Origin of the sequence: Ramlibacter sp. (assembly GCF_029866045.1) — a bacterium.
Classification (GTDB): domain Bacteria; phylum Pseudomonadota; class Gammaproteobacteria; order Burkholderiales; family Burkholderiaceae_C; genus Ramlibacter.
The window spans coordinates 55,722-157,223 of the sequence record NZ_JARXAB010000021.1; the positions used below are offsets into that span (position 1 = coordinate 55,722).

The 101,502-nt window shown below is 67.4% G+C and carries 97 protein-coding genes and 1 riboswitch (1 of these 98 cut by a window edge); of the genes, 42 read left to right on the top strand and 55 right to left on the bottom strand.

Annotated elements, in window-relative coordinates:
* The 3 genes from QE494_RS01840 to alr form a co-directional block, all read right to left on the bottom strand.
* Positions 1-278: the 5' portion of a serine endopeptidase gene (locus QE494_RS01840; protein WP_300040947.1), read on the bottom strand. 787 nt of this gene lie to the left of the window's left edge; only the first 278 of its 1,065 coding nucleotides appear in the window; the start codon lies at positions 276-278; its stop codon lies off the left edge, out of view.
* A gap of 159 nt (positions 279-437) precedes the next feature.
* A complete protein-coding gene (gene radA / locus QE494_RS01845) occupies positions 438-1,817 on the bottom strand; it encodes a DNA repair protein RadA (RefSeq protein WP_300040949.1) in 1,380 nt (459 codons plus the stop codon).
* Between the two features lie 118 nt (positions 1,818-1,935).
* The gene (gene alr, locus QE494_RS01850) at positions 1,936-3,048 is read right to left on the bottom strand and encodes an alanine racemase (RefSeq protein WP_300040951.1); all 1,113 of its coding nucleotides are present in this window, start codon (positions 3,046-3,048) and stop codon (positions 1,936-1,938) included.
* Between the two features lie 100 nt (positions 3,049-3,148).
* Between alr and lplT the strand changes: the two genes are divergently transcribed.
* Genes lplT through QE494_RS01865 form a run of 3 tightly spaced genes read left to right on the top strand, consistent with a single transcriptional unit; the run spans position 3,149 to position 5,832 of the window.
* Complete coding sequence (lplT, locus tag QE494_RS01855) at positions 3,149-4,432, top strand: lysophospholipid transporter LplT (RefSeq protein ID WP_300040953.1); 1,284 nt, start codon at positions 3,149-3,151, stop codon at positions 4,430-4,432.
* The gene (locus QE494_RS01860; RefSeq protein ID WP_300040955.1) at positions 4,425-5,315 is read left to right on the top strand and encodes a DMT family transporter; all 891 of its coding nucleotides are present in this window, start codon (positions 4,425-4,427) and stop codon (positions 5,313-5,315) included. Before lplT ends, QE494_RS01860 begins: the two co-directional genes overlap by 8 nt.
* A gap of 13 nt (positions 5,316-5,328) precedes the next feature.
* Positions 5,329-5,832, top strand: coding sequence for a glutathione peroxidase (locus tag QE494_RS01865; RefSeq protein WP_300041135.1), 504 nt, complete (start codon positions 5,329-5,331; stop codon positions 5,830-5,832).
* A gap of 12 nt (positions 5,833-5,844) precedes the next feature.
* On the opposite strand, the gene glcF is transcribed toward QE494_RS01865, so the two are convergent.
* The 3 genes from glcF to QE494_RS01880 are packed head-to-tail and all read right to left on the bottom strand — an operon-like array spanning position 5,845 to position 9,292.
* Positions 5,845-7,071 carry a glycolate oxidase subunit GlcF gene (gene glcF / locus QE494_RS01870; RefSeq protein WP_300040957.1) on the bottom strand — a complete coding sequence of 409 codons (1,227 nt, stop codon included), beginning with the start codon at positions 7,069-7,071 and terminating at the stop codon, positions 5,845-5,847.
* A gap of 6 nt (positions 7,072-7,077) precedes the next feature.
* Complete coding sequence (glcE, locus tag QE494_RS01875; RefSeq protein ID WP_300040959.1) at positions 7,078-8,235, bottom strand: glycolate oxidase subunit GlcE; 1,158 nt, start codon at positions 8,233-8,235, stop codon at positions 7,078-7,080.
* 10 nt (positions 8,236-8,245) lie between these two features.
* Positions 8,246-9,292, bottom strand: coding sequence for an SMP-30/gluconolactonase/LRE family protein (locus tag QE494_RS01880; protein ID WP_300040961.1), 1,047 nt, complete (start codon positions 9,290-9,292; stop codon positions 8,246-8,248).
* Positions 9,293-9,349: 57 nt separating this feature from the next.
* Between QE494_RS01880 and QE494_RS01885 the strand changes: the two genes are divergently transcribed.
* Complete coding sequence (locus QE494_RS01885) at positions 9,350-10,117, top strand: hypothetical protein (RefSeq protein ID WP_300040963.1); 768 nt, start codon at positions 9,350-9,352, stop codon at positions 10,115-10,117.
* A gap of 5 nt (positions 10,118-10,122) precedes the next feature.
* Here QE494_RS01885 and QE494_RS01890 read toward each other — a convergent pair whose 3' ends face one another.
* From QE494_RS01890 to QE494_RS01900, 3 genes are read right to left on the bottom strand one after another with little or no spacing between them, the layout of a single operon-like run.
* Positions 10,123-11,607 carry an ammonium transporter gene (locus tag QE494_RS01890; protein ID WP_300040966.1) on the bottom strand — a complete coding sequence of 495 codons (1,485 nt, stop codon included), beginning with the start codon at positions 11,605-11,607 and terminating at the stop codon, positions 10,123-10,125.
* Positions 11,608-11,632: 25 nt separating this feature from the next.
* Positions 11,633-11,971 (bottom strand): P-II family nitrogen regulator, encoded by a 339-nt coding sequence (locus QE494_RS01895; protein ID WP_300040968.1) that lies wholly within the window; start codon positions 11,969-11,971, stop codon positions 11,633-11,635.
* 22 nt (positions 11,972-11,993) lie between these two features.
* Complete coding sequence (locus QE494_RS01900) at positions 11,994-12,779, bottom strand: TorF family putative porin (protein ID WP_300040970.1); 786 nt, start codon at positions 12,777-12,779, stop codon at positions 11,994-11,996.
* Positions 12,780-13,001: 222 nt separating this feature from the next.
* On the opposite strand from QE494_RS01900, the gene QE494_RS01905 reads away from it, so the two are divergent.
* The gene (locus QE494_RS01905; protein WP_300040972.1) at positions 13,002-14,741 is read left to right on the top strand and encodes a YifB family Mg chelatase-like AAA ATPase; all 1,740 of its coding nucleotides are present in this window, start codon (positions 13,002-13,004) and stop codon (positions 14,739-14,741) included.
* Positions 14,742-15,128: 387 nt separating this feature from the next.
* Positions 15,129-16,115: a hypothetical protein gene (locus QE494_RS01910; protein ID WP_300040974.1), complete on the top strand. Its 987-nt coding sequence runs from the start codon at positions 15,129-15,131 to the stop codon at positions 16,113-16,115.
* On the opposite strand, the gene metH is transcribed toward QE494_RS01910, so the two are convergent.
* On the bottom strand, positions 16,015-18,756 hold the full coding sequence (metH, locus tag QE494_RS01915) for a methionine synthase (protein WP_300040976.1): 2,742 nt from the start codon (positions 18,754-18,756) through the stop codon (positions 16,015-16,017). The genes QE494_RS01910 and metH overlap by 101 nt on opposite strands.
* A 121-nt stretch (positions 18,757-18,877) precedes the next feature.
* A riboswitch (S-adenosyl-L-homocysteine riboswitch) is annotated at positions 18,878-18,971 on the bottom strand.
* 148 nt (positions 18,972-19,119) lie between these two features.
* Here metH and QE494_RS01920 point away from each other — a divergent pair.
* Positions 19,120-20,397, top strand: a complete 1,278-nt coding sequence (locus tag QE494_RS01920; RefSeq protein ID WP_300040978.1) for a hypothetical protein — start codon at positions 19,120-19,122, stop codon at positions 20,395-20,397.
* A 6-nt stretch (positions 20,398-20,403) separates the two neighbouring features.
* Here QE494_RS01920 and QE494_RS01925 read toward each other — a convergent pair whose 3' ends face one another.
* The gene (locus tag QE494_RS01925) at positions 20,404-21,450 is read right to left on the bottom strand and encodes a homocysteine S-methyltransferase family protein (RefSeq protein ID WP_300040980.1); all 1,047 of its coding nucleotides are present in this window, start codon (positions 21,448-21,450) and stop codon (positions 20,404-20,406) included.
* 159 nt (positions 21,451-21,609) lie between these two features.
* On the opposite strand from QE494_RS01925, the gene QE494_RS01930 reads away from it, so the two are divergent.
* Together QE494_RS01930 and QE494_RS01935 are read left to right on the top strand one after the other, a co-directional pair.
* Positions 21,610-23,610, top strand: a complete 2,001-nt coding sequence (locus QE494_RS01930) for a RecQ family ATP-dependent DNA helicase (protein ID WP_300041137.1) — start codon at positions 21,610-21,612, stop codon at positions 23,608-23,610.
* On the top strand, positions 23,607-23,855 hold the full coding sequence (locus QE494_RS01935) for a DUF3297 family protein (protein WP_300040982.1): 249 nt from the start codon (positions 23,607-23,609) through the stop codon (positions 23,853-23,855). Before QE494_RS01930 ends, QE494_RS01935 begins: the two co-directional genes overlap by 4 nt.
* A 107-nt stretch (positions 23,856-23,962) precedes the next feature.
* On the opposite strand, the gene QE494_RS01940 is transcribed toward QE494_RS01935, so the two are convergent.
* From QE494_RS01940 to QE494_RS01950, 3 genes are all read right to left on the bottom strand, one after another.
* Positions 23,963-24,247 (bottom strand): YqjK family protein, encoded by a 285-nt coding sequence (locus tag QE494_RS01940; RefSeq protein ID WP_300040984.1) that lies wholly within the window; start codon positions 24,245-24,247, stop codon positions 23,963-23,965.
* A gap of 115 nt (positions 24,248-24,362) precedes the next feature.
* Entirely contained in the window at positions 24,363-24,776 is a 414-nt protein-coding gene (locus QE494_RS01945) for a phage holin family protein (protein WP_300040987.1), read from the bottom strand.
* Positions 24,773-25,084 (bottom strand): YqjD family protein, encoded by a 312-nt coding sequence (locus tag QE494_RS01950; protein ID WP_300040989.1) that lies wholly within the window; start codon positions 25,082-25,084, stop codon positions 24,773-24,775. Before QE494_RS01950 ends, QE494_RS01945 begins: the two co-directional genes overlap by 4 nt.
* 292 nt (positions 25,085-25,376) lie before the next feature.
* On the opposite strand from QE494_RS01950, the gene QE494_RS01955 reads away from it, so the two are divergent.
* Positions 25,377-25,520, top strand: a complete 144-nt coding sequence (locus QE494_RS01955) for a hypothetical protein (protein ID WP_300040991.1) — start codon at positions 25,377-25,379, stop codon at positions 25,518-25,520.
* A 296-nt stretch (positions 25,521-25,816) separates the two neighbouring features.
* The gene (locus tag QE494_RS01960) at positions 25,817-27,697 is read left to right on the top strand and encodes a phosphoenolpyruvate carboxykinase (GTP) (protein ID WP_300040993.1); all 1,881 of its coding nucleotides are present in this window, start codon (positions 25,817-25,819) and stop codon (positions 27,695-27,697) included.
* Positions 27,698-27,816: 119 nt separating this feature from the next.
* On the opposite strand, the gene QE494_RS01965 is transcribed toward QE494_RS01960, so the two are convergent.
* Entirely contained in the window at positions 27,817-28,635 is an 819-nt protein-coding gene (locus tag QE494_RS01965; protein WP_300040995.1) for a metal-dependent hydrolase, read from the bottom strand.
* A gap of 413 nt (positions 28,636-29,048) precedes the next feature.
* Between QE494_RS01965 and QE494_RS01970 the strand changes: the two genes are divergently transcribed.
* From QE494_RS01970 to QE494_RS01990, 5 genes are all read left to right on the top strand, one after another.
* The gene (locus QE494_RS01970) at positions 29,049-29,870 is read left to right on the top strand and encodes a metallophosphoesterase (protein WP_300040997.1); all 822 of its coding nucleotides are present in this window, start codon (positions 29,049-29,051) and stop codon (positions 29,868-29,870) included.
* 80 nt (positions 29,871-29,950) lie between these two features.
* A complete protein-coding gene (locus tag QE494_RS01975) occupies positions 29,951-30,460 on the top strand; it encodes a flavin reductase family protein (RefSeq protein ID WP_300040999.1) in 510 nt (169 codons plus the stop codon).
* Between the two features lie 74 nt (positions 30,461-30,534).
* A complete protein-coding gene (locus QE494_RS01980) occupies positions 30,535-31,467 on the top strand; it encodes a DMT family transporter (RefSeq protein WP_300041002.1) in 933 nt (310 codons plus the stop codon).
* A gap of 117 nt (positions 31,468-31,584) precedes the next feature.
* Positions 31,585-31,791: a DUF2256 domain-containing protein gene (locus QE494_RS01985; protein ID WP_300041004.1), complete on the top strand. Its 207-nt coding sequence runs from the start codon at positions 31,585-31,587 to the stop codon at positions 31,789-31,791.
* 53 nt (positions 31,792-31,844) lie between these two features.
* Positions 31,845-32,270 (top strand): hotdog fold thioesterase, encoded by a 426-nt coding sequence (locus QE494_RS01990; RefSeq protein ID WP_300041006.1) that lies wholly within the window; start codon positions 31,845-31,847, stop codon positions 32,268-32,270.
* A 123-nt stretch (positions 32,271-32,393) separates the two neighbouring features.
* Here the strand turns inward: QE494_RS01990 and QE494_RS01995 are convergent, their stop codons facing one another.
* From QE494_RS01995 to QE494_RS02040, 10 genes are all read right to left on the bottom strand, one after another.
* The gene (locus QE494_RS01995) at positions 32,394-32,960 is read right to left on the bottom strand and encodes a cob(I)yrinic acid a,c-diamide adenosyltransferase (RefSeq protein ID WP_300041008.1); all 567 of its coding nucleotides are present in this window, start codon (positions 32,958-32,960) and stop codon (positions 32,394-32,396) included.
* Positions 32,961-32,978: 18 nt separating this feature from the next.
* Positions 32,979-33,596: a DUF2238 domain-containing protein gene (locus QE494_RS02000; protein WP_300041010.1), complete on the bottom strand. Its 618-nt coding sequence runs from the start codon at positions 33,594-33,596 to the stop codon at positions 32,979-32,981.
* 232 nt (positions 33,597-33,828) lie between these two features.
* Positions 33,829-34,746 carry a ParB/RepB/Spo0J family partition protein gene (locus QE494_RS02005; RefSeq protein ID WP_300041139.1) on the bottom strand — a complete coding sequence of 306 codons (918 nt, stop codon included), beginning with the start codon at positions 34,744-34,746 and terminating at the stop codon, positions 33,829-33,831.
* A 23-nt stretch (positions 34,747-34,769) separates the two neighbouring features.
* On the bottom strand, positions 34,770-35,309 hold the full coding sequence (locus QE494_RS02010) for an alpha/beta hydrolase (protein WP_300041012.1): 540 nt from the start codon (positions 35,307-35,309) through the stop codon (positions 34,770-34,772).
* A 90-nt stretch (positions 35,310-35,399) separates the two neighbouring features.
* Positions 35,400-36,170, bottom strand: a complete 771-nt coding sequence (locus QE494_RS02015; protein WP_300041015.1) for a ParA family protein — start codon at positions 36,168-36,170, stop codon at positions 35,400-35,402.
* 54 nt (positions 36,171-36,224) lie between these two features.
* On the bottom strand, positions 36,225-36,839 hold the full coding sequence (locus QE494_RS02020) for a LysE family translocator (protein WP_300041017.1): 615 nt from the start codon (positions 36,837-36,839) through the stop codon (positions 36,225-36,227).
* Positions 36,840-36,977: 138 nt separating this feature from the next.
* Positions 36,978-37,679: a 16S rRNA (guanine(527)-N(7))-methyltransferase RsmG gene (gene rsmG / locus QE494_RS02025; protein WP_300041141.1), complete on the bottom strand. Its 702-nt coding sequence runs from the start codon at positions 37,677-37,679 to the stop codon at positions 36,978-36,980.
* A gap of 89 nt (positions 37,680-37,768) precedes the next feature.
* Positions 37,769-39,718, bottom strand: a complete 1,950-nt coding sequence (mnmG, locus tag QE494_RS02030; protein ID WP_300041019.1) for a tRNA uridine-5-carboxymethylaminomethyl(34) synthesis enzyme MnmG — start codon at positions 39,716-39,718, stop codon at positions 37,769-37,771.
* An 11-nt stretch (positions 39,719-39,729) separates the two neighbouring features.
* Positions 39,730-40,149, bottom strand: coding sequence for a type II toxin-antitoxin system VapC family toxin (locus tag QE494_RS02035; RefSeq protein WP_300041021.1), 420 nt, complete (start codon positions 40,147-40,149; stop codon positions 39,730-39,732).
* Between the two features lie 4 nt (positions 40,150-40,153).
* A complete protein-coding gene (locus QE494_RS02040) occupies positions 40,154-40,396 on the bottom strand; it encodes a type II toxin-antitoxin system Phd/YefM family antitoxin (RefSeq protein ID WP_300041023.1) in 243 nt (80 codons plus the stop codon).
* Between the two features lie 163 nt (positions 40,397-40,559).
* Between QE494_RS02040 and gstA the strand changes: the two genes are divergently transcribed.
* A complete protein-coding gene (gene gstA, locus QE494_RS02045) occupies positions 40,560-41,162 on the top strand; it encodes a glutathione transferase GstA (RefSeq protein WP_300041025.1) in 603 nt (200 codons plus the stop codon).
* Here gstA and QE494_RS02050 read toward each other — a convergent pair whose 3' ends face one another.
* Both QE494_RS02050 and QE494_RS02055 read right to left on the bottom strand, forming a co-directional pair.
* Complete coding sequence (locus QE494_RS02050; RefSeq protein WP_300041027.1) at positions 41,163-42,395, bottom strand: YbfB/YjiJ family MFS transporter; 1,233 nt, start codon at positions 42,393-42,395, stop codon at positions 41,163-41,165.
* A gap of 35 nt (positions 42,396-42,430) precedes the next feature.
* The gene (locus QE494_RS02055) at positions 42,431-44,632 is read right to left on the bottom strand and encodes a cation-translocating P-type ATPase (RefSeq protein WP_300041143.1); all 2,202 of its coding nucleotides are present in this window, start codon (positions 44,630-44,632) and stop codon (positions 42,431-42,433) included.
* A 271-nt stretch (positions 44,633-44,903) separates the two neighbouring features.
* Here QE494_RS02055 and QE494_RS02060 point away from each other — a divergent pair, with 271 nt between their 5' ends.
* From QE494_RS02060 to QE494_RS02080, 5 genes are all read left to right on the top strand, one after another.
* Positions 44,904-45,098: a heavy-metal-associated domain-containing protein gene (locus QE494_RS02060; protein ID WP_300041029.1), complete on the top strand. Its 195-nt coding sequence runs from the start codon at positions 44,904-44,906 to the stop codon at positions 45,096-45,098.
* Between the two features lie 226 nt (positions 45,099-45,324).
* Positions 45,325-45,900: a Spy/CpxP family protein refolding chaperone gene (locus QE494_RS02065; RefSeq protein ID WP_300041032.1), complete on the top strand. Its 576-nt coding sequence runs from the start codon at positions 45,325-45,327 to the stop codon at positions 45,898-45,900.
* 134 nt (positions 45,901-46,034) lie between these two features.
* Positions 46,035-46,802, top strand: a complete 768-nt coding sequence (locus QE494_RS02070; RefSeq protein WP_300041035.1) for an endonuclease/exonuclease/phosphatase family protein — start codon at positions 46,035-46,037, stop codon at positions 46,800-46,802.
* A gap of 16 nt (positions 46,803-46,818) precedes the next feature.
* Complete coding sequence (gene clsB, locus QE494_RS02075; protein WP_300041037.1) at positions 46,819-48,015, top strand: cardiolipin synthase ClsB; 1,197 nt, start codon at positions 46,819-46,821, stop codon at positions 48,013-48,015.
* Positions 48,012-48,971, top strand: coding sequence for a lysylphosphatidylglycerol synthase domain-containing protein (locus tag QE494_RS02080; protein WP_300041039.1), 960 nt, complete (start codon positions 48,012-48,014; stop codon positions 48,969-48,971). The genes clsB and QE494_RS02080 overlap by 4 nt, the downstream gene beginning before the upstream one ends.
* Before the next feature lie 65 nt (positions 48,972-49,036).
* On the opposite strand, the gene QE494_RS02085 is transcribed toward QE494_RS02080, so the two are convergent.
* Positions 49,037-49,633: an NnrU family protein gene (locus QE494_RS02085; protein WP_300041145.1), complete on the bottom strand. Its 597-nt coding sequence runs from the start codon at positions 49,631-49,633 to the stop codon at positions 49,037-49,039.
* Between the two features lie 223 nt (positions 49,634-49,856).
* Here QE494_RS02085 and QE494_RS02090 point away from each other — a divergent pair, with 223 nt between their 5' ends.
* From QE494_RS02090 to QE494_RS02100, 3 genes are all read left to right on the top strand, one after another.
* Complete coding sequence (locus QE494_RS02090) at positions 49,857-51,806, top strand: ATP-binding protein (protein WP_300041041.1); 1,950 nt, start codon at positions 49,857-49,859, stop codon at positions 51,804-51,806.
* Positions 51,807-51,930: 124 nt separating this feature from the next.
* On the top strand, positions 51,931-53,211 hold the full coding sequence (locus QE494_RS02095; protein ID WP_300041043.1) for an acetyl-CoA hydrolase/transferase family protein: 1,281 nt from the start codon (positions 51,931-51,933) through the stop codon (positions 53,209-53,211).
* The gene (locus QE494_RS02100) at positions 53,192-53,995 is read left to right on the top strand and encodes an SDR family NAD(P)-dependent oxidoreductase (protein ID WP_300041045.1); all 804 of its coding nucleotides are present in this window, start codon (positions 53,192-53,194) and stop codon (positions 53,993-53,995) included. Before QE494_RS02095 ends, QE494_RS02100 begins: the two co-directional genes overlap by 20 nt.
* A gap of 144 nt (positions 53,996-54,139) precedes the next feature.
* On the opposite strand, the gene gyrB is transcribed toward QE494_RS02100, so the two are convergent.
* The 3 genes from gyrB to dnaA all read right to left on the bottom strand — a co-directional run bounded on the left by gyrB (position 54,140) and on the right by dnaA (position 60,010).
* Positions 54,140-56,716 carry a DNA topoisomerase (ATP-hydrolyzing) subunit B gene (gene gyrB / locus QE494_RS02105; protein WP_300041047.1) on the bottom strand — a complete coding sequence of 859 codons (2,577 nt, stop codon included), beginning with the start codon at positions 56,714-56,716 and terminating at the stop codon, positions 54,140-54,142.
* 112 nt (positions 56,717-56,828) lie between these two features.
* On the bottom strand, positions 56,829-57,935 hold the full coding sequence (gene dnaN, locus QE494_RS02110; RefSeq protein ID WP_300041049.1) for a DNA polymerase III subunit beta: 1,107 nt from the start codon (positions 57,933-57,935) through the stop codon (positions 56,829-56,831).
* Positions 57,936-58,588: 653 nt separating this feature from the next.
* Positions 58,589-60,010, bottom strand: coding sequence for a chromosomal replication initiator protein DnaA (dnaA, locus tag QE494_RS02115; RefSeq protein ID WP_300041051.1), 1,422 nt, complete (start codon positions 60,008-60,010; stop codon positions 58,589-58,591).
* Positions 60,011-60,286: 276 nt separating this feature from the next.
* On the opposite strand from dnaA, the gene rpmH reads away from it, so the two are divergent.
* The 10 genes from rpmH to QE494_RS02165 all read left to right on the top strand — a co-directional run bounded on the left by rpmH (position 60,287) and on the right by QE494_RS02165 (position 68,520).
* Positions 60,287-60,421: a 50S ribosomal protein L34 gene (gene rpmH, locus QE494_RS02120; RefSeq protein ID WP_027101598.1), complete on the top strand. Its 135-nt coding sequence runs from the start codon at positions 60,287-60,289 to the stop codon at positions 60,419-60,421.
* An 86-nt stretch (positions 60,422-60,507) separates the two neighbouring features.
* Complete coding sequence (locus tag QE494_RS02125) at positions 60,508-60,894, top strand: ribonuclease P protein component (RefSeq protein WP_300041053.1); 387 nt, start codon at positions 60,508-60,510, stop codon at positions 60,892-60,894.
* The gene (yidD, locus tag QE494_RS02130) at positions 60,891-61,187 is read left to right on the top strand and encodes a membrane protein insertion efficiency factor YidD (RefSeq protein WP_300041055.1); all 297 of its coding nucleotides are present in this window, start codon (positions 60,891-60,893) and stop codon (positions 61,185-61,187) included. The genes QE494_RS02125 and yidD overlap by 4 nt, the downstream gene beginning before the upstream one ends.
* Positions 61,184-62,887 carry a membrane protein insertase YidC gene (gene yidC / locus QE494_RS02135; RefSeq protein WP_300041057.1) on the top strand — a complete coding sequence of 568 codons (1,704 nt, stop codon included), beginning with the start codon at positions 61,184-61,186 and terminating at the stop codon, positions 62,885-62,887. The genes yidD and yidC overlap by 4 nt, the downstream gene beginning before the upstream one ends.
* 62 nt (positions 62,888-62,949) lie before the next feature.
* Positions 62,950-64,356, top strand: coding sequence for a tRNA uridine-5-carboxymethylaminomethyl(34) synthesis GTPase MnmE (gene mnmE / locus QE494_RS02140; protein ID WP_300041059.1), 1,407 nt, complete (start codon positions 62,950-62,952; stop codon positions 64,354-64,356).
* Between the two features lie 118 nt (positions 64,357-64,474).
* On the top strand, positions 64,475-64,840 hold the full coding sequence (locus tag QE494_RS02145) for a Rap1a/Tai family immunity protein (protein ID WP_300041061.1): 366 nt from the start codon (positions 64,475-64,477) through the stop codon (positions 64,838-64,840).
* Positions 64,841-64,977: 137 nt separating this feature from the next.
* A complete protein-coding gene (locus QE494_RS02150; protein WP_300041063.1) occupies positions 64,978-65,943 on the top strand; it encodes a VOC family protein in 966 nt (321 codons plus the stop codon).
* A gap of 89 nt (positions 65,944-66,032) precedes the next feature.
* Complete coding sequence (locus QE494_RS02155; RefSeq protein ID WP_300041065.1) at positions 66,033-66,260, top strand: recombinase-like helix-turn-helix domain-containing protein; 228 nt, start codon at positions 66,033-66,035, stop codon at positions 66,258-66,260.
* Between the two features lie 81 nt (positions 66,261-66,341).
* Entirely contained in the window at positions 66,342-67,385 is a 1,044-nt protein-coding gene (locus QE494_RS02160) for an aromatic ring-hydroxylating dioxygenase subunit alpha (RefSeq protein ID WP_300041067.1), read from the top strand.
* A gap of 175 nt (positions 67,386-67,560) precedes the next feature.
* Positions 67,561-68,520: a PDR/VanB family oxidoreductase gene (locus tag QE494_RS02165; protein ID WP_300041069.1), complete on the top strand. Its 960-nt coding sequence runs from the start codon at positions 67,561-67,563 to the stop codon at positions 68,518-68,520.
* A 97-nt stretch (positions 68,521-68,617) separates the two neighbouring features.
* Here QE494_RS02165 and QE494_RS02170 read toward each other — a convergent pair whose 3' ends face one another.
* The 17 genes from QE494_RS02170 to QE494_RS02250 all read right to left on the bottom strand — a co-directional run bounded on the left by QE494_RS02170 (position 68,618) and on the right by QE494_RS02250 (position 85,360).
* On the bottom strand, positions 68,618-70,273 hold the full coding sequence (locus QE494_RS02170) for a sulfatase (RefSeq protein WP_300041071.1): 1,656 nt from the start codon (positions 70,271-70,273) through the stop codon (positions 68,618-68,620).
* A gap of 50 nt (positions 70,274-70,323) precedes the next feature.
* Complete coding sequence (locus tag QE494_RS02175; protein ID WP_300041073.1) at positions 70,324-71,337, bottom strand: tripartite tricarboxylate transporter substrate binding protein; 1,014 nt, start codon at positions 71,335-71,337, stop codon at positions 70,324-70,326.
* 57 nt (positions 71,338-71,394) lie between these two features.
* Complete coding sequence (locus QE494_RS02180) at positions 71,395-72,534, bottom strand: FAD-dependent monooxygenase (protein ID WP_300041075.1); 1,140 nt, start codon at positions 72,532-72,534, stop codon at positions 71,395-71,397.
* A 20-nt stretch (positions 72,535-72,554) separates the two neighbouring features.
* Positions 72,555-73,343: an SDR family oxidoreductase gene (locus QE494_RS02185; RefSeq protein WP_300041077.1), complete on the bottom strand. Its 789-nt coding sequence runs from the start codon at positions 73,341-73,343 to the stop codon at positions 72,555-72,557.
* Between the two features lie 12 nt (positions 73,344-73,355).
* Complete coding sequence (locus tag QE494_RS02190) at positions 73,356-73,817, bottom strand: RidA family protein (protein ID WP_300041079.1); 462 nt, start codon at positions 73,815-73,817, stop codon at positions 73,356-73,358.
* A 25-nt stretch (positions 73,818-73,842) separates the two neighbouring features.
* A complete protein-coding gene (locus QE494_RS02195) occupies positions 73,843-74,193 on the bottom strand; it encodes a hypothetical protein (protein ID WP_300041081.1) in 351 nt (116 codons plus the stop codon).
* Positions 74,194-74,233: 40 nt separating this feature from the next.
* Positions 74,234-75,208 (bottom strand): tripartite tricarboxylate transporter substrate binding protein, encoded by a 975-nt coding sequence (locus QE494_RS02200; protein ID WP_300041084.1) that lies wholly within the window; start codon positions 75,206-75,208, stop codon positions 74,234-74,236.
* Between the two features lie 84 nt (positions 75,209-75,292).
* Positions 75,293-76,762: an aldehyde dehydrogenase gene (locus QE494_RS02205; RefSeq protein ID WP_300041086.1), complete on the bottom strand. Its 1,470-nt coding sequence runs from the start codon at positions 76,760-76,762 to the stop codon at positions 75,293-75,295.
* Positions 76,763-76,775: 13 nt separating this feature from the next.
* Positions 76,776-77,579 (bottom strand): aspartate dehydrogenase, encoded by an 804-nt coding sequence (locus QE494_RS02210; protein ID WP_300041148.1) that lies wholly within the window; start codon positions 77,577-77,579, stop codon positions 76,776-76,778.
* A 59-nt stretch (positions 77,580-77,638) separates the two neighbouring features.
* Positions 77,639-79,303 carry a thiamine pyrophosphate-binding protein gene (locus QE494_RS02215; protein WP_300041150.1) on the bottom strand — a complete coding sequence of 555 codons (1,665 nt, stop codon included), beginning with the start codon at positions 79,301-79,303 and terminating at the stop codon, positions 77,639-77,641.
* A gap of 71 nt (positions 79,304-79,374) precedes the next feature.
* On the bottom strand, positions 79,375-80,247 hold the full coding sequence (locus QE494_RS02220) for an IclR family transcriptional regulator (RefSeq protein WP_300041088.1): 873 nt from the start codon (positions 80,245-80,247) through the stop codon (positions 79,375-79,377).
* A complete protein-coding gene (locus QE494_RS02225; protein WP_300041090.1) occupies positions 80,244-81,119 on the bottom strand; it encodes an alpha/beta fold hydrolase in 876 nt (291 codons plus the stop codon). Before QE494_RS02225 ends, QE494_RS02220 begins: the two co-directional genes overlap by 4 nt.
* A 48-nt stretch (positions 81,120-81,167) precedes the next feature.
* Complete coding sequence (locus QE494_RS02230) at positions 81,168-81,674, bottom strand: cupin domain-containing protein (RefSeq protein ID WP_300041152.1); 507 nt, start codon at positions 81,672-81,674, stop codon at positions 81,168-81,170.
* 109 nt (positions 81,675-81,783) lie between these two features.
* Positions 81,784-82,548 (bottom strand): SDR family oxidoreductase, encoded by a 765-nt coding sequence (locus QE494_RS02235; RefSeq protein ID WP_300041092.1) that lies wholly within the window; start codon positions 82,546-82,548, stop codon positions 81,784-81,786.
* A gap of 10 nt (positions 82,549-82,558) precedes the next feature.
* Positions 82,559-83,344 carry an ABC transporter permease gene (locus QE494_RS02240; RefSeq protein ID WP_300041094.1) on the bottom strand — a complete coding sequence of 262 codons (786 nt, stop codon included), beginning with the start codon at positions 83,342-83,344 and terminating at the stop codon, positions 82,559-82,561.
* Positions 83,345-83,425: 81 nt separating this feature from the next.
* Positions 83,426-84,445 carry an ABC transporter substrate-binding protein gene (locus tag QE494_RS02245; RefSeq protein ID WP_300041096.1) on the bottom strand — a complete coding sequence of 340 codons (1,020 nt, stop codon included), beginning with the start codon at positions 84,443-84,445 and terminating at the stop codon, positions 83,426-83,428.
* A 108-nt stretch (positions 84,446-84,553) separates the two neighbouring features.
* On the bottom strand, positions 84,554-85,360 hold the full coding sequence (locus QE494_RS02250; protein WP_300041098.1) for an ABC transporter ATP-binding protein: 807 nt from the start codon (positions 85,358-85,360) through the stop codon (positions 84,554-84,556).
* A 219-nt stretch (positions 85,361-85,579) separates the two neighbouring features.
* Between QE494_RS02250 and QE494_RS02255 the strand changes: the two genes are divergently transcribed.
* Entirely contained in the window at positions 85,580-86,386 is an 807-nt protein-coding gene (locus QE494_RS02255) for an FRG domain-containing protein (protein ID WP_300041100.1), read from the top strand.
* Here QE494_RS02255 and QE494_RS02260 read toward each other — a convergent pair.
* Together QE494_RS02260 and QE494_RS02265 are read right to left on the bottom strand one after the other, a co-directional pair.
* Complete coding sequence (locus QE494_RS02260) at positions 86,373-87,338, bottom strand: tripartite tricarboxylate transporter substrate binding protein (protein WP_300041102.1); 966 nt, start codon at positions 87,336-87,338, stop codon at positions 86,373-86,375. The genes QE494_RS02255 and QE494_RS02260 overlap by 14 nt on opposite strands.
* 43 nt (positions 87,339-87,381) lie before the next feature.
* Positions 87,382-88,461 carry a 4-oxalomesaconate tautomerase gene (locus QE494_RS02265; RefSeq protein ID WP_300041104.1) on the bottom strand — a complete coding sequence of 360 codons (1,080 nt, stop codon included), beginning with the start codon at positions 88,459-88,461 and terminating at the stop codon, positions 87,382-87,384.
* A gap of 92 nt (positions 88,462-88,553) precedes the next feature.
* Here QE494_RS02265 and QE494_RS02270 point away from each other — a divergent pair, with 92 nt between their 5' ends.
* Entirely contained in the window at positions 88,554-89,471 is a 918-nt protein-coding gene (locus QE494_RS02270) for a LysR family transcriptional regulator (RefSeq protein ID WP_300041106.1), read from the top strand.
* A 115-nt stretch (positions 89,472-89,586) separates the two neighbouring features.
* Here QE494_RS02270 and QE494_RS02275 read toward each other — a convergent pair whose 3' ends face one another.
* Positions 89,587-91,572, bottom strand: a complete 1,986-nt coding sequence (locus tag QE494_RS02275; protein ID WP_300041108.1) for a monovalent cation:proton antiporter-2 (CPA2) family protein — start codon at positions 91,570-91,572, stop codon at positions 89,587-89,589.
* 55 nt (positions 91,573-91,627) lie between these two features.
* Here QE494_RS02275 and QE494_RS02280 point away from each other — a divergent pair, with 55 nt between their 5' ends.
* From QE494_RS02280 to QE494_RS02300, 5 genes are all read left to right on the top strand, one after another.
* Complete coding sequence (locus QE494_RS02280) at positions 91,628-92,629, top strand: SIS domain-containing protein (RefSeq protein ID WP_300041110.1); 1,002 nt, start codon at positions 91,628-91,630, stop codon at positions 92,627-92,629.
* A 52-nt stretch (positions 92,630-92,681) separates the two neighbouring features.
* Positions 92,682-93,236: an HAD family hydrolase gene (locus QE494_RS02285; protein WP_300041112.1), complete on the top strand. Its 555-nt coding sequence runs from the start codon at positions 92,682-92,684 to the stop codon at positions 93,234-93,236.
* On the top strand, positions 93,233-93,883 hold the full coding sequence (gene lptC / locus QE494_RS02290; protein ID WP_300041114.1) for an LPS export ABC transporter periplasmic protein LptC: 651 nt from the start codon (positions 93,233-93,235) through the stop codon (positions 93,881-93,883). The genes QE494_RS02285 and lptC overlap by 4 nt, the downstream gene beginning before the upstream one ends.
* Before the next feature lie 69 nt (positions 93,884-93,952).
* Complete coding sequence (locus QE494_RS02295) at positions 93,953-94,735, top strand: SDR family oxidoreductase (protein WP_300041117.1); 783 nt, start codon at positions 93,953-93,955, stop codon at positions 94,733-94,735.
* A gap of 138 nt (positions 94,736-94,873) precedes the next feature.
* A complete protein-coding gene (locus QE494_RS02300) occupies positions 94,874-97,111 on the top strand; it encodes an NADP-dependent isocitrate dehydrogenase (protein WP_300041119.1) in 2,238 nt (745 codons plus the stop codon).
* Here QE494_RS02300 and QE494_RS02305 read toward each other — a convergent pair.
* Genes QE494_RS02305 through QE494_RS02320 form a run of 4 tightly spaced genes read right to left on the bottom strand, consistent with a single transcriptional unit; the run spans position 97,080 to position 101,188 of the window.
* Positions 97,080-97,562, bottom strand: a complete 483-nt coding sequence (locus QE494_RS02305) for a GtrA family protein (protein ID WP_300041121.1) — start codon at positions 97,560-97,562, stop codon at positions 97,080-97,082. The two genes, QE494_RS02300 and QE494_RS02305, sit on opposite strands and share 32 nt — an antisense overlap.
* Positions 97,563-97,575: 13 nt before the next feature.
* Positions 97,576-98,514, bottom strand: a complete 939-nt coding sequence (locus tag QE494_RS02310) for an HAD family hydrolase (RefSeq protein WP_300041123.1) — start codon at positions 98,512-98,514, stop codon at positions 97,576-97,578.
* On the bottom strand, positions 98,511-99,506 hold the full coding sequence (locus QE494_RS02315; protein ID WP_300041125.1) for a UbiA family prenyltransferase: 996 nt from the start codon (positions 99,504-99,506) through the stop codon (positions 98,511-98,513). The genes QE494_RS02310 and QE494_RS02315 overlap by 4 nt, the downstream gene beginning before the upstream one ends.
* Positions 99,503-101,188 carry a hypothetical protein gene (locus QE494_RS02320; protein WP_300041127.1) on the bottom strand — a complete coding sequence of 562 codons (1,686 nt, stop codon included), beginning with the start codon at positions 101,186-101,188 and terminating at the stop codon, positions 99,503-99,505. The genes QE494_RS02315 and QE494_RS02320 overlap by 4 nt, the downstream gene beginning before the upstream one ends.
* Between the last annotated feature and the right edge of the window lie 314 nt (positions 101,189-101,502).

Consider the following 101,502-nt stretch of genomic DNA (forward strand, 5'->3'; position numbering starts at 1 on the left):
GCACGCAACTCGGCCGTCGCCGCCTGCTGCCCCAGCTGCGCCTGTGCCAACGCCTCCTGCGCCTCTTTCTGCTGCGTGCGGGCCTGCGCCATCTGGCCCTCCAGCCGCCGGACCAGTGCCCGGTCGGTGAAGTCGGCCAATTGGCGGCGGCTCTCGATCTTGGGCAGGTCACCCACCAGCGCCCCGCCGAGCCCGATCAAAAAGCCGGCGAATAAAAGTGCGAGCAACCACAGGCCGCGGCGAAACCATTTCTCGGGAAGTCGCATGGTCTGCGTCATGACAAACCTCCCTCACGCGCCGATGCGGTGAAATTTTTTTTCATTCGGGATCCTCCGAGGCTTCCAGGCCTGATTCTGAGGAGCCGATCCTGCAGGGACTTACGGCGCGCCAGGTCGCAGTGAACTGACAGCGCCTTGGCGAAAAGACCGGTGGCAGCCTCAGGCCAGCGAGCGCACCACTTCCATCGCCTCTTCAATGCGGTCGACCGGGTGGATGGTCAGGCCCTCGAGGTCACGGCTGCCCTTTTTCGGGGCGTTGGCGCGCGGCACCACCGCCACCGAAAAGCCCAGTTTGGCCGCCTCGCGCAGGCGCTCCTGGCCGCGCGGCGCGGGCCGCACCTCGCCCGCCAGGCCCACCTCGCCAAAGGCGATGAAGCCCTTGGGCAAGGCTCGGCCGCGCAGGGAGGAGGTGATGGCCAGCATCACCGCCAGATCGGCCGCCGGCTCGCTGATACGAACGCCGCCGACGGCGTTGACGAAAACATCCTGGTCGTAGCAGGCCACGCCGGCATGGCGGTGCAGCACCGCCAGCAGCATGGCCAGGCGGTCACGGTCGAGGCCCACCGACAGCCGGCGCGGGCTGGGCCCGCCGGTGTCGACCAGGGCCTGGATCTCGACCAGGAGCGGGCGCGTGCCCTCCAGGGTGACCAACACGCAGCTGCCCGGCACGGGCTCGGTGTGCTGCGAGAGAAAGATGGCGCTCGGGTTGGCCACCCCCTTGAGCCCCCGCTCGGTCATGGCGAAGACGCCAATCTCGTTGACGGCACCGAAGCGGTTCTTGATCGCCCGCACCAGCCGGAAGCTCGAGTGTGTGTCGCCCTCAAAATAAAGCACCGTGTCGACCATGTGCTCGAGCACGCGCGGCCCGGCGAGCGCACCCTCCTTGGTCACGTGGCCTACCAGCACGATGCAGGTGCCGCTGGCCTTGGCAGCGCGGGTCAGGTGGGCCGCGCATTCGCGCACCTGGGCCACCGAGCCGGGGGCGGAGGTGAGCTGGTCGGAGTACACCGTCTGAATGGAGTCGATCACCGCAACCGCCGGCCGGGTGTTGGCCAGCGTGGCCAGGATCTTTTCCAGATTGATCTCGGCCAGCACTTTGACCTGCGAATGGTCCAGGCCCAGCCGGCGCGAGCGCAGCGCCACCTGGGCGCCAGACTCCTCGCCGGTGACGTAAAGCGTGGGGATCTGGGCGCGCTCGAGGTTGTCCAGGGCCTGCAGCAGCAGGGTGGACTTGCCGATGCCGGGGTCGCCGCCAATGAGCACCACCCCGCCTTCAACGATGCCGCCACCCAGCACCCGGTCCAGCTCGTCGATCCCGGTGGGCGCCCGGCTCACCTCGGTGGCCTCGATGTCGGCGAGCACCGTCACCGGGGTCGACTTGGCCAGCGCGGCGAAGCGGTTCTTGCCGCCACCCGCGGGGGCATCGGGCACGGTCTCGACCAGCGTGTTCCAGGCCTCGCAATGCGGGCACTTGCCGAGCCAGCGCGGGCTCGAGCCGCCGCATTCGGTGCAGCTGTAGACGGTCTTTTCCTTAGCCATGGGGCATTGTCGATGCAAACGGAAGCCGAGAGCGGATCGCGATGCCCCTGGGCTGTCGCCGCCTAGGATGCGGCCCGTTCGCGTCCGACGGAAAACCTCCTCACGCTTCGTACTCTGATCAAGCCGCCGGGTCGACCTGCACCGGCACCCGCGGCGCCACTGCGCACATGAGCTCGTAGCCCACGGTTCCGCCGGCATGTGCCACCTCGTCGATGGACAGCACCCGGCCGTTGGCGGCGAGGCCCCAAAGCGTGACCTCGCTACCGAAGCCGGCCTCTGGCAGTTCGGTGAGGTCGACGGCGATCATGTCCATGCTGACCCGGCCCAGGGTGCGGGTACGCCGCCCCTGCACCAGCACCGGCGTGCCGGTGGGGCAGTGCCGTGGGTAGCCGTCGGCATAGCCGCAGGCCACGATGCCGATGCGCATCGCGCCCGGGGCGCTGAAGGTGGAGCCATAGCCCACGGTGTCGCCCGCCTGCAGGGCCTGCACCCCAATCACGCGCGAGGACAGCGTCATGGCCGGTATCAGGCCCCAGTGGGCGATGTCGTGTGCAGGAAAGTCCGGCGAGCTGCCATAGATGGCGACGCCTGGCCGCACCCAATCCGCAGCCAGATGGGGCAGGTCCGGGGCGGCGGCATGGCGCAGGATCGCCGCGCTGTTTGAAAGACTGCGCTCGCCCGGCAGGTCGCGCGTGGCCGCGTCGAAGACGCGCACCTGGTGCGCTACGCCCAGCGGGCCGTCGGCGTCGCTGAAATGCGTCATGTGCGTGATTTCTTCGACCTGGGGCAAGGCGTTGAGGCGCGCCCAGGCATTGCGGTAGGCCGCGGGTCGCAAGCCCAGGCGGTTCATGCCCGAGTTCATTTTGAGAAAGACCCGATGCGGCGTGTGGGTCTTGTGCAAGGCCAGCATGTCGATCTGCTCCTCACAGTGCACCACATGCCACAGGCCCAGGCGCGAGCACAGCTCCAGGTCACGGGTTTCAAACGCGCCCTCCAACAACAGCAGGGGGCCGCGCCAGTCGAGCGCGCGCAGGCGGCTCGCCTCGTCGAGATCGAGCAGCGCGAAACCGTCGACGCCGCGAAGGCCCTCGAGGGCGCGCTCAATCCCGTGGCCGTACGCGTTGGCCTTGACCACACCCCAGACGCGGGCATCGGGGGTCTCGGCACGCAAGCGTGCCAGATTGGCGCGCAGGGCCTCTGGGTGGACAGTAACCTGGATGGGGCGGGGCATAAACCCAAATTGTGGCACCACGGCGCGTGATATAACCCGCCCACCTTCTGGAGACGGCAACCCCGTCGCAGCCCGCACGCGGGGCCGCGGCCGAACAAGAATGAAGCGCGGCTTTTACACCATCATGTCGGCGCAGTTTTTCAGCTCGCTGGCCGACAACGCTTTGTTTGTGGCTGCGGTGGAACTGCTCAAGTCAGGCGGCGCGCCCGAGTGGCAGCGCGCTGCGCTGGTACCCATGTTCGCGCTGTTTTACGTGGTGCTCGCGCCCTTTGTGGGCGCCTTTGCCGACGCCATGCCCAAGGGCAAAGTGATGTTCATCAGCAATGCGATCAAGGTCGTCGGTTGCCTGATGATGTTGTTCGGTGGCCATCCGCTTATTGCCTACGCTGTCGTGGGCCTGGGCGCAGCGGCCTACTCACCGGCCAAGTACGGCATCCTCACCGAGTTGCTGCCGGTCTCGCAGCTGGTGAAGGCCAACGGCTGGATCGAGGGCCTGACGATCGCCTCGATCATTCTGGGCATTCTCCTTGGCGGGCAGCTTGTGGGGCACGCCGTGGCAAGTCACCTGCTGGCGATGGACCTGCCCGTGTTCGACACCGGCATTGACACCGCTCCCGAGGCGGCCATCTCGATCCTCATTGCCGTCTACGGCCTGGCCGCCTGGTTCAACACCCGCATTCCCCACACCGGCGTGGCCATGCGGCCTATCCCCAGCAACCCGCTGGCGCTGGTGCCCGATTTCTTCTCGTGCAACACGCGTCTGTGGCGCGACAAGCTGGGCCAGATTTCCCTGTCCACGACCACTCTGTTCTGGGGCGTGTCAGGCAACCTGCGCTACATCATCCTGGCCTGGAGCGCTGCTGCCCTGGGCTACAGCACCACCCAGGCCTCGGCCCTGACCGGCGTGGTGGCCCTCGGCACAGCGGTCGGTGCCGTGGTGGCCTCGATGCGGATGCGTTTGGACATGGCGACCAGCGTCATGCCCCTGGGGATCGCCATGGGACTGCTGGTGGTGCTGATGAACTTCATCAGCAACGTCTGGGTCGCCGCGCCCTTCCTCATACTGCTGGGCGCGCTCGGAGGCTTCCTGGTGGTGCCGATGAATGCGCTGCTGCAGCACCGCGGACACAACCTCATGGGCGCTGGACGCTCGATCGCGGTGCAAAACTTCAACGAGCAGGCCTGCATCCTGGCGCTCGGCGCGTTCTACACCATGTCCACGGGCTTTGGCCTGTCTGCCTTCGGCGCCATCACCGCATTCGGCCTGCTGGTGGCTAGCGTGATGTGGCTGATCCAGCGCTGGCATGCCAGCAACCTGGTGCGGCACAAGGACGAAGTCGACCACCTGCTCGAAATCGCCCGGCACGACAACGCCCATGGTTGAAAGGGGCAGCGGGCGGGCAGCCGCTGCACTGGTGCTCAACGCCCTGGTCTGGGGCTTGTCCTGGTGGCCCTTTCGCGAGCTACAGGCCTTGGGCTTGCATCCGCTGTGGGCCACGGGAGGCGTTTACCTTCTGTCTCTCATCGTGATGCTGGCCTTCCGGCCGCAGACCCTGAAGGAGTGCGCAGGGCACGCCGCCTTGTGGCTGCTGGCCCTCGTCGCCGGCCTGACCAATATTGGCTTCAACTGGGCGGTCTCCATCGGTGACGTGGTCCGCGTGGTGCTGCTGTTCTACCTGATGCCGGCCTGGTCGCTGCTGCTGGCCTGGCCTCTGCTGGGAGAGCGGCCCACCGTCTCTGGCCTGCTGCGCCTGGCACTGGCACTGGCCGGGGTGGTGGTGGTGCTCGACCCTGGCACGGGCGGCTGGCCCCTGCCCCAGGGGGCGGCCGACTGGCTGGCCCTGGGTGCGGGCTTTTGCTTCGCCTTCACCAACATTTTGCTGCGCAAGCTCGAGCAAGTACCGCCTTGGGCGCGGGTGCTGGCAATGTTTGGCGGCGGCCTGGTGATGGCCAGCGCCACCGCAGCGGCGGGATGGGGCGCAGGCCTGCTGCCGCCGCCCCTTTTGCCGGCGGCCGGAGTGCTGCTGGCCTTGATGCTGGGTCTGGCCTTCCTGGGCGGGAACATCGCTCTGCAATACGGCGCGGCCCGACTGCCTGCGGCAGCGACCTCGCTGATCATGCTGTCGGAGGTGGTGTTCGCCAGCCTTTCGTCGGTCGCGCTGGGCGCGGCAGATTTCAGCCCGCGCATCGCGCTGGGCGCCGGGCTCATCCTGCTGGCAGCTTTGTGGGCGTGTCTGCCCGCGCGACCCCGGCAGGCGACACAATGAGAGGCTTATGACGATGAATACCTCCACCATCTACGACTTCACCGTCCGCCAGATCGATGGCCGGGACCAGCCCCTGGCCGCCTGGCGCTCACAGGTCCTGCTGGTGGTCAATACCGCCAGTGCCTGCGGCTTCACGCCGCAGTACGCCGGCCTCGAGACTCTGCACCGCGACTACGGGGACCGGGGCCTGGTGGTGCTGGGGTTTCCCTGCAACCAGTTTGGCGCCCAGGAGCCGGGCAGCCACTCCGAAATCGCGACCTTCTGCGAAACGCGCTTCGGGGTCAGCTTTCCACTCATGGAAAAGGTCGAGGTCAACGGCGAGCAGGCGATTCCCCTGTACCGCTGGCTCAAAGCCGAAGCCCCCGGTCTGCTCGGGACACAGGCGATCAAGTGGAACTTCACCAAGTTCCTCGTCGGCCGTGACGGCCAGGTGATTCGCCGCTACCCGCCCACCGCCCGACCGGAGGCGATCCGCGCGGACATCGAGTCAGCGCTGGGGCAAGCGGCGCCCGCCTGAGGCCGAGTCAGATCAGGAGGCCAGGGCCTCGTCGAGCAACTCGACCCAATGCCGCACCGGCGTGTCGGTCCCCGATTGCAGATGGGTGATGCAGCCGATATTGGCTGAGGCAATGGCGGCAGGCTGCATCACGCCCAGGTGGCCTAGCTTGCGGTCGCGCAACTGGGTCGCGGTTCCCGGCTGAAGGACCGAGTAGGTGCCTGCGGACCCGCAGCACAGGTGAGCCTCCACCGGCGCCAGTTGCAGCTGGAAGCCCAGAGCCCCCAGGTGCTGCTCCACCCCGCCGCGCAGCTTCATGCCGTGCTGCAAGGTGCAGGGCGGGTGATAGGCGATGACGCCGGACGGCGGCCGCACCCGGTCTTTCAAGGCGGGCACGAGCTCGGGAAGCAGCTCACTCAGGTCGCGAGCCAGCGCGCTGATGCGGCGGGCCTTTTCGGCGTAGGCAGGGTCATCCTTTAGCAGGTGGCCGTACTCCTTGACCGTGACGCCGCAGCCGGAGGCATTGATCACCAGCGCCTCCACCTGACCCTGGTCCAGATAAGGCCACCAGGCGTCGATGTTGGCGCGCATCTGGGCGCGGCCGCCGTCCTGGTCGTTGAGGTGGAACTTGACCCCGCCACAGCAACCGGCGCTGGGAGCCGACAGCGCCTGAATGCCCGCAGCGTCGAGCACACGCCGGGTAGCCGCGTTGATGTTGGGGGCCATCGCCGGCTGGACACAGCCTTCCAGCATCAGCACCTGGCGTGCATGGGTGCGTGTGGGCAGGGCGCCCGCGGGCCGAGCAGCAGGCACCTTGGCCTGGAGCCCGGCGGGCAGCAGGCCACGCACCGCCTGGCCCAACTTCATCGCGGGGGCGAACAGGGGCGAGGGCAAGCCCTCCTTCAGCGCCCAGCGCAGCGCGCGCTGGGCCGGGCTCCGAGGCACACGGGCCTCGACGATGCGCCGGCCGATGTCGACCAGGTGACCGTACTGCACCCCGCTCGGGCAGGTGCTCTCGCAGTTGCGGCAGGTGAGGCAGCGGTCCAGGTGCAGCTGGGTCTTTTCCGTCGGTGCCTCGCCCTCGAGCACTTGCTTGATCAGGTAGATGCGGCCGCGTGGCCCATCGAGTTCGTCGCCGAAGATTTGGTAGGTCGGGCAAGTGGCGGTGCAAAAGCCGCAGTGCACGCACTTGCGCAGGATGGCCTCAGCCTCCAGGCCATCCGCCTGGTTCTGGAACTCGGGGGCAAGACGTGTCTGCATGAAAACTCAAATGCCGGGGTAGAGCCGACCGGGGTTGAGGATGCCGGCGGGGTCGAACTCCCGCTTGAGGTCGCGGTGGATGCGTTCCAGCGTTGGGGCCAGCGGAGCCAAGCGTCCGGGGCGGGCAGCGGCGGCGGGGCCACCGGCGATAAAAAGGGTCGCATGACCACCCACCGCCTGCGCGGCGCGGCGCAGGCCCTCGCCCTCGGCCGGCAGGGCGCGCACCCAGCGCTGGCCGCCATGCCACTCGATGTAGGGGGCGTCGGGCAGCGCCAGCACGGGCGCTGTCTGCGGCACCGACAGACGCCACAGATCCCGGTCGCCGCGCGCCTCGAACCAGGGCAGGCGCAGGTCGCGCGAGGCGGTCCAGTCAGACGCCACGTCACCCAAGCGCTCACCGCCCAGGCGCTGGCAGGCGGCGGCCACTGCGGCAACGGCCCCGCGCAGGCGCAGGTAGAGGGTAGGCACGCCCGCGTCGTCGACCCAGGCGCTGGCGTTCAGCGGCAGGCTTTGCCCGCCCCACTCGTTCAGGCGTCGCAGGGCTTCCTCCTGACTCATTTCGAAGCGCAGCGTGGCTTCGGCCGGCGCAACCGGCAGCACCTTGAGGCTCACCTCGGCGATCAGGCCCAGCGTGCCCATGGACCCCGCCAGAAGCCGCGAGACGTCGTAGCCGGCCACGTTCTTCATGACCTGCCCGCCAAAGACCAGCGTCTGGCCGCGGCCGTTGATGACTGTGGCGCCCAGCACGAAATCACGCACCGAGCCGACGCTGGCGCGGGCCGGGCCCGACAGGCCGGCGGCGACCATGCCGCCCACGGTGGCGCCCCCGCCAAAGTGCGGCGGCTCGAAAGGCAGGCACTGGCCCTGCGCGGCGAGAAGCGCCTCGAGCTGCGAAAGCGGCGTGCCGGCGCGGGCGGTGACCACCAGCTCGCTGGGCTCGTAACTGACGATGCCACTGAGATCAGCGGTTGAGAGGGTTTCACCGGCCTGCGCCGGCTCGCCGTAAAAGGCCTTGCTGCCACCGCCACGAATGCAAAGCGGCTGGCTCCGGGCGGCGGCATCGCGTATGCGCTCGGCCGCCTGCACCAGCGCCGAGGCTGCCTCGGACGCAGAGGACGCGGTGGCGGGAGCGGGCTCGGTGGGCAGGGCGGCGGCCGACATCATGGCCTCGATGTTATTCGCCCCGCAGGGGGTGGGCCGAGCGGCCGGGCAATGGCCCCTCGGACGAGCCATCTGCAAGCCCCGATGAGAGCGCTTGCGCAGGCACCGGTGCCGCCCGAGGCCCCGGGTCGGCGCAAAAATTGACCGGCAAGCCCGGCACCTCGACACGCGTCCACAGCACATGGCCGGACAGGGGGCATGCGGCCAGTTCGGCGGCCGAGCGGCCCTGGCGTGCGGTGGTGAGGTAGAGGGTGCGCAGGTCTTCGCCGCCAAAGCAGGGCATGGTGGGGCAGCGCACCGGTAGCGGCCAATCGGCAACGACCCGGCCATCTGGCGCCAGCCGCAGCAGTCGGCCGCCCTCGAACATGGCCACCCAATAGTGGCCCTCGGCATCGACCGCAGCGCCGTCGGGCCGGCCGCCGTAGCAGGCCGTGTCCCGGACCGGGTCGCCGCTGGGCGACCAGCCAGCCGGCTTGGGCGCGAAGCGATGAAACTCGCGCGGTCTGGTGAGGGTGCCGGTCAGCGGCTCGAGGTCCCAGGCACGGATCACGTGGTCCGGGGTATCCGACCAGTACAGCGTGCGCTCGTCGGGTGAAAAGGCCAGGCCGTTCCCGGTGGTCGCCCCACCGGCCCGGCGGGTCAGGCCCGGCGTGCCGCGCGGGTCGAAGCAATACAGGGCGGCCTCCGGCTTGTCACGCGGCTCGTAGATCGTGCCGACCCACAGCCGACCTTCGGCATCGGCTCGACCGTCATTGAAGCGGGTGGTGGCGGGGTCATACGGCGCAGCCACGAGCCGCTCAAGCGCGGCGCCCAAGCGCCTTGCGCGGAACAAGCCCTCGCGCAAGGCCAGCAGCAAACCGCCGCCAGCCACCGGCCCGATGCAACCGGGTTCGGACGGCAGGGACCAGCGCTGGTGGGCGCCGGTGGCGGCATCGGCCCTGCGCAGCGCACGGCCAGGAATGTCTATCCAGTAGAGCGCCGCCTCCTGAGGATGCCAAAACGGCGACTCGCCCAAAGCGTCCGGCGATTCGGTCAGTGGCGTCCAATTCAGGGATTTCATGAGGTTTGGTGGCATTGTGCACAGGCGCAATCGACGGCTGCTTCCTAGCATCGAGCCATGAACCCCTACGACGGACCCCTGCACACGGCGCTGATGCCCGACCCCTCCAAGACCGCTGCCAGCGCTGCCGGACCAGCCGCGCCAGCGCCTGCCGATCCCATCGCCAATTGCCCCGGACTGGCAGCGCTGCGGTCTGAGGCCGCCCGTTACGCCCTGCTGCTGCGGCTTGCGCCTGCGCTGCGCCATGAGGCGGCGGCACCCCTGCAACCGATCGCCATGGCGGCCAGCGTGCTCGAGCGGCGGCTGGCCGCGGACGCGCCCGATTTGGCGCCCATCCGTGACAGCGCGGTGCGGCTGGTGGCCTATGCACGGGCGGCGGCGCAAGGCGGCCTGGACCTGGTGAGTTGGCTGGCCCCTGATCGGGCGGCCCAGCTTCCGCTGGCGACCGTGGTGGAGCAGACACTTGCGCTGCTGGCCACGCCCATGGGCTTCGAGGGCTTCACCCTGGTGTCCCGGATCGACGAGGCGCTGGGTGCCCAGCCGGTCCCTGCGGCAGGGCTACGCCTTGTCCTGCCGGGGTGCCTGCTTTGGCTGGGCGATCAAGCGCCCGCGGGTGGGACCTTGTGCCTGGAGACTCGGGCACACGCCCTCACCCTGCATCTGGCAGCGGCAAGCGAAAGCGGAAATGAAAAAGCCGGCTCGCATCGCGAGCCGGCCTATCGGCGTTTGGGCTGGTCCGACATTCAGGCCTTGGGCCTGGGCGAGGGCCTGGACTTGAAGCGGGAGGGCGACGTCTTGGTGTTGACGCTGCCCGACCTGCCCTGAACCCATCAGCGGTGGTAGGCGGTTTCTCCGTGGCTGGAGATGTCCAGACCTTCGCGCTCTTCCTCTTCCGTGACACGCAGGCCGATGACCAGGTCAACGATCTTGTAGGCAACGAAGGCCACCACAGCGGTCCACACCACGGTGGTGAGCACCGCTTGGGCCTGGATCCAGACCTGGGCTGCGATGCCGGGGAAGTCGGCGGCGTCACCGCACTTGTTGGTCACGTAGTTGCAGATGCCCGTGCCGCCCAGCGAGGGGGAGGCGAACACGCCGGTCAGGAGCGCACCCACGATGCCGCCCACGCCGTGCACGCCGAACACGTCCAGCGAGTCGTCGGCACCCAGCAGGCGCTTCAGACCGCCCACGCCCCACAGGCAGATCAGGCCAGACAGCAGGCCGATGACGATCGCACCCAACGGACCGACAAAGCCGCAGGCTGGGGTGATGGCCACCAGACCAGCCACTGCGCCAGAGGCGGCGCCCAGCATGGAAGCCTTGCCCTTGAGCAGCGCTTCACCGGCGATCCAGGCCAGGGTCGCGGCAGCCGTCGCCACCAGGGTGTTGACGAAGGCCAGGGCGGCGACGCCGTTGGCTTCCAGGTTGGAGCCGGCGTTGAAGCCGAACCAGCCCACCCACAGCAGCGAGGCACCGACCATGGTCAGGGTCAGGCTGTGCGGGGTCATGGACTCCTTGCCGTAGCCGATGCGCTTGCCCACCACGTAGGCACCCACCAGGCCAGCCACACCCGCGTTGATGTGCACCACGGTGCCGCCGGCGAAGTCCAGCGCGCCCTTGGCCCACAGCCAGCCCGCACCGGCCGTGACCTTCTCGAGCGAAGCGGCGTCGGTGATGGCGTCCGGGCCGTCCCAGTACCAGACCATGTGTGCAATCGGCAGGTAGCTGAACGTGAACCACAGCACCACGAACAGCAGCACCGCGGAGAACTTGATGCGTTCTGCGAAGGCGCCGACGATCAGCGCGCAGGTGATGGCCGCAAAGGTGGCCTGGAAGGCGACGAAGGTCAGCTCCGGAATCACCACGCCCTTGCTGAAGGTTGCGGCGACAGAGTCCGGCGTGATGCCCTTGAGGAACAACTTGTCGAGTCCGCCGATGAACGGTGAGCCGCTGGTGAACGCCACGCTGTAGCCGTAGACCACCCAAAGCACGTAGATCAGCGACGAGATCACGAAGACCTGCATCAGCACCGACAACATGTTTTTGCTTCGCACCAGGCCGCCGTAGAACAAGGCCAGGCCGGGGATGGTCATGAGGATCACCAGCACGGTGGCGACCGTCATGAACGCGGTGTCACCCTTGTTGGGCGTGGGCGTGGCGGCGGCTTCGGCCGCTGCCGCAGGAGAAGCTGCCGCAGCAGGCGCTTCAGCGGCAGCAGGTGCCGCAGCCGGGGCGGAGGCCGGCTGCGCCAATGCGGCGCCGCCTCCGGTCAGAAGGCCGAGCCCGAGGGCCAGGCAGATGAGAAATTTCTTCATGACTTGTGTTCTCCGTGTCTGCTGCTCAGAGGGCTTCCTTGCCGGTTTCACCGGTGCGGATGCGGACGACTTGCTCGACGTCGTAGACGAAAATCTTTCCGTCGCCGATCTTTCCGGTGCGGGCGGCGCCTTCGATGGCTTCGATGACGCGGTCAACCAGCTCCTCGGAGACGGCGGCCTCGATCTTGACCTTGGGCAGGAAGTCAACGACGTACTCGGCTCCGCGATAGAGCTCGGTGTGGCCTTTTTGGCGGCCGAAGCCCTTGACCTCGGTGACGGTGATGCCCTGCACACCGATGCCCGAGAGGGCCTCGCGGACCTCGTCGAGCTTGAAGGGCTTGATGATGGCGGTGACCAGTTTCATGGTGTCCCTCGCGAGGTGAAAGTTAGAAGGAGTACTTGGCGCCGATGACGACGCCGGCCTTACCAACTTCCTTGCCGCCCCAGGTGTAGCCAGCGGGCTTGGCGTTGGTCGATACAGCCATCAGGGACATGGAAAAGCCCTGCCCCAGGTCCTTGGCCAGCGAGACCGAGTAGTCGGTGTAGCTGAGCGCGGGAGAGTTCGCCACGATCTGGCGGCCCACGTGCGGGGTCAGGGTGAAACCACTGCCCAGGTCGAAGTTAGCGGCCAGGTCGTAGTACATGCTGCCCTTGCTGTTCAAATTGCCGAACAGGTTGGTGGTGCTGTAGGAGGCCTTGAGAGTCGCCACGCTGTAGGAAGCCGCGGCATAGAGCTCGGCGGTGTTGGCATTGCTGTACACGCCGCTGCCGCCCGTTTTTTCAAGGGTGTTGGTCAAGTACTGGTACAGCAGTGCGCCCACGTCGACACCGACGTCGCCCGCACTGAACTTGTAGCCGCCGTAAATGTCGAGCTCGACCGGGCCTTTGACAGGATTGGCAGTGGTGCTGTTGTCCTTGATCCACTTGATGGTGGAGCCCCAGGCGCCAAGGTAGAGACCGCTCTTGTGAGCGAAGTCAGCACCGCCCTGAACAGCAGGCAAAAGACGGGTCTGCGAAATGCCGCGGTAGCGATAGTCGGTCACCAGACCCGCGTTGTAGCTCAGGGTGAAGTCGGGCGCGGGCGCTTTGGCAGCGGCAGGCGCTGCAGTTTGGGCCTGAGCTGCGGCGCTGACGACCAAAGTGGCCAGAAGGACGGTGGACTTGATCTTCATGAAACTTCTCCTTGAACGCTTGAAATTGAAAAAATGACAACTCGGTTAAGCAGAAGCCGTGCCACCAAGCCCACACAGGACCGGAGGGGACTGCGACCAAGGCTTAGGCTCCCAGAAGGTGCGCGGGGCAAGCGGCAAGCCCGGGCCGCGCACCAGTTGGGTGCGCCGACGCACGTTTGGCTACACCTCTTGCTAGCATGCCGAGGCAGGGGGGTCTGGGTCATGAGCCTGGCATTGGTGCGCAGCCGCGCGTTGCTGGGTCTGGAGGCCCGGCCGGTCACCGTCGAGGTGCACCTGGCCCCGGGCCTGCCGGCATTCCATCTGGTCGGACTGGCCGACACGGAGGTCAAGGAGTCCCGCGAGCGGGTGCGGTCCGCCTTGCTCACCTGCGGCCTCGAGTTCCCCCACAACCGGCGCATCACGGTCAACCTGGCCCCGGCCGACCTGCCCAAGGATTCGGGTCGCTTCGACCTTCCGATCGCCATTGGCATCCTGCTGGCCAGCGGCCTGCTCGATCCAGCCAAGGCGGCCGACTTTGAATTTGCAGGTGAGCTCTCACTCTCGGGAGATCTCCGGCCAGTTCGAGGTGCGCTGGCCATGAGTTTGGCCTTGGCGAGGGAGGCGCGGCTGACAGATCCGAGCCTTGCCCCACCTGCAGAAGCGGGGCGGGAGGCCGATCCGATGGCACCGCCGCCCCGGCCAACGCGGCTGGTGCTCCCGCCTGGCAGCGCCGAGGAGGCGGCCCTGGTGCCCGGTGCCAGCGTCTGGCGAGCCCGGCACCTGATGGATGTGGTCCTGCATCTTCAGCCTGCGGACCGAGCCCCGCCCGGGACGGCCCACCCGCCAGCCGAGGCACAGAGCGGGATCGAGGCTGAGGCCTTGGCCAGCGCGGGCGCGGGCACCTGCGCGGACGGCCCGCCCTCAACTGAGCGGGCCCCCGGGGCGGCACCCGGCACCAAAGGGGAGGTCCGATCCGGCTGGTGCCGGATGGCGCCAGCCGCGCCCCAGGCGCGTGGCGAGGACCCCGACCTGGCCGATGTCCGCGGTCAGGCCGCGGCGCGGCGCGCACTCGAGATCGCCGCCGCCGGCGGCCACGGCGTGTTGCTGGTCGGGCCGCCCGGCGCCGGCAAGTCCATGCTGGCCGAACGCCTGCCTGGGCTGCTGCCCCCACTGACGCTCGACGAGGCCCTGGAGGTGGCCGCCATCGCCGGCTTGTGTGGCACCTTCGACCCAGGCAACTGGGGCCGGCGCCCCCGCAGCAGCCCCCATCATTCGGCCAGCGCGGTGGCCTTGGTGGGCGGGGGCTCGCCGCCTCGGCCGGGCGAGATCACCCTGGCCCACCACGGGGTGCTGTTTCTTGACGAATTGCCGGAATTCCCCCGCAGCGCCCTGGAGGCCTTGCGCGAGCCGCTGGAGACCGGCCGCATCACCATCGCCCGGGCCGCCCACCGGGCCAGCTTCCCGGCGCGCTTCCAGCTGGTCGCGGCAATGAACCCTTGCCCTTGCGGCTGGCGCGGCGACAGCCGGCGGGCCTGCCGCTGCACGCCGGATCAGGTGGCGCGCTACCAAAGCCGGATCAGCGGCCCGCTGCTCGACCGAATCGACCTCCAGGTGGAGGTGCCGGCGCTGGCGCCCCAGGAGCTGCTGGGTAGCACCTCGGGTGAAACCAGCACGACCGTCCGAGGCCGCTGCCAGGCGGCACGCCAGCGGGCGCTGGACCGACAGGGCCAGCCCAACCACGCGCTCGCCGGCGAGGCCCTGCTGCGCCTTGCCGCGCTGAGCAACGACGGCCGCAGCCACCTGCAATCGGCCGCTACGCGCCTGGGCTGGAGCGGCCGGGCCACCCACCGCGCGCTCCGGGTCGCCCGAACCATCGCCGACCTGGCGGGCAGCGAGACGGTGATGCCGGACCATGTGGCCGAGGCGGTGCAATACCGGCGCGCGCTGCTGGCTGCAATCTGACTGGCAGGCCTGCGACAGCCCCCCGGAGAGGGCCGCAACGGCCACCATAGCGAACACACGCGCCCAGGCAGCAGCCTGCCGTTCAGGCCGGGCCCCTGGGTCGCACACCGAGACGCCATGTACAGACAGCAGCCCCTTCGCCGCCGCAGCCTCCCCGCGTCCAGCACCGCCGCACTGCCCCCGCCGTCGCAGTCGCATGAAGGGGCGGGAGGGCCACCCGGTGCCCAAGCTCGCAGGGCACCCGACGGCGGGAGGGGTCCAGGCTTGGCGCGTGGCGCAGTCCCCGCGCTCGTACCTCCATCCGCACCGTCCTGCCACGCCCGGGCCCGACAACGCCTTTACCGGGCCGTCGACCATCTGACCTTCCGCGGCGCTCTGGTCCCCCTGGTGTCGAGCCTGCTGAAGCTGGGCACCACCGCGATCTCGGGGGAGGGCGCATTGCGCCACACGCTGCTGGGCGCAGCCGGTACCTCCGCCGTTCAAAGCTTGCTGGGCATGGCCTCCGCCGGCGACCGGGAGCACAGCTTCGGCTGGGTGAGCACCCTGGCGCCCAGCACAAGCCTGGCGCCCCCGCCGAGCGTGGCGCGTTGGGGGATATCCGCCTCAGACGCGGACCAGCGGCGGCTGGCCACCATCGACCGCTGGATGGCCGTCATCGACGCGGGTCATGTCCCGGTGAACGCCCTGCCCACGCAGGGCCGTGACGGGCTGGAGCAAGCCCAGGCGCGCCTGCACGCACAGCTACTCGCCGAAAGGGACCAGGCCGATGTCCTCGCTGGCGTGGTCGCGCTGGCGGTGCTGGTCCTGGACGGCATGGCCGCTGCACGCGCCCAGCATGACGCCAACGGCGGTCGGCTCGAGGCCGGTCCCTGCCTGTTCATCCTGGTCCACATGGGTCTGTCCCTGCTGCTCGACGCCGCCGCCTGCCATTGGCAGATGAAAACGCGCAGCCCGTTGGCTACAGCCTACCCACGTCAGGCGCTGTGCCAGCCGCCCCCGAGCACACAGGTGGGACAGATGGGACCCGCAGCCCAAGGGGGGCCCGTGGCGGCGCTTGCGCCGCTACCGCGATTGCCCCAGGTGGCTGCCTTGCCTGCAGACAGGGTCGCTCCGCGCTTTTTCGCCGGCGGTGCCGGAGCCGCACCTGACCGGCCGGGAAGCCGCGGGGACATCGAGCCCGAACAAAGCCCAGAGGAGAGCCCAGAGGAGAGCCTGGCGGGAGAAGGGAGCGACAGCGACCTGGAAGCCGGCTGCCAGATCGCCCCCCTGCCGCTCAGAGGTTTGGGGCCAGCAGGCGGGCCAGCTGCTCCTGCTGCTCGCCCCGGCGGCGCGCTTGGTCCTGCAGCTGGTCGTCTCCAATTCTTCCCACGCTGAAGTACACGCTGTCGGGGTGGCTCAGATAAAAGCCGCTGACGCTGGCGGCGGGCGTCATGGCCATGCTCTCGGTCAGACCCATGCCGATGTCCTGCGGCGTGAGCAGCTCAAACAGGTCCCGCTTGGCGCTGTGGTCAGGGCAGGCCGGGTAGCCCGGCGCGGGGCGGATGCCGCGGTACTTCTCGGCAATGAGCGCCTCGTTGTCCAACGCCTCATCGGCGGCATAGCCCCACAGGTCCATACGCACCCGCTGATGCAGGCATTCGGCGAAGGCTTCGGCCAGCCGGTCGGCCAGGGCCTTGAGCATGATGGCCGAGTAGTCGTCGTGGTCGTCGAGGAAGTACTGCTCCTTTTTGTCCACACCGATGCCAGCTGTCACCGCGAACCCGCCCACATAGTCGGCGAAGCCCGAAGGTTGACCCGCTGCGTCGAACTTGGGGGCAACGAAATCGGCCAGGCAGCGGCTCGGTCGCATCGCCCCGTCCACACTTTGCTTTTCGGCCTGCTGGCGCAGGCCCCACCAGGTCATGGCCACCTGGCTGCGTGATTCGTCGGCGTAGAACTCGATGTCATCGCCAACGCTGTTGGCTGGCCAAAACCCCATGACCGCATTGGCGGTGAGCCAGCGGCCCTCGATCAGGCGCTTGAGCATGCGCTGGCCATCGGCATAGACGCGCACGGCTTCGGTACCCACGACCTCGTCCTTCAGGATGGCGGGGAAGGGACCGGCCAGGTCCCAAGTCTGAAAGAAGGGGGCCCAGTCGATGAATCGGGCGAGTTCTGCCAAGTCAAAGTTGCGAAACACGCGCCGGCCGATGAACTTGGGCACCGGCGGGCGGTAGGCCGGCCAGTCGATCGGTGTGCGGTTGGCGCGCGCCTTCTGCAGCGGCCACAGCGGCGTTTGCTTCTTGCCGGCGTGCTGGGCCCGAACCTTGTCGTAGTCGGCGTGGAGCTCGGCGATGTACTTGCTGGCCTGGTCGGAGAGCAGGCTCTGGGCCACGCCCACCGAGCGCGAGGCGTCGGGCACATACACCACCGGGCCTTCGTAATGCGGCGAGATTTTGACCGCGGTGTGCACCCGGCTGGTGGTGGCCCCGCCAATGAGGAGAGGTATCTTGCGCAGCCGGAAATGGTCGTCTTTTTGCATTTCGGCAGCGACGTACTGCATCTCCTCGAGTGAGGGGGTGATCAGGCCCGACAGGCCAATGATGTCAGCGCCCTCGACCTTGGCCCGCGCAAGGATCTCGTGGCACGGGACCATCACCCCCATGTTCACCACCTCGAAGTTGTTGCACTGAAGGACCACGGTGACGATGTTCTTGCCGATGTCGTGCACATCGCCCTTGACGGTGGCGATCACGATCTTGCCCTTGGCCTTCACGTCCTGGCCGGCTGCCTCCTGTTGCTTCTTTTCTTCCTCGATATAGGGAATGAGGTGGGCCACCGCCTGCTTCATGACGCGGGCCGACTTGACCACCTGGGGCAGGAACATCTTGCCCTGGCCGAACAGGTCGCCCACGATGTTCATGCCGGCCATCAGAGGGCCCTCGATCACATGCAGGGGTCGCCCGCCCTTGGCCAGGATTTCGCGGTAGACCTCCTCGGTGTCCGAGGTGATGAAGTCGGTGATGCCGTGCACCAGCGCATGCGACAGGCGCTGGGCCACCGCCGCATTGCGCCATTCATTGCGCTTGCTGTCGTCCTTCGCGGCGCCCTTGGCGTCTTCGGCGATGGCAATCAGGCGCTCGCCGGGAGAGACGTAAGGCTCACCTTCGGGGATCCGGGGCTGGCGATTGAGCACCACATCCTCGACCCGCTCGCGCAAGGTCGGCTCAAGCTCGTCATACACGCCGACCATGCCGGCGTTGACGATACCCATGTCCATGCCGGCCTGAATGGCGTGATACAGAAAGACTGTGTGGATCGCCTCGCGCACCGGGTCGTTGCCGCGGAAGGAAAAGCTCACATTGGAGACCCCGCCCGAGACCTTGGCGCCGGGCAGGTGCTGCTTGATCCAGCGGGTGGCCTCGATGAAGTCGACCGCGTAGTTGTCGTGCTCCTCGATGCCGGTGGCGATGGCGAAGATGTTGGGGTCGAAGATGATGTCCTCGGGTGCAAAGCCCACCTCGTCCACCAGGATGCGGTAGGCGCGCGCGCAGATCTCGGTCTTTCGCTGGAAGGTGTCGGCCTGGCCCTTCTCGTCGAAGGCCATCACCACCGCCGCCGCGCCATAGCGCTTGACCAGCTTGGCCTGGTGCTTGAACTGCTCGACCCCCTCCTTGAGGCTGATCGAGTTGACGATGGCCTTGCCCTGGATGCAGCGCAGGCCCGCCTCGATCACCTCCCATTTGGAGCTGTCGACCATGATCGGCACGCGGGAGATGTCGGGCTCGCTGGCGATCAAGTTCAAAAAGCGCACCATGGCCGCCTTGCTATCGAGCATAGCCTCGTCCATGTTGATGTCGATCACCTGGGCGCCGTTCTCGACCTGCTGGCGTGCCACCGCCAGGGCCTCCTCGAACTGGTTGTTGAGGATGAGCCGCGCAAAGGCCTTGGAGCCGGTGACGTTGGTGCGCTCGCCGATGTTGACGAACAGGGCCTGCTCCCCCACCCGAACCGGCTCGAGGCCGGCTAGGCGCATGGGTGGTACATCTGGGGCCACCCCGGAGGCAAGTGTCGAAGCGGCGGCGGAAGAAGAGGGGGTCGTCATGACTCACCTGGCTGGGTTGGGGCCGGCGTCTTGGAGACGGCGCGACGTTGGAGCGAGGTGAGCGCAGTTGGGGCGAAATTCGACTCAAGCCTGACGAAGGCCCTGCCTAAAAAGGCCGGGACACCGCTGCAACGCTCCTTGAGTGCGCACATTTTAACGGCGCAGGCCCGCTTGTTGGTCGGCGTCAGGGCCGCAGGGGCATGGGCGCGCCCGGTCCGCAGATGGTGCCAGCAGCCCGGCGCCCGCCGGGCGTCCACCCGAAGCCGGATCCCGGCCCCTTTGCAGGAAACACCTATGCACGCCATCCGCCGCATCCAGAACCTGGCCGTCCGCAGCAACAACATCGGCAGCCTGGCGCGAGAACCCGCGCGATACGCCACCTCCGCTCGCGACATGCTCCGCGCTGCGGAAGTACATATCGACGCCGCCACCGAGGGCCTGCGCGCAGCGGCCCTCCAAGACCGGCGGGGGGAGCGCGCCCTGTCGCTGTCGGCTCTCGCCGACTCCCTCGCGCCGCAGGCAGACCGCCTCCGGCACCTGTCTATCGCGCAGCCGCTGCCGCCGGAAGACCCCCTGCGCGATCTGGTGCGCCGCAGGCTCGCAAGCGCCGGGCATGTGCAGGCGATGGTCAGTGCCGGGGCCACCCTGCTGCGGGCCTACGCCCCTAGCCAAGTCGCCGAGGAGGCCCCAGTCCTGGACGATGAATGGACGCGCCGCCTTTTTGGTGAGGCCAGAACACTCCTCCATCTGCTGGCGGCCGACCCCGGTCAACCCGCGCGCACCCGCGCCGCGCTGGTGGCCGCCAGCACACCCGAGTGCTTGTTGCCGCTGATGGGTGTGGAAGATTTGCCAACGGATGTTCGGCTGGAAGCGGGCAGGTGGCGACTGCGTCAGGCGCCGCAGGCCCTGCGCGTTCCCGAGTGGCTGGCGCTGCGTCTGCTCGGCCACCCCGAGAGCGGCGCCGCGATCGCCCTGCGGACGCTGGAGCATCTGCGGTGGCTGGACGCGGATTTGATGATGGCGTGCGGCGCACTGCTGAGCGAACTCGCTCAGTTGCAAGGCCGTGCGCTGGCCGCTGCGGCCAGGCTGCCGGGACTGGGCCTGGCCGACCCCTTGGCGCACTATCACCTGGCACTTCCCAGCGAAACCCTGCCCCACCTAGCGTCGGTCCTGCGCGAGGGCGGGGAATGGCTGGTCGGGGGCGCACTGTCCACCTGCCGCTCTCAAGAAACCGTGCAGCGTGAGCTTGGCATGGGCGATCCACCCAACAATCGCATGCTGTGCCTGCAGTCGCCCAGCGTCATGGCCGGGCCGGTGCGCGGCCTGCGCTTTGACATCTTCCATCCGCCCGAGGCCGGCCCGCGCGACGAGGCTCTGCTCATGCCGGGTCAGCGATTCCGGGTGTGCGAAATCGGCGTGACCTCGCTGACACGCGAGGGCGGCGAGCCGCTGGCAGTCAAGCACTTCCGGCTGGACAAGGAGGCCGAGGTGGCCGGAACATCGGTCCCAGGCGCGCTGCAACTAGGCCATGACCCTGTTTTACGGGCCTGGTCGCTGGCGTCTGAGCTCTGAGGACGCTCAGGCCGCGTCGGTGCGGAAAAACGCGCGCTGCAGGCTGCGGGCCGGCAAGGGGGCCACCGCCTGGCGAATTGCGCCGATGTGCTCTGGCGTGGTGCCACAGCAACCGCCCACAATGTTGATCAGCCCTTCGGCCGCGAACTCGCGCAGCAACCGGGCGGTGACATCAGGCGTCTCGTCAAAGCCGGTCTCGCTCATGGGGTTGGGCAGCCCGGCATTGGGGTAACAGCTGATGTAGGTGTCGGGTGCCGCCCGGGCGAGCTCCTGGATGTAGGGCCGCATCAGTGCCGCGCCCAGCGCGCAGTTCAGGCCAACGGCCAGGGGCTGGGCATGGCGGACGCTGTACCAGAAGGCGGTCACGGTCTGGCCGGAGAGGATGCGGCCGGAGGCGTCCGTCACGGTGCCGCTGATGATGAGCGGCAGACGCTCGCCGGTCTGCTCGAACAACTCGTCGATGGCGAACAGCGCCGCCTTGGCATTGAGCGTGTCGAAGATGGTTTCGACGAGGAACAGATCCACCCCGCCCTCCAGCAGGGCCTGGGCCTGCTCGAAATAGGCAGCGCGCAATTGCTCGAAGTCGACATTGCGCGCGCCCGGGTCGTTGACGTCGGGGCTGATGCTGGCGGTACGCGGCGTGGGGCCGAGGGCGCCGGCAACAAAGCGGGGTTGCTCGGCTGAGGAGAACTTGTCGGCGGCCTCGCGGGCGATGCGCGCCCCCGCGAGATTGAGTTCACGCGCCAGCGAGCCCAGCAGGTAGTCATCCTGGGCGATGGTGGTGGCGCCGAAGGTGTTGGTCTCGATGATGTCTGCGCCGGCGGCCAGGAAGGCCTCATGGATGTCGCGAATGATGTCCGGGCGGGTCACATTGAGCAGGTCGCTGTTGTTCTTGAGGTCCTTGCTGTGGTTCAAGAAGCGCTCCCCGCAGACCTGGGCCTCGGTCAGCTTGAAGCGCTGGATCATGGTACCCATGGCACCGTCAATCAGGGCGATGCGACGCTCGAGGATGCCAGGCAGGGCCTGGCCGCGGGTGTAGGCGGGCGAACTCATGATGGCCTCGATTGTAGGAAGGCCGGGCAACGAGGGGCGAATGCCAGCGGTCGCGCGGGAGATGCAGCCCCAGGGCTGCCCTGCCATTGAACCCGATCGGTCGGCAAGGCTCGCCCGCTTGGGGCGACAATCGACCGCATCTTGTCCGCCCTTGCCTCCCTGTCCCCGCCGGCGCTTGCGTCCATACCGGCCAGCCCCGCGCCACTGACCATCTTGCGCGAAGTCTTTGGCTACGACCAGTTCCGTGGCCCGCAGGCGACCATCATCGACCATGTCACTGCCGGTGGCGACGCCCTGGTCCTGATGCCCACCGGCGGCGGCAAGTCGCTGTGCTACCAGATCCCGGCCATTGCACTCCAGCGCGCGGGACAGGGCATCACGGTCGTTGTGTCGCCCCTGATTGCGCTGATGCACGACCAGGTCGGCGCGCTGCACGAAGCCGGGGTAGAAGCGGCCTACCTCAACTCCTCCCTCAGCGGCGAGGAAGCGCACGCCGTCGAGCGCCGGCTGATGCGCGGGGAAATCACCCTGCTCTATGCCGCGCCCGAGCGCATCACCACGCCACGCTTTCTGGCCCAGCTCGACTCGCTGCACGAGCGCGGGCAGCTGGCCCTGTTTGCGATCGACGAGGCGCACTGCGTGAGTCAATGGGGCCATGACTTTCGGCCCGAGTACCGGGCTCTCACCGTGCTGCACGAACGGTTTGCGGGCGTGCCGCGGGTCGCGCTGACCGCCACCGCCGACGACCTGACGCGCCAGGACATCGTCGAGCGCCTGCAGCTGGAGGAGGCGCGCCAGTTCGTCTCCAGCTTCGACAGACCCAACATCGGCTACACCATCGTCGAGAAAAAAGACCCGGTGCTGCAGTTGACCCGCTTCATCGAGATGGAGCATGGCGGTGAGGCCGGCATCGTCTACTGCCAATCACGCAAGCGGGTCGAGGATATCGCCCAGACCCTGGCCAGCCAGGGCATCGCCGCCCTGCCCTATCACGCCGGCCTGGACCCCGAGATGCGCCAGCGTCACCAGGACCGATTCCTGCGCGAAGACGGCATCGTGATGGTCGCCACCATCGCCTTTGGCATGGGCATCGACAAGCCCGATGTGCGCTTTGTTGCCCACCTGGACATGCCCAAGAACATCGAGGGCTACTACCAGGAGACCGGGCGCGCGGGCCGCGACGGTCTGCCAGCGGCGGCCTGGATGGCCTATGGCCTGCAGGACGTGGTGAACCAGCGGCGCATGATCGACGAGAGCCCGGCAGGCGAGGACTTCAAGCAGGTGATGCGCGGCAAGCTCGATGCCCTCTTGGCGCTGGCCGAGGCCACCGATTGCCGGCGCAGCCGGCTGCTGGCGTACTTTGGCGAAGCCTACGCCGCAGGGGCGACCCCGGCGGTGACGTCCCCCAAAGAGGATGCGGCCTTGGGAGCGCCATCCGCGCATGACATGCCGAGCCTGAGGGCCCGACTCCGCTGCGGCAATTGCGACAACTGCCTGAACCCGCCCCACCTGTGGGACGGCACCGAGGCCGCGCGCATGCTGCTGTCGACCGTCTACCGGGTGCAGGAGATGAGCGGCATCAGCTTTGGCGGCGGGCACATGATGGACGTGCTGCGCGGCAAGGCCACGGAAAAAGTGAAGCAGTACGGCCATGACAAGACCAGCACCTTCGGCAAAGGCAGCGCCTTTTCTGAGGCGCAGTTGCGCGGAGTGATGCGCCAGCTGATCGCCATCGGCGCACTGGCGGTCGATGCGCAGGCCTTCAACACCCTGCAGCTCACGCCTGACTCGCGGCCGGTACTGCGCGGCGAGCGCCAGGTGCTGCTGCGCGAGAGCGTGGCCACGCCGGTGGGCAAGGGCCGACGCAGCGGCGCGCACCGACCGGTGGCCCGCGCAATGGTGGCGCAACTCGCGCCCGAGGCGCAGACGCGCTACGAGGCCCTGCGCGCCTGGCGCGCCGAGGTGGCCCAATCGCACAACCTGCCGGCCTTCATGATCTTCCAGGACGCCACCCTGGCGGCGGTCGCGGCCCTGGGCCCGGCCAGCCTGGATGCGCTGGCAGGCGTCAGCGGCATCGGGGCCAAGAAGCTGCAGGCCTATGGCGAGGAAGTGCTGCGCGTCGTGGCGGGGGCCGGGCTTGGGCACAATCTGCGTCCATGACCGACACCGCCAGCCGCCCTCCGCTTCCCGACCACCTGTCCACCGACACCCGCAGCCCGCATTACCTGGCGGCGGTGTTTGAACACGATGTGGGCATCCGTTTCAACGGCAAGGAACGCCACGATGTGGAGGAATACTGCCAGAGCGAAGGCTGGATTCGAGTGCCCGCCGGCAAGACACTAGACCGCAAGGGCAAGCCTCTGCTCATCAAGCTCAAGGGCTTGGTCGAGGTTTACTACCGCTGACACTGGGCCTGCCGGGGAAAGCGCCGCACGCCTGAGGACAGACCGGCGAGCGATGCGCCGGGCAAATGGAGCTTTCGGGGCGATCGACGTTTTCGGCGTTATTCGCGCTATCTGCGCAGCTGGCGCCATAGGCGCCAGACACCAAAGCCCTTGACGCCCCAGGCCAAGCAACGGCGCGGCCCAAGGGCGGCCAGCAGGCCCACACCGGCAGCCAGGACGGCCGGCGTCACACCAGGGCGGGCCAGCGCCTCACGGGCACCGGACGCGAGCCGGTCGAACCAGGACAAGGGACGCGCCAGCACCGCGCCATGGCCCAAGAGGCGTTCGCGACACGCAGCGCTATTGGCCAGCAGGCGCTCGCGCCGCTGAAGGATCTCGGCCAACCGGGTCACCGGACGCACCTCGGTGCCCCGGACGAGCTGCAGCCAGTGGCCAGCAGCCCCTGCCGCACCCGGTGGCGCGGTTGAGCGGTGCGGGGTGAGGGTCGTGTGGCGATGCGCATGGGACTCACCGACGGCTCCTGTCCCTGTCGTCGCGACCCGCGACCGCAGCGCGGTCGGCGCGCAGTTCGGCCAGGGTGGCACCGAAGGGACCGCCGTCGCTGCGGAGACGGCGCCGGGCGCTGGCCAGCAGCCAGGCACCTGCGCCCAGAAAGCCCAAGGTGAGCGCCGCCAAGGCGGGGAGGCGGTAGCCGTCCCAGAACAAGAGCAGCACGAAGCCGGCGAAGAGCACCAGGCCCACACCCAGCACAAAAAGGCCTGCCACCGCCATCACCAGCCCTTGGACGAGGCGCAGCTTCTGCTCCTCGAGTTCATTGGACAGGAGCGCCAGCCGCGTCTCGGCCAGCGCCAGGCCGGACATCAGCAAGCCGCGGAGCGAGGCCAGCAAGCCGGCGCTGCGCGGGCCGGCGTGCTCGCTCACCGGCGACCCATCAGCAAGCCGGCAATCAGGCCGACGCCGGCGGCAATGCCCACCGCCGTCCAGGGACGGTCGTGCACGAAATGGTCGGTGGCCTTGGCGGCATCGCGCGCCTGATGCACCGCGGCGGATTGCAGATGGCTCAGCTCGTCTTTGGCCTTGGCCATGCGCTCTTCCATGCGCGCGCGCAGGTCGGCCACTTTGTCGCCAGCCTGGCTGGCGGTGAGCTGGAGAAGTTCTTCAGCATCGGCGATGACCACGCGCAGATCAGCCATCAGTTTGTCGCGCGAGGCGGTGGTGGTTTGGGTCATGTCGGCTCCTGTGGCATTCGCCCGGCATGGGCGGGATGTGAGACAAAAGCATAAGGCATACATCTGGCGCGTGGGGTTAACCTGGGTCAATGCAAGGCTGCACAACAGCAAGAGGTGGCGCCTCGGCAGGTACCCGCCCGCCTGCGGATGCGCCGTCTCGCAGCGGGGGGCCCTGGGGGGAGTCCCCCGACCTTGGCGGGGTCTGGGCGATCGGTGGCTGTGGCCGTGATGGGCGATAGAATTCCCATTTTCAGCGCCCCCGCAGGGGCCCACCGTATTCGAGGAGTGCCCCTTGACCGACCCTAGCCAGAAACCCGCCGACGACACCCCGCATGACCCGATCGAGGACCTCGTGCACAGCATTCCTATCGTCCTGCCAGTGGTCGGCGGGGTGCTGATGTTCCTGCTGGCGTTCATCGCCATTTCCATGGCCTGAACCTGTTTTTTCCCGGCCGCAGGGCCCGCGTTCGCTGAGGCGACGCGGGCCTTTTTCATTTCGGCCCCAGCCGGATGAATCCTTTGGGCATCAATTCGGAGCGGAGGAGCCGGCAACGCATAACGTCATGCAAGTTTTGCATGGAATCGGTGTGTAACCTGGGGCGGTTTCGGAGGGGCCTCCCTACAATTCTCCGCCACCGAGCGCCTTTTGAGCGCGGCCACGCCAGATTTCCCAAGGGATCCGATCACGTCACCCTTGGGAAATTTGGTTTTTAACTTGAGGAGCTCCGATTCATGAACTCTCCCGCGATGCAGGGCCTGCCCCTCCACGCGCCCGCCTGGGTGCGTAACGCAAAGCTGGTGGCCTGGGTGGCTGATATGGCCGCCCTGTGCAAGCCCGACGCCATCCACTGGTGCGACGGCAGCCAAACCGAATACGACCAGCTGTGCCAGCAGCTGGTCGACGCCGGCACCTTCAAGCGCCTGAACCCGGCCAAGCGCACCAACTCCTACCTCGCCTGCTCCGACCCGTCCGACGTGGCGCGGGTGGAAGACCGCACCTTCATCTGCTCCGAGAAGAAGGACGAGGCCGGACCGACCAACAACTGGATGGCACCGGCCGAGATGCGCGCCACCCTGCAGCCGCTGTTCGACGGCTGCATGCGGGGCCGCACGATGTACGTGGTGCCCTTCTCCATGGGCCCGCTGGGTTCGCCGATCGCCCACATTGGCGTGGAGCTCTCCGACAGCGCCTATGTGGCGGTCAACATGAAAATGATGACCCGCATGGGCAAGGCCGTCTATGACGTGCTGGGCGTGGACGGCGAGTTCGTGCCCTGCGTGCACACCGTCGGCGCGCCGCTGGCCCAGGGTGAGAAAGACACCACCGCCTGGCCTTGCAACCCGACCACCAAATACATCGTCCACTACCCCGAGACCCGCGAGATCTGGTCTTATGGCTCGGGCTACGGCGGCAACGCACTGCTGGGCAAGAAGTGCTTTGCGCTGCGCATCGCTTCGAACATGGGACGTGCGGCCTCGCAAGGGCCCTCCGGCAGCTTGGGCTGGCTGGCCGAGCACATGCTGATCCTGGGCGTGACCAACCCCCAGGGCAAGAAATACCACGTGGCCGCCGCTTTCCCCTCGGCCTGCGGCAAGACCAACTTCGCGATGCTCATCCCCCCGCAGGGCTTCGACGGCTGGAAGGTCACCACCATTGGCGACGACATCGCCTGGATCAAGCCAGGGCAGGACGGCCGCCTGTACGCCATCAACCCGGAAGCGGGTTACTTTGGCGTCGCACCCGGCACCAACACGCTCACCAACCCCAACTGCATGGCCAGCCTGAACAAGGATGTCATCTTCACCAACGTCGCGCTGACCGACGACGGCGACGTGTGGTGGGAGGGCATGAGCGAAGCCCCCGCGCATGCCATCGACTGGCAAGGCAAAGACTGGACCCCGGCGATCGCTAAGGAAACCGGTGCCAAGGCCGCCCACCCCAACGCCCGCTTCACCGTCGCCGCGACCAACAACCCGGCGCTGGACTCGGCCTGGGACGACCCGGCCGGCGTGCCTATTGACGCCTTCATCTTCGGCGGACGCCGCTCCACCACCGTGCCGCTGGTGACCGAGGCGCGCAACTGGAACGAGGGCGTGTACATGGCGGCCACCATGGGCTCGGAGACCACCGCCGCGGCCTTTGGCCAGCAAGGCGTGGTTCGCCGCGACCCCTTCGCGATGCTGCCCTTTGCCGGCTACAACATGTCCGACTACTTCCAGCACTGGCTGGACCTGGGCAAAAAGCTGGCCGCCGCTGGCGCCACGCTGCCGCGCATCTACACCACCAACTGGTTCCGCAAGGGAGAGGACGGCAAGTTCGTCTGGCCCGGCTATGGCGAGAACATGCGCGTGCTCAAGTGGATGATCGACCGCATCGAGGGCCAGGCCCAAGGCACCGAGCATGTCTTTGGTGTGAGCCCGGCCTACGAAGAGCTCAACTGGACGGGCCTGGACTTCTCCGCGGAGCAGTTCAAATCGGTCACCAGCATCGACAAGGCCGCCTGGCAACAAGAGCTCAAGCTGCACGCGGAGCTGTTCGAGCAGCTGGCCTACCACCTGCCCAAGGAACTCAGCGAGACCAAGGGCCGCATCGAGCAGCGCCTCGCTGCCTGATCAGGCAAGCCCCGTGTACCCAAGAAAAAGCCCCTCTCGAGGGGCTTTTTCTTGCGCGGCGCAGCTTTGCCGGCCGGCCCGCGCCACACGCCCATAGCGGGCGAGGCGCCAGCAGCGCCTCAGCCGCCCACCGGCTGGTAACTCGCGCGGTGGGTGACGAGCCAGTTGACCGAGGCCGCGGCGTCGTGGTGCGAGGGGTGGAAGTCGGACTTGAAGTAGTCGCGCCAGGGCCCAAAGGTCTGCCGGATCAGGCCCTGCTTGCCAAAGAGGTGTCGCCAGGCGCTGGCCCAGGTGGCCCGGCGCCACAAGGTGCGGTCAGCGCGCAGGTTGGTCACCGTCTGGCGCAGGATGTCGGTGAGGAAGAAGACGGTCACGATGCGGAACCACCGCAGGCGCCATTTCTCGTTGCCGCCAAGCGCTTTGTACAGATCGAAGGCGGTGCAGCGGTGCTCGGCCTCCTCGGCCGCGTGCCAGAGCCACATCGTGGACAGGCGAGAGTCGGCAGATTCCAGCACCGAGGGGTTGTGCAGCAACCATTGGGCGAAGATGGCGGTGAAGTGCTCGTTGGCTGCGGTCGCTGCCACCGCATGGCGCGGGTCCAGCCCCTCGAGGCGACGAATGCGGTCCTTGGCGCGCGGCTCCCAGGCATTGGGCAAACCCAGGGCGTCCAGGTGCGCGTTGTAGAGGGCGTGCAAGCGGCGGTGCGTGGCCTCTTGGCCGATAAAGCCCTTGACCTCGGCATCGAACGGCGCCTGCTTGTCCGCCGGCAGCGCCTTGAAGGCGTTGCGCACCGAGTCGATGAAGAACTGCTCACCGACAGGAAAGCTCATAGACAGAGCGTTGAAAAAAGCCGACCGAAAGGGGTCGCCGCCACACCAGTGGCGCGAAATGGGAGCCTCCATGTCGACGAGGAGGCGGCGAACAACGAGATCAGTCATGGCATGAATCCAGAGGTATCACCTCGGCGGCAAGAGGCTCGGGGCGGTGCGCCGGTCAGACCATACACACGTGTATCCCGGCCGGCGGAAGGCGCATCTTAGCGCCTGCTTGCCAGCGCCGCAGTGCAGCGGGTCAAACCCTGCCCGCAGCAGGGCTGGGGCCGCAGGATGCCCCGGACGCTGGCGGTGGCCCGCTGGATGGGGGCGCCCGGGGATCCGGTTGGCGCAGCACCCAGGCCCTTCCTGGTGTTTTTCCTGATTCGATGGATGCTCGCCAACATTTTCCAAAAAGATAATCCAGCGGTGACGCTCCACGACCAAACCCGGGTTCTGAATCCCGCAGACACAAGACCTGCCCTCGGGCTTGCTGCAGGCCCATTGACGCGCGCAGCCAAGCGCGAAGGTCGGGCCCGATGAAGGTTCAGCTCTTGTCCGACCTGCATCTGGAGGCGCAGCCCCAGTGGCAGGTCCGGCCTGCGCCCGGTGCCGAGTTGCTGGTTCTGGCCGGGGATATCGGCTCCTATCAAGACGGCAGCCGCCTTACTGCGGCAGGTGACGCCGACTTCGGGCTCGGCCGCTTTTCGCCCCACCAGGGCTGGCCGACACCGGTGCTCTATGTGCCGGGCAACCACGAGTACGACGGCCTCGAGTTCGCGCCGGCGCGCGAGCGACTGCGGGCGACCTGCGAGCGTCTGGGCATCACCTGGCTGGACCAGGAGGTGCGGGTGATCGAGGGCCTGCGCTTCGTGGGTACAACGCTGTGGGCCGATTTCGACGCCCTGGTCCCGGTCGACGCGCCGCTGGCCGCCCAGCTCAAGGCCCGGGACAAGGCCTTCCGCGCCGCCAACTTTTACCTACGCAAACACTCCGCGCTAATGGGTGGCGAGCGCATGCTCGCCGAGCCGATACGCGAACTGGCCCTGGACTGCCAACGCTGGCTGCGCGAGGCGCTGGCCCAGCCTTTCGAGGGCCGAACCGTGGTGGTCACCCATTTCGCGCCCAGCCTGCGCAGCGCCGACCCTCGCTACGGCCTGGTGCCTGGGACTGCCGGCTTTTGCAACGCGCTGGACGATCTGTTTGCGCTGGCCGACTGGTGGCTGCATGGCCATTTGCACTGCCCGCAGCATTACGGGGTCGGGCGCTGCCGGGTGCGGGCCAACCCTCTGGGCTATGAAGGCAAGGGAGAGCAGTCCAGCTTCCAGCCCGAGTCGGTGATCGATCTGGCCGCGGACTGAGGCGGCCAGGGTATCCCTCCGACGGCAACGCGGGGGCCGGGCGGGCATACTGCCTCCTTTACCCCCGTCCCCACTCTCCCATGCCCACCCACCGCCAGGCCCTTGCGCCGAGTTTTACGCCGCGCGAGTTCCGCAGTGCCCTGGGCATGTTCGCTACCGGGGTGACCATCGTCACCATTTTGGGCACCGACGGTCAGCCCACAGGCCTGACCGCCAATTCGTTCAACTCCGTATCCATCGAGCCGCCCCTGGTGTTGTGGAGTCTGTCGCGCCAGGCAGCGTCGATGGAGGCCTTCCGTACAGGCACGCACTACGCCATCAATGTGCTGGCGGCAGACCAGCGCGAATTGGCGGAGCGCTTTGCCGACCGCAACGCGGACCGATGGCGCGGCGTCGAGACCACCCGCGGTGCCGGCGATGCCCCGCTGATCGCCGGCGCGGCCGCGACCTTCGAATGCTTCAACCGCAGCCGTTACGAAGAGGGTGACCATGTCATCTTCGTCGGCGAGGTCGAGCGCTGCACCCGGCGTGAAGGCGCCTCCCCCCTGCTGTTTCACGGCGGCCGCTTCTACACCGAGCACCCGCTCTGAACAGGCGTGGCGCTGCCCAGCGCCGGGTCACCCAGGCGGCAGCCCCTGCCGCCTGGGGCCGCTAGGATTGCCCGATGCGCGAACGCAAGGATCACCTCGACGGACTGGCCATCAGCCTGCTAGGGGTCTGCTGTCTTTTCTGGGCCGGCCAACAGATCCTGATCAAGGTGACGTTGACCGAAATTCCCCCGCTGTGGCAGGCGGGGCTGCGCTTCGCCGGCGCGGCCTTGCTGCTGCTCGTGTGGTGCCGAGTCCGCGGCATCGCGCTCTGGACGCGGGATGGCACGGGCAAAGCCGGCCTGATCGCTGGCCTGCTGTTCGCCGCCGAGTTCGCCTGCATTTACCTGGGGCTCCAGGACACCAGCGCCTCCCGGGTCACGGTCTTTCTCTATACCTCTCCCTTCTGGATGGCGCTGTTGCTGCCCCGTTTTGTGCCGGGCGAGCACCTGCGGGCCTGGCAATGGGCCGGCCTCGTGCTGGCCTTCGGCGGGGTTGCGGTGGCCTTCGCCGAGGGCTTTCAGGGACCGGCGGCCGGCCCGAACCAGCTGCGCGGGGACGCCCTGGCGCTGGCTTCTGGCTGCTTCTGGGGCCTGACCACGCTCACCATCCGAACCACCCGCCTGGCCGAAGCCAGCGCGGAAAAGTTGCTCCTCTACCAGGTGGGTGTCACCGCGCTGGTGGCGCCACTGCTGTCCCTGGCCCTGGGGGAGGGCGGACACTTCTCGTATTCGGCCTCGGCCTGGGCCGCAACCGGGCTGCTGGCCGTCGTCGGCTCGTTTGCCAGCCTGCTGGTCTGGATGTGGCTGCTGCGGCACTACCCGGCCACACGCATGGCCTCCTTCGCCTTTCTCACGCCTGTTCTGACGCTGGTGATGGGCGTGGCGCTGCTGGGCGAGCCGCTCACCCTGAATCTGGTGCTGGCGCTGGCAGGCGTGGTAGCAGGCATCGTGCTGGTGAACCGACGGTCAACGCCACCAGCAGCACCTGCACAGGGACCGGCTGCCTGAACGCAGCCGCGTGGAGCGCTGGATGCTGGTCAATCCTGCGCAGACGATGAAGCGCCCGACAAATTCCGCCCACGCCCCCGTCTTCGGCCGCCTTCCGCCTACCGCTACAGTAGGCCCATGAAGCGCGCATCCGCCCCTGCGGCAGAACCCTCCTTCAAGGGCAACAAGCAGTCGCTGCCCTCCAAGCCCTGCGTGGCCTGTGGCCGCCCCATGACTTGGCGCAAGCGCTGGGCGCGCAACTGGGAACAGGTGAAGTACTGCTCCGAGGCGTGCCGCCGAAAAGGCGACGCCGCGGCGACTTCAGCCACCGGTGAGCGCCGCTAGGATTGCACGCCAGTTGCTACTCTTCCTTCTTAACGATTGATTCCCCCTGCACCATGGCCATCTGGACCCGACCGATCTCGATCGAACTGCTCACCAAACACAGCCGGAACACGGCGATGGAACACCTGGGCATTGAACTGGTGGAAGTGGGTGATGACTTCCTTCGGGGGCGGGTGCCTGTGGACTCCCGCACCCACCAGCCCTACGGCTTGCTGCATGGCGGAGTGAGTGTGGTGCTGGCCGAGACCCTGGGGTCGCTGGGCGCCAACTATTCCTGCGCGCCCGGCTACCACGCGGTGGGGCTGGACATCAACGCCAACCATTTGCGCGGCGTGCGCTCGGGCTGGGTCACCGGCACTGCCAGGCCAGTCCACCAGGGGCGCTCGACACAGGTCTGGCAAATTGATCTTCAGGACGACGCGGGCCGGCCCATCTGCGTCTCGCGGATCACCATGGCCATCCTCGAACAAAATGGCTAAGGGCTAAGGGCCGAGCACACGGCACGCCGTACTCCGAACCCCAGGACCCCTTACTGAAACGCCCTGGGCGAGTGGCATGTCAGTGACGCGGCCGACAAGCACGCGGTCGGCAGCAGCAGGCCCTCAGGCGCCACCGCCCTCGGCCATGCGCTTGCTTTTCCAGTAGACGTCGTCGCCGCCATTCATCCGGTTGAGGACGCGGGCAAGCACGAACATCAGGTCGGACAGGCGGTTGAGGTACTGGCGCGGCGCATCGCGCAACGTTTCTGCGGCGCCCAGAGCGACCACCGAGCGCTCGGCCCGGCGCGCCACGGTACGGCAGACATGGGCCAGGGACGCCGCGCGACTGCCGGCTGGCAAGATGAACTCCTCGAGCTTGGGCAGCGCAGCGTTGTGCGCCTCCAGCGCCTCGTCCAGCGTGATGACGGCTTCCGCCGAGAGCAGCTCGAAGCCAGGGATGGACAGCTCGCCGCCGAGGTTGAACAACTGGTGCTGCACCTCGACCAGCAAGCTACGCACCTCATCGGGCAGCGACTCGCACAGGAGCAGGCCGAGGAAGGAGTTGAGCTCGTCCACATCGCCCATCGCCTGCACCCGCAGGTGGTGCTTGTGGACGCGGGTGTTGTCCCCGAGGCCGGTGGTGCCGTCGTCGCCGGTGCGGGTGGCAATCTGGGTGAGGCGCTTGCCCATGTGGTCTGTCTCCCGGGTTCAGTCTGGCGCCCCGGCCGTGCCGGTGCGTGGCCCCGATTGTGCAGGAGGCGGAGCCAGGCGGCTGATCTGGCGGTCCTGCCAGGAGGCGCAGGTCACCAGCGCGATGAAGCCGCCCAAAAGCGCAAAGCCCATATCCGATTGGGTGTCGAAGGGGTCCCCCTGGGTGCCCAGAAACTCATCCGCGCCCTGGCCCAGGGCCACGGCCGCGCCCCATTCGATCAGCTCGTAACTCGCGCTGATCGCGAGCACCACGCACAGCACCAGAAAGCCCAGCATGCGCCGGCCGCGCACCCAGGCTCCGCGAAGGAGAACTTCGCGGGCGACCAGGGCGGGCACGAATCCCTGGGCGAAATGACCCAGCTTGTCATAAGGGTTGCGGGCCAGGCCCAGCCATTCGGCCACCCAATGCCCCAGGGGCACGCGGGCGTAGGTGTAGGCCCCACCCATCAGAAGAATGCAGGCATGCAAGAAGATGCACGCGTACAGCAGGGTGGACAGCGGAAAGCGGCGAAAGCTCAACCAAAGCACCGGCAAGGCGATGAGGATAGGCGCCACCTCAAGCCACCAGGTCAGGCGGTCAAAAGGGCGCCAGCCGGAGAGGAGCAGAAAAGTCATCAGCACCAGCGAGGCACTGATGAGCCAGGGGGCTCTGTCTCGGGGAAAAGGAAGTTGTGCGTGGATGGGCATGACGAACTCGCTGTGTGAAGTCGGTCGATGCGTCACCCGGGGTGAGCAGCCGGTTCCTGCCACCTCCTTCGCTTTGGCTTACCGCAGATTCGGCGGCGGGGCGAGCCCTGTGATCACCGCCGCAAGTGCAGGCGGTGTGTGTGCTCGTCCGAGCAGCGCCTCACTCCCTGCGCAGGCGGTCGATCAGTCCGTTGAGTTCCTCGAGCGAGCCGAAGGCAATGGAAAGCTCGCCCATTTCCTCGATGCGCCCATGGCGCTTGACGCGCTTCTTCACGCGCACCTCGACCGCGGCGGTGAGCAGATCGGAGAGTTCCTCCTCCACCCGACGCAGGTCGCGCGACTTTTCCTTCTTGGGCGTGGGCGAGACCAGGTTGAACTCGGCACCGATCTTTTTGACCAGGCTCTCGGCCTCGCGCACCGACATCTGGCGCGCGGTGATCTGGTTGGCCGCCGTGATTTGGGCAGCCCGGTCTAGCGCAAGCAGCGCACGCGCATGGCCCATGTCCAGGTCGCCAGCCATCAACATGGTCTGCACCGGGTCGGCCAGGTTGAGGAGACGCAGCAGGTTCGACGCGGCGCTGCGCGAGCGGCCCACCGCCTGGGCGGCCTGCTCGTGGGTCATGCCGAAGTCACGGACCAGCCGCTGCAGGCCCTGGGCCTCCTCGAGCGGGTTGAGGTCCTCGCGCTGCATGTTCTCGATGAGTGCCATAGCGGCGGCAGACTCGTCGGGCACATCGCGCACCAGCACTGGCACGCTGTCGAGACCCGCCAGGCGGGCGGCGCGCGAACGGCGCTCGCCGGCAATGATTTCGTACTTGCCGGCGTTGGACCCCTTGTCCAATTTGCGCACAAGAATCGGCTGCATGATGCCTTGGGCTTTGATGCTCTCGGCTAACTCGTAGAGCGCGCCTTCGTCCATGCGAGTCCGGGGCTGGTACTGGCCGGGCACCATGTCGTCGAGGCGCAGCGAGGCGGGCTGGCCGGGGTTCGGGGTGGCGGCGTCGGATGGCGCCTCCACTTTCGGTCCGAGCAGGGCCTCCAGGCCGCGGCCCAGACCTTTGGGTTTCTTGGTCACCATAGTTGTCTCGTCTTGGTTTTTGGTCATTCGGAAATCAGTGCGGCAAGGAGCGCGTGGCCTTCGGCCCAGTCGCCCAGCTTCGAGTCGGCATTGATGTGCCCGGCCTCGCCTGCGTCATGAAAGCGCGCGCCCCAGTCAGTGGCCAAGCCCTGGGCGCGCTCGAAGCCGCAAAAAGGATCGTTGCGGCTGCCGACCAAGAGGGTCGGAAACGGCAGGCGCTGGCGGATGATCGGCGACCAGCTGCGCAGCGGCGCAAGCAACTCGGGTCGCTCGGTGTCACCGGGCGCCACCAGCAGGGCCGCGCGCACGCGGGCGGTATGGCGGGAATGCGAAGCCCAGGCCGCCACCAGCAGACAGCCCAGGCTGTGCGCCACCAGCAGCACCGGCTCCCGCCGGGACAGCACCACCTCCTCGAGCCGCGCAGACCAGTCACCGCGCAAGGGCCGTTCCCAGTCGTGTTGCGCTACCCGGTGGTATCCCTGCAGCTGCTCCCAGCGGCTTTGCCAGTGGTCGGGGCCGCTGTCATGCCAGCCCGGCAGGAGGAGGACGTGGTCCGGTCGCATGGAGGTAAAGCGATGGTGACGGGTGGTGAGGCGGTGGTGGTTTGGGTCAAGGGGCGGGACATGCGCGTACGCAGGGCCGGCGCGTGGACCTCACAGCTTCTGGATGCGCTCCACCATCTCTCGGGCGAATTCCACATAGGCCTGACTACCCCTGGCCGCGGTGTCGAACACCACGCCGGGCAGACCATAGCTGGGGGCTTCGGCCAGGCGGACGTTGCGCGGAATCACGGTGTTAAACACCTTGTCGCCGAAATGCGCTTTGAGCTGCTCACTCACCTGCTGCTGCAAGGTGATGCGCGGATCGAACATCACACGCAAAAGGCCGATGACTTCCAACTTGGGATTCAGGTTGCCATGGACCTGCTTGATGGTGTTGACCAGATCCGACAGGCCTTCGAGCGCGAAGTACTCGCACTGCATCGGCACGATCACGCCATGGGCGGCGCAGAGGCCATTGAGGGTCAGCATCGACAGCGAAGGCGGGCAATCGATCAGCACCAGGTCGTACTCGGCGTCGACCACCGCCAGGGCTTCGGCCAGGCGGCGCTCGCGCCGATCCAGGTCAACCAACTCCACCTCCGCGCCGGCCAGGTCGCGGTTGGCGCCCAGCACGTCGTAGCAGCTGGCCTCGGCCCGGACGCGCGCTTCGGCCACACCGGCCTCCCCCAGCAACACGTCGTAGACGCTCTGGACCAGCTCTCGCTTGTCCACCCCCGAGCCCATCGTGGCGTTGCCCTGCGGGTCTAGGTCGACCAGGAGCACCCGCTGGCCGACAAGTGCCAGACCGGCGGCCAGGTTGACGGTGGTGGTGGTCTTGCCCACCCCGCCCTTCTGGTTTGCGACACAAAAGATCTTGGCCATGGCGTCCTCTGAGGGGGTCGTTGGATAAATGAAAGTACTTGCTTACTTGCTGATTTAGCGAGAAATCACAAGGCGCAGACCGAAGCCCAAAAGACAAAGCCCGGCGAACTTCTCGAGGGCGCGGGTCAGCATCGGCAGCGTCCGCAGACGCTCGGCCAGAAAGTGGGTGAGCAAGACCACCACCAGTCCGTAGGCAAAAGTCAGGGCGGCAATGGTCAGCGCCATCACCCCGAAAGTCAGCAGCCCCTGGTGCCGGGCCGGGTCCACGAAGAGCGGGAAGAAAGCCATATAAAAAACAATGGCCTTCGGATTGAGCAGGGTGATGAGACCGGCCTGGCGGAAGTAATGGCGGGGCCGGATGTTCAAGACGGGTGCGTCACCAGGCTTGGCGGTCAGCATACGAAAACCCAGCCAAGCCAGGTAGGCGGCGCCCGCCCACTGCACCGCATGGAAGGCCGGCGGCCACGCCGCCAACAGCGCGGCGACGCCAGCGACCGCAGCCCACAGCAAGACCTGGTCGCCCGCGATCACGCCCAGGGTGGCGGCCAGGCCGCCTGCAATACCGCCCTTGCTGGTTGAGGTGATCAAGGCCAGATTGCCCGGGCCGGGAATGGCCAGGAACAGGATGATCGCGGCGACGAAGGCGCCGTAGTCTGCAATACCGAACATCGGGTGCCCGGTGGTCCGGGCCAGTCTAGAGGTCTGGAAAAACCGGGGCGGCGGTGACAGGCAGCGCCGCTCCGGGGGCAGGCCCGAGTTTACGGGACGGACGCGGTGCTGCCGACTCGTGACGTCGGCAAGAACACTTCAGGCGGGTGTCGTGTCGACGGCGGCCAAGCCTTTTCTCAGCCAGACCAGGCAACGCTCGGCCGCCAGCCCAGGCACTTGCAGCGGTTCCACGTGAAACACGCCCACATGGGCTGGCAGGGCGGCGATCTCCTCGGACGGGTGCTTGCCCTTCATGGCCAGCCAGACGCCCTCCTCCGCCAAGGCCTGGCCCGACCAGTTCACGAAGTCGGCGAGCGAGGCAAAGGCGCGCGAGCAGATCAGGTCATAGGGGCCAGACAGGCGCTCGACCCGCTCATGCACACCGCGCAGCGTGCCCAATTGAAGCTGGGCAGCGACCTGCTGGATGAAGGCCGCCTTCTTGGCCACGGTGTCCACGCAGTCCACCGCCAACCCAGGGCAGCAGATGGCCAGGACCACGCCGGGCAGGCCGGCACCAGAACCCACATCCAGCACCCGAAGGGGTCGGGCGCCAGGAGCCGCGGCCGAGGCAACGGCGGAGTCACCGTAAGTGAGGCCCAGTTGCCGGCACAGCGGCGCCACCACCGCCAGGCTGTCCATCAGGTGGTGGCTGAACATCTCGTCCGGGCGGCGCAGGGCGGTGAGGTTGTAGACCCGGTTCCATTTCTGGATCAGGCCCAGATAGGCGAGCAGCTGGGCCTGCTGCCCCGCCCCCAATGCCAACCCCAGCTGATCCAGCCCTTGGGTCAAGGCCGCGGCCATCCCTCCAGCCACCCCCGCAGCCACATCCCGCGCCATGCCCTCCCGCTTGTCGGTTGGGGCAGCACCGCCGGTAGCCGGCCCACGTCCGCTCACGCCGCCTCCCGGGCCTCGACCGCTGCGCCGTCGAAGCCGCGGTACCGCCCGCGCTTGAGGTGGACCAATAGCAGGGAAATGGCCGCCGGGGTGACCCCGGAGATGCGGGACGCCTGTCCCAGCGTCTCGGGCCGGTGCCGGGCCAGCTTTTGCCGGACCTCGATGCTCAAGGCGGCCACCTGCTGGTAATCCAGCTCGTCCGGCAGGCGAAGGCCCTCGTAGTACCCCGCCCGCTGGACCTCGTCTTTCTGCCGCTCGATGTAGCCGGCGTACTTGGCGCCGATCTCGATCTGCTCGACGACGGGCTGGTACAGCTCGCCCAGCGTTTCACGTGAAACAGAGGGGCTCGCAAACCGGGCGCCATCCATGCCGACGAGCATTTCGTAGGCAACCCCAGGCCGGCGCAGGAGATCGCCCAGGTTGTATTCGTGCTCAATCGCCTTGCCGAGCACCCGCTCCGACTCTGCCGCCGGCAGGTTGCGGGGGTTGACCCAGGTGGCCTTGAGTCGCTCGGTTTCACGTGAAACAGCGTCGCGCTTGCGGCTGAAGGCGTCCCAGCGAGCGTCGTCCACCAGGCCCAGCCGGCGGCCAGCTTCGGTGAGGCGCATGTCGGCGTTGTCCTCCCGCAGCTGCAGACGGAACTCGGCGCGGCTGGTGAACATCCGGTAGGGCTCGGTCACGCCCTTGGTGATGAGGTCGTCCACCAGCACGCCGAGGTAGGCCTCGTCGCGGGCCGGCAGCCAAGGCGCCGCCCCCTTCACCTGCAAGGCGGCATTGAGTCCGGCAAACAGCCCCTGGGCCGCCGCCTCCTCATAGCCAGTGGTGCCGTTGATCTGGCCGGCGAAGAACAGGCCCTGGATGGACCGGCTCTCAAAGCTGCTCTTGAGGCCGCGCGGGTCGAAGTAGTCGTACTCGATCGCATAACCGGGCCGCAGAATGTGGGCGTTTTCCAGACCCTTGATCGAGCGAACCAGCGCGTACTGGATATCAAACGGCAGGCTGGTCGAGATTCCGTTGGGGTAGATCTCGTGGGTGGTCAGGCCCTCGGGCTCGAGGAAGATCTGGTGGCTGTCCTTGCCCGCAAAGCGGTTGATCTTGTCCTCGACGCTGGGGCAGTAGCGCGGGCCCACGCCCTCGATTTTCCCGGTGAACATCGGGCTGCGGTCGAAGCCGGAGCGGATGATCTCGTGGGTGCGCTCGTTGGTGTGGGTGATCCAGCAAGGCACCTGGCGCGGGTGCATCTCGGCACGGCCCATGAAGCTGAACACGGGCACCGGGTCCAGGTCGCCGGGCTGCGCCTCGCACTGGGAAAAATCAATGGTCCGGCCATCGAGCCGCGGCGGGGTGCCCGTCTTGAGGCGGCCCTGCGGGAGTTTGAGTTCCTTGAGCCGCGCCGACAGGCTGACCGCCGGCGGGTCGCCCGCCCGGCCGGCGGCGTAGTTGTCTAGGCCCACGTGGATCTTGCCGTCCAGAAAGGTGCCAGCAGTGAGCACCACCGCCCTCCCCCGAAATCGGATGCCGACCTGAGTCACCGCGCCCACCACCCGGTCGCCTTCAACCATCAGGTCGTCGACCGCTTGCTGGAACAGGGTGAGGTGGGGCTGGTTCTCCAACATCCGGCGAATGGCCGCCTTGTAGAGAATGCGGTCGGCCTGGGCCCGGGTGGCGCGCACCGCCGGCCCCTTGGAGCTGTTGAGAATGCGGAACTGAATGCCACCCTCGTCCGTAGCCAGCGCCATCGCGCCGCCAAGCGCGTCCACCTCTTTGACCAGATGGCCCTTGCCGATGCCGCCGATCGACGGGTTGCAGGACATCTGACCCAGGGTCTCGATGTTGTGGGAGAGCAGCAGGGTCTCGCAGCCCATCCGGGCCGCGGCCAGCGCAGCCTCGGTGCCGGCATGGCCGCCACCGACGACGATGACGTCGAATTCCTGGGGGTACAGCATAGGAAGCTCCGTCAATTGTCCAAGAGGGTGGCCTTCAGGCCGACGGCGAGCGCGCCCTGGTATTGGCGCTGGTCCGCAGTGATGAAGTGGTCGACACCTGCCGCCACGGCCGCAGCGATGTGCAGGGCATCGCCGGCGCGCAGGGGACTCGCCTCCAATGCCCGAATCGCGGCCCGCTCCATCACCGTGGTCCAGGGCACGACGTCGAAGGCATCGAAGTTGCGCTCGACCTCGTCGCAGGTCTTGCGGTAGGCCTCCTCGCTGGTGCGGGCGTCCCTGCGCACACGGTTCAAGGCCGAATAGAGCTCCACCCGGCAATGCGGCGCGGTCACCACCGGGCGAGCGCGAGCAAACCACGCGAGCATGGCCTCTCGGCCAGGCTCGGGGAGATAACGCTTAAGAAGCGCGGACGTATCAAAAAGGACTCGCATGGACTTACCAGGGCGCGTCTTGGCGATCGTCAATGAGCTTTCGGACGGCCGAATAGCCCTCGGGCAGAGACATGACGGGCTCGAAGGGCTGGAGGTAGCTCGGAGGCTCTGCATCCTCGGCCCGCAGGGGAACCAGTTCGGCCACCGGCTTGCCGCGGCGAAGAATGCGCACGGTTTCGCCCTTCTCGACCAGATCGAGCATTTCGGACACATGGGCGCGGAAGTCGCTGAGTGAAAGGGTTTGCATTTGTACAAGTCGGGCTTTGTGTACATTGTAGCGGCATGTTCTTGCTTGGGAAGCGACCGGGAGAGCAGGTGGTCGAGGCGCGCTACCATCGCGTCGCATCGGTCGCGGCCCCTGCGCCACCGCCGGCCTCCACCCGTCCATTCACACTCCCTCAGGAACCCCCGTGAAGCTGTATTACTCCCCTGGCGCCTGCTCCCTCTCCCCCCACATCGTGCTGCGCGAGTCCGGCCTGGCCTTCGAGCCAGTGCTGGCCAGCACCAAGACCCACAAGCTGCCCGATGGCACGGACTTCTACACCCTCAACCCCTTGGGCTATGTTCCCTTGCTCGACGACGGCAGCCGCCTGCGCGAGGGCCCGGCGATCGTGCAATACATCGCGGACCAGGTCCCCGAGAAAAAACTGGCCCCACCCAACGGCACCCTGCCCCGCTACCACCTACAGGAGTGGCTGACCTTCATCGGCACCGAGCTGCACAAGGGCTTCTCTCCGCTGTTCAACCCGTCCCTGACCGATGACGTCAAGCAGATCTTCCGCACCCGCCTCACCGGCCGCTTCCAGTGGGTGGACGGCGAGCTGGCCAAGTCCGCGTACCTCATGGGCGACGAATTCTGCGTCGCTGACGCCTACCTCTTCACGGTGAGCCGCTGGGCCGCGGTGGTCAAAGTCGACATCACCGGCCTGACCCACCTGGCAGCCTTCCGTGCGCGCATGGCCGCCCGACCTGCGGTGCAGGCGGCCATCAAGGCAGAAGGCCTGCCGGGCTGATCAGGCGCGGGCGCGCTGGCGCAGCGCGATGAGCGCGCCGAGCCAAAGCGCGCCGGCCGAGAAGGCCAGGCCCCGGGTCAGGCCGCCAGGCCCGTCGGCGATCCAACCCACCACCGAGGGTCCGACGATCTGTCCCAGCGCAAACACGATGGTGAAGGCGCTGATGCCTGCCGCCCATTGCGAAGGCGGCAGGTTGTGGCGCACCAGGGCCGTGGTGGATGCGACCACTGAGAGAAAAATGCCACCGAACATCAGGCCCGAGACCATCAGCATCGGGAAGTACCCGGTCACGACCGGAATGAAAATGGCCAGCCCCAGCAAGCCATTGAGCAGGGCCTGGGGTTGGCCGCCACGGTAGCGATCGAGGAGGCCCGCCCAGATGCGGGAGGAGGCCACCACCGCGGCACCCAACAGGGCGTAAAAGACCGTGATGCGGCCCGCAGCCACCCCCTGCTCGCGCAGCAAAGCGACCACGAAGGTCATATAGCCGATATAGCCTACGCCGAACATCGCATAGCCAGCCAGCCCCGGCGCGAAGTCGCGCCAGCGAAACACGGCGGCGGCGTCCGCAGCGGATGCAACGGGCGCCTGCAACTGGCGCAGCACGCGAGCCGGCCACGCCAGCAGCGCCGAGGCCAGCGCGCAGGCCAGGGCCAAGACCCACCAGGCCCAGGCCCAGCCATGCGGCACCTGCGCAGCCGCCTCCAGAAGGGGTGGAACCAAGAGCGCAGACAACACAATGCCCAGACCCGTACCGCCGTAGTACACCCCCAGCAGCAGCCCGTTGCGCGACGGCATCTGCGCACCCAGACGCGCGGCCAGCAGGCCACCGGCGATGAACAGCATGGCACTGGCCACGCCGACCAGCAGGCGCTGCAGCAGGAGGGGGGCCGCGTCGGTAAAAAAACCGGTCAGCCCCATGAACAGGCTGGCCAGCCAGGTGCCCAAGAGAAGAACGCCCGCGCCATCGAGCCGGCGCAGCAGCCACGGGGTGAGGAGTGCCCCCAGAAAATAGCCCAGCGCGTTGGCGGTATTCATCGCCCCGGCCAGTGTGTAGCTCCATTGCAGATCGGCCCGCATCGGCGGCAGCAGCAGGCCGTAGGCGAAGCGGGTTACCCCCAGGGACACCGCCGCCCCAAGAGACAGCGCCAGCGCGAGGGAAAGCAGCCGGCCGAAGGAAGGCGTCGAGCCAGGGTCGGACACAGCGGGCGGAACGAGTGGGGCCGCAGACATGCCCGCAGATTGTCGGGGATCACCCCGGAGCGCATTCAGGGGCGTTGGACGCTCGGGCCCGTGCCGCGCCAACGCCGCAGCAGCAGCGCATTGCTCATCACGCTCACACTGGACAGGGCCATGGCCGCGCCGGCCACCACCGGGTTGAGGTAACCCAGGGCCGCCAGCGGGATGCCGGCAACGTTATAGGCAAAGGCCCAGAACAGGTTCTGCCGGATCTTGCGCACGGTGCGGTCCGAGATCGACAAGGCCCCAGCGACCAGGCGCAGGTCACCCCGCATCAGCGTGATGCCGGCCGCGTGCATGGCCACGTCGGTCCCCGTAGCCATGGCCAGCCCCACGTCGGCGGCGGCCAGAGCAGGCGCGTCGTTGACGCCGTCACCCACCATGGCCACCACGCGCCGGCGGCCGTTTTCGCCCTCTTGCAGCAGCGCCACCTGGGCCGCCTTGTCGCCTGGTAACACCTCGGCGCGCACCTCGTCCTCGTGCAGCCCCAGCCGGGCGCCCATCGCGAGCGCCGCGGCGCGGTTGTCGCCGGAAATCAACACCAGCCGCAAGCCACGCGCACGCAGTTGCGCCAAGGTGTCGCGGGCTTCGGGCTTGGCCTCGTCGGCGAAGACCATCAGCGCCCGGGCGATGAGACCCTCGGTCACTCGTTCGGCCAAGACCGACAAGGTGGCGCCCTCCTCGCCCCAACGCGCCAGGGGCTCGGTCAGGCCCGACAGGTCGACACCCAAGTCGGTCATCCAGCGCCGGCTACCGATCAGAAAGCTGCGCCCACCCACTTCGCCCTCCACGCCCAGGCCGGCCACCGCCCGCGCCGCATCTGGCGCGGGCACAAGCAAGCCGCGCGTCTGGGCCGCCATCACCACCGCGCGGGCCAGCGGGTGCTCGCTGCCGCCTTGCAAGCTGGCGGCCATCGCCAGGGCATCGGCCTCGGCAAAAGCGGCCTCGACGCCGGCGCGAGGCGCAGAGATAAAAGCGACAAGGCGCGGCCGGCCGACGGTCAGCGTGCCGGTCTTGTCGAAAGCGACCGTGTCCACGCGATGCGCCAGCTCCAAAGCCTGCGCGTCCTTGATCAGAATGCCATGGCGGGCAGCCACCCCGGTGCCCGCCATGATGGCCGCCGGGGTCGCCAGACCCAGGGCGCAGGGGCACGCAATCACCAGCACCGCCACCGAGCGGATCAGGGCCGTCTCCACGCCGGATCCGGCAAGCAGCCAGCCGATCAGGGTGATCAGCGCCAGGCCCATGACCACCGGCACAAAAACCGCGCTGACCTGATCGACCAGCCGCTGGATCGGCGCCTTGGCCGCCTGCGCGTCTTCCACCAAACGGATGATGCGGGCCAGCACCGACTCGCTACCCACGGCGGTGGCCCGCATGACGATGCGGCCCTCGGCGTTGATGCTGCCGCCGGTCACCCGCGCGCCAACGCCCTTGCTGACCGGCAGGGGCTCGCCCGTGAGCATGGACTCATCCACATGGGTCGCGCCCTCCTCGACCACACCATCCGCGGGCAAGCGCTCGCCCGGGCGCACCACCAGGCGGTCGCCGGCCAGCACCTCGGCCAAGGGCAGGTCTTCCTCGATGCCGCCGGCAGGCCCCGACTTCAGCACGTGGGCGTGCTCGGGCCGCAAGGCCTGCAGCGCCCGGATGGCGGAGGTGGTTTGGCGCTTGGCCCGCACCTCCAGCCATTTGCCCAGAAGAACCAGGGCCACCACCACCGCCGAGGCCTCGAAGTACAGGTGGGCCGAACCCTGGGCCAGCCACATCCACATCGACAGCCCCCAGCCAGCAGAAGTGCCCACCGCCACCAGCAGGTCCATGTTGCCGGTGCCCGACTTGAGCGCGTGCCATCCGGCCCGGTAAAAGCGGGCGCCGAGGATGAACTGCACTGGCGAAGCCAACAGAAACTGCAACCAGGCCGGCAGCATCCAGTGCCGGCCGGCCAGGTCGCCCACCATCGGCAGGACCAGCGGCAAGGACAGGGCCAGAGCCAAGGCCACCGGGGCGAAGCCAGCCCACGGCGACAGATCTTCAGCAAAGACCGCGTCTGCCGCACGCGGCTCATAGCCCGCCTCACGCACTGCACGGCGAATGCGGGCGACGGACTCCTCACCCGGCGCATACAGCACGCGCGCCGACTCGGTGGCGAGATTGACCGTGGCCTGCTCCACGCCCGGCACGCGTGCCAAGGCGCGCTCGACGCGGCTGACACAAGAGGCGCAGGTCATGCCGCCCACGCCCAGATCGAGCGTGGCGACAGCAACGGGGGTTGCGACAGGCTCCGCCTGGCCGGCTTGGGTCGCTGATGTCGAGGTGGAGATCGTGGTCACGGACTTCATGGTGGCAGAGTGAACCTTGCCAGGGTGACAAGGGCAGGAGTTGAGGCAGATCAAGCCCGAGGCCAAATGGAATTGCCATCATGCACCCACCCTGGCGCGCCCGGGAGGGTGCAGGATACGAGGCCTGATCGACACACCGGACATACAAAAGGAGCAAGCGATGAACCAGAACTTCCAAGTGCAGGGCATGACTTGCGGCCACTGCGAGCGTGCTGTCACCCAGGCGGTGCAACGCGTGGACCCGGCCGCTGAGGTCAAGATCGACCGGCCCGCGGGCAAGGTCGAGGTAGAGACCACCCAGCCGCGCGAGGCCATCGCCCATGCGATTGCCGAGGAAGGCTACGCGGTGCAATAAGCACCAGGGGCGGACTCCTTGCTCAGCGCTCATCGCTGCCATCGTGATGCTCTGGGGTCCTCGCAGCGGGCCGTTCGAGCAACGGCAGGCCTGGGCCACTCAGCCGAGATTTGTCACCGGATCTTTACCTCGAGGCAACAGCGACCGCATCCGGTCTTCACAAGCAGCGACCACACTGTGACCACGCTGCCACTTGCGCAGTCCACCCCAGGAAGGAAACCTGACCATGACTTTTTCCATGACACCTCTGCTAGGCCGCCACCAGTTGGCCGCCGCTGCGCTGGCCTTGCTCGCAGGCACCGCCTTCGCGCAGGCCACGACGCCGGCGCCCACCCCCGCCGCCTCGGGCGCACACCGGCAGGCCAAAGGCCACGGCGAGATGCATGAGCGCCACGGCCACCACGGCCGGTCCTACGACTCAGCCAAGATGCAAAAACGCTACGACCAGCGCATGGCAGAGCTCAAGAAATCGCTGCAGATCACGCCCGCCCAAGAGCCTGCGTGGACCGAGTTCAGCAACGCCCTGCGACCGCCGGCCACGGCACCCCAGATGCCCGATCGCGCGGCGATGGAAAAGATGACCACGCCCCAGCGCCTCGACCAGATGCAGGCCATGCGCAAGCAGCACATGGCGCAGATGGACCAGCGTGAGGCGGCCACCCGCGCCTTCTACTCACGGCTCAGCGCGGAGCAGCAAAAGCGGTTTGACGAGCAGGGCCGGCGCATGGGCCACGGGGGCGAGCATCACCGGGACGGGCACCACGGCCATGAGGAGCATGGCGGCCAGCGCCATCACCACTGAGTCCCCGCGCGGCCAGAAGCCTGCCGGCGCCGTGGCCGGCAGCGCACTGCGGCAAGGTCCTACCCACCGCCGCCCAGCGCAACCGTAAAACACGGGGGGGCTTAGCGCCGAGGGGCGCCGCCCCACCGCCGACCATGCAGCAGACACCCAAGCCCAGCCCGGTGCTGACCGTCATGACGGTCAACATCCACAAGGGCTTTTCCTTTTTCAACCGGCACTTCATCCTGCCTGAGTTGCGGGATGCGGTGCGCAAGGTGGGCGCAGACATCGTGTTCCTGCAAGAAGTGCTGGGCCACCCGCAGGACGGCGCGGCGCCGCTCAGCGGCTGGCCTGAGGCCCCGCACTACGAATTTCTCGCCGACGACATCTGGCCGCAGTACGCGTATGGGCGCAACGCGGTGTCACCACGGGGCCACCATGGCAACGCGCTGATGTCCAAGTTCCCCATCGTCCACGACCAGAACCACGACGTCTCCATCGCCGGGCCGGAAAAGCGCGGGCTGCTGCACTGCGTGCTGCGCCTACCGGGCATGCCGGTCGAGGTTCATGTGATCTGCGTCCATCTGGGTCTGCTCGAGGGCCATCGCCAGCAGCAGCTGGCGATGCTCTGCGCGATGGTGCGCGGTGAGGTCCCGCCCGGCGCGCCGCTCATCGTCGCTGGCGACTTCAACGACTGGCGCCGGCGTGCCGACGCCGTCCTGTGGCAAGGGGCGCGTCTGCGCGAGGTTTTTGTCACCGCCTATGGCGTGCCAGCCAAGACCTTTCCCGCGCGCCTGCCCCTGCTGGCGCTGGACCGGATCTATGTGCGTAATGCCTCGGCCCACCTGCCGGTCGTGCTTCCGCGCAAGCCCTGGTCCCACTTGTCGGACCACGCGCCACTGGCAGCGGAGGTTCATCTCTGAGCGCAGGGTGGGCCGCATGCGCAAGACACCCGCCGCCATCAGCAGCGACCCCTGGGTCGAGGGCAATGCCGTGGCTCTGCTGGAAAACGGTAATGCCTTTTTCCCGCGCCTCTTTGACGCCATCTCCAGCGCCCGATGGGAGCTGCTGCTGGAGACCTTCATCCTGTTCGAAGACCGGGTCGGGCTGCAGTTGGGCGCGCTGCTGGTTGCGGCGGCCCGGCGCGGGGTCGAGGTCGACCTGACCGTCGACGGCTGGGGCACGCCGGGCCTGTCTGAGGCGTTTGTTCGCAGCCTGGTCGAGGCGGGCGTTCGGCTGCATGTGTTCGACCCGGGCCCACGCCCTTTCGGCTGGCGACCCTGGGCGCTGCGCCGGCTGCACCGCAAGATCGTGGTGGTCGATGGCGCTGCCGCTTTCGTCGGCGGCATCAACTTCTCGGCCGATCACCTCACCGAGCACGGTCCGGGAGCCAAGCAGGACTACGCGGTCGAGGTCCACGGTCCTCTGGTCGCCGACCTGCGGCTGTTCCTGTTGCGTCAACTGCCCACGCGGCCACGGCCGTCGCTGGCCACACCCGCGCCCGCCGGCGAAATGCGCGTCCGGCTGGCCGTGCGTGACAACCACGACCATCCGGACGACATCGAGCGCCACTACCGCGCCGCGATCCGCGCCGCGCGGGAACGGGTGCTGATTGCCAATGCCTATTTCTTTCCCGGTTACCGTCTGGTGCGCGAGTTGCGCCTGGCGGCCAGGCGGGGGGTCGACGTCCGGCTCATCCTCCAAGGCCGGCCGGACATGCCGATCGCCCGCGCAGCGGCGAGCACGCTCTACCTCCACCTGCTGAGCGCAGGCGTCCGGATCTTCGAGTACCGCCTGCGACCGCTGCACGGCAAGGTGGCCTTGGCCGATCAGCGTTGGTCAACCGTGGGCTCGAGCAACCTGGACCCGCTGAGTCTGGCCCTCAACCTCGAGGCCAACCTCGAAGTCGACGACCTCGGCTTCAACGCCATGCTCCACGCTCACCTGAGCACGCTGATGCTGCGCGACTGCCGCGAAGTGCTCGTCCAAGCCCTGCCGCGCGTGCGCGGGCTGGCGCTGCTGCGCACCTACCTGGCCTTTCACCTGATGCGCAAGTTTCCCGGCTGGGCCCGCGGCTTGCCGCGCCCCGCGCAACAGCTTCGAGCCGCCACCCTGGCGCCCCGGGACGCGGGATGAGTGCCAGCCAGGCGCCGCGGCGTTGGCGCTGGCCTTGGCTGAAGCCCTGGTTGGGGCGAGGCCTGGGCCTGCTGCTGGCCATCGCCCTCATCGTGGTGCTGGCCCGGCAGGCCGGTCGTATCGACGGCGCTGCGGTGGGCCGGGCCCTGGCCGAGATGTCGCCGCATCTGCTGCTAGCGGCTACCGCCATGGCCCTGACCAGCCATGTGCTCTATGGCTGCCTGGATATTCTCGGGCGCCGCTACACCGCCCACCAACTGCCTACCTCCCTGGTGCTGCTCATTGGGACCACCAGCTACGCCTTCAACCTCTGCCTGGGCTCGGTGCTGGGCGGCTTGGCCTGCCGCGCCCGGTTGTACACACGACTGGGCCTACCGGTCGGGTGCATCGCGCGTATCGTCACCTTCAGCCTGGTGAGCAATTGGTTGGGCTATTTGCTGCTGGCAGGCACCGTGTTCTCGCTCTCTCCCCCAGAGCTACCGCCGGCCTGGGGTCTGCCAGAACTTGCCCGTGGCGGCATGCGCTGGCTGGGCCTGGGCCTGCTCGGCCTCGGCCTTCTTTACCTCGGCTTGTGCATATGGCATGGGGGGCGGACCCTGGTGTTCCGGCGGCAAGTCTGGTCGGTCCCTCGCCTGGGATTGGCGCTGGCGCAGGCGGGGGTTTCGGTCGGGCACTGGGCCACCATGGGCGCGCTGCTGACGCTCCTGTTTCAGGGCCAGGTGCCTTATGTGCAGGTGCTGGCGGTGTTGCTGGTGGCGGCCGTTGCCGGGGCCATCGCCCATGTGCCAGCCGGACTTGGCGTGCTGGAGGCCGTCTTCATGGCTTTGCTTTCACACCGGTTACCCGCGCCAATGGTGCTGGCCGCGATGGTGAGCTACAGGCTGCTGTTCTATCTGCTGCCGCTGGGTCTGGGAACGGCGGTGTTCCTGCGACTCGAAGCCCGCCGGGCGCGCTGACCGTCGGCAACGGCAAGCATGCGCGCAGCGTGCGCGCAGCGCGCAAGGCGCTAGGCCTGGGCGCCTCAGCCGAGCGGGCGCACGCCGATCCAGGCGCCATGGGCCCAGAAGGCAAACCCGGCCCAGGCGACAGCGCCAATCACCACCGTGAGCGCGGTGGCCAGGGCGGACGAGGGAAGCGGCGCTGCGCCGGCCTCTCCCTGCAACGCCGATGCACGGTCACGCTGACGCGCGGCCCGGAAGTCGACCACCGCCCAGATCAAGAAAGCGCCAAACAGGACCACCGCCGCCAAGGTGCCATTGGCCAGCAGGTGGGCCAGGGCCCAGATCTTCACGCTGAGCACCATGGGATGGCGCAACCTCGCCCGGATCGCGTTGCGCGGCACGTAGGCGGCCACCAGCAGGATGAAGGCGACCAAAGTCAGCAAAGCGGCCAGGTGGTTCATGCCGCGCGGCGGCTGCCACAGCAGCACGGGCGCCTGCCGCGCCTGGCCATAGCCCCAAATAAGCAGGATGAAGCCGGCGAGCGACACCAGGGCGACCGCGCCCTTCCAGCCCTTCTCGCCCCAACGGGCCAGCTGCCGGCCGCGCCAGTCCTCGGCCACGACGCGGGTGGAGTGCGCCCCCAGAAACAACAGCAACCCGAGCACCAACCATGCCAAGTCTTTCATGTGCACTTCTCCTGCGTCGATACGATGTGGATGAAACCGACTGCATCATAGGCGGCCCTCCGATTACAAGCTCGGCGACAAGTTACGGTCGTCCCGAGCGAGCCGGCTCGGGCGCGCGATAGATTGGCCCTTTGGGCCTTTCCCTATGGTTCCAGCGCTTCCAACGACTGGCGCACAACTTCCCGCGCGCCGACATTGGGCCCAACGGTACGGCATGGCGTTGGCCTGCAGTATCGCTTTCATCGCCCTGCGAATAGCGATGAGCGAAGGCCTGGGCGGTCGCGCACCCACCCTCATCTTGCTGGCTGCACCACTGGTCGCGTCCTGGTTTGGGGGCTGGGGCCCAGGCCTGCTGGCAACCTTGCTGTGTACCTTCATCGGCGAGCTGGCCCTGGCCCAGCCCGGCCAGGCCTTCGGGTGGCCCAATAGTCCCGACGAATGGGGACGCGTTGTGATGCTCTTTGCCTATGGGCTGATCTTCAGCGGCTTCAATGAGAGCCGCCTGCGTAGCCTGCGGATTGCGTCCGCGCGGCAGGAGAACCTGCTGCGCGCCCAGCAGGAGCTCGCCCTGCGGGAGCAGCGCATGCGAGAGACGCTAGAGGCCTCTCCCGCGGCCATGGTGGTCGTGAACCGCGCCGGCCTGATCGAACTGGTCAACTCGCAGGCAGGGCGGCTGTTCGGATGGGATCGAGAGCAACTGGTCGGCCAGCCGATCGACCTGCTGGTACCCGAACCGGCGCGCCATCAGCACGCGGCCCACCGTGCCACCTTTCATGCCAACCCCTCGGCGCGCGTCATGGGCGCGGGCCGGGACCTACGGGCGCGCCGCAGAGACGGGACCGAGTTTCCGGTTGAAGTGGGGCTGACTCCGCTGCAGGGGTCCTCGAGCGGACTGGTACTGGCGACGGTCATCGACATCAGCTCACGACAGGAGGCGGCCGACGCCCTCCGGGAAAACGCCGAGCGACTGCGCGAGACCGACCGCCGCAAAGACGACTTCATCGCCGTGTTGGCCCACGAGTTGCGCAACCCACTGGCACCTGTGCGCAGCGCGGTCGAGATCATGCGGCGTCTCGACCCAGGTGATCCGCGCCTGGCCCGCATTAGAGAGGTCATCGCGCGCCAGGTGGACCACATGACACGCCTGATTGATGATCTGCTGGACGTGTCGCGCATTGGACGCGGCAAACTGGCGCTGCGCTTTGATCGCTGCAACCTAGCGCAGATCGCCAGGGACACCGCAGAGGATTACCAAGCGAGCCTGGAAAGTGAGGGATTGCGCCTTCTCATCGATGTGCCGGAAACGCCGATCTGGGTCGAGGGCGACGCGGTTCGCCTGGCGCAGATGCTGGGCAATTTGCTGAACAACGCGGGCCGCTTCAGCCACGCTGGCGGACTGATCACGGTGGAAGTACGCGTCGACATGGTGCTCCAGCAGGCCATGATGCGGGTCGCCGACACGGGCGTCGGCATCGGAAGCGAATTACTCGGCCGGCTGTTCAACCCCTTTGAGCAGGGGGCGCAGGACCTCTCACGCAGCCGCGGCGGCCTCGGTCTGGGCCTGGCGCTCACACAGGGCCTCGCTACTTTGCACGGCGGCCATATCGAAGCGAAGAGCCCTGGACCCGACCTGGGCGCGACCTTCACCCTGTGGCTTCCATTGGCGAGCGAGCACGCCGGCGAACGCCCCGGCGCAGATCCCGTCGGCGCTTCACCTCCGCCGACGGGGAGCGCTTCAACCGGGCTTGCGCCGGTGGCTGCCCAAGACCGGAGCAGGCTACGCATTCTCGTCGTGGAAGACAACCTTGACGCGGCCGAGACCCTGGGCGAGTTGCTCGCGCTGAGCGGGCACGAGGTGGAGGTCTGCCACGACGGTGAGGCCGGGGTGGCGCTGGCCAAGCAGGGATCGCCGGATGTCCTCATTTCCGACCTTGGCCTGCCCGGCGAGATGGACGGCTATCAGCTGGCCCGCCGGCTGCGGGCCGACCCGCAGCAAAAAGGCCTTTATCTGATCGCCCTGTCAGGCTATGCAGACGGCCCCGCTCGCGCGCGCAGCCAGGAGGCCGGCTTCGACGCCCACCTGCCCAAGCCACCAGACATCCAGCAACTGGAGGCCCTGCTTCTGCAGGTGGCGCGGCGCGGGGTGGGCCAAGTCGCGTCCTGATTTCCGCCACCGTTGCCATACCCGTGGGGGCTAAGGCCGGTACGCAGCAGCGCACCCGCCCAGGGTCGGAGTGCGCATACAGGGAGAAAATGTATGATGCATTTTCGATGAGAAAACGCGCGCCATGACTTCTTCACCGCCAGTCAAGTTGGACTTGCGCGCCTGGGTGAAACCCGGCGATGCGGTGGTTGTCTCCCAGGGCCTGGGCGAGCCTTACGGCCTGACGCAACAACTCGTGTCACAGCGACATGCCCTGGGACCGATCGACGTCTTTCTCGGTCCGGGCTTTGACAGCGCTTTCGATGCCTCCTGCGCAGACACCCTGCGCCTGCAAAGCTGGTGCGCCACCGGCAGCAACGCCCAGCTGGCAGCGGCGGGCGTGCTGGACATGGTGCCGGACCACTACATCGAGCTCGGGCCCCTGTTTGAAAGCGGCGCGATGCGTTGCGACGTGGCCCTGCTGTCGGCAAGCGGCCCCGACGCCCAAGGGCGCTTGTTCCTCGGCTTGAACGTCGACTACACGCTGGCGGCGGCACGCCGGGCGCGGGTCGTGATCCTGGAGGTCAACGAGGACTGGCCCTGCGTGCCCGGCGCTGAACTGCCCGCGGACATCCAGCCCTCTCTGGTGGTGAGAACCCGCCGCCCGCCCACGCCGATGGGCGGCGAGAGCGCCCCTGCCAACGAAGCCGATCAAGCCATCGCCCGGTATGCAGCGGGCCTGATCGACGATGGCGCGACGCTGTCCCTCGGTGTCGGCAACCTGCCCGATCGCGTCTTGCAAGCGCTGATGAACCACCGCGACCTCGGCATCCACTCGCCCATCCTGGTAGACCGCGTCGTGGACCTGATCGAAGCGGGCGTGGTGACGAACGCGCGCAAGGGGCTGGACCGCGGCGTCACCGTCGCAGGCCTGTTGATGGGCGGCACTCGCCTGCTGGATTTCGTGCGCCAGAGGCCGCCCCTGCGGCTGGCGCCGCCTTCGTACACGCACGCCCTCTGTACCCTGGCTGCGCAGCCCCAGTTCGTCGCCCTCACCGGGGCGCTCGAGGTCGACCTGACCGGCCAGATCAATGCCGAGACCGCGCAGGGCCGCTATGTCGGTGCGGTCGGGGGTCAGTTGTCGCTGCTGCGGGGCGCGCGCGCCTCGAAAGGCGGACAGGCCATCACACTGCTGCCGTCCACCGCCCGCGGGGGCACCGTCAGCCGCATCGTGCCGCGCCTGGCCGATGCGGTGGTCACCACGCCACGTTGCGACGTCGACAAGGTGGTCACCGAATTCGGCGTCGCCGATTTGCGCGGCAAGGGGTTGATGGCCCGGGTCGAGGCCATGGTGCGGATTGCGCATCCGGATTTTCGGGATGCTTTGGCACAAGAAGGAGAACGCATTGCAAGACTGGCTCGCTGACACTTCCTCCGGCCTTGCGGGCCGGGTTGCCCTGATCACCGGCTCGACCGGCGGCGTTGGCTTTCAGGTGGCCGGCATGCTCGCGGCCCGCGGCGCCACTGTGGTGATTAACGGCCGCGGGCAGGAGCGCGGCGACGCTGCGCTGAAGGCCCTGCAGGGGCTCTCGGGCCGGGTCCACCTGGCCACGGGCGACTGCATCGACCCGCACGAGGCGGCCCGCGTCGTGCAGCAAGCGGCGGGGCTCGAGGGTCGACTGGACATTCTGGTGAGCGCCGGCGCCGAGGGGCGCGTTGCGCCCAAGCCCTTCGCCGAGATGAGCGCCGAAGAGATCGTCACCGCCTACCAAACCCGGTTTCTTCCGCGCATCCTGCCGGTGCATGCGGCCGTGCCCTTCCTGCGAGAACAAGGTGGGTCGGTCGTCATGCTGACCACCGACGCCGCCCGGCATCCGACACCTGGCGAGTCCATCGTGGGCGCGGTGGGCGCAGGGGTGATTCTCATGACCAAAGCCCTGGCCAAGGAGTTTTCGCGCTGGCGGATCCGGGTCAACAGCGTCGCGATGACCCTGACCTCGGACACGCCCTCCTGGGACCGCATCTTCGGCGGTGATGCCGCCTTTCAGCAGCAGCTGTTTACCAAGCTCAACGACCGCTTCCCCGGCGGGCGCGCGCCGACCGCGCAAGAGGTGGCACACGTGGTGGCCTTCCTGGCGAGTGATGCAGCCGCGCAGGTGACGGGGCAGACGGTGAGCGTCAACGGCGGCCTGTCCTTCGGCGGCTGGTAAAGCGCCACTCGCAAAGCGTCACTCGTCACGCGCCACTCGTAAAGTGCCACCCGTCATGCGCGTCAGGTCCTGCGCACCGGGAACAGCGTACGCGCCACACGCGTGCCCCGGTCAGCGAGACATGGGGCTACTCAGACGTCGATCTCAAACGTCGATATTGGCCGCGCGCAGTGCATTGGTCTCAATGAACTCGCGGCGGGGTTCCACCTCGTCGCCCATGAGCATGGTGAAGACGCGGTCGGCTTCGATCGCATCGTCGATCTGCACCCTCAGCAGGCGTCGTACCGTGGGGTCCATGGTGGTTTCCCACAACTGCGCGGGGTTCATCTCGCCCAAGCCCTTGTAACGCTGGCGGGCGGTGGCACGCTCGGCTTCGCCGATCAGCCAGCGCATGGCCTGTCGGAAGTCACCGACCTTCTCCTCCTTCTGCCGCTCACCCTCGCCGCGGCGCACCACCGCACCTTCGTGCAGCAGGCCGCGGAAGGTGTCGGCCGCCTCGGCCAGGGCGCGGTAGTCGGCGCCGTGAACGAACTCCTGTGTGATCACGCTGCTCTTGATGTTGCCGTGGTGGCGGCGGCTGATGCGCAGGATAGGTTTGTCGGTACGCACATCGAATTCGGCGGCGACTTCGGCGGGTGCGGCATTGGTCAGGCGATCGATCTCCTGCAACTTGGCCTGAAGTGCCGCCGCCGACACTTCGGCCGTCGCAACGGTGTCCAGATCGAGGCGTACGCCATCGGCCACCGCACGCAGGGCCTCAGCGTCCAGGTAACCTGCCAAGCGAGCAATGACCTGCTCGGCGACCTGGTGCTTGCGAGCCAGTTCGGCCAAGGTTTCGCCCTGGAGCACCGTGGGTGCCGCACCGCCCGTGCTCACGCTGGCGCCGTTCATCGCAATGCGCAGCAAGAAGACGTCCAGCTCACTGCCGTCCTTGAGGTAGAGCTCTTCCTTGCCAGCCTTGACCTTGTATAGAGGAGGCTGAGCGATGTAGATGTGACCTCGCTCGACGAGTTCGGGCATCTGCCGATAGAAGAACGTGAGCAGCAGGGTGCGGATGTGCGCGCCGTCCACATCCGCGTCGGTCATGATGATGATGCGGTGGTAGCGCAGCTTGGCCACGTCAAAGTCGTCCGCACCACCTTGGCCAGGCGCACCGCCAGCCTTGCCGATGCCGGTGCCCAAGGCGGTGATCAGCGTGAGAATTTCATTGCTGGTGAGAAGCTTCTCGTAGCGCGCCTTCTCCACGTTCAGGATTTTGCCGCGCAGTGGCAGGATGGCCTGGAACTTCCGGTCGCGGCCTTGCTTGGCCGAGCCGCCGGCGGAGTCGCCCTCGACGATGTAGATCTCGCACAGCGCAGGATCTTTCTCTTGGCAGTCGGCCAGCTTGCCCGGCAAGCCCATGCCGTCGAGCACGCCCTTGCGACGGGTCATCTCGCGGGCCTTGCGGGCGGCCTCGCGGGCACGGGCGGCTTCGACGATCTTGCCAACAATGATCTTGGCGTCGTTAGGCCGCTCCTGCAGGTACTCATTGAGCTTGTTGGCCACCACGTCTTCGACCGGGCCACGCACCTCGGAGGAGACCAGCTTGTCCTTGGTCTGACTGGAGAACTTGGGCTCGGGCACCTTGACCGACAGCACGCAGGTCAGACCCTCGCGCATGTCGTCACCGGAGATCTCGACCTTGGCCTTTTTGGCCAATTCGTTCTCGTCGATGTATTTGTTGATAACGCGAGTCATCGCCGCGCGCAGGCCGGTCAGGTGGGTACCGCCGTCACGCTGCGGGATGTTGTTGGTGAAGCACAGCACCTGCTCGTTGTAGCCACTGTTCCACTGCATGGCCACTTCAACGGTGATGTTGGTGGCCTGGTCGCTCATTTTTTCGCCGGTGGCGATGAAGGCGTTGGGATGCAGGACCTGCTTGCCCTTGTTGATGAAGTCAACAAACCCCTTGACGCCGCCTGCCCCCGAGAAGTCATCGCTCTTGCCAGAGCGCTCGTCGTGCAGACGGATCTTGACGCCGTTGTTCAGGAAGGAGAGCTCACGCAAGCGCTTGGCGAGGATCTCGTAGTGGAAGTCGTGGTTCTCGCGAAAGATGTCGGTGTCGGGGAGGAAATGCACCTCCGTACCACGCTTCTCGGTGTCACCGGTGATCTTCATCGGCCGCACCACGGCACGTTCGCCCTTGGGACCGGTTTCCTCCGCCACCTCCCCGCTTTGCACCACGAAGCCCTTGCTGAACTCCAGGGTGTGGACCTTGCCCTCGCGGCGTACCACCAGGCGCAACGAGCTCGAGAGTGCGTTCACGCAAGACACACCCACGCCGTGCAGGCCCCCCGAGACCTTGTAGCTGTTTTGGTTGAACTTGCCACCCGCGTGCAACTCAGTGAGTGCAATTTCAGCGGCCGAGCGCTTGGGCTCGTGCTTGTCGTCCCATTTCACGCCCGTGGGAATGCCACGGCCGTTATCGGTGACGCTGATCGAGTTGTCGGTATGGATGGTGACCACGATGTCGTCGCAGTGACCGGCCAGCGACTCGTCAATCGAGTTGTCGACCACCTCGAACACCAGGTGATGCAATCCTGTGCCATCCGACGTATCCCCGATGTACATGCCGGGTCGCTTGCGCACCGCCTCCAGGCCTTCCAGGATCTGGATACTGCTCTCGCCGTAGCCCTCTGCGGGCGCGGGCTGGGAGCCTTCGGGCTGGTTCTGTTCGGACATAGGCAGGATGTTCTCGGTCTCTGTAAGAGCCGAACCCGCCAAGGGAGGCGGGTCCGGAATTCGGGGAGCACTCTCGCTGGCAGCGTCAAAAACGCTACCGACGAGTGCGGCTTCAGATACGCATGGGCATCACGACGTACTTGAAAGCGTTGTTCTCGGGATTGGTGACGAGCGCCGAGCTGTTGGCGTCTTGCAACTCGATCTTGACCATGTCCTGGGACATGTTGGAGAGGGCATCGATCAGGTAGGTGACGTTGAAGCCGATCTCGATGCTGTCACCGCCGTAGTCGATGTCGAGTTCGTCGACAGCCTCTTCCTGCTCGGCGTTGTTGCTGGCGACTCGCAGAACCCCAGGCTCGACGTTCAGGCGCACACCCTTGAACTTCTCGCTGGTCAGGATGGCGGTGCGCTGCAGGCTCCGGAGAAGTGGCTCGCGGCCCAGGGTGACATGGTTGCGATGGTTCTTCGGGATGACGCGGTTGTAGTCGGGAAACTTTCCCTCGACCAGCTTGGTCACAAACTCCATGCCGTCGAAAGAAAACTTGGCCTGGTTGCTGGCGAACTGCATCTCGATCGCCCCTTCGGCGTCGGACAACAGGCGCTGCAATTCAAGAACCGTCTTGCGCGGAAGGATCACCTCCTGGCGCGGCACTTCAACGTCCAGGGTGGCGCTGGCAAAAGCCAAGCGGTGACCGTCGGTCGCCACCAGGGACAACTGCTTGCCTTCAGCAACGAAAAGAATGCCGTTGAGGTAATAGCGAATGTCGTGAACCGCCATCGCAAAAGACACCTGGTTCAGGAGGTCCTTGAGGGTTTTTTGGGGCACGCTGAAAACGGGCCCAAAGCTCGGCGCCTCCTGCACCAGCGGAAAGTCCTCGGCTGGCAAGGTCTGCAGGGTGAAGCGGCTCTTGCCGCCCTTGAGCGTGAGCTTGTTCTGGTTTGACTCCAGGCTCACCGTCTGGTCCGAGGGCATGGTGCGCAGGATGTCGATCAATTTGCGCGCGCCGACCGTGGTCGTGAAATTGCCTGCGTCCCCACCGAGCTCGGCGGTGGTACGGATCTGAATTTCCAGGTCGCTGGTCGTCAGCTGGACCGAGCTGGCAGTCTTTCGAATCAGGACGTTGGCCAGCACAGGCAGGGTATGCCGACGCTCGACGATGCCGGAAACCGACTGCAGGACCGACAGAACCTTGTCTTGCGTTGCCTTCAGGACAATCATGAATTCCTCTTCTCTTCGGGGGTTTCGGCCGGGGGCCGCAAAGGCGGAATCCCCTTTGCGGACTACCCCAGACATTTTCCCCTGTTTCTGGCTCTGTTTTCGCCTACCGCCACATGACTTTGCGGCTTTTCATTCGGCAGGTCTGCCGGGGCGTCGTGTCTTGGTTGCTCAACCAGGGTTGAAAACCCTGTTCGAGCTCCATCGGTTCGCCAAAACTCAGTTGCACTTGTCTCTATAGATGTTCTTTTTTAAAAATAGTAGTAGCTAGTAGAGGGGCTCCGCCGCTGTGGAAAAACGCCTTTTTTTGAACCGTACCAAGCACTTGCCCTGCCCGTGATCCTGTGGGCGACCCCCGCATCTGCTGTCGCATCAAAGTGGATAAGGCTGAAGATCCGGACTCGCCTGTGCACAAGACCAGGCTTATGCCGAAACTATCCCCAGGCTTGTCCTTGGGTCATCGGCTGAGACAAACCGCCAGCGGGGCTTGAAACACATCCCTTCAGGTTACAAAAACCGTGAAAGGAGTCAGAGGGTAAAGGGGCGGCACTCAAAAAGAACAACATTCAAAAAGGACAAAAGGGCGCAGGTGTGCCAGCCAGAGGAGGCAATGATTGGGGCCCCCAGTGTTGGGGCGCATACCTACCAGCTAGGGATTACCCTTTGAGGGTCTGCTCGAGCACGTGAAGTTGCTGGTTGAGATCCGAGAACTGCTGGCGTTCGCCAGAAATCTTTCGCACCGCGTGGAGAACGGTGGTGTGATCCCTGCCGCCGAACAATTCGCCGATTTCCGGCAGGCTTTTCTGGGTCAGTTCCTTGGCCAAGTACATCGCGATCTGGCGCGGCCTGGCGATGGAGGCCGGGCGCTTCTTGCTGTACATGTCGGCGACCTTGATCTTGTAGTAGTCGGCGACCGTCTTCTGGATGTTCTCCACGCTGATCTGCCGGTTCTGGATAGATAGCAGGTCACGCAGGGCCTCACGGGCCAGCTGGATGGAGATCTCCTTCTGGTTGAACCGTGAGTACGCCAAGATCTTGCGCAGGGCCCCTTCGAGCTCGCGAACGTTGGAGCGCACGTTCTTGGCTACGAAAAAGGCGACCTCCTCCGGCATCTCCGCACCCTCGACCCGTGCCTTGTTGATCAAGATGGCCACGCGCATCTCCAACTCCGGCGGCTCGATCGCCACGGTCAAGCCGGCGTCGAACCTGGAAATCAGTCGCTCGTGGATGTCTGCCAGGCCCTTGGGGTAGGTGTCTGACGTCATCACGATGTGTGACTTCTTGGCCAGCAGGGCCTCAAAGGCGTTGAAAAACTCTTCCTGTGTCCGGTCCTTGTTGGCAAAGAACTGGACGTCGTCGATCAGGAGCAGGTCTAAGGAGTGGTAGCGCTCTTTGAACTGGTCAAAGGTCTTGCGCTGGTAGGCTTTAACCACATCCGAGACAAACTGTTCGGCATGGATGTAGAGAACCTTGGCATTTGGCCGGTCGGCCAACAAGCGATTGCCTACCGCATGAACCAGGTGGGTCTTGCCCAGCCCGACCCCACCGTAGATGAATAATGGGTTGTAGAGCTGTCCCGGAGAACTCGCCACATGCAGAGCTGCTGCCCGTGCCATCCGGTTGGCGCTGCCTTCCACCAGGGTGTCAAAAGTCAATGCGGTATTGAGGCGCGTCTTGAAGCCGTTGGCAGCTGAATCCTCGGCCAGATCAGTAGGCTCTGCCGTCGACACAGGATCCGGTGCCACAGGCTGTGATGAAACACGCACGGGAGACTCCCGGTGAGCAAGCACCAACTCCAATGCTATAGCCTGGCCGTACAGGCGCTCGAGCAGTGTCGAAATACGACCCGCGTATTGGGCCCGGATCCAGTCGAGTTTGAACCGGTTGGCGACGAACAAAGTGACCTTGGAGAGGTCATCACTGACCCGTGCGGTCAGGGGCTTGATCCACGTGTTGAACTGCTGCTCAGGCATCTCCTGGGCCAATTGCTCTACGCAGGTCTGCCAGAGGCTGTCGCCAGTACCCGGGCTGCTTGCCGATCCCCCGGCATCGGTTTCTGGTTGGGGAACCTGGATCATCAATGAGGTCTCTTGTTGTGGATAGCTGGCACGCGGGAGAGCGGCGGAGTCTAGTTTATTCAGAACTTGTCCACAAGCCGCGATCGCTGCGTTGACGGCTGTGCCGGCATCTGGTAACTCCACGCTCACGGAGTGCCGCAACGCCTCATCCTTGCTGGGCTGACAGTTTTCGGCGATAATGCCGGGTTCCCTGGACGCGCCTACGAGTCGGCTAACCGGCTTTGCTGGCTGCGCTTTGCGCTCGCGTCCTTCAACCCCCATCCTGGTCCGAAGATCATGAAACGCACCTATCAACCTTCCAAAGTGCGCCGTGCCCGCACCCACGGCTTCCTGGTCCGCATGAAGACTCGCGGTGGCCGCGCCGTCATCAATGCGCGCCGCGCCAAGGGCCGCAAGCGTCTGGCTGTCTGAGGGCCACCGCCCTCGCGGCGCCTGATCCGACAGACTTGTCCTGTCGTCGTTTGCGCGGACTCCGCTGACCGATCCCGTACCGGCACGTGCAGCGGCTCCAGCATCGTCAACAGTTCGACGCCGTTCTGGCGGGTGCCACGGTGGCACGCACCCCGCATTTCGCATTGCACCGTTGCGCGCTGGATTCGACAGGGTCTGGGTCCCAGGGACCGCAGGCCCTGTTTGCTGTCCGGGCTCCCTGGATCGGCGCCCTGATTCCCAAGCGCTGGGCAAAGCGGGCGGTCACCCGAAACACCATCCGACGTCAGATCTACGCCGTGGCCAGTGAATTTGCCTCCCTCCCTGAAGCCGCCCATGTGGTCCGGCTTCGGTCAGGCGTGGACCGCCAGGCTTTTCCCAGTGCCAGTTCCTTGGCCCTCAAACAGGCCCTGCGGGCCGAGTTGAAGGCCTTGTTCTCAGGTGCCAGGTCATGATGCGCGCCACGCTGATCGGTCTGGTCAAGGCCTACCGTCTGCTGTTGTCCCCCTGGCTCGGTTCCTCCTGCCGCTTCACCCCGACCTGCTCCGTCTACGCCCTGGGCGCGCTCGAGCAGCATGGCGCCCTCGCCGGTGCTTACTTGGCCAGCGCACGCATCGCCCGTTGCCACCCCTGGTGTGCGGGCGGGCATGATCCCGTACCTGCAGAGCCTCCGCGTTTGTTTGCCCGCCTGCGCCCGGCCCCCTCGGCCGAGCCAATCAACTCTTTGCCTCACAAGAAGACCTCATGAACGACATTCGTCGCACCATCCTCTGGGTGGTTTTCGGTTTCTCCATGGTGTTGCTGTGGGACCAATGGCAGGTTTACAACGGTAACTCGGCCACCTTTTTCCCCAGCCCGGCGGCCACCACGGCCAAGGCACCACCCGCGGCAGCATCGGCCAGCGCCACCCCCGGTGCCACGTCGTTGCCGACCTCCACCGCCGCCGCCGCTGGCGTTGCCGACGTGCCCTCGGGCAAGGCGGCGGTCGCCGCGCGGGAGCAGGTCACCATCACCACGGACCTGATGCGCCTGGTTTTCGACACCGAGGGGGGGTCCTTGGTGCGCGCCGAGTTTCTTCGCCATGCGGCCGACAACACCGCCGGCCTGCCGCAAGACCCGCGCTTCGTCCTCCTCGAGCAGTCGGCCCAGCGCGTATACCTGGCCCAGACCGGCCTGATCGGCGGTGATTTCCCCAACCACAAGACGGTGATGACTCTGGTGCCCGGCGAGCGCACGCTCGGCGAGGGCAGCCAGTCACTGGCCGTTCGCTTTGAGTCGCCGGAGAAAAATGGCGTCAAGCTGGTCAAGACCTACCAGCTGCAGCGCGGAGCTTATGACATTGCGGTCAAGCACGAGATCATCAACACCGGCAGCCAGCCTGTCTCGCCGCAGGTGTACCTGCAGCTGGTGCGCGATGGCAACAAGCCTGCCGACGAATCGGCCTTCTATTCAACCTTCACCGGCCCCGCGGTCTTCACCGAGGAAAAGAAGTTCCAGAAGGTTGAATTTGCCGACATAGAAAAAGGCAAGGCCGACTTCCAGACCAAGTCCAGCGCCGGCTATGTGGCCTTGGTGCAGCACTACTTTGCCAGCGCCTGGATCCTGCCCCAGGGTCAGCCGCGCGATCTGTTCATGCGCAAGGTGGACACCAACCTCTATGCGGCGGGCATGATCACCGCACCGCAGGCAGTGGCCCCGGGCTCAACGGCCACCGTGCAGTCGAAGTTCTTTACCGGTCCGCAGGAAGAAAAGATGCTCGAGCGCGTCGCTCCGGGTCTGGACTTGGTCAAGGACTACGGCTGGCTCACCATCCTGGCCAAGCCCCTGTACTGGCTGCTGGACAAGCTGCACAGCTTCCTGGGCAACTGGGGCTGGTCCATCATGGGCTTGGTGCTTCTGATCAAGATCGCCTTCTACTGGCTGCAGGCCAAGGGCTACGAGAGCATGGCCAAGATGAAGGCGGTTAATCCCCGCGTCATGGCGATGCGTGAGCGGCTCAAGGACAACCCGCAGCAGATGCAGCAAGAGATGATGCGTCTGTACCGTGAAGAGAAGGTCAACCCCCTGGGCGGCTGTCTGCCCATCGTGGTTCAGATCCCGGTGTTCATCGCGCTGTACTGGGTGCTGCTGTCCTCGATCGAGATGCGGCACGCCCCTTGGATCGGCTGGATCCAAGACCTCTCGGCCAAGGACCCGTTCTACATCCTACCGGTGATCATGACCCTGTCTACCATGCTGCAGACCGCGCTCAACCCGGTGCCGCCTGACCCGATGCAGGCCAAGCTGATGTGGATCATGCCCCTGGTCTTCTCGGTCATGTTCTTTGTTTTTCCGTCCGGCCTGGTGCTGTACTGGATCACCAACAACCTGTTGTCTATCGCCCAGCAATGGATGATCAATACGCGTATGGGGGTCCCTCCGGAGTTCAACATGCCGAAGTTCAAGTAAAACAAAAAGGGCCGCCTAGCGGCCCTTTCCAATGACGGAGCCCCGAGGCCTCTTTCACCACCATGCTCGCAGACCGCAACGCGCCGATTGCCGCCATTGCCACCGCGCCAGGTCGTGGTGCCGTGGGTATCGTGCGGGTCTCCGGCCGCGGCTTGGGCGCGCTGGTACGCGCCTTGTGCGGCCGCGAGTTGCAGGCGCGGCAGGCGCGTTATGGCCCGTTCGTGGCGTCGGACGGCAGGGCCATCGACCACGGCCTGGCCTTGTTTTTCCCTGCCCCGCACTCCTTCACGGGCGAGGACGTGCTGGAGTTGCAGGCCCACGGGGGACCGGTGGTGTTGCAGCTGCTGCTGGCCCGCTGCCTGGAGGCCGCTGCCGAGATCGATGCCGCCAGCGGAGAGTCCCGCCTCCCCGGCCTGCGCGTGGCCGATCCCGGCGAGTTCACCCAGCGGGCATTCCTCAACGACAAGATTGACCTGGCCCAGGCCGAGGCCATCGCCGACCTGATTGACGCCAGCACCGAAGCCGCTGCGCGCAGCGCCAGCCGATCGCTCGCGGGCGAGTTCTCGCGCGAGGTGCACGCCCTGCGCGATGCCCTGATCCATCTGCGCATGCTGGTCGAGGCAACGCTCGACTTCCCGGAGGAGGAGATCGACTTCCTCCGGCAGTCCGACGCCCAAGGCCAGCTCGATCGTCTGCAGGCGCGTCTGGCCCAGGTGCTTGCCCGCACACGCCAGGGCGCTCTCCTGCGCGAGGGCATCACCGTGGTCATCGCAGGCCAGCCCAATGCCGGCAAGAGTTCGCTGCTCAACGCACTCGCGGGTGCGGAACTGGCCATCGTCACCCCGATCGCTGGCACCACCAGGGACGTGGTGAGCCAGTCCATCCAGATCGAGGGTGTGCCCCTGAATGTGGTCGACACCGCAGGCCTGCGCGAAAGCGAGGACCCGGTGGAGAAGATCGGCATCGAGCGCGCCTGGGAGCGGATCACTGGCGCCGACGCCGTGCTGTTTCTCCACGACCTGTCGCGCCTGGGCGAGGTCCCCTACCAGGCGGACGACGCGCGGATTCGCGCCACGCTCGCCGAGCGCCTGCCCGCGCAGGTGCCGGTCATCGAGGTCTTTAACAAGCAGGACCTGGCCCCTGCGGCCCTGCCCGATGTCGGGCTGGCGCTGTCGGCGCGCACTGGCGAGGGCCTGGCGGCGCTGCGCGCGCGATTGCTCGAGGTGGCTGGCTGGCAGTCTGCGCCCGAGGGCGTGTGGCTGGCGCGTGAGCGCCATGTGCAGGCGCTCGGGCGGGTGGGCGGTCACCTGCAGGCGGCCCATGACTTGCTCGCCGCACAGGCCTCGGCGCTGGACCTCATGGCCGAGGAGTTGCGCCTGGGCCAAAACGCTCTCGGCGAGATCACTGGCGAGTTCACGGCCGACGATCTGCTGGGCGTCATCTTCTCTAAGTTCTGCATCGGCAAATAGGACACCGCGCGCGACGCGCCCGGTTGGCGACCGTGGCGACAGGAGGTGAGGCCGCGATGGGAGACGCCATCCGAAAAGCTGTTACAACTTCAGAACAAAGACTCGCAGCGATCCATCCATGCCCAAGACATCGGCGCCTGCCAAACTCCTCGTCCTCGCCGCCCTGGTCATTTCCACCAGTGCCAACGCCGCGTTTCTAGACGGCAATGACCTCTACGAGCGACTGACCGATTACAAGCGCGAGACATCCCGGTCCCTGGTGAGCGCCTCGATGGCTTTTGGTTTCGTCGTCGGCGTCGCCGACACGTGGAATGGGCAGGCCGGCGCCAAGAGCGGCTACATGTTCTGCCTGCCCAAGAACGTGAAGGCGGGACAACTTGTCGATGTGGTGCTTGAGTACCTGCGTACGAACCCCGCCGATCGGCACTATTCCGCGGGCAGTCTCGTCCAGGCCTCATTCGACACGGCCTTTCCCTGCCGCTGACGCAAACCGAGTCTTTCGCTGGGTTTCCCGTGGACGAGCATCGGCCCTTCACCTAAAATTTGTTCGTTTCAGATAAGAAACCTTGTTTTATTAATGAAACAAATCGGCGGACAGGCATCAAAAATCAGCGAGCAGGCATGAACATCCAGGGCATCGACGAAATCACCTTCGGCGCGACCGATCTCGCCGCCTGTCGCCGGTTCTTCCAGGACTGGGGCCTCACCCTGATCTCGGAGGCGCCCGAGGCGCTTGTGTTCGAGAGTCTGAACGGTTGCCGGGTCATCGTCGCGCACTCCGACACGCCGGGGCTGCCGACAGGCATCGAGCCCGATCCCACGCTGCGCGAGGTGGTCTGGGGCGTCGACAGCCCCGAGACCCTGGCGCATTTCCGTGCTCGCCTGAACGGACAGCCTGGCTTCGTCGACGATGCCGGCCGCATCGCATGCATCGACCCCAACGGCCTGGCCCTTCGCATTCAGGTCAGTCGCAAAAGGCCGATCGAGATCGAATCGGCCAAGACCAATACCTGGTCCGCGCGCCATCGCATCAATCAAGCCAGCCCCGCCTACGACCGGGCCACCCCGGTGGAGGTGGGCCATGTGGTCTTGTTCGTCCACGACCTGGCCGAGGTGACCCGCTTCTATGAGGAGAAGCTGGGCTTCGTCCTCTCCGACCGCTATCCCGGCCGCGGCAGCTTCTTGCGCTGTGCGCCCGAGGGCGGGCACCACGACCTGTTCCTGCTGCAGCCGCCCGAGCCGCGCAAAGGCCTCAACCATGTGGCGTTTGCGGTGAGGGATTTGCATGAGGTGGTCGGTGGCGGCCTTCATATGTCTCGCTGCGGCTGGGACACCGAACTTGGCCCGGGTCGCCACCCCATTTCCTCGGCGATGTTCTGGTACTTTGTGAGTCCCGCCGGCGCGCTGGTGGAGTACTACACCGACGAGGACGAACTCACCGGCGACTGGCAGCCGCGCGACTTCACCCCCGGACCCACCGTGTTCGCCGAGTGGGCGGTCAAGGGCGGCATCGACGGCAAGACTCGCCGCCAAGTCAATGCCGAGGCGCCTTCGGGCCGCTTCATGACTGACAAGCCCAAGGGATGAGGCGAGACCTCCCCGCCCCCCCAGGCTCGCGCACAGTTTTGCAACGGAACACGCCCACCCGATTCGTTACGACCGCTCCGGAGAACGCCATGGCCGAACAGCCGCTCTATAACGAAACCCATCAGAATCGCCGCGCCGTACCCACCGCTTATGAAAGCCTGCTGGGTGACTCGATCGAGCGCGCTTTCGGCCAGGGCATCCATGACCTGCACGGCCTGGTCGCCTATCTGAACCAGGCGGGCCCCTCGGCGCCCAACGGCCAAGCCTGGACAGCCCAGAGTTACTCGCGAGAGATCGCCCGCTTGGCGGCGGCCTGAGCCCCGAACAACTGCTAAGAAAAGCGCCAAGCAAGCCCCAACCTGCCGCAGACCGACGCTCGCCTCGAACCGGAGACCGACATGAACATGGCCTACGCCCCCGTGAATTTCCAGCAGGACCCGATCGACGCAGCCCTCGCGCAGGGCCTCAAGGACCTGTGGTTCCCGGTCTGCCCCTCGCACTTCGTGAAGGAACAGCCCGTCTCGCTGCGGCGCCTGGGCTACAAGATCGTGCTGTGGCGTGATGGCCAAGGGCAGGTGCAAGCGCTGGAGGACCACTGCCCCCACCGTGGCGCGCCGCTCTCGCTGGGCGTGATCCTGGGCGACCGACTGGCCTGCGCCTACCACGGGGTCGAGGTGCGCCAAGATGGCGTCGTGACCAAGGTGCCGGGCAGCCCCGGCTGCAAGCTCGAGGGCATGAAGGCCGCGCGGCGCTTTCACGCGGCCGAGGCCGCTGACGCCATCTTCCTGTTCAACGCCACCGACCCGCACTGCGAGAGCCCGCCCCCGCTGGTGCTCCCGGAGCAGCTTTCGTCTCCCGAGTGGTCCTCATTCCTTTGCTACACCGAGTGGGGCTGCGACTACCGTTATGTGATCGACAACGTGATGGACCCGATGCACGGCGCCTACCTGCACCGGCAGTCGCACTCCATGGCCGAGGGTGAGATCAGCGCCGAGTTTCAGCTCACCGACACCGACCAGGGCTTCATCTTCGAGAAGAAGGGCCAGAAGGGCATCAACTTCGACTGGACCGAGTGGATCGACAACGGCACCCACTGGATGCGTCTGGCGATTCCCTATCCCAAGACTGGCGGCCCTGGCGGCCCTTTCACCATCATCGGCAGCTACACGCCCATTGCCGCACGCGCCAGCGGCGTCTTTCACTGGCGTTGCCGCAAGGTCGAGGGCTGGGAGCGCGACACCTGGCGCTTCCTGTACAAGAACCGCCTGGAGCAGCGGCACTGGAACGTCCTCGAGCAGGACCGCGTGCCGATGGAGGCGATGGAGCCCGACGCCAACAAGCGCGAGCACCTGTACCAGCACGACATGGGCATCGTCCGCCTGCGCCGGCACTACCGCAATCTGGCCGCCGCGCAACTTGAAAAGGCGGGTCAGGCGACCTGACCCCGTGGTCGTACCCGGTGGCACTCCCTGCACGGGCTGCCGACCTGGGCCCTACCCGCGACCCGCCGCCTGTCACCGTGCTCTCGGCCAGAAGTAGCCCCCCAGCCGGCCGGCCCTGGCTTCCCCTGTTACGCTCTACAGCTCCCCAGCATTACCTCCGTAAAGGCCCGCTCCCGTGACCGCGACCCTGACCGCCCTGGTCTCCCAGATCCGCTACGAAGCCAAGGACATCCACAGCATCGAGCTGCACCCGGTGGGTGCCACCGCCTTTCCCGCCTTCGAAGCGGGCTCCCACATCGACCTGCACCTGGGCAACGGCCAGGTGCGCTCCTACTCGCTGTTCAATCCCGCCGGTGAAACCCACCGCTACTGCGTGGGCGTCTTGAAGGACGCCAAGAGTCGAGGCGGCTCGCGCTGGGTGCACGAGCAGCTGCGTGTCGGCAGCACCCTCACCATCAGCGCGCCGCGCAACAACTTCCCGCTTCAAGAAGGCGCCGACCACAGCGTGCTGGTCGCCGGCGGCATCGGCATCACACCCATCCTGTGCATGGGCCGACGCCTGCAGGCCCTAGGCCGGCCCTTCGAAGTGCTGTACTTCGCCCGCTCGCAACCGCACGCCGCCTTCGTCGCCGAGGTGGAGGCCCTGGGCGCGCCGGTGCACTGGCACTTTGACGACGCGCGCGGCGGCCCGCCCGACCTGCGGGCCCTGCTGGCGGCTCGGCCTGCCGGCGCCAACACCCACTACTACGCCTGCGGCCCCGCGGTGATGCTCGATGCCTTCGAGAAAAACTGCGCCGACCTGGGCTACACCAAGGCCCACATCGAGCGCTTCGCCGCCGTCGAGGTGAAGGCGGCTGCCGATGCGCGCAGCGGGTTTACCGTGATCCTTAAGCAGTCAGGCAAGGAATTCACCGTCACCGCCGACCAGACCCTGCTGCAGGCCCTGCGCGCCAATGGCGTTGAGCCTGTCACCAGCTGCGAGGACGGCATTTGCGGCGCCTGCGAGACCCAGGTTCTCGAGGGCCTGCCCGACCACCGCGATTCGGTTCTGAGCAAGGCCGAGCGCGAGGCGAACAAGACCATGATGATCTGCGTCGGCGGCTGCAAGAGCGAGCGACTGGTGCTCGCGCTCTGAGCCTGCGCCCCCGCCGGCCTATTCCCGCCGATTCACGCGCGACCCTCCTGGGTGAGGTCGCCCGGGCGGGTGGTTCACCCGCATCTGCCCCGCCAGATCAGGCCGAGGCGGTGGGATAGGGGCTGGTGTCTGCTGCCTCCAGCATCGCCCGAGCCAGGCGCTCCATCAGCTCGCTGCGCACCGCCTGTGCAGCGGGCGCGCTCCAGAGATTGCGCAACTCCTTCGGGTCGGCCTGCAGGTCGTACAGCTCCCCCCAGGGCTGGCCGTCATAGAAGGTGAGGCGGTGCTGCCGGGTGCGCAGCGTGCGCATGCGCACCCGGCGGTCCATGCCGAAGTCGGCGCGCTGGCTTTCCTCCTCGACCAGCAGCGCCTCGCGCACCTCCTGCACCTCGCCCCGTAGCACGGGCAGCAGCGACCGCCCGTGCATGCCGTTGGCTGGCAGGAGGCCGGCGCGTGCCAGCACCGTGGCGGCGATGTCGGTCGTCTGTGCCAGGGCGTCGACGACGCGGCCCGCCGGTGCTGCGCGCTCGCGGCCTCCTTGCGAAGCCTTCATGTCGGGCGATTGCGCCGTGTCGCGCCAGATGAAGGGCACCCGGGTGAGCGCGTCGTAGTGCAGCCCGCCCTTGAACATCAGGCCGCGTTCCCCCAGCAGCTCGCCGTGGTCGGCCGTGAACATCACCACCGTGTTGCCGTCCAGGCCGAGCGCCCGCAATTGCGCCATCACCTGACCCACCGCATCGTCGATGCAGGCCAGGCTGCCGTGGTGCAGGGCCTGGGCCTCTCGGGCCTCCTGCGCGCTGCAGGCGAAGGCCCCAAAGCCCGGCTTGAAGCCGGGGTTGGCGCTGCGCTGCGCGCGCAGCCAGGCCAGGGCAGGCGGCGGGTTCACGCCCTCGGCCGCAAAGGTCTCGGGCAGGGGCATGTCCTCTGGCCTGAACAGGTCCCAGTAGCGCCCGGGAGGGGTGAAGGGATGGTGCGGGTCGGGGAAGGAGCATTGCAGGAAGAAGGGCTGCCTCCCCTGCTCTCCGTTTTTGCCTTGCGCGCCTTGCGCGAAGTCGGCCAGCATGGCGCAGGTTTGCTGGGCGATCCAGGCGGTGGGGTAGAGATCTTCCGGTACGCGGGTGCGCCAGGCCTGGCCCAGCGCGCCCAGGGCCAGCCCCGGCGTGGGGATGGCGTTCGCCGGGCCGATCAATCGGTCTGCTTCGCCTGGCGGCAGCTGGGCCCGCAGCCACCGGCGCCAGTGCCCCTGTTGCTCGTCGCCGTGGCCGATGCTCAGTGCCACCCGCTCGAAGCCGTAATAGGGGAGATCGAGCTCCCAGCCGGGGTCCTCTTCCCACCGGCGGCCCACCTCCTGGCCGTAGCGGCCCGGGTAGGGCCGGCTTGCGTCCTGCGGCAGTCTCTGGCCAGCGGCGGGCCAAGGGGGCGCCACCGCGGTGATGTTCTGCAAATGCGACTTGCCCGCCAATGCGGTGCGCCAGCCGGCCTCGCGCAGTTGCTCCACGAAGGTCGATTCGCCCAGCGAGAGCTCGCGCCCGTTCATCTGCAGCCCGTGCGCGCTGGGCAGGCGCCCGGTCATGAGCGAGGCCCGATTGGGCTGGCAGATCGGGGTCGCAACATGGAACTGCTCGAAGCGCGCGCCGCCCGCCGCCAGGGCGTCGATGTGCGGCGTGCGCACCCGCGCGTGGCCCGCGCATCCCAGAAGATCGGCGCGGTGCTGGTCGGTGACGAACAGTAGGAAGTTGGGGCGCGGGGCCATGGGGGTGGAAAGCCTGGCGCGGGCTACATGCGCCAGGTTGGCCGACCGGGTCAGTCGGCCTTGATATTGAGCTCGCGCGCCAGCGTGCCGTAGCGCTGGTTGTCGGCTTTCATAAAGCCCTCGAGCACCTGCGGCGAACCGCCGGCCACCTCGATGCCCGCGGCCATGAGCTTGTCGCGCACCTCGGGCATCTTGATCACCTCATTGATCTCGCGGTTGATGCGGGCGATGGTGGCTGCAGGCGTGGCTGCAGGCGCGAACACGCCGTACCAGGCGTTCACCTCCACCCCGGGCACACCCTGCTCGGTGGCGGTGGGCACCTCGGGCAGCAGCTCGGAGCGACGGGCCTCGGTGACCGCCAGGGGCACCAGCTTGCCGGCTTTGATGTGCGGCACTGCGCCGCCCAGGCCCACGTACAGCAGCTTGACTTCGCCCGCGAGCGAGGCGGTGATTGACGGAGCGACGCCCTTGTAGGGCACGTGCATCAGGTCCAGCTTGGTGCTGCGCTTGAACATCTCACCGGCGAAGTGCATGGGCGATCCGTTCCCCGCGCTGCCATAGGGCAGACCCGGGGACTTGCGCGCGGCCTCGAGCGCCGCCTTCAGATTGTTGGCCCCGAGAGAGGGGTTGGCGACCAGCACCAGGGGCGTGGTGGCCGGCGCGATCACTGGCGCCAAGTCCTTGTGCACATCGACGCCGCCGCCCGCACCAGGGGGCAGCACATGGGGCGAGATGACCATGGTGTTGGGTGTGAGCAGAAGGGTGTGGCCATCGGCCGGCGCCTTGGCGACGAAGCTGGCGCCCACCAAAGCGCCGGCGCCAGGCTTGTTGTCCACCACCACGGGCTGGCCCAGGCGCGGCGCGAGTTTCTCGCCGATGATGCGCGCGGCCAGGTCGGGCCCGCCGCCTGGCGGGAAGGGCACGACCAGGGTGACCTGGCGCGAGGGGAAGGCGGCCTGGGCCGATGCCAGCTGCGGCATTCCGGCGGCCAGGGCCAGGCCGCTGGCTGCCAGCAGCCCCAGTGTGCTGCGGCGGGGCAGCGAATGATTCGACGTGTGCTTCATGTGGTCTCCGTTCTTTGGTTACTTCTGCAGGGTGAATTGAATCTCTTGCACGGCCCCTCAGGCCAAGGGGGTGTTCCAGGCGTCGTAGCCATAGACCCAGTCGGCATTGCCAGGGCCCTTCATCCACTGGTTTCCGCGCGAACCGATCTGGATTCTCGCGGTGCGTTCGCGGCGCGCATCCTCGTAAACCTGTAGTCCCTTTTGCGCCTGGGGGCGTGTCGCGGCCTCGGTGAGCGCGCGACCCAGCACCACCGCGTCCTCGATCGCCATGCCGGCGCCCTGTGCCATGAAGGGCAGCATCGGGTGGCAGGCGTCGCCCAGCAGGGTCACCGTGCCCACGCCCCAGCGGGTCAGGGGTTCGCGCTCGTACAGTGCGCTCTTGAGAACGCTGTCGCAGGCCTCGAGCAGCTTGCGTGGTTCGGCATGGAAGTCTTGGTAGGCGGCGCGCAGTTCATGCACATCGCCCTCGCTGGTCCAGGACTCCTCGGTCCAATCAGGCTGCCCGGTGGTGGCGAAGACGAAGGTCTCGCGGCCCTGGTTAAGCGGGAAGGTCACGATCTGGGTGTGTGCGTTGGGCCCCCACCACTTGGTGAAGGCCTCGATCTCGGGCACGTCTTTGACCCGCTCGGTCGGCACCACGGCGCGGTAGGAGACGACGCCGGTGAAGCGCGGCTTTTCTTCTCCGAACAGGGCTGCGCGAACCCGGGAGTGAATGCCGTCGGCGCCGACGACCAGGTCATGCCGGGCGCTGCTGCCGTCTTCGAAGGTGAGTGTCACACCCTGCGCGTCCTGCGTCAGCGTGGCCATGCGTTTGGCAAAAAGTACCCGCTCCCCCGGAAATTCGGCCGCAAGTGCCGCCAGCAGATCGGCGCGGTGGATGGTCACCTGAGGCGCGCCGTACTGCGTCTCGGCGATATTGCCCATGCCCAGGCGAGAGGTCTCGGCATTCGTATCCCAGTCGCGGCTGATGCGGTAGGTCGGCTGTGCGCCCTCCGCGCGAATACGCGCGCCGATGCCACCGCCCAGTCCGTCCAGTGCCCGCACCACATTGGGCGTGAGGTTGATGTCGGCGCCGACGCGCATCCACTGCTTTGCCTGCTCGTAGACGGTGACCTCGTGCCCGGCGCGGCGCAGCGCGATCGCGGCGGTCAGCCCGCCGACGCCGCCGCCGGCGATGCCGATGTTCATTGCTTGCATGCGAAGAGACTCCTCGGAATTCAGAATGCGCCAGGGAAGGACCCGCCATCGAGCAGGACGTTCTGGCCGTTGATGTAGCCGGCATGCACGCTGCACAGGAAGGCGCAGGTCTTGCCCAGCTCCTCGGGCTGGCCCAGACGCCGGGCCGGGTGTTTGGCGACGCGGGCGGCGCGTATCTCGGCCACGCTCTTGCCATCGCGCTTGGCCTGGGTTGCAAAGTTGCTCGCCAGTCGGGCAGTGTCGAAGGTACCGGGCAGCAGGTTGTTGATGGTCACGCCGCGGGCGATGACGCTGCGCGCCAGCCCGGCGGCGAAGCCGGTGAGGCCGGCGCGCGCGCCGTTGGACAGGCCCAGGATCTCCAGCGGTGACTTCACCGCGCTGGAGGTGATGTTGACGATCCGGCCAAAGCCACGGTCCATCATGCCGTCCACCGTTGCTTTGATCAGTTCGATCGGCGCCAGCATGTTGGCGTCCAGTGCGCCGATCCAGTCCTCGCGGTCCCAGTTCCGGAAATCGCCCGCCGGCGGCCCGCCGGCGTTGGTGACGACGATGTCGAACTGCGGATGCGCGGCGAAGATGCGCGCACGGCCCTCGGCGGTAGTGACGTCGGCGGCGACCCACGCGACCTGGCCGCCACTGGGCGCGGCCAGTTCGGCCAGACCCGCCGCTGCTTCCCGCAGCGGGCCCTCGGTGCGTGCCACGATGACCACCTGCGCGCCCTCGGTGGCCAGCGCAGTGGCGCATGCCAGTCCCAGCCCGGCGCTTGCGCCGCACACCAGGGCCTTCTTGCCGGAAATTCCCAGATCCATGTCTTGCTTTCCTCAGGCGCCAGGCGCCATCACCACTTGAATCGATGGCATGGTTTGCGCCTCGCGCAGGTCCACGTCCAGCCGGGCCCAGGCGTCGATCTCCACCTTCAGCTCGGCGAACACCAGGGCGCGCACCTCCACCAGCGTGGAGCAGGGAAAGTGAGCGCCGAAAAAGTCCCTGCGGGCTCGGCCGACCTCGTCCTTGTCGGCGATGTCGGTCAGGTAGACCACCGTCTTGAGGATGTTGTGTCGGTGCCCGCCCGCGGCCCGTACCAGGTCCTCGAGCTTGTGCAGCACCACCAGGGTCTGTGCGTAAGCACCCAGGGGCTGGCCCGCCTGCGCCGCCTCGCGGGTGGCGGGGTGGCCAGTCATGCCCGACATCACCACCTCATTGCCGACGCGCCAGGCGTTGGTCCAGGAGGCGCCAGGCAGGTCAGGGACGGCCTGGCAGACGACGCGGTGTGGCGTGCTCATCGCAACTCCCATGGGTAAGAGGCCCTCACTGCCCACCGGCGCGCACGCGCTGAATGATGCGTTCGCGCACCGGCACGAAGTCGTAGCTCGGGTAGACCTCGGTGCTGAAGACGCCCCAGGCCGAGCGCTCGAGCTCGAGGTTCACTTGCCCGAGCAGCGCCGGGGGTACCTCCAGTGTCACGATCTGGCCCAGGCCCATGGCCACGGTCCACGACACCACCCGGGTGCCCGGCACCGGGAAACGGTCCCACCACTCGGAGGCCTTGAGCCGGGACTGCACCTCGTCGAGCACCAGGCCGGGGTGGTGCTTGAGGAGGATCGTGAGCAGCACGTTGGAGTCGGGCGCTGCGTTTGCGCCGTGATCGGCTTCGGTCATGCGGTCGGTGCTCCCAGGGCTGGTGCGTCGGATCGGTGTCTCACTCGGCGACGATGCTGCGGGCCTTGATGATGCCGGCCCAGGTCGCGGTCTCGGCCTTGATGTGGGCGGCGAACTCGACCGGCTTCATCAGCACCGGCGTCAGCCCTTGTGACCGAAGCTGCTCGCGCACCTCCGGTCGCGCCAAGGCGTCGGTGGCGTCCTTGAGGACCTGGGCCACCGCTTCGGGCGGCGTGCCGGCGGGTGCCAGAACGCCATACCAGGAGGTCACCACCACACCGGGGATGCCCAGCTCGGCCAGGGTCGGGATTTCTGGCGCGACCACCGCGTCGCGCACGCTGTCGGTCACCCCCAGTGCGACCAGCTTGCCAGAGCGAATGTGCTGCAGCGTGGCGGGCAGGTTGGAAAACATCAGGGGCACGGTTCCGCCCAGCACGTCGTTGAGCGCGGGCGCGGTGCCCTTGTAGGGAACGTGCATCAGATCGGTGCCGGTCTGCTGCTTGAACAGCTCGCCTGCCAGGTGCAGGCCGCTGCCGATGCCGGGCGAGGCGTAGCTGAAGCCGCCTGGTCTGGCCTTGGCCGCAGCCACCAGCTCCCTGACATCGCGCACCTTGGCGCCGGGGCCGGCAACCAGCACATTGGGCGCCTTGGCCACCATGGTCACCGCTACAAAATCCTTCTCGATGTTGAAGGGAAAGTTGGTCATCAAGGTGGGGTTGATGGTCAAATTGCCCGCCGGAATCATCAGCAAGGTGCGGCCGTCAGGCCGGGCCTTCTTGACCTTGTCGATCCCCAGGTTGCCCGCCGCGCCGGGCAGGTTCTCCACCACCGCCGGCTGACCGCTGCGCCGGCTGATCTGCTCGGCCAGGATGCGGGCCAGGGTATCCACCGGGCCGCCGGGCGGGAAGGGCGCGACGATGGTGGTGCGTTCGGCCTGCGCCAGTGCGGCGGGGGTCACGAGGCCGGCAACGAGGCTGGCGAGGCAGGACAACAGGAGGCGGCGTTGGTTACGCATGGTGGAAGTTCCTCTTGAAAGTGCGAGTGGAGAGTGCAAGCCGATAGTGCGAGTGGAGGCGTGTGTGATGCTGCGGATCCATGCTCAGTCGGCCCAGGGCAGGGGCGCGTCGTTGAGGCCCCAGTAAAAGCTTTTCTGGGCGGTGTACTCCAGGATGCCCAGACGGCCCTTCTCCCGGCCCGTGCCGCTTTGCTTGACGCCGCCAAAGGGCGTGCTCACCGAAAACAACTTGTAGGTGTTGACCCAGACGGTGCCGGTCTCCAGCGCCCGGCCGATGCGCCAGGCGGCCTTGTAGTCGCGCGTCCAGATGCCCGAGGCCAGGCCGAAGACGCTGTCGTTGCACTGGGCCACCAGGTCGGCCTCGTCGGTCCAGGGCAGCAGGGCCAGAACCGGGCCGAAGACCTCTTCCTGGCACAGGCGGGCTGAGTTGGGCAGGCCCTCGAACACGGTGGGCAGGTAGTAGCTGCCCTTGTCATACATCGCGCCCTGGGGCCGGGCGCCGCCGGTGAGCAGCTCGCCGCCCTCCTGGAGGCCCAGCGCGACGAAGCCTTCCACCGTGGATCGGTGACCCATGTTGACCAGCGGGCCCATTTGCGTGCGCTCGCTGGACGGGTCGCCCACGCGCAGGGCCTTTACGCTGTCCAGTAGGCGGCGTTTGAACTCGTCGTACACGCTGGCATGCACGAAGGCGCGCGATCCCGCGATGCACGATTCGCCCGAGCTCGAGAAGATGCCAAAAAGCACACCCTTGACCGCGTGGTCCAGGTCGGCGTCGGCGCAGACGATGGTGGGCGATTTGCCCCCCAGCTCCAGCGAGGTGGGCATGAGCTTTTCGGCCGCCAGCCGCTGGATGCCCAAGCCCACATTCGTGCCGCCGGTGAAGGCGATGCGCTTGACCAGGGGGTGGCGCACTAGGGCGTCACCGACCACCGAGCCCTTGCCGGGGAGCACGCTGAGAATTCCGTCGGGTACGCCCGCTTCCTGCGCGATGCGCGCCAGCTCGATCGCCATGCGCGGGGTGATCTCGGCCGGCTTGAAGACGACGGCGCAACCGGCCGCGAGCGCCGGCGCGAGCTTTTGCGCCTCGCTGGCGATGGGCGAGTTCCAGGGGGTGATGGCGCCCACCACGCCCAGGGGCTCGTTCACGCTCATGGTGAAGTAGTCGCCGCGTGCCGGCGTGAGCGTTTCCTCCCAGGTCTCGCAGGCGGCGGCGAAGAACTGGAAGGTGCCGGCGGCACTGGCCACGAGGGCGCGGGTCTCGTTGATCGGCTTGCCGTTGTCCAGACGCTGCAGCTGCGCCAGTTCTTCGGCGCGTGAACGGATGCCCCCCGCGATGCGATGCAGGATGGCCGCGCGCTCGTGGCGCTTGAGCCCGGCCCAGTTGGCCTTTTTGCGTGCGGCCTCGGCCACTTGCACCGCCTCGTCCACGTCCGCCGCGGTGGCCGCGTGCAGGGTGGCGACGGTGCTGCTGTCATGCGGGTATTCGGTGGCGTAGGCGGGGCCGGTGGCGTCGCGCCAGCGGCCAGCCATCAGGGTCTGGAGTTTCTCGGTCATGGGCAGGCCCCGGTCAAAGCGTGACCGCGTTCACGCGGTTGTGGAGAAAGCGCAGTGCGGACAGCACCGTGAGCGCCGATGTCTTGGGGTTCTCGGCCAGCGGTTTGCCGCGCATGGTCAGGTGCATCTCGCCGAACTCGCCGCGCACCTCGATCTCGTGGATGTTCTCGTCCACCGTCGGGTCGGCCACCAGGCGCACACGGGTGGCGTCCAGACCCAGGCCTGCCAGGGAAATGGTGGCGGCGACGTTGGCGTTCTTCGGGTACAGGCGGGCCGCCTCGCGGGCGCTGCCTTCGAGGATGACGGTGGGCGTTCGGATCGACTTCAGGTCAAAGGCCCCGTCGGCGGGTGTCCCGCTCCAGCTCAAAGGCGGCTTGCGGCCGATGTAGGTGACCTCGGTCAGACCGGTGATTCGGGCGGCCGCGATCGCGTCCACCCCGCCAATCGCGCCCGACAGCAAGTGCACCTGCGTGCCACCTGCGCGGGCCGCATCGGCCAGATCCTCGGGCAGGCCGGGCTCGGACAGGGCGCCGATGGACAGCACCGCGCATTCCACGCCGCGGGTCAGCGCTGGCACCACATGTTCGGTCAGCGCGGCATGGCCGGCGCACTCGAGCACCAGCGTCGTGGTCGCTGGCACCGCGGTCACCACCTCCACCGAGTCCGCTAGGCCCATGCGCGCTAGCGCGGTCCGCGCGTCTTCGGTGTGGGCCGCTGGCACGACGATATGGGTGACGCGCAGTTGAGGATGGCCGGCGACCCGCGTCAGCAGCGAGCGGCCGATGGCGCCAAAGCCCACCATCGTGACCGGCTGGATGATCGGTGCCTGGGCCACGGCCGGCTCCGACAGGCGTGCTTGCGCGGTGCTCATGGCGCTCAGTCCTTCTTCAGCGGAGGACCCGCGAACTTGACCGCGAACGGGCCCCAGGCGTCCATGTCCACCTCCACGATCACCGGGCCCCGGGTGGCGAAGGCTTTGCCCAGCACCTCGGCGCTTTGGGCCGGGTCGGCCAGCTTGAAGTGCGGCGCGCCCAGGCTGGCGCAGAAGTCCGCGAATTTTGGGGTGTGCAGCTCCACGTAGGCATGGCGGCTGCCGTAGATGTCGTCCTGGATGTTCTTGATCACGCCGTAGCGGCTGTCGTTCATCAGCAGCACCACCAGGTCGGCTTTTTCCTGCACCGCGCAGGCCAGCTCGCCCACATTCAGCATGAAGCCGCCGTCGCCCACCAGGGCCACGGTGCGCCGCCCCAGGCCGTGGGTAGCGTCGGCGATGGCGGTGCCAATCGCCATGGCCAGGCCCTGGCCAATGCCGCCGCCCAGGGCGTGCACGCCAGCCCGCGGATGGTCCAGATTGGGTGCGCGGTTGCCCCACATGGTGTTGGACAGGGTGATGTCCCGCACCCACGAGAGCTTGTTGTTCGTCTGCGCCTGTGCCACTTGGCCGAGGGCATTCTTCAGGGCCACGTACGGGCCCAGCGTCCCGTCCACCAGGGCAGAGGCCGCGGCGCGGGCGCGCTGCACGTCCCCGGCCAGTGCCGGGTCGATGGACATGCGGCCCTCGAGCGCGTCGGCCAGCGCGTCGAGGGTGAGCTGGGCATCGCCCTGCACGAAGTATTCGCTTGTGTAGCCCCGGTTGTGGGCCAGGGCGTTGGCGTCGATGCGGCAAATCCGATGCGGCAGTTTGAGCTTGTAGCGCAGCGTTTCGTTGCTGCGAAGGCGCGAACCGACCACCAGCATCAGGTCACAGCTTGCGTAGAACGCTTCGGCCGGCTTTTGCAGGTTGTACGAGCCCAGCGTCGCCGGATGGTCCTCGGGCAGGATGCCGCGGCCCTGCACCGAGCTCACCACTGCCCAGCCCATGGCCACGAAGCGTCGCACCGCCGCCGCCGCGCCGCGTGCGCCGCCGCCTAGCCACAAGATGGGGCGGCGTGCGCCCACCACGCGCTCGGCCAGTGCCTCGACCTCGCGCGGCGCCGGAACCACAGGCGGCACCGCCAGCGGCTGCAGGTCGGCCGGCAGATCCAGCAACTGGCCCTGCACGTCGATTGGGATCTCGATGCTCACCGGGCCGCAGGGCGCGGTAAAGGCCAGGCGGGCGGCCTCGCGCAGGGTGGCCAATGCGGTTTCCGGGTTGCGGATGCGAAAGGCCGCCTTGCCCACCGACTGCAGCATGGCCAGTTGCGCCGGGTGCTCGTGGATGTAGCCCAGGTCGCGGTCCAGGTAGTCGGACTCGATCTGGCCGGTCAGGTGCAGCAGCGGCGTGCCGGCGGTGAGCGCCTCCACCATCGCGCCGGCAGCGTTGCCGCAGCCGGTGCCGGTGCTGGTCACGCACACGCCGAGGGTCCCCGTCACGCGGGCGTAGGCATCGGCCATGTTGCAGGCGCCGGCCTCGCCGCGCGCCGAGACAAAGCGGATCTTTTGGCGCACATGGAAGGCGTCCAGGATCGGCATGTTGTGGATGGAGATCACGCCGAAGGCGGCGCGCACGCCGCAGGCTTCAAGGAAGCGCGCGGCGAGTTCGCCCACGGTGATCTGGGGCATATCTCGGGCGGTGTCGCGGGGGATGTTGCGAGGTGTGGCGCTGGAGATGTCGCTGGAAATCATTCGTTGTCTCAGTGCTTGGCGCCGGGCCAGCCCGCTGCATGCGGGAGGTGGTTGAGGCGCTGTGTGAGCTGCTGCGCAGCTTGGCGGACCAAGGGCACCAGCCGCTCAGTCTCTTCGGGGGAAATCTGCTGCTGTGGCACGGTGATGCTCACCGCGGCCACCACCCGCCGCTGCTCGTTGAAGACGGGCGCCGCAATCGTGGTGATGCCGGTCTCGAAGCCGCCCTGGCTGATGCCGTAGCCGTGGGTACGGTCGGCATCGATCAGGGCCTTGAGCGCCTTGACTGTGGTGGGCGTGCGCGGGGTCGCCGCCGCCAGCGGCTCCTCGGGGTAGACTTGGCGCAGGCCGGCCAGGTCCAGGTCGGACAGCAGCTGGCGGCCCAGTACGGTGGCATGCGCCGGGACGCGCGCGCCAACCTGAATGGAGTGAAAGACGGCGTTGGGACCGGCGGCCTTCTGCACGAAGACCACATCGCGGCCGTCGCGCACCACCAAGTGGGCAGAAAAGCCGCTTTGGTTGCGCAGCTCCTCGATGATGGTGCGGCCGTGTTCTGTCAGCTCCATCGAAGACAAATATTCGAACCCCAGGCGCAGCACGCCCAGGCTCAGTTTGTAGGCGGGGCTGTCGGGCACGCGCTCGACAAAGCCCATTTGCTCCAGCGTATGCAGCAGCCGGAACACCGAGGCGCGCGGCAACGCCAGGCGGCGCGAGAGCTCGGCACCGGTCAGCTCGCGTTCGCTGCGGCTGAAGCAGCCGAGCAGCTGCAGGCCGCGGGCCAGGCCGGGCACCAGATAGCGCTCGTCGCTGGCCGTATCGGCGGATGCGTTGGCTTTGGCCCTGTCCTTGGCGTCTGTCCGGGGCATCTTGGCAACCGTGTTCATTGAAGGAGCGCGTTGACCGCGTCGTGACCTTCGAGGGCGCAGACATGGCCCACCGGTCCCAGGGACACATAGGGCGCGTGGGCGCCGCGCGCCAAGGCTTCGCAACCTGCCGGCGGGGTGATGGTGTCGGCCGCGCCGCTGGCCACCAGCAGCGGGGCCCCCGCCGCCGCCAGCAGGCCGGCCAAGTCGGAGTCGGCGAGCAGGTGGGTGGCCTGCGTGTAGCCGGCAGGAATGACCTGGGCCATGGTGGCCTGCACGTAGGCAAGCAAGGCGCGGGCTGCTTCGGCGTCGTCCAGTGCCGTGTGGGCCGACACCATCGCCGCGCCTCGCTTGGCCGCCATGCCCGCCGGGCCCAGCGTCTCAAGGTTGTGGAGACGGTCTTGCCGCTTGGCCTCACGCACGTCGGGCGCAGCCTTTCCGTAGCCACCGGCGGGAGAGAGCAGCACCAGACGCGCCACCCGCGCGGGCTGCAGGCCGGCGGCGGCCGCGGCCATGATCGCGCCCAGTGAATGGCCCACGAGCGTGACCGGTTCGCCCACGCCCAGGGCGTCGAGCCAGGCCCAGATGCGTGCGCCGTAGTCCTGCGCCTGCGGCCTGGCCGCGGGCACAGGCGCGCTGGCGCCATAGCCGGGCGCGTCCCACGCCAGCACCTCGCGCGCATCACCGAAGGCCGCCAGTTGGCACACCCAGCTGCCCGAGCCTGAGCCGATGCCGTGCAGCAGCACCAGCGGCGCCTGCGCGAAGACGGTGGCGCGGCCCAGGGCCGGACCTGCACCGGGGCTCGCCCGGCGAAAGCCGATGCGGCCGCCTACCGTGTCCACGGACTGCGGCGCAAAGCGCGCGGCAAGGGAGGGCAGATCGCTCAGGTCCATGCGAATGAGAGGCCGGTGTATCGAATCGAGGCGCGTGCGTGCATGCGTTCAGCGCTTTTCGCGCTTGATCTTGGTCAGGGGCGAATCGGGCGGGTAGACCGGTGTGATGGGCTTGGGCGAGCCCAGCATCACGCACATGAGGGCGTCTTCGTCGCCGATGTTGCGCTCCTCGCGGTACACGCCCGGGGGGATTGAGATCAGGTCGCGCTCGCCGAGCACCGCTTCCCAGCGCTGGCCGTCTTTTTCGCAGACCACCATCATTTCGCCGCGGATCACGAAGAAGATTTCTTCCACGTCGTAGTGAATATGGGACGGGCCGATGTTGCCGGCCGGAATCACCATGGTGGAGAAGGTGAAGTGGCCGGAGGGCACGGTGTTGCTGTCCTTGGACACGCCGGTGCCGCCGGTGCCCACATAGCGCATTTGGGCGCGGCGGTACTTCGGGTCGAAGTCGGCCTGGAACTTGAGCGCGTCCCAGTCGTAGCTGCGGGTGGACTTGCGGGCCACCCGGCCCTCCATCCAGTCGGCGAAGGACTGGCCGGGCGCCTGCAGCATGGACGTCTGGATCTCGGCCTCTGATGGGGCGGCGGTGTCCTGCAGGCCGCGCTCATTGAAGACGGGTTGGTTGGCTGCGTGGTTCATTCTGGTTTTCTCCGATGTGATGTCAATTCATGACGAAGCCGCCGTTGACCGGCAGCACCTGACCTGTGACGTAAGCGCTGCCCTCGGACAGGAGGAACAACACCGGCCCGGTGAGGTCGTTCGGGACCTGCGGCCGCTGAATCGCGCGGCCGTCGTGGTAGTACTGATGGCGGGCTTCCGGTACGTACTCGGTGGCCTCGACCAGGGTCAGGCCCGGGGCGATGGCGTTGACGGTGATGCCGTCGGCACCCATCTCGCGCGCCATGGCGTGGGTCATGGCCATCACCGCGCCCTTGCTGGCCACATAGGCCATCAGGCGCGGTGCGCCCCACAGCGCAGTGTCCGATGCGAGGTTCACCACCCGGCCGCGGCCCGAGGCCTTGAGCCAGGGGCGCGCGGCGACGGTGGTCAGCCAGGTGCCGCGCACATTGACCGCCATCACGCCGTCCCAGGTCTCGAGCGCGATCTCCTCCATCGGCTTGCCGCCGGAGTTGGTGATGGCGCCGTTGTTCACCAGGCCGTCGATACCACCGAGCCACTCGGCGGCCGCCTGGGTCGCCGCCTTGATCGCGGCCGGGTCGGCCAGATCCATCGCAAAGTAGGCGGCACATTGCGGCCGCTTCTCGCACAGCGCGCGCGCGAGCGCTTCGCCGCGTTCGTGCAGCAGGTCACCAAACGCCACCCGGGCGCCTGCGTCGACGCAGGCGCGCACGAAGGCCTCGCCCAGGCCGCGGGCGCCGCCGGTGACCAGGATGCGCGCGCCGGCGAGAGAGATTTCTGGTGTCATGGGCCGGCCCTCATTGCATCCGCGTCGCGGCTTGGGGCAGGTAGTGCAGTACCCGCGCCTCGGCCAGCACCACCGCGTAGTAGGCCAGGATGCCGATCACGGTGAGCGCTCCGATCACCACGAACACCGCCGCGGTATTGCCCTGGCCCTCGAAGAAGACCAGCAGGTAGCCCAGGCCCATGTTGCCGCCCACCAACTCGCCCACCACCACGCCGATGACCGCCAGCGTGCTGGCGATGCGCAGGCCCGAGAACAGCGCGGGCATGGTGGTTGGGTACTCCACCATCCAGAAGATCTGCAGCCGGCTGGCGGAGAAGGAGCGTGCCAGGTTCACCAGGTCATGGTCCATGGTGCGCATGGCCGAGAGCACGTTGATCAGGACCGGAAAGAACACGATCAACACCGCGACCAGGATCTTGGGGTACATGGTGTAGCCCAGCCACATCACGAACAGGGGCGCAAACGCCACTTTGGGCGCGATCTGCAGCGCCAGCAGGTAGGGCGATAGCACCGCCTCCACCTTGGGCGACAGGCCCAGGGCGTAGCCGATCATCGCGCCTAGCAGGGAGCCCAGCACGAAGCCGATCACCACCTCGGCTGCAGTGATGCCCGCGTGGAACATCAGACGCTCGACCTCCCAGATGCGCCGGGCCTCGGCCACTACCTTGGACAGGTGGGGCAGGACGAAGTCGGGCACGCCCATCATCCCCGGGCCCCATTGCCAGGCGGCCAGGAAGACGATGAGGACGGCAAGGCTCCAGAGCGCCGTGCTGTGACGGCGCAGAAGATCGGTCATGGCGAGGTCCGGGTCGGGTAGGGTGCGGCCCCTGCGTGTCCGGCCTTCACGCCGCTCACGCAGGGGCCGCACCGATGCCGCTTACTTGAGGTTGGCGACAAACTGGTTGGTGTAGAGGTCCTTGAGCGGCACGGCGCTGGGCACCACGCCGTTGCTCACGTAGAACTTCTGCAGGTCGGCCAGGCGCGGCTCGTCCATCGAGCCCGGCTGCTTTTGCTTGGCGTAGACGTACTTGTTGTACATCTCAAACATCTGCTGGATGGAGGCTTCCTTGCCCTTGTGGACCGGCACCGCCTGCACATAGGCGATAGAGGCCGCCTTGGGGTCGGCCATGATGTCCTTCATGCCCTTGACGGTGGCGCGCACCAGCTTTTGCACCAGCTGCGGGTTCTTCTGGATGGTCTCGTCGGACACCAGGATGGCCTGGGCCATGCTCTTGAAAAAGACATCGGCTGGCAGGATGTCGACCTTGGCGCCTGCATCCATGGCGTTCACCGTCCAGTCGGGCGTCGAGGCCATGCCGGAAGCCTTCTTCTCGGCGAACAGCTGCCAGACGCCGGTGGGCCCGGCGGCCTGGATGTTGACGTCGTTCTTGGTCAGGCCGCCCTTGGACAGCATGCCCAAGAGGGCGTAGTAGGTGGTGTCGGTATAGGCGAGCACCGTCACCGTCTTGCCCTTGAGCTCGCGCGGCGACTCGATGCGCTCATCCTTGTGGGTCACCAGCTGCATCAGCGAGCCAGCGCCCATTACCGCCACCGCCTTGACGGGAATGCCCTGCGCGCGCGCGATGATGGGTGTGTCGCCCAGTGCGCCGCCGATCACCGCGTTACCCGCGCCGACCTGCTTGGCCACGTCGACCCCGCCGCGGCCAGTGACGAAGTTGACCTTCAGGCCCTCCTGCTCGTAGTAGCCCTTGGCCTGGGCCAGCATCCAGGGGCCGAAGGCCGGCAGGTTGCCCGGTGCGGGCAGCAGGTAGGTGATCTCCTGCAGAGGCGCCTTCTGGGCCAGGGCCGGCGCGCCAAAGGCGGCGGCGGCCAGGGTGACCAGGGCGACACGCCGGCTGGCGCGCAGAGACAGGGCGAGGGGTTTGGGCAGACTCATGGGTAATCTCCGTGATGGGATGGCTGCGGGGTGGGTGGGTAAAAAGGGAGCGGGGTCCGGGGGCGGGTGGATGGACGAGTGAAGGCGGCGGGCTCGAATTCGGGCGGCTCAGTGAACCTCGGTCTGGGCGTCGAGCTTGAGCAGCTCCATCAGCCGGGACACGTAGTCACTCACGGCGGGGTGCTTGCGGCGCTGCATCGGGTTATCACGGTTGGCAATGGCCACCGTGATCTCCTCGATGATGGTGCCTGGCCGCTCACTCATCACCAGAATGCGGTCGGACAGGGCCACCGCCTCGGTCAGATCGTGGGTGATGAACAGGACCGTCTTGCCCTCCTTGGCCACGGTGCGCGCCAGGTCCTGCTGCAGGATCATCTTGGTCTGCGCGTCCAGGGCCGAGAAGGGCTCGTCCATCAGCAGCACCAGCGGGTCGACCGCCAGGGTCCGGGCCAGGGCGGCGCGCTGACGCATGCCGCCCGAGAGCTGGTGCGGGTAGTTCTCGCCAAAGCCTTGCAGGTGGCACTGGGCCAGCAGCCGCTCTGCAATGGCGCGGCGCTCTGCGGCGGCCACGCCGCGCAACTCCAGGCCAAAGGCCACGTTCTCGGCGATGGTGCGCCAGGGCATGAGCAGGTCTTTTTGCAGCATGAAGGCCACATGCTTGTTGGGGCCGGTCACCACCTCGCCCGCCACACGCACTGTGCCCGCCGAGGGCCGGGCCAGGCCGGCGCCCATATTGAGCAGCGTGCTCTTGCCGCAGCCGGAGGGACCGATGAGGGAGACCACCTCACCGGGTTGGATGGCCAGGTTGACGTCGCGCGCAGCCAATACCTCGGGAGCCTTGCCGCGGGCGGGGAAGCGCTTGTCCACGCCGATGAACTCGATGGCGGGCACGCCCGCCTTGACCGCTTCGCCCATTGCCAGACCCTTCCTGGACCGTTCCTCGACCTTCGGTCGACCTGCTTGTCCGGGGACGGTTGCCCCGGGGAGTGCGTTTAATTAGTGAAACGCTGATTCATTACTGTAACAAGCGCATTCTGCACAGGATGAGCGGCTTCGGCCATTACCTGAGCGATAACCTGGGGAATCCGCGGGGGCCTGCCTATACTGGCTCGCTGCAGCGCAGCACAGGCCCCCATGAAAGTCGTTCACCTCCAACGCTGGTCCGAGTTTGTCGACGCCACCCAGGCGCTCGAGGGCTGGGCTTTTCGTGGCCAGACCTCGACCCAGTGGCCCTTGGTCAGCACCCTCACCCGGCGCCTTCAGACCTTCAGCCCCGACCCGCGGCTGTGGCCGCTGCGCGAGGCGCGCGCCATGCGCATCTTCCGGCGCAAGGCGCATATCCATTTGCCCGACACCACGGCCCTGGACGACGAGCTGCGCTGCCTGGCGATGATGCAGCACCACGGCGCTGCGACCCGGCTGCTGGACTTCAGCAAGTCGCCCTTCGTCGCCGCCTTCTTCGCTCTGGAGAGCGCGCGCGAGGAGGTCTGCGTCTATGCGCTGAACACCCCGGGCTTGTGGAACTTGGCACCCGCCTTCGACCCCAGCCTGACCCGCCACCAAATCGACCCACGCATCCCGGGCAATTTCGAGCGCTACTTCGCCCGCAACCAGCTGCCGATGCTGTGGTTTGGCGAGCCTTCGCAAATGGACCACCGCCTCGCGGCGCAGTCGGGCCTGTTCGTGGTGCCTGGCGTGCTGGACCAGTCGATCGACCAGATCCTGGAGGGCTATGGCGGCACCCAGGAGCTGCTGCATCAGTTCATCCTCTCGCCGGCCATGCGCGAAGAGGCGATGCACGCCCTCTACCGCATGAACGTGACCTACGCCACGCTCTTTCCCGACCTCGATGGCCTGGGGCGCTCGCTGGGCTACGAGCTGGAGGCGATCTGGGAGCGCTTGGTGGAGGACTACACGCGGGACAACATCAATCCGGCTTGATCTTGGCCCTTTGGACCACTGCGGTCCACTTGACCATTTCGGTCTTGACCAGCTGGCCGAACTGCTCGGGGGTGCTCGTGTCCACGTCAGCGCCCTGGTCCTCGATGCGCTTCATCGTGTCCTTGTCGGTGAGCACCTGATTGAGCAGCTTGTTCAATTGGTCCACCACGGCCTTGGGGGTCTTGGCCGGCGCGAAGATGCCGTACCACTGCTGTACCTCGACGCCGTCAATGCCCATCTCCTTGAGGGTGGGTACGTTGGGCAACTGGGCCGAGCGCTTCGGGCCAGCGATCGCCAGGGCCTTGAGCTTGTCGGCCCTCACATGCGGCAGCGCGCTGAAGAAGCTGGGAAACATGACCTGGGTCTGGCCAGCGATGGTGTCGGTCAGGGCGGGTGCCGAGCCCTTGTACGGAACGCCCAGCATGCTCACGCCGGCGCTGAGGTTGAAAAGCTCCGCAGCAAAGTGCGGCGCGGTGCCGTTGCCGGCGCTGGCGTAGGCGTAGCGTTCAGGCTTGGCCTTGAGTTGGGCCACCAGGTCCTTCACGTCCTTGATGGCGGAGCCCGGGTGAGACACCATCAGCGTGGGCGAATAGCCCACCAGGCCAACCGGCGCGAAGTCGGCCACCGGGTCGTAGCGCAGTTTTTGCAGGGCCGGGCTCATCGCATGGGTGGCGATGTAGCCGAACATCAAGGTGTGGCCGTCGGCCGGCGCGCGCGCCACGAACTCCGCGGCAATGGCGCCATTGGCGCCGGCCGTGTTCTCGACCACCACGGTCTGACCCAGCAGCGGGCCGAGCTTTTGCGCAATGATGCGCGCCATCGCGTCGTTGCCACCACCAGGGGCGGTGGGCACGACCAGGGTCACCGTCTTGTCGGGAAAGGCGGCATGCGCGCTCGGCGCGAGAAGGGCGATGGCGGTGGCCAGCGCAGTGGCCAGCAGTCGGCGGTTCATGAGTCGGTCTCCTTGTGGGGTTGGTGCGCCCGTGGGGGCGGGTTCAGGCCATGGCGTAGGCAGGCACGGTGAGCTGCCCTTGCAAAATCTTTCGTGCCGAGCGGATCAGGGCGGCACGCTGGATGCGGGCGTCCAGGCCGGCGCCTTCCACGCACACTTCAACCCCAATGCGCCCCTGCGGGTGCAACACGGACACGGTGCGCACGCCCGGGCGCAGGGCCTGGCCGCTGGCCACGGTGCCGGGCAGCGAAAAGGCGGTGGCCACGCCGATGGCGCCGGTCACCGCATGCGCGGTGTGACAGCGGCGCGGGGTGAAATAGCGGGAGGTGATGCTATCGGCGTCATCGCCTTCGCTCACGATCACCGGCTTGGGCACCACACTGTTCGACACGTCGCCCAGGCCCATGCGCTCGCCCGCCAGGCGGCGCACACGTTCGATGCGTTCGAGTAAGGCGATGTTGGCGTCGAGGTCGGCAGGCGTTTCGCGGCCACTGAGGCCCAGGTCGGCGGCCCGCAGCATCACCAGCGGCATGGCGGCATCGATGCAAGTCACCGCCAAGCCATCGATCAGGTCGATGCGCTGGCCGGTGGGAAAGAGTGACCCGGTCACCGCGCCCCAGGCGTCCAGGAAGTTCAGCCGGATGGGGGCGGCGGCGCCAGGCACGCCGTCGATCACCGTGTCGCCCTCGTACTGCACCCGGCCGCCGGGGGTGAGCACGGTGACCTCGATGCGCGAGCGGGTGTTGACGTTGTAGACCCGCACCGTGGTCTCGCCCGCACGGGCCGGCACCAGGCCCTGCTCGATGGCGAAGGGCGCCACGCCCGAAAGCATATTGCCGCAGTTGGGGCGGGTGTCGACGCTGCGCTCGGCCACGCCCACTTGCACGAACAGGTAGTCCACATCGCAGTCGGGCTGTGTAGAGCGCGAGACGATGGCCACCTTGTTGGTCAGCGAGCTGCTGCCGCCGATGCCGTCGAGCGCCAGCAAGTCACTGGCACCGATGGCGCCCACCAGCACCTTGTCGCGCTCTTCCTCGTCTTCGGGCAGCCATTCGCGCAAAAAGAAAGGTCCGCGCGAGGTTCCGGCGCGCATCAGGACGCAGGGCAATTCTTGGGTTTGCATGGGGACGGATGATCGGCAGCCCGCTGCGATTTGTGAATTGCATCTTCCGCAGCGATTGATCCAAAATAGGCATCAATCAAAACGGACTCGCCATGGCCATCAACTTCGACCTCAACGACCTGCTGGCCTTTCGGGCGGTGGCCGAGCTTTCCAACTTCCGCAAGGCGGCCGAGTCGGTGCACCTGTCGCAGCCGGCCTTCAGCCGGCGCATCGACAAGCTCGAGCAGGCCCTGGGCGTGCGGCTGCTCGAGCGCAGCACCCGTCGGGTGAGTCTCACTACCGTCGGCCGTGATTTCGAGCGCAAGGTGCGCGAGCTGCTGGACGAACTCGACACCACTTTGCTGTCCATCCGCGGCGTGGCCGCCACCCGCATGGGGGAGGTGACGGTGGCCTGCGTGCCTTCCACCGTGAACTACTACCTCACCGAGGTGCTGCACCGCTATCACGCTAAGCACCCCAAGGTCCGTGTGAAGGTGCTCGACGCCGGTGCCAACGAGGTGCTGGCCGCGGTGGCACGCGGCGAGGCTGACTTCGGTATCAACTTCATGGGTGCGCAAGAAGGCGAGCTCGAATTCAAGCCGCTGGTTGAGGAGCGCTTCGTGGTCGCCTGCCGGCGTGACCACCCGATCGCCCGCCTGCGGAATGTGAAGTGGTCGCAACTGGCCAGTCACGACCTGATCTCGGTCAACCGCTCGTCGGGCAACCGCTTGCTGCTGGACCAGGCCCTGGCCGGTGTCGCCGTCGGACAGGCCGGTATCTACGAAACCCTGCATGTGACCACCGCCCTGGGCCTGGTCGAGGCTGGCCTGGGCGTGGCTGCGGTGCCCTCAATGGCCATGCCGCGGCGCGATCACCCCTTGCTGGTGAGCGTTCCCCTGGTGGAGCCGGTGGTCAAGCGCAAGGTGGGCTTGATCAAGCGCCGGGGTCGGCCCTTGCCGGCGTCGGCGCAGCAGCTGTATGACTTGTTCGGGGCGCTCAAGGGCGGACGGCGTGGAACAGCGCAGCCTTGAAGCGTCCGCGCTTGCAGGCGTGTACCGACGGCGACGGACTCCAGCGTCGTGAATGCCTGGGCCGGCAGAAAGCGCGCGGCGCTTTGCGGTCCCCCTCTGCCTCCCTCCGCCCCCCTCAACCCGCCAGCAGCTTTTCCTCCGCCAGCGCCAGCGCCTCGGCCGCGCCACTGAGCACCAGTGTGTCGCCGCCCAGTAGGTGAAGCTCGTCGGTGACCGCCACCGCTTTGCCGTCGTTGCGCCGCAGGCTCATGAGCCGCACGCCCATCGCGTGCAGCGCCAGGTCGCCCAAGGGCCGACCCGCCGCGCGCGCACCGATCGGCAGGGTGACGGTACCCAGACGCTCGCCGCCGTCGCCCTCGGGGTCGTCGGCGCCGTGGAAGTAGCCGCGCAGCAGGTTGTAGCGGGCGTCGCGCTGTTCCTGCACCAGGCGGATCACACGCCGCATGGGCACGCCCACCAGGGCCAGCGCGTGGCTGGCCAGCATGAGCGAGCCCTCCACCGCCTCGGGCACCACCTCGGTGGCGCCAGCGGCGCGCAGCTTTTCCAGCTCGCGGTCGTCTTGCGTGCGCACGATCACCGGCACCTGCGACGCATGCGAGCGTGAAATATCGAGCACCTTGAGCGCGCCGGGCAGATCGAGGTAGGTCACCACCACTGCGCTGGCCCGCGCCAGACCGGCGGCCATCAGGGCCTGCAGGCGAGCCGCGTCGCCAAAGACGACCGAGTCACCCGCCGCCGCGGCCTGGCGTACCCGGTCTGGGTCCAGGTCGAGGGCGATGTAGGGAATGTTCTCCCGGTCCAGCATGCGCCCTAAGTTCTGGCCGCAACGGCCGTAGCCGCAGATGATCACGTGCTTGTTACGGCTGATCGAGCGCCGGGCGATGCTGGTCATTTGCAGTGACTGCTGCAGCCACTCGCTGGCCACCAGCTTCATGACCAGCCAGTTGCTGGCCATCAGGATGAAGGGCGTGGCCAGCATGGACAGCACCATGCTGGCCAGGATGGGGTTGAAGAGGGCCGGCGGCAGCAGGCCCTTGCCCTTGGCCAGCGTGAGCAGCACGATGCCGAACTCACCAGCCTGTGCCAGGTACAGGCCGGTACGCAGCGACACGCCCGCGGTCGCGCCAAAGCCCCTTGCCAAGGCGGTCACGAGCGCCAGTTTGAATAGCACAGGCAGGGTGAGCAGCACCAACACCAAGCCCCATCGGTCGGCCACCCAGTGCCAGTCGAGCATCATGCCGATGGTGATGAAAAACAGGCCCAGCAGCACGTCGTGGAAGGGCCGGATGTCGGTCTCCACCTTGTGCTTGTACTCGGTCTCGGCGATCAGGATGCCGGCGATGAAGGCGCCCAAGGCCAGCGACAGACCGGCCAGTTCTGTGAGCCAGGCCAGGCCCAGGGTCACCAGCAGCAGGTTGAGGATGAACAACTCTTCGCTCTTGCGCCGCGCCACCAGGGTGAGCCACCAGCGCATCACCCGTTGGCCGCCCACCAGCAGCAGTGTCACCAGAACTGCGGCCTTGACCGTGGCCAGAAACAGTTCGCGCAGCAGGGCCTCGGGGGGGCTGCCCAGCGCCGGAATGAGGACCAGCAGCGGCACCACCGCCAGATCCTGGAACAGCAAAACCCCAATGACCCGCTTGCCGTGCTCGGACTCGAGCTCGAGCCTTTCGGCCATCATTTTGACCACGATGGCGGTGCTGCTCATGGCCAACGCACCGCCCAGCGCGAGCGCGATCTGCCAACTGACCTGCCAGGGGGGCGGCGCAAACCGCGCCAGAACCAGCAGGCCGCCGGTGGCCAGGGCGACGGTGAGTGCCACTTGCGCCAGGCCCAGGCCGAGCACGTGCCTGCGCATGGCCCGCAGCTTGTGCAGGTTGAACTCCAGGCCGATGACGAACATCAGGAACACCACCCCGAACTCGCCGAGGTAGCGCAGCCCCTCGTCGTGCTCGCCCTTGCCCAGGCCCAGCGCGCTCGGCCCGATGGCCACGCCGACCACCAGGTAGCCCAGCATCGGAGGCAGTTTGAGGTAGCGGCAGGCCACCACGCCCAGCACCGCGGCCAGCAGGTAGGCGAGCGTCAGTTCAAGGGTGGTCATGTGTTCATCCTAAGGCAGAGGCGCTTGCGAGAGGGCGGCTGCTTAGAATCTCCGTATGAATCCCCCCGAAGCCTCTCGTCAGGCCCTGATACCGGCGCGCGTCCTGCAGCTGGCGCAGGACACCTTCGACATCGAGGCGGCTGCGGTGCTGGGCCTGAAGCGGCGCGTCGGGCCCAGCTTCGTCGAGGCCGTGCAGGCCATGCTGGCGGTGCGCGGACGGGTGGTCGTCACCGGCATGGGCAAAAGCGGCCATGTCGGCCGCAAGATCGCCGCCACCCTGGCTTCCACCGGCACGCCGGCCATGTTTGTCCACCCGGCCGAGGCCAGCCATGGCGACCTCGGCATGATCAAGCCGGTCGATCTGGTCCTGGCCATCTCCAACGGGGGGGAGAGCGACGAGATCAGCGCCATCTTGCCGGTCCTCAAGCGCCAGGGGGTTCCCTTGGTGGCCATGACCGGCAACCCGCAGTCGACCCTGGCCCGCCATGCCGACATCCTGCTCGACAGCGGGGTGGAGAAGGAGGCCTGTCCGCTCAATCTCGCGCCCACTGCGAGCACCACCGCGCAGCTGGCCTTGGGCGACGCGCTGGCGGTGGCCTTGCTGGACGCACGCGGCTTCAAGTCCGAGGACTTCGCCCGCTCGCACCCCGGCGGCGCTCTGGGTCGGCAGCTGCTGACCCACGTGGACGACGTGATGCGCACCGGCGAGCAGGTACCCCGGGTCGGACCTGAGGCGAGCTTCAGCGACCTGATGCGCGAGATGAGCGCCAAGGGCCTGGGCGCCTCGGCCATTGCTGACGCCGGCGGCCGCGTGCTGGGAATCTTCACCGACGGTGACCTGCGCCGCCTGGTGGAAAAGGGCAGCGACCTGCGCAGCCTGCGCGCCGCTGATGTCATGCACCCCCGCCCGCATACCGTGCGCGCCGGGATGTTGGCGGTGGAGGCGGCCGAAGCGATGGAGCGTTACCGCATCACCAGCGTCCTGGTGGTGGACGAAGGCGGCTGCCTGATTGGCGCGCTCAACAGCAACGACCTGATGCGGGCCAAGGTCATCTGAGCGGCGTCTCGCGCCGCACACTCACCCCCCCCCGTTCCACCCAGCACCTGCCATGCGCGACCTTGCCTCACCGGCCCTCACCTTTGCGCCCGAGCTGCTGCTGGCGGCCCAGCCTGTGCGGGTGGCCTTCCTCGATATTGACGGTGTTTTCACCGACGGGGGTCTTTACCTGTCCGACCAGGGCGAGACACTCAAGCGCTTTCACATCCTCGACGGCCTGGGGATCAAGCTCCTGCAGCGCGCCGGCATCACCCCGGTGGTGATCACTGGCCGCGACTCCCTGCCCCTGCGCGTGCGGCTGGCGTCGCTGGGCATCACCCATGTTCACTATGGCACTGAGGACAAGGCCCCGGCCGCCGAGCGCAGCCTTCAGGAGCTCGGGCTGTCATGGTCCGAGGCCGCCGCCATCGGCGACGACTGGCCCGACCTGCCAGTGCTCACCCGCTGCGCCTTCCCGGTGGCTCCGGCGCAGGCCCATGCCGAGGTGCGCGCTCGGGTCCGTTATGTCACCCGTGCTGCGGGCGGCGAGGGCGCAGTGCGCGAGCTGTGCGACCTGCTGCTGGTGGCCGGCGGCCACTATGCGGGGCTCCTGGAGGCCTACCGATGACGGACAGCGTCGCTGCGCGCCGCCTGCTGGCCCTCCTGCTTGCCTTGCGTCGGGGCTGGGACCGGCTCTCTGCCTACCTGCCCTTGGCCCTCATGGCCCTGCTGGCCCTGGTCACCTACCTGCTCGCGCGGCAGACGCCCGGCCTGGTCGGACCCCAGGCGCCTGCAGCGCCTCGCAGCGAACCCGACTATTTCTTGCGCGGCTTTTCCATCAAGAACTTCGACGAGCAGGGCCGTCTCAAGAGCGAGGTGTTCGGCCAGGCCGGCCGGCATTTCCCTGACCGGGACGTTCTTGAAATCGATCAGCCGCGGGTGCGGTCCTTCAACGCCCGTGGGGAGCCCACGGTGGCCACCGCACAGCGCGCCCTCTCCAACGGCGACGGCACCCAGGTGCAACTGATCGGCAATGCAGTGGTGGTGCGCGAGCCCCCTTCGGGTGCTGGCAGTGCCCTGCGCCCGCGCCTGGAAATCCGCGGGGAGTTGCTGCACGTCTTCGTGGAGACCGAGCGGGTGCGCGCCGACCGGCCGGTGGAAATCCGGCGCGGTAACGACCGCTACACCGCCGACCGCATGGACTTCGACAACCTCGACCAGCAGCTGCAGTTGCAGGGCCGCGTGCGCGGGCAGATCGCGCCGCGGCGGCCTTGACCCGCCTGCCATGGGGCGGCCCTTGAACGCCAGACGGTTGCCAGCGGCACCGCTTCACCAGGAAAGCCCGTGAACGCCACGCCCCTCGTTTTCATCACCGGCGCCTCCAGCGGCATTGGTCAGGCCCTGGCGGCGCGCTACGCGCGCGAGGGCTGGCGCCTGGCCCTGGTGGCGCGGCGCATCGACCTGATCGAGACCTGGGCCCGTGACCTCGGGCTCGACCCCGGCATCTGGCGCGCCTACCAGGCCGATGTGGCCGACATCGACGCCATCGTGGCCGCCGGCCGCGCCGCCACCTTGGCGCAGGGCCTGCCAGACGTCGTCATCGCCAACGCCGGCATCAGCATCGGCATCGACACTGCTTACCGCGAGGACTTGGACCACATGGCCCGTACCTACGCCACCAACAATGTCGGCCTGGCCGCCACCTTCCATCCCTTCATCGAGCCCATGCGCAGCCGCGGTCGCGGCACGCTGGTCGGCATTGCCAGCGTGGCCGGCATCCGGGGCCTGCCCGGGCATGGCGCCTACTGCGCCAGCAAGGCCGCCGTGATCAGCTATTGCGAGTCGCTGCGTGCAGAGCTCCGGGGAACCGGGCTGCGGGTGGTCACCATCAGTCCGGGCTATGTGGCCACGCCCCTGACGGCCCGCAACCCCTACCCGATGCCTTTTCTGATGCAGCCCGATGCCTTTGCCCGCCGGGCGTTGCGGGCGATCGCCGCCGGCGCGCGCCACCGGGTCATTCCTTGGCCCATGGCCATCGTCGCGGCGGTCCTGCGCGTCCTGCCCGGCGCCTGGCTCGAACGCGCCCTGGCGGGGCAGCCCAGAAAGCGACGGCATGAGCCGGGCTGAAGCCCACCGCCAGGCGGTCCCCAGGCCCCCGCGCCGACGGCCAGGCATGTCCGGTAGAGCACCCGGCCCCGGAGGCATCAAAATAGAGGCCTCAAGTTCAGTTCTTCGGTTCACCCATTCCAAGGAAAGAGACACATCGTGGCTACCGCCAGCTCCAAAATCATCTACACCCTGACCGACGAGGCGCCCTACCTGGCGACTCACTCGTTCCTGCCCATCGTTCGCGCTTTCGCGGGTGCCGCCGGTATTGATGTCGTCGAAAGTGACATCTCTGTCGCAGCCCGCATCCTGGGTGAATTCCCGGAATTTCTCACCGACGCCCAGAAGGCGCCCGACACCTTGGCCGAGCTGGGCAAAAAGACCCTGGAGCCCGACGCCAACATCATCAAGTTGCCCAACATCAGCGCGTCACAGAACCAGCTGATCGCCGCCATTCGGGAGCTGCGCGCCAAGGGCTTCATGGTCCCTGAGTACCCCGAGAACCCCTCCAGCGACGCAGACAAGGCCATCCGCCTGCGCTATGGCAAGGTGCTCGGCTCGGCGGTCAACCCTGTCCTGCGTGAAGGCAACTCCGACCGCCGCGCGCCGCGCGCCGTGAAGGAATTTGCCCGCAAGAACCCGCACAGCATGGCCGAGTGGAGCCCCGCTTCGCGCACCCATGTCTCGCACATGTTCGACGGCGACTTCTATCACGGTGAAAAGTCCATGACGGTGGACAAGCCCCGCGACGTCAAGATGGAGCTGATCACCAAGTCGGGTAAGTTCATCGTGCTCAAGCCCAAGGTCCACCTGCTGGCGGGCGAGGTCATCGACTCGATGTACATGTCGAAGAAGGCGCTGCTCGACTTTTACGAGAAGCAGATCGAGGACGCGCACAAGTGCGGCCTGATGTTCTCGCTGCACGTCAAGGCCACCATGATGAAGGTCTCGCACCCCATCGTCTTTGGTCACTGCGTGCGCACCTTCTACAAGGAGGCCTTCGAGAAGCACGGCAAGCTGTTCGACGAGCTGGGCGTGAACGTCAACAACGGCATGGCCAACCTGTACGACAAGATCGCCACCTTGCCTGCCTCCAAGCAAGAAGAGATTCGTCGCGACCTGCACGCCTGCCAGGAGCATCGTCCCGAGCTGGCCATGGTCGATTCGGCCAAGGGCATCACCAACTTCCATTCGCCCAACGACGTGATCGTCGACGCCTCCATGCCGGCCATGATTCGCCAGGGCGGCAAGATGTACGGCGCCGACGGCCGCTTGAAGGAAGTCAAGGCGGCCATCCCCGAGTCGACCTTCGCCCGCATCTATCAAGAGATCATCAACTTCTGCAAGTGGCACGGCGCCTTCGACCCCAAGACCATGGGTACCGTGCCCAACGTCGGCCTGATGGCCCAGCAGGCCGAGGAGTACGGCTCGCACGACAAGACCTTCGAGGCCCCCGAGGACGGCGTCGCCAACATCACCGACCTGGCGACTGGCGAGGTGCTGCTGTCGCAGAACGTCGAGAAAGGCGACATCTGGCGCATGTGCCAGGTCAAGGACGCCGCGATCCGCGACTGGGTCAAGCTGGCTGTCACCCGCGCCCGCAACTCCGGCATGACCGCCGTTTTCTGGCTCGACTCCTACCGCCCGCACGAGGCCGAGTTGATCAAGAAGGTCAACACCTACCTCAAGGAGCACGACACCACCGGCCTGGACCTGCACATCATGAGCCAGGTGCGCGCCATGCGTTACACCCTGGAGCGCGTGATCCGCGGCCTGGACACCATCAGCGTCACCGGCAACATCCTGCGCGATTACCTCACCGACCTGTTCCCCATCATGGAGCTGGGCACCAGCGCCAAGATGCTGTCCATCGTTCCCCTGATGGCGGGCGGCGGTATGTACGAAACCGGCGCTGGCGGCTCTGCGCCCAAGCATGTGCAGCAGCTGGTCGAGGAAAACCACCTGCGCTGGGACTCCCTGGGTGAATTTCTCGCCCTTGCCGTGAGCCTGGAGGACGAGGGCATCAAGACCGGCAATGCCAAGGCCAAGCTCGTCGCGACCGCGCTCGATGCCGCCACCGGCAAGCTCCTGGACAACAACAAGGGCCCCTCGCCCAAGACGGGCCAGCTCGACAACCGCGGCAGCCAGTTTTACCTGACCCTGTACTGGGCCCAGGCCCTGGCCGCGCAGACCGAAGATGCCGAGCTCGCCCAGCGCTTTAAGCCCCTGGCCGAGTCGCTGGCCCGCGACGAAGCCAAGATCGTCGGTGAGCTCAATGCGGCGCAAGGCAAGCCGGCCGATATCGGGGGCTATTACTTCCCCGACCGCGCCAAGGTGAGTGCCGTCATGCGCCCCAGTGCCACCTTCAACGCGGCGCTGGCCTCCCTGCCCGCCTGATGTGTTGCGGCCGCCTCCGCGCCGGGCTCGGCGTGGGGGTGGGCGAATTCACCCGGGCAGCCCGGGCTGTCCGTGATGCGGGCTGCCCGAAGGCCCAATACGCCTGCAACAGGAAGTTGACGCCGAAGGCCAGGCCCACGCCCGCCACCTTGGCTGCCAGCGGCGGCGTCTGCACCAGGGCGGCCAGCAGCGCGGTGGCGCCGGCATTGACCGCCAAGCCCCCTCCGGCTGCGACCAGGAAGCGCGCAGCGCGTCTGCCATCGCGCCAGTCATGGCCGAACACCCAGCCTGCGCTGGCCCGGTAGTTCACCGCTGCGGCCAGCAGAAAGCTCAACATCGCCGGCAGCAGCACCCCGGGCAGCGCCAGGGCCAGCAACGCGAAGCCGCCGATATCCACCACCGCCGCCAGGCCACCCGTCAACGCGTAGCGCAGCACCCGGGGCAGTCGCATCTCGTCGTCGCCCTCAGCCCGCGCTCTGGCGGGCGCCGCCGGGCCTGTGCGGCCCACTGACCCCAATTGCCGCACTGGCCCCACTCCCCCGATTTGCCATGAGGAGTCCGCCCGTCCCATCCGCCGGCCCTGCTTGCAGCAGCGGCGCGAACACCGGGTCGTCAAAGCCCCGGATCCACAGCGCATCGTCCGGTGCCGTTGCCCGCCCCGCCTTCGGCCTTCCCAGCAGCAGTGCCCGCGCGCCGACCCGCGCCGCCACCGCGCCATCCCGGTCGGCGCGGTCGCCCACCACCACCGTTCGGTCGGCGGCCACGCCGGTGCGCGCCAGGATCTGGCGCAAGCCACGCGGATCAGGCTTGAGCCGGCCGATCCCCGCGTCGCCGGCCCAGACCACCGGGTCAGCGTGCAGGCCCAGGGCGGCCAGCTTGTCCCGCGCCGGGTAATCCGACAGCACCGCCACCTGCTTGCCCTGGCGGCGCAGGGCGTCGAACAGCGCCGCGATGCCGGGCCGCCTGCAGGCCGCCAGCCAGCGCAGCGGGCGGCGCTCCATCCAGTCTTCCACCCGAGCCTGCACTTCGGCTGGCCGGCAGCCGAGGTGCTGCGCTGGCAAGCGGTACTGCAAGCGTAGGAAATCCACCCCCGCGCAGTCCATCGCCGCCATCGGTGTCCCCACCTCGCCGACGGCGTGCATCGGTGACACCGCCGGGGGCTCGGCGCTGGCCCGTGCGCCGGCTTCCGCCAGCGCCTCACGCATGCGACGGAAGGTCGCCAGCGTGCGCAGCGCCTCAAGGCTGCGGCAGCGAACGGCGTCGGCCAGCAGCCAGGCCGCCATACGCAGGCGCAGCCGGGGGGCGTCGTAAAGCGTGCCATCGACGTCGAACACCACCAGGCTGATCGCACCCCAGTCGAAGGTGTCCGCCGGCCGCTTGCCCCGTCTGTCCGTGCTGCTCATCGCCGCAGCTCCAACTGGATGAAATGGGGCTCGGCCAGCGTCTGCAGGCGCGGTAACTGCACGAAGCTCAGGCCGACCAGCGCCAGGATGGTCAGGCCGCTGATCATCATCAGCCGCTTCTCGCGGAACAACTTCTCCGGTTTTTGCGCCACCGATCCGCTGCGCAGCGACAGGGCCAGGTAATGCGCGAACAGGGCGATCACCAGCGGGCAGGCCATCAGGTACTCGATCCGGTACTTCACCAAGAAGACGCCCAGCAGCAAGGTGGACATCAGCGCGTAGACGAAGCAAGAGATCAGCAGGCGCTCCTCGGTGTAGCCGCGAAAGCTCGCCCGGTAGCGGTGCAGCACCGCCACGCCCGGGCCAGCGGCGATCTCGCGGTACTCGGACAGCCGCTTGGCCCCCATCAGAAAGGCCCCGCCCATCCAGTACGCCAGCAGCAGCGACGCGGGCGCCAGGGTGAACTCCTCCAGCATCGCCCAGCCGAGCATCAGCCGCAGCGGGTTGTTGAAGGACTCGCACAGCACGTCGAGAAAGGGCAGGTTCTTGGCCCGCAAGGGCTGCACGTTGTAGACGACGCCAGACACCCAGAACAGCAAGCTGGTGGCGAAGAACAGGGGGCCCACCTCCCCCGCCATTGCCAGCCCCGCCAATGAGCACCCGGCGTAGAGGGTCCAGACCGCCGGAGGCCACAAGGGGGCAGTGACCGCCGGCCGGCTCGACTTGTCGGGGTGGAAGGCGTCGAAGGCACGGTCGAGCCATTCGTTGAGGATGTAGTTGGCCGAGGCCACTGCCACCGCGCTGGCCATGCCCAGCGCGATGCGCCAGGGTGCGCCCTCCAGCGAGGGCTCGCGCAGCATCCAGGCCAGGACCAGCCCGGGCAGGATGAACACATGCTTGGTCATGTGGTCCAGGCGCGCCATACGCAGGTAGTCTCGCCAGTGGGCGCGCCGGATGGCTGCCGGTCCGGTTGCGAGGTTGTCGCGGTTCATGGCTGTGCTCCTTGGGGTTTGCGGGTTCTGACCTGGGCCGCGTGTGCGGGCCAGCCGGGCATTCGGGGGGGTGCGGCCGCTGCGCGGAGCAGGGCTGCGCGTGCACAAAGGCCTGCGCCCAGCAGGGGCAGCAGCCAGACCACCCGGGCCTGAAAGCGGTCCAGTGGCGCAGCCAGCGCGGCGCAGACCGCCGCGTTCATGACCAGCCCGGCCAGCACCAGCGTCACCAGGCAGGTCGCCACCTCGCGGGCCTCCGCCCCTCGCCGACCATGCCAAACCAGGTACCCGAGGAGCAAAAGCGCGCCTGCGCCGGTGCTCGCCAGGGCCAGTGCCGAGAAGCGGTCCTGCCACTGCGGCGCCCTTGCGCCCCGGCTGTCGCGCAGGGCGGCCATCAGCGCCGATGGCACCCGGCCTTCATACATCGCCAGTTCGCGCGGGCCCAGGCCCCAGATGTCGATGCGGAACTCGGTGAGTTGCCTGGCGGTATCCGCCGCCATGTCACCCAGCACGCCCGCCGGGTCATGCCGAAGCACCCGCCAAGCCAGGCCGATTTGCTCCTGCGACAGCCGGCGCTTGGTGGCTGCATCTGCCGGCGCGAAGACACCCCGCGCCGGGTCGGGCTCGAAAAGAAAATCGGTCCAGGGCAGCGGAAAGCGGTCTCGATAATTGCAGGCGGCCCAGCGCTCATCGGGGGCCAACTCCGGGCATACCTGGTTGAGGTAGGCGGTGCCAGGGCCTTGGTCGACCAGCCGCGCGGTGAGGTGCGGCAGGCGCAGCGGCGGCGCGCCTAAGGCCTGGGTGACGACGCGCGAGAACGCGGCCTCGGCCAGCAGCGCGCCCACCACGCAGGCTGCCACCCAGGCCAGCCCTCCCGCCCAGGGGCCCCGTGTGCCCCTGGCGCGCCACGCCGGCGGGGCCGCCCAGGACGACCGCGCGGCCCGGGTCGTCCAGGCGTTCCAGATGGCCCATCCAGTTCCCAACGCCAGCAGCAGTGCGGCCGTCGCGAGGTGGCTGGCGTGCGCGCAGAGGGCATACAGGAGTAGCAGCGCCACGCCGATTCGCTGGCCTGTCCGCAGGGCCTTGCCCTCTGCCATGAGCAGGGCCGACGCGAGGATCGCCAGACCCGCGAAGATGTCTGGCATCAGCAAGCCGGTGAACAGGCCGGCCGGGGTGGCCAGGGCGAGCAAGCCGGCGATGGCCAGAAAGGCAGGCGTCGGCAGGCCCCAGCGCGTCACCAGCAGCAGGTGCATCAGCCAGGCCAGGCATAGCGCTTGGAGGGCCAATGCCCACCAGAGGCTCCCGGCCAGCTGGGACGCCTCCAGCAGTGCGCCGTAGTAGATCGAGCGGCCTGCCAGCACCACGCCCTCCTGCGGCGCACTCAGACCAGCCGCCCGCCCTGGCGACTTTGGCGGCAGCGCCGCGCCCTCCCCGCCCTGCGGGCCTGCGGACGCTGTCGTCGGTCCTGGTACCGCCGATGCGGCCGGCGCCTCATCCAGCCAGGTAGGCAAGCGGCCCGGCCCCAGCAGTCGGACCAGGCCCGCCTCCGCCCCGCGAAGGTAGGTGGGTGTGTCCGGGTACATCAGCGGTAGACCGTTCCAGGCAGCCGGCAGCAGCAGCAGGCCAGCCGCCAAAAGCCAGGCCCAGCGCGGGTGCCGCGGGGAAGTGAAAGGGGTCAGGGACATGAGTGGCGCCTGTGGGTGAGGCAGGCTGGGGATCGGGGATCGATCCGTGTGGGCGCCAATCTATGCGGCCGCGGTTGCGGCTCTGTCGGAGAAGCAGGACGGCAGCGGTAGGTGACGGGCCGTCTCTTGGATGGGCAGCGAAATGTTCCCGGGCCGCGCTGCGCCCATGAAAAACGGGGCCGAAGCCCCGTTTCATTTCTAGGTCAATCCGGCGCGAAGCCGGGTGCCAGATCAGCCGCCGTAGCCGCCGCGGCCACCGCCGCCGCCGCCACCGCGGGGGCCTGAGCCGTAGGGGCTGCGGAAGCCACCGCCGC

Bases quoted from the DNA above. Each gene is read 5' to 3' on its own strand.
- rpmH (WP_027101598.1), top strand. From the start codon at position 60,287: ATGAAACGCACCTATCAACCTTCCAAAGTGCGCCGTGCCCGCACCCAC.
- QE494_RS01970 (WP_300040997.1), top strand. From the start codon at position 29,049: ATGAAGGTTCAGCTCTTGTCCGACCTGCATCTGGAGGCGCAGCCCCAG.
- QE494_RS02185 (WP_300041077.1), bottom strand. From the start codon at position 73,343: ATGGATCTGGGAATTTCCGGCAAGAAGGCCCTGGTGTGCGGCGCAAGC.
- QE494_RS01980 (WP_300041002.1), top strand. From the start codon at position 30,535: ATGCGCGAACGCAAGGATCACCTCGACGGACTGGCCATCAGCCTGCTA.
- QE494_RS01950 (WP_300040989.1), bottom strand. From the start codon at position 25,084: ATGACCCAAACCACCACCGCCTCGCGCGACAAACTGATGGCTGATCTG.
- QE494_RS02265 (WP_300041104.1), bottom strand. From the start codon at position 88,461: ATGCAAACCCAAGAATTGCCCTGCGTCCTGATGCGCGCCGGAACCTCG.
- lplT (WP_300040953.1), top strand. From the start codon at position 3,149: ATGAAGCGCGGCTTTTACACCATCATGTCGGCGCAGTTTTTCAGCTCG.
- QE494_RS01990 (WP_300041006.1), top strand. From the start codon at position 31,845: ATGGCCATCTGGACCCGACCGATCTCGATCGAACTGCTCACCAAACAC.
- QE494_RS02310 (WP_300041123.1), bottom strand. From the start codon at position 98,514: ATGAGCAGCACGGACAGACGGGGCAAGCGGCCGGCGGACACCTTCGAC.
- alr (WP_300040951.1), bottom strand. From the start codon at position 3,048: ATGCCCCGCCCCATCCAGGTTACTGTCCACCCAGAGGCCCTGCGCGCC.
- QE494_RS02220 (WP_300041088.1), bottom strand. From the start codon at position 80,247: ATGAACACGGTTGCCAAGATGCCCCGGACAGACGCCAAGGACAGGGCC.
- lptC (WP_300041114.1), top strand. From the start codon at position 93,233: ATGACGGACAGCGTCGCTGCGCGCCGCCTGCTGGCCCTCCTGCTTGCC.
- QE494_RS02230 (WP_300041152.1), bottom strand. From the start codon at position 81,674: ATGCTGCAGGCGCCCGGCCAGTCCTTCGCCGACTGGATGGAGGGCCGG.
- QE494_RS02005 (WP_300041139.1), bottom strand. From the start codon at position 34,746: ATGGTGACCAAGAAACCCAAAGGTCTGGGCCGCGGCCTGGAGGCCCTG.
- QE494_RS02285 (WP_300041112.1), top strand. From the start codon at position 92,682: ATGCGCGACCTTGCCTCACCGGCCCTCACCTTTGCGCCCGAGCTGCTG.
- dnaN (WP_300041049.1), bottom strand. From the start codon at position 57,935: ATGATTGTCCTGAAGGCAACGCAAGACAAGGTTCTGTCGGTCCTGCAG.
- QE494_RS02010 (WP_300041012.1), bottom strand. From the start codon at position 35,309: ATGCGACCGGACCACGTCCTCCTCCTGCCGGGCTGGCATGACAGCGGC.
- QE494_RS02215 (WP_300041150.1), bottom strand. From the start codon at position 79,303: ATGCCCCAGATCACCGTGGGCGAACTCGCCGCGCGCTTCCTTGAAGCC.
- dnaA (WP_300041051.1), bottom strand. From the start codon at position 60,010: ATGATCCAGGTTCCCCAACCAGAAACCGATGCCGGGGGATCGGCAAGC.
- QE494_RS02035 (WP_300041021.1), bottom strand. From the start codon at position 40,149: ATGCGAGTCCTTTTTGATACGTCCGCGCTTCTTAAGCGTTATCTCCCC.
- QE494_RS02015 (WP_300041015.1), bottom strand. From the start codon at position 36,170: ATGGCCAAGATCTTTTGTGTCGCAAACCAGAAGGGCGGGGTGGGCAAG.
- QE494_RS02260 (WP_300041102.1), bottom strand. From the start codon at position 87,338: ATGAACCGCCGACTGCTGGCCACTGCGCTGGCCACCGCCATCGCCCTT.
- glcE (WP_300040959.1), bottom strand. From the start codon at position 8,235: ATGATGTCGGCCGCCGCCCTGCCCACCGAGCCCGCTCCCGCCACCGCG.
- QE494_RS02275 (WP_300041108.1), bottom strand. From the start codon at position 91,572: ATGACCACCCTTGAACTGACGCTCGCCTACCTGCTGGCCGCGGTGCTG.
- QE494_RS01865 (WP_300041135.1), top strand. From the start codon at position 5,329: ATGAATACCTCCACCATCTACGACTTCACCGTCCGCCAGATCGATGGC.
- QE494_RS02255 (WP_300041100.1), top strand. From the start codon at position 85,580: ATGAAAGTCGTTCACCTCCAACGCTGGTCCGAGTTTGTCGACGCCACC.
- QE494_RS02320 (WP_300041127.1), bottom strand. From the start codon at position 101,188: ATGTCCCTGACCCCTTTCACTTCCCCGCGGCACCCGCGCTGGGCCTGG.
- QE494_RS01935 (WP_300040982.1), top strand. From the start codon at position 23,607: ATGACCGACACCGCCAGCCGCCCTCCGCTTCCCGACCACCTGTCCACC.
- QE494_RS01925 (WP_300040980.1), bottom strand. From the start codon at position 21,450: ATGAGTTCGCCCGCCTACACCCGCGGCCAGGCCCTGCCTGGCATCCTC.
- mnmG (WP_300041019.1), bottom strand. From the start codon at position 39,718: ATGCTGTACCCCCAGGAATTCGACGTCATCGTCGTCGGTGGCGGCCAT.
- QE494_RS02190 (WP_300041079.1), bottom strand. From the start codon at position 73,817: ATGAGCACGCCACACCGCGTCGTCTGCCAGGCCGTCCCTGACCTGCCT.
- QE494_RS02095 (WP_300041043.1), top strand. From the start codon at position 51,931: ATGACTTCTTCACCGCCAGTCAAGTTGGACTTGCGCGCCTGGGTGAAA.
- QE494_RS02170 (WP_300041071.1), bottom strand. From the start codon at position 70,273: ATGGCCCCGCGCCCCAACTTCCTACTGTTCGTCACCGACCAGCACCGC.
- QE494_RS02180 (WP_300041075.1), bottom strand. From the start codon at position 72,534: ATGCAAGCAATGAACATCGGCATCGCCGGCGGCGGCGTCGGCGGGCTG.
- QE494_RS02240 (WP_300041094.1), bottom strand. From the start codon at position 83,344: ATGACCGATCTTCTGCGCCGTCACAGCACGGCGCTCTGGAGCCTTGCC.
- QE494_RS02225 (WP_300041090.1), bottom strand. From the start codon at position 81,119: ATGGACCTGAGCGATCTGCCCTCCCTTGCCGCGCGCTTTGCGCCGCAG.
- QE494_RS02145 (WP_300041061.1), top strand. From the start codon at position 64,475: ATGCCCAAGACATCGGCGCCTGCCAAACTCCTCGTCCTCGCCGCCCTG.
- rsmG (WP_300041141.1), bottom strand. From the start codon at position 37,679: ATGGCCGCGGCCTTGACCCAAGGGCTGGATCAGCTGGGGTTGGCATTG.
- QE494_RS02090 (WP_300041041.1), top strand. From the start codon at position 49,857: ATGGCGTTGGCCTGCAGTATCGCTTTCATCGCCCTGCGAATAGCGATG.
- mnmE (WP_300041059.1), top strand. From the start codon at position 62,950: ATGCTCGCAGACCGCAACGCGCCGATTGCCGCCATTGCCACCGCGCCA.
- QE494_RS02020 (WP_300041017.1), bottom strand. From the start codon at position 36,839: ATGTTCGGTATTGCAGACTACGGCGCCTTCGTCGCCGCGATCATCCTG.
- QE494_RS02195 (WP_300041081.1), bottom strand. From the start codon at position 74,193: ATGACCGAAGCCGATCACGGCGCAAACGCAGCGCCCGACTCCAACGTG.
- QE494_RS02280 (WP_300041110.1), top strand. From the start codon at position 91,628: ATGAATCCCCCCGAAGCCTCTCGTCAGGCCCTGATACCGGCGCGCGTC.
- QE494_RS02055 (WP_300041143.1), bottom strand. From the start codon at position 44,632: ATGACCTGCGCCTCTTGTGTCAGCCGCGTCGAGCGCGCCTTGGCACGC.
- yidC (WP_300041057.1), top strand. From the start codon at position 61,184: ATGAACGACATTCGTCGCACCATCCTCTGGGTGGTTTTCGGTTTCTCC.
- QE494_RS02235 (WP_300041092.1), bottom strand. From the start codon at position 82,548: ATGACACCAGAAATCTCTCTCGCCGGCGCGCGCATCCTGGTCACCGGC.
- yidD (WP_300041055.1), top strand. From the start codon at position 60,891: ATGATGCGCGCCACGCTGATCGGTCTGGTCAAGGCCTACCGTCTGCTG.
- radA (WP_300040949.1), bottom strand. From the start codon at position 1,817: ATGGCTAAGGAAAAGACCGTCTACAGCTGCACCGAATGCGGCGGCTCG.
- QE494_RS01995 (WP_300041008.1), bottom strand. From the start codon at position 32,960: ATGGGCAAGCGCCTCACCCAGATTGCCACCCGCACCGGCGACGACGGC.
- QE494_RS01960 (WP_300040993.1), top strand. From the start codon at position 25,817: ATGAACTCTCCCGCGATGCAGGGCCTGCCCCTCCACGCGCCCGCCTGG.
- QE494_RS02040 (WP_300041023.1), bottom strand. From the start codon at position 40,396: ATGCAAACCCTTTCACTCAGCGACTTCCGCGCCCATGTGTCCGAAATG.
- QE494_RS01880 (WP_300040961.1), bottom strand. From the start codon at position 9,292: ATGAAATCCCTGAATTGGACGCCACTGACCGAATCGCCGGACGCTTTG.
- QE494_RS02270 (WP_300041106.1), top strand. From the start codon at position 88,554: ATGGCCATCAACTTCGACCTCAACGACCTGCTGGCCTTTCGGGCGGTG.
- QE494_RS01890 (WP_300040966.1), bottom strand. From the start codon at position 11,607: ATGAAGAAATTTCTCATCTGCCTGGCCCTCGGGCTCGGCCTTCTGACC.
- QE494_RS02065 (WP_300041032.1), top strand. From the start codon at position 45,325: ATGACTTTTTCCATGACACCTCTGCTAGGCCGCCACCAGTTGGCCGCC.
- QE494_RS02060 (WP_300041029.1), top strand. From the start codon at position 44,904: ATGAACCAGAACTTCCAAGTGCAGGGCATGACTTGCGGCCACTGCGAG.
- QE494_RS02250 (WP_300041098.1), bottom strand. From the start codon at position 85,360: ATGGGCGAAGCGGTCAAGGCGGGCGTGCCCGCCATCGAGTTCATCGGC.
- QE494_RS01860 (WP_300040955.1), top strand. From the start codon at position 4,425: ATGGTTGAAAGGGGCAGCGGGCGGGCAGCCGCTGCACTGGTGCTCAAC.
- QE494_RS01900 (WP_300040970.1), bottom strand. From the start codon at position 12,779: ATGAAGATCAAGTCCACCGTCCTTCTGGCCACTTTGGTCGTCAGCGCC.
- QE494_RS02000 (WP_300041010.1), bottom strand. From the start codon at position 33,596: ATGACTTTTCTGCTCCTCTCCGGCTGGCGCCCTTTTGACCGCCTGACC.
- QE494_RS02245 (WP_300041096.1), bottom strand. From the start codon at position 84,445: ATGAGTCTGCCCAAACCCCTCGCCCTGTCTCTGCGCGCCAGCCGGCGT.
- QE494_RS01985 (WP_300041004.1), top strand. From the start codon at position 31,585: ATGAAGCGCGCATCCGCCCCTGCGGCAGAACCCTCCTTCAAGGGCAAC.
- QE494_RS02315 (WP_300041125.1), bottom strand. From the start codon at position 99,506: ATGAACCGCGACAACCTCGCAACCGGACCGGCAGCCATCCGGCGCGCC.
- QE494_RS01905 (WP_300040972.1), top strand. From the start codon at position 13,002: ATGAGCCTGGCATTGGTGCGCAGCCGCGCGTTGCTGGGTCTGGAGGCC.
- QE494_RS02050 (WP_300041027.1), bottom strand. From the start codon at position 42,395: ATGTCTGCGGCCCCACTCGTTCCGCCCGCTGTGTCCGACCCTGGCTCG.
- QE494_RS01975 (WP_300040999.1), top strand. From the start codon at position 29,951: ATGCCCACCCACCGCCAGGCCCTTGCGCCGAGTTTTACGCCGCGCGAG.
- QE494_RS02205 (WP_300041086.1), bottom strand. From the start codon at position 76,762: ATGACCGAGAAACTCCAGACCCTGATGGCTGGCCGCTGGCGCGACGCC.
- QE494_RS02175 (WP_300041073.1), bottom strand. From the start codon at position 71,337: ATGAAGCACACGTCGAATCATTCGCTGCCCCGCCGCAGCACACTGGGG.
- QE494_RS02305 (WP_300041121.1), bottom strand. From the start codon at position 97,562: ATGCGACTGCCCCGGGTGCTGCGCTACGCGTTGACGGGTGGCCTGGCG.
- glcF (WP_300040957.1), bottom strand. From the start codon at position 7,071: ATGCAGACACGTCTTGCCCCCGAGTTCCAGAACCAGGCGGATGGCCTG.
- QE494_RS01895 (WP_300040968.1), bottom strand. From the start codon at position 11,971: ATGAAACTGGTCACCGCCATCATCAAGCCCTTCAAGCTCGACGAGGTC.
- QE494_RS02160 (WP_300041067.1), top strand. From the start codon at position 66,342: ATGAACATGGCCTACGCCCCCGTGAATTTCCAGCAGGACCCGATCGAC.
- metH (WP_300040976.1), bottom strand. From the start codon at position 18,756: ATGCGCCTAGCCGGCCTCGAGCCGGTTCGGGTGGGGGAGCAGGCCCTG.
- clsB (WP_300041037.1), top strand. From the start codon at position 46,819: ATGCGCAAGACACCCGCCGCCATCAGCAGCGACCCCTGGGTCGAGGGC.
- QE494_RS02200 (WP_300041084.1), bottom strand. From the start codon at position 75,208: ATGCGTAACCAACGCCGCCTCCTGTTGTCCTGCCTCGCCAGCCTCGTT.
- gyrB (WP_300041047.1), bottom strand. From the start codon at position 56,716: ATGTCCGAACAGAACCAGCCCGAAGGCTCCCAGCCCGCGCCCGCAGAG.
- QE494_RS01885 (WP_300040963.1), top strand. From the start codon at position 9,350: ATGAACCCCTACGACGGACCCCTGCACACGGCGCTGATGCCCGACCCC.
- QE494_RS02070 (WP_300041035.1), top strand. From the start codon at position 46,035: ATGCAGCAGACACCCAAGCCCAGCCCGGTGCTGACCGTCATGACGGTC.
- QE494_RS02080 (WP_300041039.1), top strand. From the start codon at position 48,012: ATGAGTGCCAGCCAGGCGCCGCGGCGTTGGCGCTGGCCTTGGCTGAAG.
- QE494_RS02150 (WP_300041063.1), top strand. From the start codon at position 64,978: ATGAACATCCAGGGCATCGACGAAATCACCTTCGGCGCGACCGATCTC.
- QE494_RS02155 (WP_300041065.1), top strand. From the start codon at position 66,033: ATGGCCGAACAGCCGCTCTATAACGAAACCCATCAGAATCGCCGCGCC.
- QE494_RS01920 (WP_300040978.1), top strand. From the start codon at position 19,120: ATGCACGCCATCCGCCGCATCCAGAACCTGGCCGTCCGCAGCAACAAC.
- QE494_RS01965 (WP_300040995.1), bottom strand. From the start codon at position 28,635: ATGACTGATCTCGTTGTTCGCCGCCTCCTCGTCGACATGGAGGCTCCC.